The 115,343-nt window shown below is 62.3% G+C and carries 90 protein-coding genes (2 of these 90 running past the window's edge); 57 read left to right on the top strand and 33 right to left on the bottom strand.

Annotated elements, in window-relative coordinates; genetic code table 11:
* Window positions 1-354 carry the 3' portion of a VOC family protein gene (locus tag J3P96_RS14105; protein WP_434568526.1) on the top strand. The gene continues 51 nt to the left of window position 1, outside the view, so the window shows 354 of its 405 coding nt (coding positions 52-405); its start codon lies beyond the left edge, outside the window; the stop codon is at window positions 352-354.
* 177 nt (window positions 355-531) lie between these two features.
* Here the strand turns inward: J3P96_RS14105 and J3P96_RS14100 are convergent, their stop codons facing one another.
* Complete coding sequence (locus tag J3P96_RS14100) at window positions 532-1,680, bottom strand: MalY/PatB family protein (RefSeq protein ID WP_434651685.1); 1,149 nt, start codon at window positions 1,678-1,680, stop codon at window positions 532-534.
* Between the two features lie 167 nt (window positions 1,681-1,847).
* Between J3P96_RS14100 and J3P96_RS14095 the strand changes: the two genes are divergently transcribed.
* Together J3P96_RS14095 and J3P96_RS14090 are read left to right on the top strand one after the other, a co-directional pair.
* Window positions 1,848-3,368: a methyl-accepting chemotaxis protein gene (locus J3P96_RS14095; RefSeq protein WP_434568524.1), complete on the top strand. Its 1,521-nt coding sequence runs from the start codon at window positions 1,848-1,850 to the stop codon at window positions 3,366-3,368.
* 165 nt (window positions 3,369-3,533) lie between these two features.
* Window positions 3,534-3,797, top strand: a complete 264-nt coding sequence (locus tag J3P96_RS14090; RefSeq protein ID WP_434623781.1) for a DUF2790 domain-containing protein — start codon at window positions 3,534-3,536, stop codon at window positions 3,795-3,797.
* Between the two features lie 130 nt (window positions 3,798-3,927).
* On the opposite strand, the gene J3P96_RS14085 is transcribed toward J3P96_RS14090, so the two are convergent.
* The 5 genes from J3P96_RS14085 to J3P96_RS14065 all read right to left on the bottom strand — a co-directional run bounded on the left by J3P96_RS14085 (window position 3,928) and on the right by J3P96_RS14065 (window position 10,153).
* A complete protein-coding gene (locus tag J3P96_RS14085) occupies window positions 3,928-6,168 on the bottom strand; it encodes a molybdopterin cofactor-binding domain-containing protein (RefSeq protein WP_434651682.1) in 2,241 nt (746 codons plus the stop codon).
* 12 nt (window positions 6,169-6,180) lie between these two features.
* Entirely contained in the window at window positions 6,181-6,654 is a 474-nt protein-coding gene (locus J3P96_RS14080) for a (2Fe-2S)-binding protein (protein ID WP_305494711.1), read from the bottom strand.
* A gap of 679 nt (window positions 6,655-7,333) precedes the next feature.
* Entirely contained in the window at window positions 7,334-8,698 is a 1,365-nt protein-coding gene (locus J3P96_RS14075) for a sensor histidine kinase (RefSeq protein WP_434651679.1), read from the bottom strand.
* Window positions 8,667-9,353, bottom strand: coding sequence for a response regulator transcription factor (locus J3P96_RS14070; RefSeq protein ID WP_434568519.1), 687 nt, complete (start codon window positions 9,351-9,353; stop codon window positions 8,667-8,669). Before J3P96_RS14070 ends, J3P96_RS14075 begins: the two co-directional genes overlap by 32 nt.
* Window positions 9,353-10,153, bottom strand: coding sequence for a MipA/OmpV family protein (locus J3P96_RS14065; protein WP_434651677.1), 801 nt, complete (start codon window positions 10,151-10,153; stop codon window positions 9,353-9,355). The genes J3P96_RS14070 and J3P96_RS14065 overlap by 1 nt, the downstream gene beginning before the upstream one ends.
* Window positions 10,154-10,330: 177 nt before the next feature.
* On the opposite strand from J3P96_RS14065, the gene J3P96_RS14060 reads away from it, so the two are divergent.
* The 4 genes from J3P96_RS14060 to J3P96_RS14045 all read left to right on the top strand — a co-directional run bounded on the left by J3P96_RS14060 (window position 10,331) and on the right by J3P96_RS14045 (window position 17,676).
* Window positions 10,331-11,473: an efflux RND transporter periplasmic adaptor subunit gene (locus J3P96_RS14060; protein WP_434651675.1), complete on the top strand. Its 1,143-nt coding sequence runs from the start codon at window positions 10,331-10,333 to the stop codon at window positions 11,471-11,473.
* Window positions 11,470-14,559: an efflux RND transporter permease subunit gene (locus J3P96_RS14055; protein WP_434651673.1), complete on the top strand. Its 3,090-nt coding sequence runs from the start codon at window positions 11,470-11,472 to the stop codon at window positions 14,557-14,559. Before J3P96_RS14060 ends, J3P96_RS14055 begins: the two co-directional genes overlap by 4 nt.
* Window positions 14,560-14,614: 55 nt before the next feature.
* On the top strand, window positions 14,615-15,790 hold the full coding sequence (locus tag J3P96_RS14050; protein ID WP_434651671.1) for an alpha/beta hydrolase: 1,176 nt from the start codon (window positions 14,615-14,617) through the stop codon (window positions 15,788-15,790).
* A gap of 170 nt (window positions 15,791-15,960) precedes the next feature.
* Complete coding sequence (locus J3P96_RS14045; protein ID WP_434651670.1) at window positions 15,961-17,676, top strand: hypothetical protein; 1,716 nt, start codon at window positions 15,961-15,963, stop codon at window positions 17,674-17,676.
* 105 nt (window positions 17,677-17,781) lie between these two features.
* Here the strand turns inward: J3P96_RS14045 and J3P96_RS14040 are convergent, their stop codons facing one another.
* On the bottom strand, window positions 17,782-18,690 hold the full coding sequence (locus J3P96_RS14040) for a LysR family transcriptional regulator (RefSeq protein WP_434651667.1): 909 nt from the start codon (window positions 18,688-18,690) through the stop codon (window positions 17,782-17,784).
* Between the two features lie 99 nt (window positions 18,691-18,789).
* Between J3P96_RS14040 and J3P96_RS14035 the strand changes: the two genes are divergently transcribed.
* Both J3P96_RS14035 and dctA read left to right on the top strand, forming a co-directional pair.
* Window positions 18,790-19,959, top strand: coding sequence for a mandelate racemase/muconate lactonizing enzyme family protein (locus J3P96_RS14035; protein WP_305494702.1), 1,170 nt, complete (start codon window positions 18,790-18,792; stop codon window positions 19,957-19,959).
* A 97-nt stretch (window positions 19,960-20,056) separates the two neighbouring features.
* A complete protein-coding gene (gene dctA / locus J3P96_RS14030; protein ID WP_434623766.1) occupies window positions 20,057-21,364 on the top strand; it encodes a C4-dicarboxylate transporter DctA in 1,308 nt (435 codons plus the stop codon).
* A gap of 21 nt (window positions 21,365-21,385) precedes the next feature.
* Here the strand turns inward: dctA and J3P96_RS14025 are convergent, their stop codons facing one another.
* Window positions 21,386-22,180: an SDR family NAD(P)-dependent oxidoreductase gene (locus J3P96_RS14025; protein ID WP_434651664.1), complete on the bottom strand. Its 795-nt coding sequence runs from the start codon at window positions 22,178-22,180 to the stop codon at window positions 21,386-21,388.
* 62 nt (window positions 22,181-22,242) lie between these two features.
* A complete protein-coding gene (locus tag J3P96_RS14020; protein ID WP_024777250.1) occupies window positions 22,243-23,133 on the bottom strand; it encodes a LysR family transcriptional regulator in 891 nt (296 codons plus the stop codon).
* Between the two features lie 166 nt (window positions 23,134-23,299).
* Here J3P96_RS14020 and J3P96_RS14015 point away from each other — a divergent pair, with 166 nt between their 5' ends.
* The 4 genes from J3P96_RS14015 to J3P96_RS14000 all read left to right on the top strand — a co-directional run bounded on the left by J3P96_RS14015 (window position 23,300) and on the right by J3P96_RS14000 (window position 27,928).
* Window positions 23,300-24,382: a 4-oxalomesaconate tautomerase gene (locus J3P96_RS14015; protein WP_434651661.1), complete on the top strand. Its 1,083-nt coding sequence runs from the start codon at window positions 23,300-23,302 to the stop codon at window positions 24,380-24,382.
* A gap of 56 nt (window positions 24,383-24,438) precedes the next feature.
* On the top strand, window positions 24,439-25,743 hold the full coding sequence (locus tag J3P96_RS14010; RefSeq protein WP_434651659.1) for a CitMHS family transporter: 1,305 nt from the start codon (window positions 24,439-24,441) through the stop codon (window positions 25,741-25,743).
* Between the two features lie 90 nt (window positions 25,744-25,833).
* Window positions 25,834-27,087 (top strand): OprD family porin, encoded by a 1,254-nt coding sequence (locus tag J3P96_RS14005; protein WP_434651658.1) that lies wholly within the window; start codon window positions 25,834-25,836, stop codon window positions 27,085-27,087.
* A gap of 148 nt (window positions 27,088-27,235) precedes the next feature.
* A complete protein-coding gene (locus J3P96_RS14000; protein ID WP_434651656.1) occupies window positions 27,236-27,928 on the top strand; it encodes a type 1 glutamine amidotransferase domain-containing protein in 693 nt (230 codons plus the stop codon).
* Window positions 27,929-28,162: 234 nt separating this feature from the next.
* On the opposite strand, the gene J3P96_RS13995 is transcribed toward J3P96_RS14000, so the two are convergent.
* Window positions 28,163-29,623 carry an aldehyde dehydrogenase family protein gene (locus tag J3P96_RS13995; protein WP_434651654.1) on the bottom strand — a complete coding sequence of 487 codons (1,461 nt, stop codon included), beginning with the start codon at window positions 29,621-29,623 and terminating at the stop codon, window positions 28,163-28,165.
* Window positions 29,624-29,941: 318 nt separating this feature from the next.
* Between J3P96_RS13995 and J3P96_RS13990 the strand changes: the two genes are divergently transcribed.
* From J3P96_RS13990 to J3P96_RS13945, 10 genes are all read left to right on the top strand, one after another.
* On the top strand, window positions 29,942-31,267 hold the full coding sequence (locus J3P96_RS13990) for an NAD(P)/FAD-dependent oxidoreductase (protein ID WP_434651651.1): 1,326 nt from the start codon (window positions 29,942-29,944) through the stop codon (window positions 31,265-31,267).
* 356 nt (window positions 31,268-31,623) lie between these two features.
* Window positions 31,624-32,292 (top strand): haloacid dehalogenase type II, encoded by a 669-nt coding sequence (locus J3P96_RS13985; RefSeq protein WP_434651649.1) that lies wholly within the window; start codon window positions 31,624-31,626, stop codon window positions 32,290-32,292.
* Window positions 32,293-32,328: 36 nt separating this feature from the next.
* Window positions 32,329-33,603: an NAD(P)/FAD-dependent oxidoreductase gene (locus J3P96_RS13980; RefSeq protein WP_434623749.1), complete on the top strand. Its 1,275-nt coding sequence runs from the start codon at window positions 32,329-32,331 to the stop codon at window positions 33,601-33,603.
* Window positions 33,604-33,686: 83 nt separating this feature from the next.
* Window positions 33,687-35,333 (top strand): ABC transporter substrate-binding protein, encoded by a 1,647-nt coding sequence (locus J3P96_RS13975; protein WP_434651647.1) that lies wholly within the window; start codon window positions 33,687-33,689, stop codon window positions 35,331-35,333.
* 39 nt (window positions 35,334-35,372) lie between these two features.
* Window positions 35,373-36,329 carry an ABC transporter permease gene (locus tag J3P96_RS13970; protein WP_434658175.1) on the top strand — a complete coding sequence of 319 codons (957 nt, stop codon included), beginning with the start codon at window positions 35,373-35,375 and terminating at the stop codon, window positions 36,327-36,329.
* Window positions 36,326-37,201, top strand: a complete 876-nt coding sequence (locus J3P96_RS13965; protein WP_434568485.1) for an ABC transporter permease — start codon at window positions 36,326-36,328, stop codon at window positions 37,199-37,201. The genes J3P96_RS13970 and J3P96_RS13965 overlap by 4 nt, the downstream gene beginning before the upstream one ends.
* Before the next feature lies 1 nt (window position 37,202).
* Window positions 37,203-39,044, top strand: coding sequence for an ABC transporter ATP-binding protein (locus J3P96_RS13960; RefSeq protein WP_434651645.1), 1,842 nt, complete (start codon window positions 37,203-37,205; stop codon window positions 39,042-39,044).
* Window positions 39,041-40,198, top strand: a complete 1,158-nt coding sequence (gene argE / locus J3P96_RS13955) for an acetylornithine deacetylase (protein WP_434651642.1) — start codon at window positions 39,041-39,043, stop codon at window positions 40,196-40,198. The genes J3P96_RS13960 and argE overlap by 4 nt, the downstream gene beginning before the upstream one ends.
* A gap of 337 nt (window positions 40,199-40,535) precedes the next feature.
* On the top strand, window positions 40,536-41,993 hold the full coding sequence (locus J3P96_RS13950; RefSeq protein WP_434651640.1) for an NAD-dependent succinate-semialdehyde dehydrogenase: 1,458 nt from the start codon (window positions 40,536-40,538) through the stop codon (window positions 41,991-41,993).
* Window positions 41,994-42,026: 33 nt separating this feature from the next.
* A complete protein-coding gene (locus J3P96_RS13945; RefSeq protein WP_434651638.1) occupies window positions 42,027-43,106 on the top strand; it encodes a tartrate dehydrogenase in 1,080 nt (359 codons plus the stop codon).
* 1,051 nt (window positions 43,107-44,157) lie between these two features.
* Here J3P96_RS13945 and J3P96_RS13940 read toward each other — a convergent pair.
* From J3P96_RS13940 to J3P96_RS13930, 3 genes are all read right to left on the bottom strand, one after another.
* On the bottom strand, window positions 44,158-44,865 hold the full coding sequence (locus J3P96_RS13940) for a cupin domain-containing protein (protein WP_434651636.1): 708 nt from the start codon (window positions 44,863-44,865) through the stop codon (window positions 44,158-44,160).
* A gap of 38 nt (window positions 44,866-44,903) precedes the next feature.
* Window positions 44,904-45,761, bottom strand: a complete 858-nt coding sequence (locus tag J3P96_RS13935; RefSeq protein WP_434651634.1) for a GNAT family N-acetyltransferase — start codon at window positions 45,759-45,761, stop codon at window positions 44,904-44,906.
* Between the two features lie 224 nt (window positions 45,762-45,985).
* A complete protein-coding gene (locus tag J3P96_RS13930) occupies window positions 45,986-46,912 on the bottom strand; it encodes a 2-hydroxyacid dehydrogenase (RefSeq protein ID WP_434651632.1) in 927 nt (308 codons plus the stop codon).
* 286 nt (window positions 46,913-47,198) lie between these two features.
* On the opposite strand from J3P96_RS13930, the gene gabT reads away from it, so the two are divergent.
* The 3 genes from gabT (at window position 47,199) to J3P96_RS13915 (ending at window position 49,770) form a co-directional block, all read left to right on the top strand.
* Window positions 47,199-48,491: a 4-aminobutyrate--2-oxoglutarate transaminase gene (gene gabT / locus J3P96_RS13925; protein WP_434651630.1), complete on the top strand. Its 1,293-nt coding sequence runs from the start codon at window positions 47,199-47,201 to the stop codon at window positions 48,489-48,491.
* 87 nt (window positions 48,492-48,578) lie between these two features.
* Window positions 48,579-49,235 (top strand): HAD family hydrolase, encoded by a 657-nt coding sequence (locus tag J3P96_RS13920; protein ID WP_434651628.1) that lies wholly within the window; start codon window positions 48,579-48,581, stop codon window positions 49,233-49,235.
* A 46-nt stretch (window positions 49,236-49,281) separates the two neighbouring features.
* On the top strand, window positions 49,282-49,770 hold the full coding sequence (locus tag J3P96_RS13915; protein ID WP_434623723.1) for an Lrp/AsnC family transcriptional regulator: 489 nt from the start codon (window positions 49,282-49,284) through the stop codon (window positions 49,768-49,770).
* A gap of 121 nt (window positions 49,771-49,891) precedes the next feature.
* On the opposite strand, the gene J3P96_RS13910 is transcribed toward J3P96_RS13915, so the two are convergent.
* A complete protein-coding gene (locus J3P96_RS13910; RefSeq protein WP_434651626.1) occupies window positions 49,892-50,647 on the bottom strand; it encodes an SDR family NAD(P)-dependent oxidoreductase in 756 nt (251 codons plus the stop codon).
* Between the two features lie 202 nt (window positions 50,648-50,849).
* Between J3P96_RS13910 and J3P96_RS13905 the strand changes: the two genes are divergently transcribed.
* Window positions 50,850-51,770, top strand: a complete 921-nt coding sequence (locus J3P96_RS13905) for a LysR family transcriptional regulator (RefSeq protein ID WP_434651624.1) — start codon at window positions 50,850-50,852, stop codon at window positions 51,768-51,770.
* Here the strand turns inward: J3P96_RS13905 and J3P96_RS13900 are convergent.
* Window positions 51,764-52,369: a TetR/AcrR family transcriptional regulator gene (locus J3P96_RS13900; RefSeq protein ID WP_434651622.1), complete on the bottom strand. Its 606-nt coding sequence runs from the start codon at window positions 52,367-52,369 to the stop codon at window positions 51,764-51,766. The two genes, J3P96_RS13905 and J3P96_RS13900, sit on opposite strands and share 7 nt — an antisense overlap.
* Before the next feature lie 157 nt (window positions 52,370-52,526).
* On the opposite strand from J3P96_RS13900, the gene J3P96_RS13895 reads away from it, so the two are divergent.
* The 5 genes from J3P96_RS13895 (at window position 52,527) to J3P96_RS13875 (ending at window position 58,895) form a co-directional block, all read left to right on the top strand.
* The gene (locus J3P96_RS13895) at window positions 52,527-53,693 is read left to right on the top strand and encodes an ATP-NAD kinase family protein (RefSeq protein ID WP_434651620.1); all 1,167 of its coding nucleotides are present in this window, start codon (window positions 52,527-52,529) and stop codon (window positions 53,691-53,693) included.
* A gap of 32 nt (window positions 53,694-53,725) precedes the next feature.
* The gene (gcvPA, locus tag J3P96_RS13890) at window positions 53,726-55,129 is read left to right on the top strand and encodes an aminomethyl-transferring glycine dehydrogenase subunit GcvPA (protein WP_434651618.1); all 1,404 of its coding nucleotides are present in this window, start codon (window positions 53,726-53,728) and stop codon (window positions 55,127-55,129) included.
* Window positions 55,126-56,682 (top strand): aminomethyl-transferring glycine dehydrogenase subunit GcvPB, encoded by a 1,557-nt coding sequence (gene gcvPB / locus J3P96_RS13885; RefSeq protein ID WP_434651617.1) that lies wholly within the window; start codon window positions 55,126-55,128, stop codon window positions 56,680-56,682. Before gcvPA ends, gcvPB begins: the two co-directional genes overlap by 4 nt.
* A gap of 133 nt (window positions 56,683-56,815) precedes the next feature.
* Window positions 56,816-58,438 carry an acyl-CoA synthetase gene (locus J3P96_RS13880; protein WP_434651615.1) on the top strand — a complete coding sequence of 541 codons (1,623 nt, stop codon included), beginning with the start codon at window positions 56,816-56,818 and terminating at the stop codon, window positions 58,436-58,438.
* Between the two features lie 25 nt (window positions 58,439-58,463).
* Window positions 58,464-58,895 carry a DUF1810 domain-containing protein gene (locus J3P96_RS13875; protein WP_434651613.1) on the top strand — a complete coding sequence of 144 codons (432 nt, stop codon included), beginning with the start codon at window positions 58,464-58,466 and terminating at the stop codon, window positions 58,893-58,895.
* Between the two features lie 37 nt (window positions 58,896-58,932).
* Here the strand turns inward: J3P96_RS13875 and J3P96_RS13870 are convergent, their stop codons facing one another.
* The 7 genes from J3P96_RS13870 to J3P96_RS13840 all read right to left on the bottom strand — a co-directional run bounded on the left by J3P96_RS13870 (window position 58,933) and on the right by J3P96_RS13840 (window position 66,056).
* Window positions 58,933-60,156 carry an MFS transporter gene (locus tag J3P96_RS13870; RefSeq protein ID WP_434651611.1) on the bottom strand — a complete coding sequence of 408 codons (1,224 nt, stop codon included), beginning with the start codon at window positions 60,154-60,156 and terminating at the stop codon, window positions 58,933-58,935.
* A 48-nt stretch (window positions 60,157-60,204) separates the two neighbouring features.
* The gene (locus tag J3P96_RS13865; RefSeq protein ID WP_434651609.1) at window positions 60,205-60,591 is read right to left on the bottom strand and encodes an ectoine synthase; all 387 of its coding nucleotides are present in this window, start codon (window positions 60,589-60,591) and stop codon (window positions 60,205-60,207) included.
* A 35-nt stretch (window positions 60,592-60,626) separates the two neighbouring features.
* Window positions 60,627-61,808, bottom strand: coding sequence for a hypothetical protein (locus J3P96_RS13860; RefSeq protein ID WP_434658051.1), 1,182 nt, complete (start codon window positions 61,806-61,808; stop codon window positions 60,627-60,629).
* Window positions 61,801-62,829: a class I SAM-dependent methyltransferase gene (locus tag J3P96_RS13855; RefSeq protein ID WP_434658048.1), complete on the bottom strand. Its 1,029-nt coding sequence runs from the start codon at window positions 62,827-62,829 to the stop codon at window positions 61,801-61,803. Before J3P96_RS13855 ends, J3P96_RS13860 begins: the two co-directional genes overlap by 8 nt.
* An 18-nt stretch (window positions 62,830-62,847) precedes the next feature.
* Complete coding sequence (locus J3P96_RS13850) at window positions 62,848-64,389, bottom strand: class I adenylate-forming enzyme family protein (protein WP_434658046.1); 1,542 nt, start codon at window positions 64,387-64,389, stop codon at window positions 62,848-62,850.
* Window positions 64,390-64,424: 35 nt separating this feature from the next.
* Window positions 64,425-65,105, bottom strand: a complete 681-nt coding sequence (locus tag J3P96_RS13845) for a class I SAM-dependent methyltransferase (RefSeq protein ID WP_434658043.1) — start codon at window positions 65,103-65,105, stop codon at window positions 64,425-64,427.
* A gap of 336 nt (window positions 65,106-65,441) precedes the next feature.
* Entirely contained in the window at window positions 65,442-66,056 is a 615-nt protein-coding gene (locus tag J3P96_RS13840; RefSeq protein WP_434658040.1) for a TetR/AcrR family transcriptional regulator, read from the bottom strand.
* Between the two features lie 111 nt (window positions 66,057-66,167).
* On the opposite strand from J3P96_RS13840, the gene J3P96_RS13835 reads away from it, so the two are divergent.
* A complete protein-coding gene (locus J3P96_RS13835) occupies window positions 66,168-67,169 on the top strand; it encodes an NAD(P)-dependent oxidoreductase (protein ID WP_434658037.1) in 1,002 nt (333 codons plus the stop codon).
* 35 nt (window positions 67,170-67,204) lie between these two features.
* Here the strand turns inward: J3P96_RS13835 and J3P96_RS13830 are convergent, their stop codons facing one another.
* From J3P96_RS13830 to J3P96_RS13795, 8 genes are all read right to left on the bottom strand, one after another.
* Complete coding sequence (locus J3P96_RS13830) at window positions 67,205-68,452, bottom strand: TIGR02270 family protein (protein WP_434658172.1); 1,248 nt, start codon at window positions 68,450-68,452, stop codon at window positions 67,205-67,207.
* Between the two features lie 33 nt (window positions 68,453-68,485).
* Window positions 68,486-69,412, bottom strand: a complete 927-nt coding sequence (locus J3P96_RS13825) for a hypothetical protein (RefSeq protein WP_434658035.1) — start codon at window positions 69,410-69,412, stop codon at window positions 68,486-68,488.
* A 23-nt stretch (window positions 69,413-69,435) separates the two neighbouring features.
* Window positions 69,436-70,626, bottom strand: a complete 1,191-nt coding sequence (locus J3P96_RS13820; RefSeq protein ID WP_434658032.1) for a PAAR-like domain-containing protein — start codon at window positions 70,624-70,626, stop codon at window positions 69,436-69,438.
* Window positions 70,626-71,666 (bottom strand): hypothetical protein, encoded by a 1,041-nt coding sequence (locus tag J3P96_RS13815; RefSeq protein WP_434658029.1) that lies wholly within the window; start codon window positions 71,664-71,666, stop codon window positions 70,626-70,628. The genes J3P96_RS13820 and J3P96_RS13815 overlap by 1 nt, the downstream gene beginning before the upstream one ends.
* Complete coding sequence (locus J3P96_RS13810; RefSeq protein ID WP_434658025.1) at window positions 71,663-72,775, bottom strand: DUF2169 family type VI secretion system accessory protein; 1,113 nt, start codon at window positions 72,773-72,775, stop codon at window positions 71,663-71,665. The genes J3P96_RS13815 and J3P96_RS13810 overlap by 4 nt, the downstream gene beginning before the upstream one ends.
* A gap of 15 nt (window positions 72,776-72,790) precedes the next feature.
* Window positions 72,791-73,249, bottom strand: a complete 459-nt coding sequence (locus tag J3P96_RS13805) for a DUF6484 domain-containing protein (RefSeq protein WP_434658023.1) — start codon at window positions 73,247-73,249, stop codon at window positions 72,791-72,793.
* Between the two features lie 17 nt (window positions 73,250-73,266).
* Window positions 73,267-75,444, bottom strand: a complete 2,178-nt coding sequence (locus tag J3P96_RS13800; protein ID WP_434658021.1) for a type VI secretion system Vgr family protein — start codon at window positions 75,442-75,444, stop codon at window positions 73,267-73,269.
* A gap of 362 nt (window positions 75,445-75,806) precedes the next feature.
* Entirely contained in the window at window positions 75,807-76,148 is a 342-nt protein-coding gene (locus J3P96_RS13795; protein ID WP_434623688.1) for a hypothetical protein, read from the bottom strand.
* A gap of 204 nt (window positions 76,149-76,352) precedes the next feature.
* On the opposite strand from J3P96_RS13795, the gene J3P96_RS13790 reads away from it, so the two are divergent.
* The 3 genes from J3P96_RS13790 to J3P96_RS13780 are packed head-to-tail and all read left to right on the top strand — an operon-like array spanning window position 76,353 to window position 78,506.
* Window positions 76,353-76,985, top strand: a complete 633-nt coding sequence (locus J3P96_RS13790) for a TonB C-terminal domain-containing protein (protein WP_434658019.1) — start codon at window positions 76,353-76,355, stop codon at window positions 76,983-76,985.
* A complete protein-coding gene (locus tag J3P96_RS13785) occupies window positions 76,982-77,527 on the top strand; it encodes a sigma-70 family RNA polymerase sigma factor (RefSeq protein ID WP_434600743.1) in 546 nt (181 codons plus the stop codon). Before J3P96_RS13790 ends, J3P96_RS13785 begins: the two co-directional genes overlap by 4 nt.
* Before the next feature lie 37 nt (window positions 77,528-77,564).
* On the top strand, window positions 77,565-78,506 hold the full coding sequence (locus tag J3P96_RS13780; RefSeq protein WP_434658169.1) for a FecR family protein: 942 nt from the start codon (window positions 77,565-77,567) through the stop codon (window positions 78,504-78,506).
* 596 nt (window positions 78,507-79,102) lie between these two features.
* Here the strand turns inward: J3P96_RS13780 and J3P96_RS13775 are convergent.
* Together J3P96_RS13775 and gspH are read right to left on the bottom strand one after the other, a co-directional pair.
* Complete coding sequence (locus J3P96_RS13775) at window positions 79,103-79,714, bottom strand: type II secretion system protein GspJ (protein ID WP_434658016.1); 612 nt, start codon at window positions 79,712-79,714, stop codon at window positions 79,103-79,105.
* A complete protein-coding gene (gspH, locus tag J3P96_RS13770; protein ID WP_434658013.1) occupies window positions 79,711-80,160 on the bottom strand; it encodes a type II secretion system minor pseudopilin GspH in 450 nt (149 codons plus the stop codon). Before gspH ends, J3P96_RS13775 begins: the two co-directional genes overlap by 4 nt.
* 120 nt (window positions 80,161-80,280) lie before the next feature.
* Here gspH and J3P96_RS13765 point away from each other — a divergent pair, with 120 nt between their 5' ends.
* On the top strand, window positions 80,281-80,712 hold the full coding sequence (locus tag J3P96_RS13765) for a type II secretion system protein N (protein WP_434600745.1): 432 nt from the start codon (window positions 80,281-80,283) through the stop codon (window positions 80,710-80,712).
* A 135-nt stretch (window positions 80,713-80,847) separates the two neighbouring features.
* Here J3P96_RS13765 and gspI read toward each other — a convergent pair whose 3' ends face one another.
* Window positions 80,848-81,222, bottom strand: a complete 375-nt coding sequence (gspI, locus tag J3P96_RS13760) for a type II secretion system minor pseudopilin GspI (protein WP_434658009.1) — start codon at window positions 81,220-81,222, stop codon at window positions 80,848-80,850.
* A gap of 148 nt (window positions 81,223-81,370) precedes the next feature.
* On the opposite strand from gspI, the gene gspG reads away from it, so the two are divergent.
* The 20 genes from gspG to J3P96_RS13660 form a co-directional block, all read left to right on the top strand.
* On the top strand, window positions 81,371-81,820 hold the full coding sequence (gspG, locus tag J3P96_RS13755) for a type II secretion system major pseudopilin GspG (protein ID WP_434568451.1): 450 nt from the start codon (window positions 81,371-81,373) through the stop codon (window positions 81,818-81,820).
* 8 nt (window positions 81,821-81,828) lie between these two features.
* Window positions 81,829-82,812 carry a type II secretion system minor pseudopilin GspK gene (gene gspK, locus J3P96_RS13750; RefSeq protein WP_434658006.1) on the top strand — a complete coding sequence of 328 codons (984 nt, stop codon included), beginning with the start codon at window positions 81,829-81,831 and terminating at the stop codon, window positions 82,810-82,812.
* Window positions 82,809-83,990 carry a type II secretion system protein GspL gene (gene gspL, locus J3P96_RS13745; RefSeq protein WP_434658003.1) on the top strand — a complete coding sequence of 394 codons (1,182 nt, stop codon included), beginning with the start codon at window positions 82,809-82,811 and terminating at the stop codon, window positions 83,988-83,990. The genes gspK and gspL overlap by 4 nt, the downstream gene beginning before the upstream one ends.
* Complete coding sequence (gene gspM / locus J3P96_RS13740) at window positions 83,983-84,528, top strand: type II secretion system protein GspM (RefSeq protein ID WP_434658001.1); 546 nt, start codon at window positions 83,983-83,985, stop codon at window positions 84,526-84,528. The genes gspL and gspM overlap by 8 nt, the downstream gene beginning before the upstream one ends.
* Window positions 84,525-86,888 carry a type II secretion system secretin GspD gene (gene gspD, locus J3P96_RS13735; RefSeq protein ID WP_434657999.1) on the top strand — a complete coding sequence of 788 codons (2,364 nt, stop codon included), beginning with the start codon at window positions 84,525-84,527 and terminating at the stop codon, window positions 86,886-86,888. The genes gspM and gspD overlap by 4 nt, the downstream gene beginning before the upstream one ends.
* 163 nt (window positions 86,889-87,051) lie before the next feature.
* A complete protein-coding gene (gene gspE / locus J3P96_RS13730) occupies window positions 87,052-88,470 on the top strand; it encodes a type II secretion system ATPase GspE (RefSeq protein WP_434657996.1) in 1,419 nt (472 codons plus the stop codon).
* Complete coding sequence (gspF, locus tag J3P96_RS13725; RefSeq protein WP_434600753.1) at window positions 88,470-89,681, top strand: type II secretion system inner membrane protein GspF; 1,212 nt, start codon at window positions 88,470-88,472, stop codon at window positions 89,679-89,681. Before gspE ends, gspF begins: the two co-directional genes overlap by 1 nt.
* 525 nt (window positions 89,682-90,206) lie before the next feature.
* A complete protein-coding gene (locus J3P96_RS13720) occupies window positions 90,207-91,385 on the top strand; it encodes a substrate-binding domain-containing protein (RefSeq protein ID WP_434657994.1) in 1,179 nt (392 codons plus the stop codon).
* A gap of 153 nt (window positions 91,386-91,538) precedes the next feature.
* Entirely contained in the window at window positions 91,539-92,708 is a 1,170-nt protein-coding gene (locus J3P96_RS13715; RefSeq protein WP_434657992.1) for a substrate-binding domain-containing protein, read from the top strand.
* A 211-nt stretch (window positions 92,709-92,919) separates the two neighbouring features.
* Window positions 92,920-105,501: a filamentous haemagglutinin family protein gene (locus tag J3P96_RS13710; RefSeq protein WP_434657989.1), complete on the top strand. Its 12,582-nt coding sequence runs from the start codon at window positions 92,920-92,922 to the stop codon at window positions 105,499-105,501.
* A gap of 417 nt (window positions 105,502-105,918) precedes the next feature.
* Complete coding sequence (locus tag J3P96_RS13705) at window positions 105,919-106,521, top strand: transposase (RefSeq protein WP_370871120.1); 603 nt, start codon at window positions 105,919-105,921, stop codon at window positions 106,519-106,521.
* A 26-nt stretch (window positions 106,522-106,547) separates the two neighbouring features.
* Window positions 106,548-108,152, top strand: a complete 1,605-nt coding sequence (locus tag J3P96_RS13700) for a ShlB/FhaC/HecB family hemolysin secretion/activation protein (protein WP_434657986.1) — start codon at window positions 106,548-106,550, stop codon at window positions 108,150-108,152.
* Window positions 108,153-108,169: 17 nt separating this feature from the next.
* A complete protein-coding gene (locus tag J3P96_RS13695; RefSeq protein WP_434657983.1) occupies window positions 108,170-109,969 on the top strand; it encodes a DUF2341 domain-containing protein in 1,800 nt (599 codons plus the stop codon).
* An 11-nt stretch (window positions 109,970-109,980) separates the two neighbouring features.
* Window positions 109,981-110,406, top strand: coding sequence for an ExbD/TolR family protein (locus J3P96_RS13690; protein WP_434568441.1), 426 nt, complete (start codon window positions 109,981-109,983; stop codon window positions 110,404-110,406).
* 2 nt (window positions 110,407-110,408) lie between these two features.
* Window positions 110,409-111,113 carry an energy transducer TonB family protein gene (locus tag J3P96_RS13685; protein WP_305501091.1) on the top strand — a complete coding sequence of 235 codons (705 nt, stop codon included), beginning with the start codon at window positions 110,409-110,411 and terminating at the stop codon, window positions 111,111-111,113.
* 40 nt (window positions 111,114-111,153) lie between these two features.
* Window positions 111,154-112,845 carry a putative porin gene (locus J3P96_RS13680; protein ID WP_434568439.1) on the top strand — a complete coding sequence of 564 codons (1,692 nt, stop codon included), beginning with the start codon at window positions 111,154-111,156 and terminating at the stop codon, window positions 112,843-112,845.
* 15 nt (window positions 112,846-112,860) lie between these two features.
* Entirely contained in the window at window positions 112,861-113,517 is a 657-nt protein-coding gene (locus tag J3P96_RS13675) for a DNA repair protein (protein WP_434657980.1), read from the top strand.
* 20 nt (window positions 113,518-113,537) lie between these two features.
* The gene (locus J3P96_RS13670; protein ID WP_434657977.1) at window positions 113,538-114,017 is read left to right on the top strand and encodes a YbjN domain-containing protein; all 480 of its coding nucleotides are present in this window, start codon (window positions 113,538-113,540) and stop codon (window positions 114,015-114,017) included.
* Entirely contained in the window at window positions 114,014-114,958 is a 945-nt protein-coding gene (locus J3P96_RS13665) for a peptidylprolyl isomerase (protein WP_434657975.1), read from the top strand. The genes J3P96_RS13670 and J3P96_RS13665 overlap by 4 nt, the downstream gene beginning before the upstream one ends.
* An 85-nt stretch (window positions 114,959-115,043) precedes the next feature.
* A protein-coding gene (locus J3P96_RS13660; RefSeq protein ID WP_434657974.1) for a LysR substrate-binding domain-containing protein crosses the window boundary here: on the top strand, window positions 115,044-115,343 show its 5' portion. 681 nt of this gene lie beyond the right edge of the window; only the first 300 of its 981 coding nucleotides appear in the window; its start codon is at window positions 115,044-115,046; its stop codon lies off the right edge, out of view.

Here is a 115,343-nt window from a genome sequence, read left to right as displayed (position 1 = left end):
TTCTACGATGCCGTCCTGGGGTGCCTGGGGTTGGTGCGCATGGACAGCGAGGACGACTCGGGCCCGCCTGGGGAAGGCTGGCATCAACCCGGCAGGCATTGGCCGCAGGTGTTCGTCCAGGTGCCGATCAATGGTCTGCCCGCGACCTGGGGCAATGGCATGCAAGTGAGCTTCGCCGCCGATTCGCCGCAGACCGTGCGCGCCGCCTGGGACATGGCCCTGGCGATGGGCGGTTTCGACGAAGGCGCGCCGGGCCCGAGGCCGCAGTATTCTAAGGATTACTTCGGGGCTTATTGCCGGGATCCGGAGGGCAATAAGTTGTGCTTTGTGCATACGCCGGATATGTATGACTGACCCGATCTGGAGGTGATCTGCTCCTGGGGTGATCCGCTCGTGAGGTCATCCGCTCTTGAGATGATCCGCTGTTGTGGCGAGGGAGCTTGCTCCCGCTGGGCTGCGTAGCAGCCCCAAAATCTTGCGGTCGCTACGCAACCGAGCGGGAGCAAGCTCCCTCGCCACGGGGGGATCTGCTCAGCCTCGGGTCTTCAGGCTCCGCTCCATCCGCGCAAGGCCTTCCTCCAGCAAGGCCCTCGGGCAACCGAAGTTCAGCCGCACGAATTGCCCGGCATCATCGCCAAAATCCATCCCGGCGCTCAAGCCGACCTTGGCTTCCTTCAGAAAAAACGCTTGCGGATCGTCCAGCCCCAGCGCGGAGCAATCCAGCCAAGCCAGGTAGGTCCCCTGGGGCACGGTCATGGTCACGCCCGGCAAGCGGTTCTTCACCGCGTCGACCAGGTAATCCCGGTTGGCTTGCAGGTAGGCCTTCAATGCCTCCAGCCACGGACCCGCTTCGCTGTAGGCGGCACGAGTCGCCTCCAGGCCCAGCGCATTGACGCTGTCGACCATGCCCGCCCTGGCGCTGTTGACCCGCTCGCGCAGCCTGGCGTTCTGGATGATCGCAAAGGAGGTTTTCAGCCCCGCGATGTTGTAGGCCTTGCTGGCCGACATCAGCGTGATGGTACGCTCGGCAATCTCCGCGCCGAGGCTGGCGGTGGGGATGTGCACGCGGCCATCGAAGCACAGTTCGGCATGGATCTCGTCGGAAATGATCCAGGCGTCCTGCTCGATACAAATGTCCGCCACGGCCTTGAGTTCGTCGCGCCCGAACACTTTGCCCAGCGGGTTGTGTGGATTGCTCAGCAGCAGCGCGCCGCCGCCCTGCAAGGCGTCGCGCAATGCGCCCAGGGGTGTGTGGAACTCTCCGTCGAGCGGGGTGAAGGGCAACTCCACCTTGTTCAGGTTCCAATGGCCCGGCGCATGACGCAGCGGTGGGTAGTTGGGCACCTGCACCACGACGTTCTGCTGCGGCTCGACCAACGCATGCAAAGCCATGTTGAAACCTGGCTCGACCCCTGGCAGGAACAGGATCTGCTGGGGCTCGACGCGCCAGCCATACTTGCTCCAGAGATCGGCGACGATGGCGGCGCGCAGGCTGTCCTGGGCCACGCTGTAGCCCAGCATCGGATGCTCAAGGCGCTTGTGCAGCGCATCGATCACCATTGGCGGGGCGGCAAAATCCATGTCGGCCACCCACATCGGCAATACCTCGGCCGGGTAACGGCTCCATTTGGTGCTGCCGGTGCCTTGGCGTTCGAACACCTGGTCGAAATCGAAAGTCATGGGAGTTCCATCAGTCAGGGATACAGAATCGCGCCATCATAAAGCAAAGAGGCTGGACAAAAAGATTGGTAGCTAATTGCCATTAATTTGTTTCAATGCGCTACAGTTTCGTCCCGAGACGTCGATACGCCGCCGACGGACGCCCCGTTCATGACAAGGACAGCCCGATGAAATCGCCCCTGCGCTTTAACGATCACTACCGCAAAGCCGATCGCATCATGCTCGGGCTGCTCTGGCTCACGCTCTTGTATTCGCTGGGCCTGGCATTTCTCCATTCGACCTTCACCCAGGCGCTGCTGATCGGCGCACCGACATGCCTGCTGGCTACGCTGCTCTACCGGGGCATCGGCGGCACCCGTGCGATGCGCTGCATCATCGCCATGGCGCTGATGGTCATGGCCGCGCTACACATCAACCAGACCCGAGGCGTGATCGAGTTCCACTTCGGCATCTTCGTGCTGCTGGCGGTGTTGACGTTCTATCGCGACTGGCTGCCAATCGTCGTGGCCGCCGGTACCATCGCCGTTCACCACGTCGGGTTTCATTGGCTCCAGCATCAGGGCTACCCGGTATTCGTGATGGATGCCCACGGCGGCTGGACGATGATTTTTGTGCATGCCTTTTATGTTGTCGTCGAAAGCGTGATTCTGATCTACCTGGCGAACCAGAGCCTGGCTGATGCAACGGACAACCAGGACGTGCTCGACAAGGTGCTGGCCGCCGCCGCGCAGTTGAGTCGTGACACCGACACACAACGCAGCCAGGGCGTGAAAGTCTCATCCGGCGAGCGTTTCGACCATTTCCTCCTGCAAGTGACCAACCTGGTGGACGGTGTGGTGCGCGACACCCGTGACCTGTCGGACCTCGGCCAGGACCTGTCCCAGGTCGGTCAGACCCTGGAAAATGGTGCCCGGCACCAGTTGGACGAAGTGGCACAGATGAGCGGCGCGATCGGCCAGCTGATGCAGGCCATGGAGAGTATTACCGGCCACGTCGGCCAGACGCTGCAACGCGCCGGGCAGGCCAACGAGCAAGTCAACCGGGGGCGCACCACGGTTGACCAGACCCGGGAAGAAATTCTCGAACTGGCGGGACGGATCAACCTGACCAATGAAACCGTGCAACTGCTGGCCGAGCAGGCGCAGCAGATCGGCCAGGTGCTGGACGTGATCAACAGCATCGCCGAACAGACCAACCTGCTGGCCCTCAACGCGGCCATCGAGGCGGCCCGGGCCGGCGAGCAGGGGCGTGGGTTCGCCGTGGTGGCCGACGAGGTCCGGACGCTGTCCCAACGGACCTCGACTTCCACCACGGAAATCCAGCAGATCATCGCCAAGCTGCAACAGGGCAGCCGTCAGGCTGCGATCGCCATGCAAGACAGCCGTGAAGGGGTCGAGCGTTGCGTATCCGCCAGCCAGCAGGCCTCGCAACTGTTGCATGCTGTCGTCGAAGACATCGCGGTGATCAACCATTTCAACGACCTGATCGCCAGCACGACCCAGCAACAGTGCGCGGCGTCGATGGGTATCAATGAGCGCTTGCAAACGGTCCAGGCCGTGGCCGAGCGCAACGCCGACAACATCGGTGTGCTGACCCGCAGCAGCCAATGCCTGCCGCCTTTGGCGGAGCGGCTGGCGGCGCTGGGGCAGGCGTTTCATGGGACCGACCGGCAGCTTCAGCGAAAATAGCGTCGATTCAAATGTATCGCTGTGTATCCAGCCCCGCTGTCGATACGAACTGATTCCTTCAAGCCCGTTGCTGACACATCTGGGATACCTCGCCGGCGTCAAATGAGCCCCATCGAGACAGCATAAGCCGTCTCAGGACCTCACTCAAACGCCGGAGACATCACCATGAACCTGAAGAACCTCAGCCTCGCTTCACTGTTTGCCGTCCTCAGCCTCGGCGCCCTGACCGCCAACGCCCAGGACAGCGTCAAGCCACACACCTACATGTACGGCGATCATCTGGACATCGCCAAGGTGCTGTCGGTCAAGCAAGGGTCGGGCTCGGGCTGCGGCGTCGTCGAATCGCGGATGACCTATCTGGACTCCACCGGGACGATCCGGGCGCTGGACTACAGCGCTCTGGCCCAGGGGTGCGACCAGGATAATTGATCGCCGATCACCGCTAACTGTGGCGAGGGAGCTTGCTCCCGCTCGGTTGCGCAGCGACCGCAAAACTTGGGGCCGCTACGCAGCCGAGCGGGAGCAAGCTCCCTCGCCACGGGCTGTCACTTGCTGGCGGTTACGCCAGGTTGAACGGCAACTGCCGCAGCGGTTTGCCCGTCAGGCTGGCGATCGCATTGGCAAACGCCGGGGCCAGTGCGGGCAGGCCGGGTTCGCCCATGCCGGTTGGCGGTTCGGCGCTGGGAACGATGTGCACGGCGATCTGTGGCATGTCGGTGATGCGCGGCACGCTGAAGTCGGCGAAGTTGCTCTGCTGCACGACACCGTCTTTCAGCGTGACGGCACCGCCCGGCAGGCACATCGACAGGCCCATCAGGGCCGCGCCTTGAACCTGGGCTTCGACGCTGCGCGGATTGACCACCAGGTTGCAATGGACCCCGGCGGTCACGTTGTGCAGCACCGCACGCCCGTCCTGCACCGAGGCCTCCACCACATAAGCCACCACCGAACTGAACGACTCGTGGACCGCCACGCCCCAGGCCTGGCCGGCGGGCAGTTGACGCTTGCCGTATTCGCTCTTGTCCACCGCCAGTTGCAGCGCGGCGCGATGGCGTGGGCTCTGATCGCCGAACAGGTTCATGCGATACGCCACCGGGTCCTGTTTCGTCGCGCGGGCGATTTCGTCGATCAGCGTTTCCATCACAAAGGCCGTATGGGTGGAACCCACGCTGCGCCACCACAACACCGGCACGTTGAGCTTGGGATGATGCACGGACAATCGCATCGGCAGCGGGTAGGGATCGCGCATGCCTTCGGTCGCGGTGGGGTCGATGCCGTTTTTCATCTGCCCACCGAACAGCGTGCCGGTGAGGATGGATTGCCCGACCAGGGCGTGGTCCCAGGCCAGGACTTTGCCGCTGTCGTCAAAACCGATGCGCGCACGGTGCAGGTGCATCGGGCGGTAGTAGCCACCCTTGATGTCATCTTCTCGACTCCACAGCGTGCGCACCGGCGCATCGATGCCGGCAGCACGGGCGGCCTTGGCCACTTCACAAGCCTGCACGACGAAATCATTGCTGGGCACACCACGCCGGCCGAAGCCGCCGCCCGCCGTCTGTACATTGACCTGGACTTGCTCGGGCTTGAGATTCAACACCTTGGCCGCCGCCGCGCCATCGCCGCCGGGGAATTGCGTGCCGACCCACAACTGGGCGCGACCCTCGGACAACTGGACGGTGCAGTTCAGCGGTTCCATGGGCGCGTGGGCCAGGTAAGGGAAAATGAACTCGGCCTCCAGCTGATGCGGCGCCGTGGCAAGTGGTTTCATGTCGGCATCAAAGTGGACCAGGCCAGGCTTGCCGGCCAGTTCCCGGTACTGAGCCAGCTGTTTTTCCGTGTCCACTTTCTCGACTTTGGCCACGTCCCACTCGACTTTAAGCGCATCGCGCCCCAGCTTCGCCGGCCAGTAACCGTCGGCAACCACCGCAACGCCTTCGGCGCCGCCGTCCAGCGGCACGCGCAAAACGGCTTTCACGCCTTTGGTCGCCCGTGCGGCGCTGTCGTCCAGGGACGCGATCCGGGCACCGAACACCGGTGGCCGGGCGACCACGGCGGTCAGTTGCCCCGGTAGATTCACATCAATGCCGAAATCCTGCTGGCCGCTGCTCTTGGCCTTCGCATCGAGGCGGGTGGTGGCCTGGCCGATGATGCGAAAATCCTTCGGATCCTTGAGCGTGACCTTCTCCGGAACGGGCAATGCCATGGCCGCTTCGGCGAGCTCGCCGTAACTGGCCTTGCGGCCGCCAGGCCCCAACACCGTGCCGTTTTGCGTGGTCAGGCTCGCCGCATCGACGTTCCAGCGCGCGGCGGCAGCGCTGAGCAGCATGGCGCGAGCGCGGGCGCCCAGTTCGCGGTATTGCGTGTAGCTGTTCTTGATCGAATTGGAGCCACCGGTGAGGTGAATGCCAAACGCCGGGTCCATGTAGGCCGAGTCGTTGCTGCCGTTGCGCGTGCGCACCAGACTCCAGTCGGCGTCGAGCTCTTCGGCGAGGATCATCGGCAGGCCGGTCTGGACACCCTGGCCGAACTCCAGGCGGTTGATCGTTACGGTGACTTCGCCAGTCGGCGCGATCTGCACGAAGGCCGAAGGTTGTTGAGTCGGCTTGAGCGCGCCGTCGCCAGCGCCGTTGGCCTGTTGCCCCAAGGCCAGGTGAGGAAACGCGCCCAAGGCCAGGCCGCCGATACCGATGATCTTGAGAAAGCTGCGCCGGGGCAGGGTGGCGGGGCCGTCGCTGTCGTCGCGTTCAAGCAGGTGCTGCAAGGCGCGCGGAAACTCGTTGGGAAAAATCTCGTTCAGCATGGCGAGCTCCTGTCAGGCGAGGGTCTTGGCGGCATCGGCCACCGCGGCGCGAATACGGGCGTAGGTGCCACAGCGGCAGATATTGCCGGCCATGGCCGAGTCGATCTCGGCTGGCGTGGGTTGCTTGCCCTTGGGCTGCGCCTTGAGGAACGCCGTGGCGCTCATGATCTGGCCGCTCTGGCAGTAACCGCATTGCGCCACGTCATGTTTGACCCAGGCGTCATGCACGGCGCTACCGACCGGGTCGCTGCCGTCGGTGGCCGCCTCGATGGTGGTGATCTTCTTGCCAAGCGCCGCGGCCACCGGGGTCACGCAGGAGCGAATGGCCTGGCCATCCAGGTGGACGGTACAGGCGCCACACAGGGCTGCGCCGCAGCCGAACTTGGTGCCGGTCATGCCCAGCGTGTCGCGCAGGGCCCAGAGAATCGGGGTGCCGGGATCTACGTCAACCGTGTGTTCACGGCCGTTGATATTGAGGGCGCTCATAGTCGGACCAGCTCCAGATGGTTTGGCACCGATTACTATAGAAAGCATCGGCGGGGAAAGCTTGCACGATCCGGTCCGATGATTGCCCAATCTTGCAAATCCACCGTCCTTTCGTTTGAAACCCTCAGATCTCACGGCTCACACCAAACCCCTGTGGGAGCGAGCCTGCTCGCGAAGGGGCCCGCCCATTCAACATCATCATTGGCTGACATTCCGCCATCGCGAGCAAGCTCGCTCCCACTCTGGAACCACGACAGACGCAGATTTCACGGCTCACACCAAACCCCTGTGGGAGCGAGCCTGCTCGCGAAGGGGCCTGCACATTCAATATATCCACTGGCTGACAGCCTGCCTTCGCGAGCAGGCTCGCTCCCACACTGGATCCTCGGCAGCCGCAGATTTCACGGTTCACATGGACCCCCTGTGGGAGCGAGCCTGCTCGCGAAGGGGCCCGCCCATTCAACATCATCATTGGCTGACATTCCGCCATCGCGAGCAAGCTCGCTCCCACTCTGGAACCACGACAGACGCAGATTTCACGGTTCACATGGACCCCCTGTGGGAGCGAGCTTGCTCGCGAAGGGGCCCCGCCCATTCAACATCTTCATTGGCTGACACGCCGCCTTCGCGAGCAAGCTCGCTCCCACACTGGATCCTCTACAGACGCAGATTTCACGGTTCAGCGAGACAAACAAAACGACAACCCGGGCTCCGCTCTGCGCGCAATCAAGGTCCACCCGTGCGCCCGGGCAATCTCCTGGCAGATCGTCAGGCCCAGCCCGGCGCCATGATCGCGGCGATGAGCCCCGCGCCAGAAACGGGTGAATATCTGCACCATTTGCTCCTGCGTCACGCCAGGGCCCCAGTCGCGCACAGTCAGCGTATCGGCGCCGAGCTCCAGCAACACCTGGGTACCACGAGGCGCATGCTGAATGGCATTTTCCAGGAGATTTTTCAGCAGGGTAAACAAGGCGCTACGATCGGCCTGCCAAGGCTCGGCCACAGCCGTCGGGCCAGCCAGGACGAGGCGCACATCGGCCGCGTCGGCCATGCGTTGCAGATAACCTGCCGCTTGCCGCGCAACCTCCATGACATCCACGGCGGCGAAACTGTAGTTATGCGCCTCGCTGGTCTCGGCCAGCAGCAACAGTTGCTGAACCTGGCGTGCCATGTGCTCGGCATCGTTGAGCAACGAGTCGCGGCCTTTGTCTGGCGCCATCAGTTCGAGCTGTGCGCGGATCAGCGCCAGTGGCGTCTTCAGTTCGTGCGCGGCGGTTGCTAGAAATTCCTGCTGGACCCGGTAGCCGTGTTCCAGGCGCTCAAGCGCGCTGTTGAAGCTGGTCACCAGCGGCGCTACCTCGGACGGCACGGTTCTGACATCCAGCCGTGAGTGCAGGGAGCGAGGGGAGATGGCCGCCGCCGACTCCGAGACCTCGCGTAGCGGTTTGAGCGTGTAGCCCAGCGTGAAATAGGCGCAGGTGCCAAAGACGAAGAGCAGCACCAGGCTGAACAGGACGATCCCGGCGCCCATGAAAGGCCAGGCAAAGCCCTTGTGCAGCAGGTTCATCAGGCGTTCGCTGACGGCGAATTGCAGGTACAAGGTGTGGTCGACCTGCTCCACCGGAGCGGTCGCGGCGTACATCGTGATGCCTTTGCGCTCGAACTTGAAGCGCCCCTGTTCCGCGGGGCGAACCGTTGCGGCCGAAGCCCAGAAAGCCTCGTCAGTGGAAGCCAGGAGGACGTTTGCCTCTGAATCCAGGACCCGATAGCCGATTTCCTCGCCCAGGCTGTTGAAGGTCCAGACGCGATCGCCCTCGCTGTTGTCGAACCCGGTGGGTCGGCCCGCCGCGTCGAACTGCAGCTTGCCGGCCAGCTCATGGGTGCGCTCGGCGACGTCGGTGGTCAGCAGGATATCGCTCTTGGACGTGATGAGCGCGAACGCGCCCAGTGCAATCAGCAGGATGCTCAAGCCCACGCCCGCGACGTAGGCGACCAGTACCTTGAAGCTGATGCTATTGCGCCAGATCGTCTTGCCGAAGGGCATAACCCAGGCCTCTGAGGTTGACTATCCGTTGGTGGGAACCGATCGCCAGCAGCTTGCGGCGAATCCGATGCAGGGCCACGTCCAGGGCATTCGGCGTCACGGCTTCACTCAAGCCCCATGCCGCCGCCTCGATGGCGCTGCGCCGGACGATTTCGCCAGGTTTGCGCAGCAGCAACAGCATGATCTGCATCTCCGCCGGCGCTAGCGGAATGCTACCTTCGACGCTGCACATGAGGCCTGTGTCGGGCTGCACACTGAGGTCGCCATGGGAAGGCGCCAACGAACGCCGCTCTGCGGGGCGACGCAGCAGGGCTCGCACGCGCGCGACCATTTCGTCCATGGCGAACGGCTTGGGCAGGTAATCATCCGCTCCTGCATCGAGGCCTTCGATCCGGTCATGCAGCGCGTCACGCGCGGTCAGGACCAGGCACGGCAGGCCCAGCCCGGCATTACGCAAACGCGCCAGCAACAGCAGCCCATCGCCGTCCGGCAGGCCGCGATCAAGCACCAGCGCCTGGTAAGGCACTTGCTGGATTGCCGCCCACGCCGCGTCGATGCGGCTGATCACATCGACGGCGATGCCGGCGCTCGCCAGGCCTTTGCACACCAGTTGCGCGAGGCGTTCGTGGTCCTCGACCAGCAGGATGCGGCTCATCAGAAACGGTACAGGTAGCCGAACAGCACGCTGTTCTCGGTGGACTGGTCGACCAGCGGGCTGTCCTTGATTTCATTGGCAAGGCTCGTCGCCTTGAGGTCCAGGAACACTGAGTGATGGTCATCGAACATATAGTTTCCACGTACGCCAAATTCGGTGTTGATGCCGGACTTGCCATCATAGGCCGCCCGATCGATGCGAGCTTCATTTTCCCGAACGCCAAAGTAGTAATCGATGTATTTTTCGTCCTGCCAGATGGCCGCCAGCCGTGGCGTCAGCATGATGTGTTCACCGATCCGCCAGGATCGCTCCAGGCCCAGGGTGAAACGCTGGCCCTTGCTGTTGCCCGAAACGTCGCCCAGCCACTCGGCGCTGACATCGGCCAGGTCATTGCGCCATTCGATCTTGGCGCCCGCCCAGAATCCGCCTTTGCGATCGCTCATGCCCTCCAGGATTCGCGCGTCGTCGTCATCGTAGCCACTGAAATCGTATTCGCCGACGAGGCTGAAATCGAGCTGCTGGGTGTCGCTGATCTCCAGGCCCGGCAGCTTGATTTCGGCGGTGGGGCCGAAGACACGAAGGTATTCATTCTCGAAATAGATCAGCGGCAGGACCTCGCTGTCACGGTCGATGCCTTCGTACGGCTGTTGGCTGCTGACCGCACCCACGCCGAGCCCCCAGGCGGAGCCTTCAGGCTGGTCGGCACTGGCCGCCATCGACGCGCACACGCCCAGCACGAACGCCGTGCCGGCGGTGGTCAACCGGATCGCAATTGCAGTTTTCGAAATGGACAGGGGCATGGAAGTCTCCGGATCAATGGGATGAAAGCGTCCCTATCGTTGAGAACTTCTTCTTACTGAACACTTACGGTTCGGCCTGGGTAAGCGCCTTTTTGCCGGTAAGACTTGCGCAAGGTTTCCTGGCGGATAGTTGCCGCCTCAAGCAAACGCGGCTTCTTGCGCAGGAATACGAACCCTATGAAAAGAAAAACACGGCATGTCGTGCTGTTTGTCGTGACCATGGCCTGCGCCATCGCCGTCGGGATGATCGCTGTTTCGCCCGGCCCTCGCCAGGCCAAGGTCGAGGTGCCCGCCAGGCCGGCATTGACGGTGGCCGTCACCCGACTGCAATCGTCCATGTTGCCGATCCGTATCCAGGCGAACGGCAACATTGTCGCCTGGCAGGAAGCCAGTGTCGGCACCGAGGCCGATGGCCTGCGGTTGGCCGAGGTCATGGTCAACGTCGGCGATGTGGTCCGGCGCGGCCAGGTACTTGCCACGTTCAGCGCCGAGACGATGACCGCTGAACTCGCCCAGCGTCGCGCCGCCACCGCCGAAGCGCAAGCGACGCTTGCCGAGGCGCGAGCCAATGCGCAGCGCGCCCGTCAATTGCAGTCGAGCGGGGCGCTCTCGAAGCAGGAGGTTCACCAACAGCTGACGGCCGAACGCACGGCTCAGGCGCGGCTGGAGGCGGGCAGGGCGCTGGAGCGTATCCAGCACCTGCGTCTGGCCCAGACCCAGGTCCTGGCCCCCGATGACGGGGTGATTTCGGCGCGCAGTGCCACGGTAGGCGCGGTACTGCCCGCTGGCCAGGAGCTGTTTCGCTTGATTCGTAACGGACGGCTCGAATGGCGCGCCGAAGTCGCGGCCCCCGACCTTGTCAAGTTCAGCCCCGGCCAGCTCGCGCAGGTAACTCCGGTCAATGGCGGGGCGATAGAGGGCCGGGTGCGCAGGGTTGCGCCGACGGTCGACCTGCAGACTCGCAACGGCCTGGTCTATGTCGATTTGCCCACGGGCACGGCGGCGCGTGCCGGAATGTTTGCCCGGGGCGAGTTCGAAGTGGCCGCCGAACGGATGATGACGCTGCCCCAAAGCGCCGTGCTGCAGCGTGACGGTTTTAATTACGTGCTGCAGGTAGGACCGCACTTGAAGGTGAGCCAGGTCAAGGTGACGGTCGGCCGCCGCGTTGGCGACCGTATCGAGATAACCGCGGGTGTCGACGCTGGCGCCGCAGTGGTCGAAACCGGCGGTGGTTTTCTTGCCGAGGGTGACCTCGTCCGGGTTGTCCAGGCGCGCACCGACCCAATGAACAACCACCCAGCACCTGGGAGTGCGAAATGAGCCTCAACTTGTCGTCCTGGTCGATCCGCAATCCGACGCCTTCGGTCCTGTTGTTCATCCTGCTGACCTTCGCCGGCTTGATGGGCTTCTGGAAGATGAAGGTGCAGAACTTCCCTGACGTCGATCTGCCGATGGTCAGCGTGTCGGCCGAGCTGCCCGGGGCTTCGCCCGCGCAACTGGAAAATGACGTGGCCCGCAAGCTCGAGGATTCGCTCGCAACCGTGCAGGGCGTCAAGCATATCCAGAGCATCCTGACCGACGGCAACGCCGCTATCTCGATCGAGTTCCACCTCGACAAGCCCACCCAGGAAGCGCTGGATGACGTGCGTGATGCGGTGTCACGGGTCCGGGCCGACTTGCCCGCCGACTTGCGCGACCCGGTGGTCCGCAAGATCGAACTCGCCGGTTCGCCGATCCTGACCTACACGGTTTCGGCCAAGCGGATGGACGACGAAGCGCTGTCCTGGTTTGTCGATAACAACGTCAGCAAGGCCTTGCTGGCGGTGCCTGGCGTGGGGGCCGTCACTCGGGTCGGTGGGGTGGCCCGGGAGATTCGCATCGACCTCGATCCCGCGCGTCTGCTGGCGCTGAACACCTCGGCCCTGGACGTCTCTCGCCAGCTGCGCCTGATCCAGCAAGAGGCATCGGGCGGACGCGTTGACCTTGGCGGCGCCGAGCAGACGGTGCGCACCCTCGCCACGGTGCAGTCGGCCGCGGAAATCGCCTTGCTTGACGTGACCTTGAGCGACGGCCGGCGTGTCCGGCTCGACCAGCTGGCAACGGTCTTCGATACCGTCGGCGAACCCCGGTCGGCGGCGTTCCTCGACGGTAAGCCAGTGGTCGGCTTTGAAATCACCCGGGCCAGAGGGGCCGGCGAAATCGAGGTGGATGAAGGCGTACGCGCCGCCCTGGAGTTGCTCAAGACCCGTCACCCCGAAATCACCGTCACCCAGGCTTTCAACTTCGTCGACCCAGTGATCGAGAATTATCGGGGCTCCATGCACCTGCTTTATGAAGGCGCGGCGCTCGCGGTGCTGGTGGTGTTCCTGTTTCTGCCGGATTGGCGCGCGACCTTCGTTTCGGCCGTCGCGTTGCCGCTGTCGGCGATACCGACGTTCGCCGTAATGCACTGGATGGGGTTCACCCTCAACACCGTGACGCTATTGTCGCTGTCGCTGGTCATCGGCGTGCTGGTGGACGACGCCATCGTCGAGGTCGAGAACATCGGGCGCCATTTGCAGATGGGCAAGAAACCTTATCAAGCCGCCATGGATGCTTCCGATGAAATCGGCCTGGCGGTGGTCGCCACGGCATTCACGCTGATCGCGGTGTTCCTGCCCACGGCTTTCATGAGCGGTACGGTCGGCAAGTTCTTCGTCCAGTTTGGCTGGACGGCGGCAACCGCAGTGTTTTTCTCCCTCGTCGTCGCCCGCTTGCTGACGCCCATGATGGCGGCCTACCTGATGCGCGCGCCGAAAAGGCCGGCCCAGGATGCGCCCGGGTTGATAAACCGCTACCTGTCCTGGGCGCGCTGGTGCTTGCGCCATCGCGTGGTGACCACGCTCGGCGCGGTGGCTTTTTTCGCCGGGGGGCTGATGCTCGCCACCGTTTTGCCGGGCACCTTCATTCCGCCGGATGACGACTGGCAGACCCAGGTCACCCTCACGCTTGCGCCCGGCAGCAAACTGGGCGACACGCTGGCGTTGGCTGAGCAAGCGCGGCAGATAATCACGCAAAATCAGCACGTCAGAAAGGTCTACACCGCGGTGGGGGATGGCAGCGCCGGCGCGGACCTGATCGAACCGGCCGGCAGCGATGTCGCGAATGTCCGCACGGCGGTGCTGACGCTTAACCTGACGCACCGCAACGAGCGTCCCGGACTGACCCGGCAGCAGCTCGAAAACCAGCTACGCGAAGCGCTCGCCGTGTTGCCTGGCGCGCGTATCAAGGTCGGTATGGGAGAGTCGGAAAGCTACGTGCTGGTGCTCGCGGGTGAGGACGCTAGCTTGCTCACCCGGCATGCGCAGCAGGTGGAACGAGAGCTGCGTAGCGTGCCGGGCGTGGGGGCGGTGATCTCGACCGCCAGCCTGATGCGCCCTGAACTGGTGGTTCGGCCGGATTTCGCCAGGGCCGCCGACCTGGGCGTGACCGCCAGCGCGATTGCCGACACGCTCCGCGTGGCCACCCTGGGAGATTACGACCAGGAGCTTGCCAAGCTCAATTTCAGCGACCGCCAGGTGCCCATCGTCGTGCGGCTGAGCGACACCGCCCGCGAGGACTTCGAGACGCTGAAACGTCTGCCGGTGCCCGGCGCGCGGGGTCCGGTTGCGCTGGAGAACGTGGCGACGCTGGAAATCAGCAGTGGCCCGACGCAAATCGAACGGTTCGACCGCATGCGCAATGTCAACATCGAGATCGAGACGAACGGCCAACCGTTGGGCGACATCGAGCAAGCTGTCCTTGCCTTGCCAAGCTTGCAGAATCTGCCGCCAGGCCTGGTGCGAACCTCGGTAGGCGATGCCGAGGCCATGGGCGAACTGGCCTCCGGATTCGGCGTGGCGATGCTGACCGGGGTGTTGTGCATCTACATGGTCCTGGTGCTGCTGCTCAAGGATTTCCTGCAACCGCTGACGATCCTTGCCGCCCTGGTTCTCTCGGTGCCTGGGGCCTTCGTGGCGCTGTTCGTGACTGGCTCGACATTGTCCATGCCCTCGATGATCGGCCTGATCATGCTGATGGGCATCGCGACGAAAAATTCGATCCTGCTGGTCGACTACATCATCCTCGCGCGTCGACGCGACGGCCTGAGCCGCCAGGAAGCGATCCTCGACGCCTGCGGCAAACGCGCCCGGCCGATTGTCATGACGACAATCGCGATGGGCGCAGGCATGATGCCAATCGCCCTGGGCCTGGGGGCCGACCCGAGCTTTCGCGCACCGATGGCCATCGTCCTGATTGGCGGGCTTGTCACGTCAACGCTGTTGAGCCTGCTGGTCATACCCGTGGTGTTTTCCTATGTGGACGATGGGGCGCAGTGGTTGTACAAACGCACCGGTAACGTTTCTCGCAGCGAAGCGCTGGAGTGATCAATTGATGATGTCAGCAAAGATCAGGAATGTGACGTCGCCTTGGCGCCGGCTCATGCTGGGAGTCGTCGCGACCTTGGCATGCCTTGTAACGGCGGCAGGCTGCGCGCGGCAACCCAGCGCGGCCGATGCCATGACCGAAGCGGAAAATTTCCAGGCGTATGCCCAGGCATCCCGCGCCTGGATCGAGGAAAAGCGCCTGTTCCAGACCGAAAATCGCGCCGATGAGCTGGCCTGGAACGCGCCTTATGAAGTGCGCCCCGATGTTCCTTCCACCAAGGCCATTCTCTTGCTGCATGGCTTGGGGGATTCACCCTGGTCCTTCGTCGACATCGCCCGGGATCTGGCTGCGCAAGGCTACGTGGTGCGCGTCGCATTGCTGCCCGGGCATGGCACCAAGCCGGCCGACTTGATCGATGTGCAACTGGAACAGTGGCAACAGTTGGTCGAGCAGCAGGTTGCGTTGCTGCACAAGGAGTTCGCGAACGTCTACCTGGGCGGCTTCTCGACCGGTGCCAATCTGGCGCTGGCCTATGCCGCCAGGGACCCGGACATCAAGGGCCTGGTGCTGTTTTCCCCGGCCTTTCGCTCGAGCGAGTCCTACGACTGGGCCACGCCCTGGCTGGCGCATTTCAAGACCTGGATCCTTGCGCCCGACAACTCCCGGCCGCAGCAGTCGCCCGTGCGCTACCACAATGTCCCCACCAACGGCTTTGCCCAGTTCTACCGCAGCAGCGTAGCGGTTCGCCGGCTCATCGAGCAGCAAGACTTCGATCGGCCGGTGGTTATCGTGCTGACCGAGCAGGATTCAGTCGTCGACGTGCGCTACGTGCGGGAGCTGTTCCAACGGCGCTTCACCCATGCCGCGAGCCGGTTGATCTGGTATGGCCAGGCGCAGCCGACCGGCGCCAGGGACGCTGCGCAGCAACAGCGCATCCTGACGCGCAGCGACCGCATCGCCGATGAACGCATCAGCCAGTTCTCCCACATGGGCATCCTCTTCTCGCCAGCCAACCCGCTCTACGGTCGTTCGGGCACCTTGCGGTTCTGCCGCAACAGCCGCAATGCCGACGAAGTGGCCCGGTGCGAAGCGGGGGAAGAGGTCTGGTATTCGGACTGGGGGTACAGCGAGCCGGGGAAGATCCACGCCCGGCTGACTTACAATCCTTATTTCGAATGGCAGTCCGGGGTGATTCGTGGGGTTCTACAGGTGGCAGAGCAGGGCAGTTGAATCGCCCTGACCCTTCAGCCTGCCCTACTTCTAGCGTCCCGTGCTCCCGATATGTCGTATGGATACCGCGTTTCGCCGTACTATCATTTCTGATAGTAGGCGTTATAAAGGTAGTGGAGTAATTTCAGGGGGAGATTTTTTATATGAATTGAAAAACGAGGGTGGGGTTGATGAATAAAAAATTTGCCTTGGCGATGTCCTTTTGCGTAATGGCTGGGTGTGGCTCGGCGATCGAACATCAGCCAGCATATTCCACCCCAACTGCTGCTGCGAGTACAGGGGCTGTAGATTTCACCAAACCGCGAGGAAGTTACGCTAACCCGATGTACTGGAGTGAGGCTGGGAAGGCAGGGGATATACACCGCTCAGGTAGCTCGGGACCCTTTTTTGAGGCGCGCTTCGACAATAGCAATCAAGCTAACTTCCCACAAGTAGGCTTTGATAATGATTATTGGCTTTACCGAGGGAGATATGCTGGGACATTTGCTGATCCTATAAGTGGAGCAGATATAACGTATATTGGCGCTGTTCACCTTAACAGGGAAAATAGGCTCCTGTTCAAATCTAAAGTGGCATCGCGCTATTCGCGTGGTTTTCCAGCGGGTGCTGTGGATGATGAAAATTGGTCCTATCAAGGTGAACATGCAGGTACGTTTTCAGATCCTAAACGTTTAGGGTCGCCTGCATATGTGGGTGCGATATATTCAGACTACCTCGGGAGTCAATATAATCTGTATGCCTCTAGAATCGATGGCCCCACAAGTGCTTCAGGGGAGACACCTTTTCCTCCTCCTGGAGGGGAGAATACTTGGTGGAAAGCGGCTGCCAAAGGTTGCTCATTAGCCAATCCAATAGTTAGCACGCCAACTTCTACCAACGAGTTCAATGAACGAATTCCCGCAGGTCGCTATCTGGATATCCAATCGTTGATTAGCAGAGTACCTTCCATCAAAACCGGTGTGCTGTTGTCGGAGGTACGCGCACCGCTGCTTGAACTGCGTTCGAAGGAGGGGAACTATGTCGTCAGAAGCGCTAACCTTCTGGAGGAAAAACGAGGCGATATTGTCGGAGACATGGTGTTGGTTACGCGTAATGATGGTGCTGCATGGTCTCTTATCAATACACCAACGCATAAAGGCATGTTGATCGGCGACGTAAAAGGTGAGCAGCGATGGATTGAACATAAGGATGATGAGGTTGATAAGGTTGATTCAATAAAATCGCCCGATGAACCTGTACCAGCAAATGCGTCAGCCGATGCTACCACGGATTGTGCAGGAAATTATATTGTCCATGTACTTGCAGGGTATTCAAGATCCGCACAGGCTTTTGTTGTCGATCCAATAGCTCATGCTTTGGCTCAGATGGAAAGCTCGAATCTGGGACTAAGAAACTCTAATATTGGTGTGCGTTTAAGGCTGGCAGCCACAGAAACGATTGACCAGGACTATGGGATTACTACCGAGACACTGGCCTTGGTGCAGTCTCTCTTTTTAACCGCTGCAAATCAGTCTTCTGCTGACGTTGTTGCGGCTTATTTTTATCCGCACGCTGGCAGCAGTGCCGCGGGATGGGGTTATGTGCCCGGGCAGTTTAGCGTGAACTCGGCTGATGTTTCTTACGTGTTTAGGCACGAAGTCGCCCACAACGCTGGTGGCAGCCATTGTTCTAAAGGTGTTGTAGGGGCATATAAATTCGGTTATGGCAAAAGTTTTTTGTGCGGCAACTCCATCCCTTTTTATTCTGCTCCTCGGATACTGGATGAGAGTGGCAATCCGCGCGGCGATGCACGCACAGCGGATATGGCAAGGACCTGGAGTGAGCGGGCTCCTGCAATGTCCGGCTATAGAAAGGCGATATATTATCCAGAGGGGACCGTTCCTTGATACCCATGTTGTTGCTTCTGATAAGGCCCGCCTCTGAATCCACAAGAGGGTTTTGAATTGATGTCCGGCCTGTTTCGAGTGACACTTCCGGGTAATTCGTGGGGTTCACAGGTGGCAGAGCAGGGCAGTTGAATCGCCCTGACCCTTCAGCCTGTTCCAGAACTCCTCTGCCGCTGCGCTGATCGGCGCGGTTGGGCGGGTGAGATGGATTTCCAATGGAATATCCCAGCTTTCATCCAGGGCCCGGACCAGGCGCCCGTCGGCCATTTCCTGTTCTGTCAGGCTTTTGGGCAGCCACGCGACGCCCTTGCTTTCCAGTGCCATGGACATCAGCACCGCGGCGAGATGGCTGCTGAAAAGCGGCTTGAGGTGCAGGTATTCCTCCTTGCCGTGGAGTCGGTGAGCGACGATACGCCCGAGTCCCGATTCCTGGGTGTAGGCCAGGTAAGGCAACGTCGCCGGTGAGGTACCGAAAGTGGCCGAGGCACTCGCCAAGGGTATCAGGACGTCCTCGCCGACCTTTTTTCCGCTGAATTGATCAGGCGCCAACAGTGGCGGTACGTCGGGGTGCCGATGGCAGAGCAGGAACTGCACCTGACCGTGAATCAGCATCTGCTCGCACACCGCCATGCTGTCGGAGTGCAGGCGCACGGCATCTATCGGCGCGCCATTCTCGGCGCTTCTCAGCCAACGCGGAAAAAACGTGAACGACAGCGAATGCGTGGCTGCGAATTGCAGCGTCTTGGCGGCCACTCCGGCGACTTCCTGGGCCTCGGTGCGCAGCCTGTAGAGGCGCCTCGCAGCCTCCTGGGCGCCAGGCAGAATCTGCCTTCCAGCCTCGGTCAGCGTCGCGCCTTGAGGCGTGCGCACAAACAGATCCACGCCCATCCAGTTTTCCAGCGAACGGACCCTGCGACTGAAAGCCGGCTGCGTAACGTGGCGCGCTTCGGCGGCGCGAACGAAGCTGCCGTACTCTGCAAGTGCTGAAAAATCTTCTAGCCAGACGAGTTCCAAGGGCAATGCCTCCTGTGCATAGGGCGCGGCATTAATAGCATTGGGCGGGTTTCGTCGCAAAGCATAACGTGGGGTCAACCACAACAAGAGGAACCCCTCATGCGTATCGTCGACATCCGCGAAAAAACCGTTTCCATCGCCTCTCCGATTGCCAATGCCTATATCGATTTTTCGAAAATGACCTGCTCGGTCGTGGCGGTTGTCACCGATGTGATTCGCGATGGCAAACCGGTGATCGGTTACGGTTTCAACTCCAACGGTCGCTACGGCCAGGGCGCGCTGATGCGTGATCGATTCCTGGCGCGAGTCACCGAGGCCGACCCGGAAACGCTGATCGACAAGGAACATGCCAACCTGGATCCGTTCGCCATCTGGAAAACCCTGATGACCAACGAGAAACCGGGTGGCCACGGTGAGCGTTCAGTGGCCGTCGGCACCATCGACATGGCCGTGTGGGACGCTGTCGCCAAGATCGAAGGCAAGCCGCTGTACCGCCTGTTGGCCGACCGTTATCGCGGTGGCGTGGCGGATGACAAGGTCTGGGTCTATGCGGCGGGTGGTTATTACTATCCCGGCAAGGACCAGAGCAAGCTCAAGGCAGAAATGCAGGGCTATCTGGATCGTGGCTATGACGTGGTCAAGATGAAGATCGGCGCGGTGCCACTGGATGAAGACATCCGGCGCATCGAAGCGGTGCTTGAAGTGGTCGGGGACGGGCGGCGACTGGCGGTTGATGCCAACGGCCGCTTCGATCTGGAGACCGGTATCGCGTACGCCGAAGCCATCAAGCAGTACAACCTCTTCTGGTACGAGGAAGTCGGCGATCCGTTGGACTACGCGCTCCAGGCCGAGCTCGCCAATCACTATGAACTGCCGATGGCGACCGGCGAGAACCTGTTCTCCCATCAGGACGCGCGCAACCTGCTGCGACACGGCGGCATGCGCCCGGATCGCGATTACCTGCAGTTCGATTGCGCCCTGTCCTACGGGCTCGTGGAGTACATGCGCACCCTGAAAGTCATGGAAGAGATGGGTTGGTCTTCGCGCCGCGTGGTGCCCCACGGCGGCCATCAGATGTCCCTGAACATCGCTGCTGGTTTGCACCTGGGCGGCAACGAGTCATACCCCGATGTGTTCCAGCCGTTCGGTGGTTTTGCTGACGGCATCCGCGTGGAAAACAGCTACGTCGGCCTGCCGGACATTCCTGGCGTCGGTTTCGAAGCCAAGTCCGCCCTGTACGCGGTCATGCGCGAGTTGGGCGAGGGCTGATCGTCCTCATCGTCGCGGCCTCCAACGAGGCTGCGGCATCGGGCGTCGCGCAGACGCCTGCCACATGCCCATCACAACAATAAAATGAGGTGCTCTCGTGGAAATCTCCAAGTCTCGCTGGTACAGCCAGCTGTATGTGCAGGTACTGATCGGCATCGTGATCGGCGCAGCGATCGGTTACTTCATCCCGAATGTCGGGGCCAAGCTCCAGCCCTTCGCCGATGGCTTTATCAAACTCATCAAGATGCTCTTGGCGCCGATCATCTTCGGCACGGTGGTCGTGGGTATCGCCAAGATGGGCAGCATCAAGGAGGTCGGACGGATTGGTGTGAAGGCGCTGATTTACTTCGAGATCCTTTCGACCATTGCGCTGGTCGTCGGCCTGGTCGTGGTCAACGTCGTCAAGCCTGGCGTCGGGATGAACATCAATGCCAACTCCCTTGATGGCAGCTCCATCAGCAAGTACAGCCAGGCGGCGAGTGAGCAGGGTGGTACCGTCGAGTTCTTTCTCAACATCATCCCGCAGACGTTCGTCGGCGCATTCTCCAATGGCGTCATGCTCCAGGTGATTCTGCTGTCGGTGCTGATGGGTGTCGCCCTGGTGCAAATGGGCGAGACCAGCAAGCCGCTGATCAACACCATCGATCTGTTCCTGCAGGGGCTGTTCAGGATAGTCGCGATGGTCATGCGACTGGCGCCGATTGGCGCGGGTGCCGGCATGGCATTCACCATCGGCAAATACGGCATCGGCACCTTGCTGTCCCTGGGCCAGTTGCTGGTCGCTCTGTATGTCACGACGCTGATTTTCATCGTCGTCGTGCTGGGCGCGGTCGCCCGATGGTCGGGGATGCCGCTGATGCAGTTCCTTCGTTATTTCAAGGACGAGATCCTCATCACGCTGGGGACCTGCTCGACCGAAGCGGTGCTTCCGCGAATGATGGTCAAGCTGGAAAAACTCGGCTGCAGAAAGTCAGTCGTGGGCATGGTCTTGCCCACCGGGTACACCTTCAATGCCGATGGCACCTGCATCTACCTGACGATGGCGGCGATTTTCATCGCCCAGGCCACCAATACGCCGCTGACGTTCATGGACCAGATGATCCTGCTGGGTGTGTTCCTGCTCACATCAAAAGGCTCGGCGGGTGTCGCCGGAGCCGGTTTCGTGACCCTCGCCGCGACACTCACCACGATTCATTCCATCCCCTTGGTCGGGTTGGTGCTGCTGCTCGGGATCGACCGATTCCTCAATGAAGCACGGGCCGTGACCAACCTGATCGGCAATGGCATCGGCACCCTCGCCATTGCCAAGTGGGACAACTCCTTCGACGTGCAAGCCTGCGAGCGTGAGATCGCGGCGATGAAGCAAGAGAAGGCCGATCGAAAGGCGCTGTTGGCGCCTAAATGACGACGTCGACCGGTCATGCGGTCAGTCCAGTGACCGGTCCGGCGCCTTGTTCTCGACCAGGCAGTTGCCGCCGTCCACCACCATCACTTCACCGGTGATGTAGCTCGCTTCGGCAGAGGCGAGGAAGGCAACCAGCGCGGCGACTTCCTCCGGGCGACCGGCCCGGCGCATCGGGGTGTAGCGCGCGGCATTGGCTTCCTCGGCGGTGGTCGAGCCGGTGGCGATCCAGCCGGGTGCGACGCAGTTCACCGTGATTCCCTGCCGGGCCACCTCCAGCGCCAGGCCCATGCTCATGCCCACCATGGCGGCTTTCGCGGCGCTGTAGGCCGCCTCGCCAGGGTTGCTGCACCGGGTGCCGGTGGTGGAACTGATGTTGACGATGCGCCCGTAATTGCGCGACTGCATGCCGGGCAGGACGGCGCGGGTCAGCAGGAAAGCCGTGGTCACATTTCGCGCCAGCGACAGGTTCCACAGCGCCAGGTCCATGGTTGCCACATCGGAGAAAGACTCCGGGCTGCCTTGCATGGCCATGCCGGCGTTGTTCACCAGGATGTCGATCCGGCCCCAGACGGATTCTGCCCACGACCCGAACTCGCGTACCTGGTTTTCATCGGTGAGGTCGAGGGGCTGCCCTGCGACTTGAAACCCTTCGGCGCGCAGTTCCTCGATGCGCGCTTCGATGCGCGCGCTGCTGGCGGTAACGATCAGCCTGGCGCCGGCGGCACCGAGCCTGCGGGCGATCGCCATGCCGATGCCCGTCTCGCTGCCAACGCCGCTGATGAGCGCCACAGGGTTAAGTCCGATTGCGTTTGGCATGGCAGTCTTCCAAGGATGGTGGTCAGCCAGTATGGCATCGATTTACCGGGGCAAAGAGCGCTCTACTGCGGCCACTGCTCCAGCAGGATCGAGACAAATTTTTCTGCGGCAGGCGACAGCGAAGCGCCCCGTCGATAAACCAGGCCCAGGGATCGGTTCACCACGGGTTCAATCAGCGGCACGCTGACCAGCGTCGGATGGTCCCCCGCAGGCATTGCCAGGCTGGGCATCGCCGACACCCCGAGGCCGGCCTCGACCAGGCCCAGTGACGTGGAGAGATGTTGCACTTCGTAGAACCACTGCGGGCGCCAGCTCAGGCCAGACAGAGCGTGATCGAGCAACATGCGGTTGCCGCTCAGGCGCCCGACGCCGATCAATCGATAGTCGCTGAGTTCCGACCAGGTCACGGCGCTGCGTCCTGCCAGTTCATGGTCGCGCCGGCAAGCCAATACAAAGGGTTCGTTGACCAGCGGCACGAATTCGATGTCCGGGTGCTGGCCGCTCATCATGTTGATGCCGAAATCGGCTTCGCCGCGCAGTACCGCCTCCAGTCCTTCGTTTGCGCTGAGGTCCAGCAGGCGGATGCGGATTTTCGGGTAGCGCTCGTTGTAGAGCCGGATCACCGAGGGCAGGAAGTAGAACGCCGCCGTCGGGATGCAGGCCAGGGTCACTCGGCCGATCTGTCGTTCCGCCAACTCGCGGATGTTGAGGATCGAGTCGTCGAAATCATCCAGCAGGCGTCGCGCCTTGGGCAGGAAATCCCGCCCGACGCTGGTCAGGCTGACCTTGCGCGTGGTGCGATCAAGCAGGGCCGTTCCCAGGCCTTCCTCTAGTTTTTTCATGCGCCGGCTCAGGGCTGGCTGGGACAGATGCAGCGCATCGGCAGCCTCATGAAAACTCCCCAGTTCGGCGATCTTCACGAAAGATCGGATGTCCTGCAGTTCGTATTCCATGTTTTATCTCGCTGGGAGGGGCTTGAACACGCCCCGGATCGTAGAATAATTCTTTTGTGAAACGCAATAATGGCTCCGATCTTTGCATTGGAATCACTTTTTAAACCCTGCCACTCTTGTGTCCAGAACATCAATTATCCAGATTGATCAACAAGAGTTAGTGGTCATGCAACGAATTCCTTGTGTACTCATGCGTGGCGGCACGTCCAAAGGTCCGGTATTTCTCGCCTGGGATTTGCCTGCGGTGATCGCCGAACGAGACGAGCTGCTGCTCAACCTGATGGGTTCCGGTCACGAGCTGGAAATCGATGGCATCGGCGGTGGCAGTCCGCAGACCAGCAAAGTGGCGATCGTCAGTCCTTCGCTGCATCCGGAGGCCGATGTGGATTACCTGTTTGTGCAGGTCATGGTGTCCCAGCGGCGGGTCGATACCGCGCCCAACTGCGGCAACATGCTCTGCGCCGTCGGCCCGTTCGCCATCGAGCAGGGCTTGGTCAAGGCGACAGGCGAGCTGACCCGGGTGCGTATCCGCAACCTCAACACCGGCACCTTCGTCAACGCCGAGGTGCAGACTCCGCAAGGCAAGGTCAGCTATGAGGGCGACACCGCCATCGATGGCGTGCCCGGCACGGCGGCGCCAGTGCAACTGACTTTCCTCGACGCCGCGGGCAGCAAGACCGGCAAACTCTTCCCGACCGGGCAACCCCTTGACCTGATCGACGGCGTCCCGGTGACCTGTATCGACATGGCCATGCCGATGCTGATCATCGAGGCCAGCCAACTGGGCAAGCGTGGCGACGAGAGCCCGGCCGAACTGGACGCCGACAAGGCCTTCCTGCAACGCCTGGAGTCGTTGCGACTGAAGGCCGGGCTCGCGATGGGCTTGGGCGATGTCAGCGACAAGGTCATCCCCAAGCCGGTGCTGGTGTCCGCGGCCAAGAATGGCGGGACCATTCAAGTGCGCTACTTCATGCCGCACAACTGCCACCGCGCCCTGGCGATTACAGGCTCGATCGGCCTGGCGACGGCGTGCGTGACCGACGGCAGCGTGGTCGCCAACCTGCTCGGCGGCGTCAGCGAGCCGCGCTTGCAGCGGGTGCGCATCGAGCACCCCAGCGGCGGCATCGACGTGGTGTTGTCCTACACCGGCGAAAAGGGTGAGACCATCCGTGCGTCGGTGGTCCGCACCGCCCGCCGGCTCTTCTCGGGTTTCGTCTACGCCACGGTTTCCCGGCGCCTGGCCGGATAGTCCAGGCCGTTTTTGTCATTGCATCAGCGACTCAATAACAACAAGAGATCTGACATATGCTCGCTTTACTTGGCTTGGCCATGGTGGTGGTCTTTACCTTCCTGATAATGACCAAACGGCTGTCGCCGATCGTCGCCCTGACAATCGTGCCGATCGTCTTCGCGATACTGGGCGGGTTTGGCGGAACCACCGGCAAGATGATGCTGGACGGCCTGAAGATGGTCGCGCCGTCGGCGGCGCTGCTGCTGTTCGCGATCCTGTTTTTTGGCCTGATGATCGACGCCGGCCTGTTCGACCCACTGATCCGCAAGATCCTCAAGCGCGTCAACGGCGATCCGATGAAGATCGCCGTGGGCACCGCACTGTTGTCGCTGCTGGTGGCGCTGGACGGTGACGGCACGACGACCTACATGATCACCTGCGCGGCGATGCTGCCGCTGTACAAGCGCATCGGCATGAATCCGATGATCCTGGCGACCGTCTCGATGCTGTCGCTGAGCATCATGAGCGGCATGACGCCCTGGGGTGGCCCGGCGACCCGCGCCATCGCGGCATTGGGCCTGGATGCTGGCGAGTATTTCGTGCCGCTGCTGCCGACCATGATCGGCGGCGCCGCCTGGGTGGTGTTCACCGCGTTCCTGCTGGGCCGCGCCGAGCGCAAGCGCATCGGCAATATCCAGCTGCAAAGCGGTGGCGGCGACTGCTACATCAAGGCGATTCTTGAAGACACGCCGCACAAGCGTCCGAAGCTGGCCTACGTCAACCTGCTGCTGGTGATTGCGGTGATGGTCGCGCTGGTGATGGGGCTCATGCATTCGGCGATCCTGTTCCTGATCGGTTTTGTCCTGGCGCTGGTGATCAACTATCCGCAGCTGGATATCCAGAAGGAGCGCATCCTCGCTCATTCGGGCAACGCCATGACCGTGGTCTTGCTGGTGTTCGCGGCGGGCATTTTTGCCGGGATTTTCTCCGGGACCAAAATGGTCGATGCCCTGGCGCAGACCCTGGTCGACTGGATCCCGCCATCCTGGGGCCATCTGTTCCCGCTGGTGGTGGCGATTACCAGCATGCCGCTGACCTTCGTGCTGTCCAACGATGCCTACTACTTCGGTGTGGTGCCGATCCTCGCCAACGCCGCTGCCGCCTACGGCATTCATCCGGTGGAAATCGCCCGGGCGTCGATTCTCGGCCAGCCGGTGCACTTGATGAGTCCGCTAGTGGCCTCGACCCTGTTGCTGGTGGGCATGGTTGACCGCGACCTCGGCGACTTCCAGAAAGCCACCCTCAAATGGGCGGTGCTCACCTCCCTGGTGATTACCGCGTTGGCCCTGCTGACCGGGGCGCTGACGCTGTTCTCCTGAATCACCCGACAACCTTGTTGCTTGCCTGACGCTCCCCACTCGGGGAGTGCGCTGGCCTGCGCGCCAAATAACAACAATGAGAAATCCGACATGAGCAATTACCTGACCCGAGCGGCCTGGTTTCCGATCCTCGGCCTGTTGCCGCTGTCCACGGCCAGCGCCGAAGGTTTCATCGACGACAGCAAGTTGAAGTTGCAAGTGCGCAACGTCTACTTCAACGAAAACTTTCGCGACGAACATGGCATGAGCGCGCGGGCCGCGAGGACCGCCAAGAGCGAGCGAACCGAATGGGCCCAGGGTTTCCTGTTGGATTACCAGTCAGGTTATACCCCGGGTACCGTCGGTTTCGGCGTCGATGCCCTGGGCCTGCTGGGGGTCAAGCTTGATTCCGGGCGCGGGCGCAGCGGCACGGGCCTGCTACCGGTGCATGACGACGGGCGCGCCGCCGACGAGTTTGCCAGCGCCGGCATGACCGCGAAGGCCCGGGTGGCCAAGACCACCCTCAAGCACGGCACCCTGTTGCCGAAGAACCCGGTGCTGATCTACAACGACGCGCGCCTGTTGCCGCAGTCCTACCAGGGAACCCAGCTCAGCAGCAGCGACATCGACAATCTCAGCCTGACTGGCGGGTATCTGCAGCGTTTCAAACTGCGCGATTCAAGCGACAGCATGCCGATCGTGCCCGACGGTTATGGTGGCGATCAGTCAGGCGACTTCAGCTACGCCGGCGCCGACTACAAGTTGGGCAAGACCCTGCGCCTGAGCTACTTCTATGGCGAGCTGGAGAACTTCTATCGACAGAGCTTCGCTGGCATCCAGCACGATCTGCCGCTTGGCCCCGGGGTTCTCACCAGCGATCTGCGCTATTTCAACAGCGCCGATTCCGGCTCGGCCTACGGCGGGAACATCGATAACGACATGCTCAGCGGGCTGCTGTCCTATGCCGTCGTGGGCCACACCTTCAGCGCCGGCTACCAGAAACTCAGCGGGGAAGGGGGCTTGCCTTATATCAGCGGGGCGACGGTCTACTCCTTCAGCAATGCCGGCATCGGCAAATTCATCGAGGAAGACGAGAAAACCTGGATGCTCGGTTACGGCTACGACTTCGCGCGCCTCGGCATTCCCGGCCTGACGTTTTCCAGTCGTTACCTCAGCGGTGACGATGGCAAGTCCAACAGCGCGGTGAAGGAATGGGAGCGTGATGCGGAAGTGGCCTATGTCGTGCAGCAGGGCACGTTCAAAGGACTGGGTGTGAAACTGCGCAACTATGTCTATCGCGCGGATTTTGCCAGGGGCCGTGACAGTAATCGTCTCTACCTGACCTACGATGTTGCGCTTTGGTAGTGGCTTGGCCTGCGCCGCGGGCGGAAATGGGACATGACGAAATCATGGCGTTCCCTACACCCGCTTGAACGTCTCCCTCAACGCAGCCTCTGACACTATTACAGGGCGCACGCACGTCGCCCATTCACCGCGCGGAGGATAGGTTCACATGAAGATTCTAATGGTCCTTACATCTCACGATCAGTTGGGCGAAACCGGCAAGAAAACCGGCTTCTGGCTGGAAGAATTCGCCGCTCCCTATTACGTGTTCGTCGATGCCGAGGCCACGGTCACGCTTGCGTCGCCGAAGGGCGGGCAACCACCGCTGGACCCCAAGAGCGATGAAGAGGACGCCCAGACTGATGCAACCCGTCGCTTTGGCGCCGACACCCAGGCCCAAGCGGCGTTGGCCAACACCTTGCCGCTGGGCGAGGTCGACCCCTATGACTTCGATGCGGTGTTTTATCCCGGCGGTCATGGCCCCCTGTGGGATCTCGCCGAAGACACCGACTCCAAGACCCTCATCGAAGCGTTTTACGCAGCGAATAAACCCATCGCGGCCGTCTGCCACGCGCCCGGAGTCTTCAAGAACGTCAACGCCCCGGACGGCCAGCCCGTGGTCAAGGGTAAAACAGTCACCGGTTTCACCAATTCCGAAGAAGAGGCGGTGGGGCTGACCCAAGTGGTCCCGTTCCTGGTGGAGGACATGCTCAAGGCCAAGGGCGGCGAGTATTCCAAAGGGGCGGACTGGGGCAGCCATGTGGTCGAGGACGGGCATCTGATCACCGGGCAGAACCCCGCCTCATCCGAAGCGGCCGCCAAGGCGTTGCTCAAGCGGTTGGAGGCGGAACAGGCGGGTTGAGTCAGGTTCACTCCGCCGCCTGTGAGGCAATCGACAAACCCGTGGCGAGGGAGCTTGCTCCCGCTCGGCTGCGCAGCAGTCGTGAATCGGTGGGCACGGTGACTCCGATATTCCGCATTCGGCAGGTTTTGGGGCCGCTTCGCGACCCAGCGGGAGCAAGCTCCCTCGCCACGGGGTCTTTTTTTCTTGAATAAACTGTCGTACTGAAACCATTCGGGCGACGGTATAGGGCAATCAGCCGAACCCGACGATCGCCTTGGTTTCCAGATATTCCTCAAGCCCGAAGACGCCGTACTCACGCCCGTTTCCCGATCGCTTGTAACCACCGAAGGGCGCCATGGGATTCCAGGCGGGGTAGTTCAGGAGCACTTGCCCGGCGCGGATCCTAGAAGCCACCGCGCGCGCCAGGTCAAGTTCCTGTGACTGGACGTGGGCGCCCAGCCCATAGACCGTATCGTTCGCAATAGCCACCGCCTCGTCGATCGTTTCATAGGCAATGATGCACAACACCGGCCCGAAGATTTCCTCCTGGGCGATGCGCATGGCGTTATCCACCTCGGAGAACACTGTCGGGCGGGTGAAGTAGCCCTTTTCAAAACCGGGCACGCGTCCAAGTCCGCCGCAAAGCAGTTTTGCGCCTTCGTGCAGGCCGGTCTCGATCATCGCCTGCACGCGATTGAACTGGGCTTGATTGGCAATCGGGCCGAGTACCGTTTCCGGCGATTGCGGATCACCAACGATGATCGCGTTGGCGGTTGCGGCCGCCAGCGCTTCGACTTCAGCCAGTCGGTCCTTCGGAACGATCATGCGGGTCGGGGCGCTGCAGGATTGTCCGACGTTGCGCAGCGCCGCCAGCACGCCGGCCGGGACGGCTTTGGCAAAGTCCGCATCGGGAAGCAATATGTTCGGCGATTTGCCGCCCAGTTCCTGGCCGACCCGCTTCGCCGTCGGGGCGGCCGCCTGTGCCACCAGCGTGCCCGCGCGGTTTGAGCCGGTGATCGAAATCATGTCGATATCAGCGTGTGCGGCCATCGCGGCGCCGACCACATGGCCGCTGCCGTTCACCAGGTTGAAGACCCCCGGTGGCAGGCCCGCGTCATGCACCACCTGTGCAAACAGCAGGGCGCTCAGCGGTGACAGCTCACTGGGCTTGAGCACCACCGTGCATCCGGCCGCCAGTGCCGGGGCGACTTTTGCTGTGATCTGGTAAAGCGGCCAGTTCCAGGGCGTGATCAAGCCGCAGACGCCTATGGGTTCGCGTCGGATCGCGGTCGTGCCCTCGAGCGTCTGGAAATGATAGGTGGACAGCAGATCGCGCGCGACCCGAACGTGTTCGGCCGCCAGGGGCACCTGCATTGCACGTGCGGCAGCGATGGCCGAGCCCATTTCCAGGGAGATCGCCTGGGCAAACGCTTCTTTTCGCTCAAGGATAAGCTCATGGATCTTGCCCAGCAGCAGCGCGCGCGAAGCCGTGGAGGTGGCAGACCAACCGGCAAACGCGGCGCGCGCCGCCGCTACCGCACGATCGATATCCTCGGCAGAGCCGCTGGCGACCTGGGCGACCACTTCTTCGGTCGCCGGGTTGACCACCGCCAGGCTGGCCGGGCTGGCCGGCGCAGACCAACCGCCGTTGATATAAAACCGCTGAGCCGATTGCGGATCAACACTGTAGCGATTCGAAGATTGAGTAGTCATCCAAGGCGTTCCTTTAGGGCGGCATGTCGAGTCTGCTCAATAAGCTAACAAAGCGGCCCGGACAAAATATGCCGTTGTTCAAGTGCCCAAAGGAGAATCTGCCGTATCTGCCAGGCTAACTTCCCATTAACCATGGCCTGCCAGGCTCTGACGCTTCCGACCGCAACGCCCGGGTTCGGAGCGTCCCGCAAAGTCTGCTGAACAGGTCGCGCAAAACGGTGCTTTGTACCAGGCGGCCTATACTTTTAGCCGTTCATGCACGGTTTCATGGTGTTGTAATAACGCCACCGCTCACCGCCCTTCAATGGACATCCCAAAATGCCTGCACCGTTAACTTCCGTAGAGACGAATTCTGAACTGCCGACGCACGCTGACGTTGTCGTGATCGGCGGCGGCATTATCGGAACCTTCACGGCCTATTACCTGGCCAAGCGCGGCCTGAAGGTCGCGCTGGTGGAGAAGGGGCGCGTGGGGGCGGAGCAGTCGAGTCGAAACTGGGGCTGGTGCCGTCAGCAGAATCGGGACGCTCGTGAGCTGCCGCTGTCAACCAAGAGCCTCGAACTTTGGGAACAGTTCGCCGCGGAGACCGGCGAGGACACCGGATTCAGAAGGTGTGGCTTGCTCTATCTGAGCAACAACGAGAAAGAACTGGCGGGTTGGGCAAAGTGGGGTGAGTTTGCCCGTACCGTCAATGTCACAACGCACATGCTGACGGCGGAACAGGCTGCAGAACATGGCCGGGTGACTGGCAAGTCCTGGAAAGGCGGGGTCTTCTCGCCGACCGACGGTACGGCGGACCCGTCCCGTGCCGCCCCGGCGGTTGCGCGGGCGATCATCAAGCTGGGCGGCACGGTGCATCAGGGCTGCGCTGCCCGTGGCGTCGAGACCGAAGGCGGCCGGCTATCGGCGGTCGTTACCGAAAAGGGCACCATTCGCACCAGGCTCGCGGTGCTGGCCGGTGGCGCATGGGCGTCCTCGTTCTGCCGTCAGTACGGCATCCGGTTTCCCCAGGCGTCCATTCGCCAGACGATACTGTCGGTCTCCAAGGGCGCCGAAGAGATACCGGACGCACTCCACACGGACGAGGTCTCCATGACCCGTCGCTCTGATGGCGGTTTCACGCTGGCCATCAGTGGCAGAGGGCGCGTTGACCCGACCCCGCAGCTGTTGCGGTTCGCTCCGCAGTTCCTGCCGATGTTCCAGCGGCGCTGGCGCAAGCTGGCGCCCGGTGGTCTGCAAGGCTTCCAGTCGGGGCATGAAGGCCTGGGCCGCTGGCGGTTGGACCAGCCAACCCCGATGGAGCGGATGCGCATCCTCGATCCTGCAGCCGATGCATCGGTTGTCGAGCTGACTTACAAGCGCGCGGTCGACCTGATCCCGATGCTGAAAAACTCGTCAGTCACCGCTGCCTGGGCGGGTTATGTGGACAGCACGCCTGATGGCGTCCCGGGCATTGGCGAAATAGCGAGCCTGCCTGGCCTGGTGCTGGCGGCGGGGTTCAGCGGCCATGGCTTCGGCATCGGCCCTGGCGCGGGCCACTTGATCGCCGACATTGTCAGCGACATGCCTCCCCTGGTTGACCCGCGTCCCTATCACCCGGATCGATTCCAGTCTTCAGCCTGGGGCAAAGTCGCGGAGTTCTGAGGCCAGTACAAATCTCACCGGCAACACAAGCAACGGGCGCATCCTCAGGGAATGCGCCCGTTCTCGTTGGCGGGGTGGATTCTGCCGCTGGCGGCGGTTCGACTGGTTTTTTGCGCACCATAAATGGCCGCGAACACCCTGAAAAAGGTGCAGATGCCCGGGCTTGGCGCATCCCGCACAGTCTGCTGAGCGGGCCCCGAAAAACGGTGGTTTGTGCCAAGCGGCCTATACTTTTAACCGTTTATGCGCGGTCTCATGATGCTGTAATAAAACCGTGATGCAGCGTTGCAGCCAGGCTTCAAGAACGAGCAACCGCTTGCCCCTCATGACCTCAACCATCACTCAGGACCGCACTCATGAGCTTCCTTCGCCCCAAGTTCATTACCTTTGACTGCTATGGCACGTTGACCAACTTTCAGATGGGGACCATGACGCGCGAGCTGTTCGCCGATCGGGTCCCAGCCGAGCAGATGGATCAGTTCGTCAAGGATTTCTCGGCTTACCGGCTGGACCAGGTGATGGGCGACTGGCGGCCCTATGATGAAATTCTCAAGACTGCCCTGGCCCGGGTCTGCAAGCGTTGGGGTGTCGAATACAAAGGCGAAGGCCAGCTCTATTACGACGCCGTACCGACCTGGGGCCCACATGCCGACGTACCGGCAGGCCTGTCGAAAATCGCCGACAAGATTCCACTGGTGATTTTCTCCAATGCGATGGACGAGCAGATCATGTCCAACGTCGACAAGCTCGGCGCACCTTTTCATAAAGTCTTCACGGCTCAACAGGCCCAAGCCTACAAGCCACGTCTGGCGGCCTTCGAGTACATGCTCGATAACCTCGGCTGCGGGCCGGAGGATGTCCTGCATGTGTCTTCGAGCTTTCGCTACGACCTGATGTCGGCCCACGACATGAAGATCAAGCACAAAGCGTTCGTGGCCCGGGGTCATGAACAACCGGCGAACACGGCCTTTGGTTACCACCAGATCCCGGACATCGGCGGGTTGGCCGGGCTGGTCGGTCTTTGAGTCTCATTGCACGCTTCAAGGCATAAGGGGTTAGACATGGGCAGTGAGTCTTATTGGCTCGATACCGCACCGGCATTTACCGGTGCCCAGCTCGGTGCGTTGCCCGGGCAGGTCGATGTGGCCATCGTCGGTGGCGGTTTCACTGGCCTGGCCGCCGCCCGGTCCCTGGCCTTGAAGGGCGCCAATGTGGTGGTGCTGGAAGGCGGGCGGGTCATTGGCGAGGCTTCGGGGCGCAATGGCGGCCAGTGCAACACCGGCGTCGCCCAGGACTACGCGTCATTGAGTGCCAGCCTCGGCGCCGACAAGGCGCGCGCCTATTACCAGGCCTATGAAAGCGCCGTGCAGAGTGTCGTCTCGCTGGTGGAGCAAGAGCAGATTGCCTGCGACTTCAAGCGCAATGGCAAGCTCAAGCTGGCGGCCAAGCCCCTGCACTACGAGGGGTTGGCCCGTACTTGCGAGTTGATTCGGCGCGAGGTCGATGCCGAGGTCGAGTTGCTGTCTGCGCAGGAAGCTCGGGCTGAAGTGAACTCGGCCCAGTTCCATGGCGGCTTGCTGCAGCGTAACGGCGTGCAGATGCATGTCGGACGCTTCGGGGTCGGATTGGCCGAGGCCGCGGCCCGTCACGGCGCGCTGATTTTCCAAGGCGTATCGGTAACGGACTGGAAAACCAGCGCCGGTGGTTATCGGGTCAATACCACCAAGGGTTCGCTACAGGCCACGCAGATCCTGCTGGCCACGGGAACCTGCCAGCAGGGTGGGTTGGGTTGGTATCGGCGGCGGATCGTGCCGGTGGGCAGTTTTGTGATCGCCACCGAGGTGTTGCCGCAGGCCCTGATCGACAGTTTGCTGCCGGCACACCGCTCCTATGTCACCAGCCGGATGATCGGCAACTACTTTCGGATCACCCCGGACAACCGCTTGCTGTTTGGCGGGCGGGCGCGGTTCGCCATGTCCGACAGTGTGTCCGATGCCAAGAGCGGCAAAGTCCTGCACGCGGCGATGGTGCAGATGTTTCCGCAACTGGCCCACGTGAAGGTCGAGTATTGCTGGGGCGGATTGGTCGACATGACCTCCGATCGGCTGCCCCGGGCCGGCCAGCACGGCGGCGTCTATCACTCCATGGGCTACAGCGGCCATGGCGTGCAGATGTCGGTGCACATGGGCCAGGTCATGGCCGACGTCATGGCCGGGAAAGTCGAGGCCAACCCTTGGCGCGAACTCGACTGGCCGGCCATCCCCGGACATTTTGGCAAGCCCTGGTTCCTGCCGCTGGTAGGTGCGTATTACCGCCTTCAAGACTATTTGCACTGAGTGGCGAGGGACGCTTCAGGTTTCATCACATTGCGTATAGCGCGAGCAATCGAGCCTTATCATTTGCGAAAGGTAGAACCGACATGACTGACAAAAAAAACAGTATCGATACCCAGCTGATAACAGGTACGGAAAGTCTGCGCGTTTTCGAAGGGCTCAATCGCGGCATGTCCCGCCGCAATGCATTGCAGATGCTCGGGTTGGCCGGGGTGGCCGCGGCGGGCGCCGGTAGCCTGTTCGGCACCGCCGGCAAGCTGTTCGCCGATGAGGATGCCGCCAGCCCAGGCAAAGGCAAGCCGGGCGGGCGGATCCGCGTCGCCGGCTCGACCAGTTCCACCGCCGACACCCTGGACCCGGCCAAAGGTTCGTCGTCCACCGACTACGTACGCCACTACATGTTCTACAACGGGCTGACGCGTTTTGACAGCCACATGGTGCCGCAACTGGAACTGGCCGAGCGTATCGAGACCACGGACGCCACGCTCTGGGTGATCAGCCTGCGCAAGGAAGTGACCTTCCATAACGGCAAGGCATTGACCGCCGCCGACGTGGTGTTCTCGCTGTTGCGTCACAAGGACCCGATCACCGGCTCCAAGGTCCTGCCGCTGGCGTCGCAGTTCGCCGACGTCAAAGCCATCGGCACCCATGAAGTGCAGATTCAGTTGAGCGGCCCCAACGCTGAACTGCCCTCGGTCCTTGCCGTCTCGCATATGTTGATCGTTCCGGAAGGCACCAGCGATTTCAGCCAGGGCATCGGTACCGGTCCGTTCAAGGTCAAGGAGTTCAAGCCCGGGGTGCGCTCCGTCGGCGTGCGCAACAGCAATTACTGGAAGCCCGGCTTGCCGTACCTGGACGAGATCGAATTCATCGGCATTGCCGACGAATCGTCACGGATCAACGCCCTGCTGTCAGGGGACGTGCACATCGTCAACGAGGTCAACCCGCGTTCGACGACCCGCATCAAGGCCAGCGCCCGGCATCGGGTCATCGACTCACCGTCGGGCAACTACACTGACCTGATCATCCGTCAGGACCAGATGCCCGGCAAAAGCCCGGAGTTCACCCAGGCGATGAAGCTGTTGCTGGACCGGGAACAGATCAAGTCGGCGATTTTCCGTGGCTATGCGCGGGTCGGCAACGACCATCCGATCGCGCCCGGAGCACGCTTCTTCAACGCCGATTTGCCGCAACGGGCTTACGATCCTGAACAGGCCAGGTCGTTGTTGAAGAAGGCCGGCATGGAAAGCATCAGCATGCCGCTGATGTGCTCGCCCGCGGCGACCGGTTCGGTGGACATCGCGGTGCTGCTGCAGCAGTCCGCCAAGGAAGCCGGGCTCAAGCTCAACGTCAACCGCCTGCCGAGCGATGGCTACTGGTCCAACCATTGGGCCAAGCACCCGCTGAGCTTTGGCAACATCAATCCGCGACCGAATGCCGACATGCTGTTCTCGCAGTTCTTCCAGTCGAGCGCGCCCTGGAACGAATCAGGCTGGAAAAACGAGCAGTTCGACCAATTGTTGATACAGGCCCGCGGTGAAACCGACGAGGCCAAGCGCGGCAAGATGTACGCCGACATGCAAGTGCTGGTGCATGAGCACGGAGGCATCGGCGTACCGGTGTTCATCAGCAACATCGACGGTGCCGACCAGCGTGTAAAAGGCTACGGCGCCAATCCCCTGGGCGGTTTCATGGGCTACATGTTTGCCGAGCAGATCTGGCTGGATGCCTGATGAAGGTCGGTTTGGGCCACATTGCACGAGGGTCGGATGATGAATAGCAACACACTGTGGTTGATCGGCCGCCGTCTGGGGGCGGCGGTCGTGACCTTGTTGATTGTCTCGATGGTGGTGTTCGCCATCACGGCGGTGCTGCCGGGGGACGCGGCGCAGCAGGCGCTGGGACAGTTTGCCACGCCGGAACAGGTGGCGGCCCTGCGGACCAAAATGGGCCTGGACCAGCCCGGTGTGTTGCGTTACCTGCATTGGCTGACGAGCCTGCTCAGCGGTGACCTGGGGATGTCGATGTCCAACGCCACGCCGGTGATCGAGCTGATGGCCGGCCGGGTTCCCAACACCTTGATGCTCGCCGCTGCCACGGCCCTGGTGTCGGTGCCCGTGGCGTTGACCCTGGGTATCGGCTCGGCCATGGGCCGAGGCGGGCGCCTCGACAGCTTCCTGAGTTTTTTCACCTTGACCATGGTGGCCGTGCCGGAGTTTCTGGTCGCCACCTTGGCGGTGCTGATATTCGCCGTGAACCTGGGTTGGTTATCGGCGCTGTCCTATGCCAGTGACATCACGTCCCCCTGGCAATTCATGCGCACCTACGCATTGCCGGTGATGACGCTGTGCTGCGTGATTGTCGCGCAAATGTCACGCATGACCCGCGCAGCCGTGATCGATCAGCTCGACAGCCCTTACGTGGAAATGGCCCGGCTCAAGGGCGTGAGCAATATCCGTATCGTGCTCCGGCATGCCTTGCCCAATGCCATCGGCCCCATTGCCAATGCCATCGCCCTGAGCTTGTCCTACCTGTTGGGCGGGGTGGTGATCGTCGAAACGATCTTCAACTATCCCGGCATTGCCAGCTTGATGGTCGATGCCGTGACCAACCGCGACATGGCCCTGGTTCAAGCCTGCACCATGTTGTTCTGTACGGCGTATCTGGCGTTGGTGTTGATCGCCGACCTGTGCGCGATTCTTTCCAATCCGAGGCTGAGAAACCAATGAACAACCTCATTGTGAAATCGCCGACGGCGGCCGCTGCGCTGGGGTTGGGCAAAGACGCTCACGCAAAGTCCTGGCTTGGCCTGGCCGGCGCCGCGATGTGTGTGATCTGGTTGCTGGTGGCGATTTTCGGCCCGTGGCTGGCGCCGCATCCGGTGGGCGAAGTGGTCTCCGACAACGTCTTCGACAGCCTCAGCGCGACGTACCCGTTCGGCACCGATTACCTGGGCCGCGACATGCTCAGCCGGGTTCTTGTCGGCGCGCGTTTCACTGTCGGCCTGGCGTTGGTGGCCGCGGTGCTGTCGAGCACCCTGGGAACCAGTCTGGCGCTGTTGTCGGTGGTGTCGCCAAAGTGGCTGGATGAGCTGATCAGTCGCCTGATGGACGCGTTCATTTCGATCCCGAGCAAGATGCTGGCGCTGATCATGGTCTCGGCCTTCGGCTCCTCGGTCACCTTGCTGATCTGCACGGCGGTGTTGAGCTACACCCCCGGTGCCTTCCGCATCGCCCGCAGCATGGCGGTGAATATCGAAGCGCTGGAGTACGTGCAAGTGGCCCGTACCCGGGGTGAACGCCGGCTGTACATCGCCTGCGTGGAAATCCTGCCGAACATCCTCAATCCGGTGCTGGCGGACCTGGGCCTGCGTTTTGGTTTCATCGTGCTGCTGCTCAGTGGCATGAGTTTCCTCGGGCTGGGCGTGCAACCGCCGGATGCCGACCTTGGCTCGCTGGTGCGCGAGAACATCGGCGGCCTCAATCAGGGGGCGCCGGCCATCGTGATTCCTGCCCTGGCCATCGGCACCCTGACCATCGGCGTGAATCTGTTCATCGACCGGTTGTCGTCGCGACGTAGCCGACGTACGGGAGGTCATTGAAATGAGCGAATTGATTCGGGTACAGGACCTGCGCGTGGTCGCCTGCGGCGAGCGCGAGGAGGTGGACATCGTCAAGGGGGTCAGCTTCTCCCTGCAAAAAGGCGAAGTATTGGCGTTGATCGGTGAGTCCGGTTCCGGCAAGACCACCATTGCCCTGGCATTGCTCGGTTATGCCCGACGCGGTTGCCGGCTGGCGGGCGGCGTGGTGCAAATCGGCGACGACGACATGCTGGCTTTGAGCGAGAGCCAGTTGCAGAAGTTGCGCGGCAACCGCGTGTCCTATATCGCCCAGAGCGCCGCAGCGGCGTTCAACCCGGCGAAAAAACTCATCGACCAGGTAGTGGAAGGCGCGCTGATTCATGGCCTGGGTAGCCGGGCGGTGCTTGAGGCGAAGGCCATCGAGCTGTTCCGTGACCTGGCCCTGCCAGACCCGGAGCGCATCGGCCAGCGCTATCCTCATCAGGTGTCCGGCGGGCAGCTGCAACGGGTGATGGCGGCCATGGCGCTGATCAGCGATCCATTGCTGGTGGTGCTCGACGAGCCGACCACGGCCCTTGATGTGACGACCCAGATCGATGTGCTGCGGGCCTTCAAACGGGTAGTCCGCGAGCGTGGGGCCACGGCCGTCTATGTGTCCCACGACCTGGCGGTCGTGGCGCAGATGGCTGATCAGATCGTGGTGCTCAATGGCGGCGAGATCTTCGAACACAGCGCCACGGCACCTTTGCTCAAGGGCCCGGCCCACGAATACACCCGCAGCCTGTTGGCGGCGGCGCGGCCGGACACGACGATCCGTCCGCCCAGCGACATTGCACAGGACACGCCGTTGCTGACCATCCAGGGGTTGACCGCCGGCTACGGCAACAAGAATGCCCAGGGCATGCCAGCGATTCGCGTGCTGGAAGGCATCGACTTGACGGTTCGCCGAGGCCAGGCCATCGGCGTCATCGGTGAGTCGGGCTCGGGCAAATCGACCCTCGCACGGGTGGTGGCCGGGTTGTTGCAGCCAGCCCTTGGCGGGTTGTCCTTCGATGGCCAACCCCTGGGCGGCAGCCTGTCGTCGCGTACCCAGGAGCAGTTCCGACGCATACAGATGGTCTTCCAGAATGCCGACACCGCACTCAATCCGATGCACAGCGTCAGCACGATCCTGAGCCGCCCGCTGAAGATGTATTTCGGCCTCAAGGGCGCGGCGTTGCGCGAGCGTATCGGCGAGCTGCTGGACCTGGTGCGTTTGCCCCGGACGATGGCGGACCGGCGTCCGAACGAACTGTCCGGCGGACAGAAGCAACGGATCAACCTGGCCCGGGCCTTGGCGGCCAAGCCAGACCTGATTCTCTGCGACGAGGTGACCTCGGCGCTGGATACAGTGGTCGGTGCGGCGATTCTCGAATTGCTGCGCGATTTGCGCCAGGAGCTGGGAGTGTCCTATCTGTTCATCAGCCATGACATCTCCACCGTGCGCGCCTTGTGTGACGACATCGTGGTGATGTACAGCGGGCACAAGGTCCAGGCCGGGACGCGTCAATCCTATGCCGAGGCTCCGTTCCATCCGTATACCGATCTGTTGATCCACTCCGTACCGGAACTGCGCCAGGGCTGGCTGGAAAGCTGCGGAGCAACGACCTGCCAGACGCTGCCGCCGATTGGCCCGAAAGCCGCTGTGCCAGGGCTGTGCACCTTCCTGAGTCGCTGCCCGGTGCGGGTCGACGGGCTGTGCAACCGCGTCGCGCCGGACCGGCGGATGTTAGTCGGTGGCAGCGAAATCCTTTGCCACCACGACAGCGCCGAACTGATGAAAACCCAGCAACCAAACAATCCGACCGTGGCGGCGTACGCATGAAATCCCGTGTATTGGAGATTCTCAAACGGCTGATGGCCTTCGACACCGTCTCTTCGGAATCGAATATGGCCTTGATCGAATACGTGCGCGATCTGCTCATGACCAAGGGCATCGAGTCCTTGATCGTGCGGGACGACAGCGGCAACAAAGCCAACCTGTTTGCCAGTACCGGTCCAAGGGATGTGCCGGGGATCCTGCTGTCGGGTCATACCGACGTGGTCCCGGCGGCGGGGCAGGCCTGGACCTTCCCGGCATTTGCGGCGACGGTGCGGGACGGACGGATCTATGGCCGCGGCAGTTGCGATATGAAGGGCTTTATCGCCCTGGCAATCGACGCCATGCTCGATGCCGCCGGGCAGCCATTGAGCAGGCCGCTGCAGCTGGCGCTGTCCCATGACGAGGAGATCGGCTGCGTGGGGGTACGGCGTTTGCTTGACGTGCTGCACCTGGCACCGGTCCGGCCGTTTCTGTGCGTCATCGGCGAGCCAACCAACATGCAGTTCGTCCTTGGGCACAAGGGCAAGGGTTCCTACCGTACGTACTGTCGTGGCCTGGAGGCGCACTCATCATTGGCGCCACGCTCGGTCAATGCGATTCATGTGGCCTGCGATTTCATCGCCGCGCTGCGGCTGAGCCAACAGCAGTTGCAAGAGCAGGGTGCCCGGGATACCGATTACGATGTGCCCTACAGCACCGTGCATGTCGGGCAGATTGTCGGCGGCAAGGCGCTGAACATCGTGCCCAACCTGTGCACTCTTGATTTCGAAGTGCGTAACTTGCCGGCGGACGACCTGGACGGCTTCCTCGAGCAGATGCGCGAGCGGGCCGAACTGATCGTGCGTGAAGCGCAGAAGCTTTCCAGCGTGGCTGCGATTGAAATCGAGACCCTGAACGTCTACCCGGGTCTCGACACCCATCCGAGCGTCGAAGCAGTACGGTTCCTGAAAAACTTTGCCGCCCCGGACACTGGCACCGCGAAAGTCTCGTTCGGCACCGAGGGTGGTTTGTTCAAGCAACGCCTGGATGTACCGGTGGTGGTCTGCGGCCCGGGTTCGATCGAACAGGCGCACAAGCCTGACGAGTTCATCGAGATCAGCCAGATGGAGGCGGGCGAGTGCTTTCTGCAAGGGTTGCTGGGCTCGATGCGCATTTGATCGTGCAACAGTAAAGCCTGCCGTCGCAGGTAATGCTGTTCACTTAACAAAATGACGTACCCGTGGCGAGGGAGCTTGCTCCCGCTCGGCTGCGAAGCAGTCGTAAACCGGCGGATGCGGTGTGTCTGATACTAAGTGTTTGGCAGGTTTTGGGGCCGCTTCGCGGCCCAGCGGGAGCAAGCTCCCTCGCCACGGGTTCCCCGATTGCCTTAATGAACAGCATTATGCCGTCGAAGGCTGATTTTCAGCATTCAAGGCTGCAGGGCCGGCGTTTTCAGCATCCTCGTCCAGGGCGACTCAATAGACTGAAGGCTGTCTCAGAACAGGACCCGACGTCATGCTCAAGAATCGCCTGAAAGACCCCAGCCTGCTGGTAGAACTCGCTTACATCGACGGCCAGTGGGTCGGCGCCGACAACGCCGCCACCCTGGACGTGATCAACCCGGCCACCGGCGAGGTGCTTGCCCGGGTACCGGCGATACACGGCAGCGAAACCCGGCGCGCCGTCGAAGCTGCCGACCGTGCCTGGCCGGCCTGGCGTGCACGTCCGGCGGCGGAACGGGCGGCGCTGCTCGATCGCTGGTACCAGGCGATGATCGACAACCTCGACGACCTGGCGTTGATCCTTACCCTTGAGCAGGGCAAGCCGCTGGCGGAAGCCAAGGGCGAGATCCGCTACGGTGTCAGCTTCGTCAAATGGTTTGCCGAAGAAGCTCGACGCATCTACGGCGAAACCATCCCGGCCCCCAGCGGTGATCGGCGCTTGATGACCCTCAAACAGCCGGTGGGCGTTTGCGCCGCGATCACCCCGTGGAATTTCCCCAATGCGATGATCACCCGCAAGTGCGCGCCGGCCCTGGCCGCGGGCTGCACGATCGTGGTCAAGCCGTCGGACCTGACCCCGCTGTCGGCCCTGGCCCTGGCGGTGCTGGCCGAGCGGGTCGGGATTCCGGCCGGGGTGTTCAACGTCGTGACCGGCATGCCCGCCGGCATTGGTGAAGAGCTGACCGGCAACCCGACGGTGCGCAAGCTTTCCTTTACCGGCTCTACCGCTGTCGGACGCCTGCTGATGCGTCAGAGCTCGGAACACATCAAGCGCTTGAGCCTGGAGCTGGGCGGTAACGCTCCGTTCATCGTGTTTGACGACGCGGACCTGGAGCAGGCCGTGACCGGCATCATCCTCAGCAAATTCCGCAACGCCGGGCAGACCTGCGTCTGCGCCAACCGCATTCTGGTGCAGGATGGGATCTACGAGCGCTTCGCCCAGCGCCTGGTGGAGGAGGTGGGCAAGCTCAAGGTTGGCGACGGCCTCGAGGCCGAGGTGAACATCGGTCCGCTGATCAACGCGGCGGCGGTCAGCAAGGTCGCTCGACACATCGACGAGGCGTTGAGCCAGGGCGCTCGCCTGCTTTGTGGCGAAATCCCCACGGGCGACAGCCGGTTCGTCCAGCCGACGGTGCTCGGGGAGACGCATGCCGGGATGCTGCTGGCCAACGAAGAAACCTTCGGTCCGGTTGCTCCGCTGATGCGCTTCAGCACGGAAGAACAGGCGCTCGCCTTGGCCAACGCTACGCCCTATGGCTTGGCGGCATATTTTTTCACCCAGGATCTGCGCCGCTCATGGCGGTTCGGCGAGGCCCTGGAGTTCGGCATGGTTGGCCTCAATACCGGGCTCATTTCCATGGACGTCGCGCCCTTCGGCGGCATCAAGCAATCGGGCCTGGGGCGTGAAGGCAGCAAGTATGGCCTGGATGAATTTCTTGAAGTCAAAGCCTTCCACGTCGGCGGGCTGTGATGCGTTCAGCGATTTGAAGAGGAGGCACGGTTGATGAGCAAACCATTCAGAATCGCCGCGATTGCTGGCGACGGTATCGGTAAGGAAGTCTTGCCGGAGGGGCTGCGGGTATTGGAGCAGGCGGCGAAGAAATGGCAATTGGATCTGAGCATCGAAGTGCTCGACTGGGCCCACTGCGATTACTACCTGGAACACGGGCAGATGATGCCCGCCGACTGGTTCGAACAGCTCCAGGGCTTCGATGCGATCTATTTTGGCGCCGTGGGCTGGCCGGACAAGGTGCCGGATCACATTTCCCTGTGGGGTTCGCTGCTGAAGTTTCGCCGGGACTTCGACCAGTACGTGAACATCCGTCCGGTGCGGCTGTTTCCCGGCGTGCCGTGTCCGTTGGCCGGACGTGAAGCCGGGGACATCGACTTCGTGGTGATCCGCGAAAACACCGAGGGCGAGTACTCCTCGGTCGGCGGCAAGATGTTCGAAGGCACCGAGCACGAGTTCGTGCTGCAGGAGTCGGTATTTACCCGACGCGGTGTGGACCGGATTCTCAAGTTCGCCTTCGACCTGGCCCAGACCCGGCCGCGCAAACGCCTGACGGCGGCGACCAAGTCCAACGGCATTTCCATCAGTATGCCGTACTGGGACGAACGCACGGCGCTCATGGCGCAGCAGTACCCGGACGTCACCTGGGACAAGCAACACATCGATATCCTGTGTGCGCGCTTTGTGCTTCAGCCAGACCGTTTTGATGTGGTCGTGGCGTCGAATCTGTTCGGTGACATCCTGTCCGACCTCGGACCTGCCTGCGCTGGCACCATCGGCATCGCCCCTTCGGCCAACCTTGATCCACAGCGACGATTTCCCTCGTTGTTCGAACCGGTCCATGGCTCGGCGCCAGATATCTATGGACAGAACATCGCCAACCCGATCGCGATGATCTGGTCCGGTGCCTTGATGCTCGACTTCCTGGGTAATGGCGATGAACGCTATCGCGCGGCCCATGACGGGATTCTCAGGGCCATCGAGCGGGTTATTGCAGAGGGCCCGATTACGCCTGATCTTGGCGGGCAGGCGTCGACTCAGGAGGTTGGCCTGGCTATTGCGGGGGCGCTTTGAACTGGGCGTTGCGCTTTTTTTGGTGTGTATATCCGTTGCTGCGGTAACGGCTGCTTAGGGTTCCGCCTTTACGGCGGGTCACTTTTGCGCGCAAAAGTAACCAAAACGCTTTTGCCCCACCACTCGGTGCCTCGCTTAGGCTCGGCATGCCTGAACGAAGGCCTTGCTCCGTGGGCCCGCCGCGAAGGGCCATCCATGGCCCAGCGCAGCTATCCCGGCATCCATGCCGGGATGCCCACTGCGCAACCCCTTCGTTCAGCCAGCGTGGTTAACGGGGCGCCGAGATCAACGTCCCCCGCGAGGCGGCCTGATAGCCGACCTGGCTCTTCAGGTCCCACTCCGATCCAACTGTGGGAGCGAGCCTGCTCGCGAAGGCGGTGTATCAGCCGATGAAGATATTGAATGAACTGGCCCCTTCGCGAGCAAGCTCGCTCCCACAGGGTTCCTCGGTATGCCGTGAGGCCTGCGTCTGCCGCTGATCCAATGTGGGAGCGAGCCTGCTCGCGAAGGCGGTGTGTCAGTCAATGAAGATTTTGAATGGACCGGCCCCTTCGCGAGCAGGCTCGCTCCCACAGGGATTTCATGTGTGCCGTGAACCTGCGTCTGTAGAAGACCCAATGTGTGCGAGCTTGCTCGCGATGGCGGTGTGTCAGCCGATGAAGATGTTGAATGAGCTGGCCTCTTCGAGCAGGCTCGCTCCCACAGGAGAAGCGCGGTTCACCAAAAAACAGGTCGGCTCGAAGGCCGCCTCGCGGCGGACGTTGATCTCGGCGCCCCATTAACCACGCTGGCCGAACGTAGGCATTGTGGAGTGGGCAACCCGGCATGGATGCCGGGTTAGCCGCGCTGGGCCATGGATGGCCCTTCGCGGCGGGCCCACGGAGCAATGCCGGAGTGCGGGCACACCGAGCCTAGGCGAGGTGCCGAGTGGTGGGGCAAAAGCGCTTTGGTTACTTTCGCGCTTTTCGAAAGTGACCCGCCGTAAGGGCGGAACCCTAAGCTGCCGTGACCGAAACAACGGATATTCACACCAAAAAAGCTCCGTCAGACATCACTTGCAAACATAAAACTTGCGCACATAGACGCTGCTCTTCCAGGCGCAAGGAGCCCCCTTGGGCACAAACACCGTATCGCCAGTATTCACCGCCAGCGCCGATCCATCGCCGAGCTGGAGAATGATGCTGCCCTCGATCAGGTGCATCAGTTCGTGCATCGTGTGCGGTCTTGTCCTGCGGGTATAGGGCGTCGAATCCCAGACGCCGATGCGCAGGTTTGTCGTGTCCTCGACGAACAGATTGTTCGAGCGACATTGCGGGGTCGGGCTCAGCAGGAATTCTTCACTCGGTGGCGTCGAGGGCGCGAGGAGGGTGTGCCGGGGGAGAGCGGTCACTCCGACGTTGCCCGCTTCAACAGGCTGGGTATCGGCGCAGAATGCCCAGAGCGAGCCAGGTTGCGCCTCGATCCGAATCGATGTGCCGCGGGCAATTACCGCGCTGTCACCCGGATCAAGTTGCAGCGAGTGTTCCTCGCTTTGCAGAATGACCTGTCCGGCGTGGACCACGATCGTTTCACTGTAGGGATATGCATCGACGCTGAACTGTCCGCTCGCCTGGACGATACCGGCAGCAATGTCATGGGTCCCGAGATAGGCAATCTGCCTGTCGAACGGATCGTTGGCTCCCAATGAGCCGCCGGTGAATGCGGTTGACGCGGGAGTGCCGTTGGCGTGGGCCAACAGCACGGCAGTGGGCTCTAGCATGAGGGTGTTTCTCCGGGAAAGTAGAGGATGTAGCGGTGTCAGCCGATGGCCTGGGTCACCAGTGCAAACTGCTTTACGCCGCCCCTGGCCTGGGGCGGGGAGCCACGGACCATCTGGGCGACGGTGTCGACCTGCTTCAGCCCGGCTTCTTCCAGCCAGGGACCCAGGCCGCTGTCGGACGGTACATCCATGCGGACGAAAGCATCCGGCACTTGAGCCAACAGCACCGCGATCAAGTGCTTGGCCTGCTGTGGGTTTTCTGCAACGACCGGGCCGATGTAACGACCACGACCGAATGGACGCAGGATGGCGAACGCGCGCAGTTGACCATCGCGCTCGATGCCCACGACGTCTTCGACACTGTCGAACAGATCATTGAGCACGGCATGCCTGTCCAGGCCGCTGCCGGCGCTGGCGAGTTCGATCACGTTGTTTCGATCCGCTTCGGTCAGGCGGCGCAGGCGCTCACCGGATGGCAGGTCCTTGGGGGCCGGGGGCGATACGTTCCCCTGATGTTGTTGGATATGACCAAAGTCAACGAATCCCTGGCTGGCATAAAGAGGCGCCCCGGCCAGCGTCGCGTTGAGCATGGCGGTCTGCGTTCCACACGCTTGGAGTGCCAGTTCCATCAGTTTGCGACCGATGCCCTGGCCCTGGTATTCGTCACTGACGATCACCAGGCCGATCGTGGCGTAATCACCCTGCGGGCAGGTGAACGCGGTGCCGATCAGGCGGCCGTGGTCCTCGGCGACAAAACCCTGCGAGACGCGCTGCAGCATGGCCCAGTCCTCCAGGCGATGGGGCCACTTCAACTGCACGGACAAGGCATGGGCCGCTGCCACATCGGCAGCGGTCATGGGGCGATAGGCATACGTCGGGCGTTGCGAACTGGACATGAACATCTCCGTATTCAAGGGAGCGTGACCGGGCGGATTTTTCCGCCGAAAGGATTGATATCTCACCTGCCGCGAGACCTGACAAGAGGCGCAGATCGATTCGGTAGATTGCATCAGTTGCGGCTTCACGCACCGCAGTTATTGCTCAAATCGACAGCAGGCCCAGCAGCAAATATCAGCGGATTTTTCGCCGGTGCTTTCGTAGCTGCGTGAGCAAGCACCGCTCAATAACGTCGCTGGCGGTCAATCTGGCCAAGCATCGATTCACCGCGCTGATGCCGACGGATGTTGTCCAGCAACACGCCGAAGGCACTTTCGGGTTGAGTCATCGCCGCGATATGCGGCGTCAGCAGTATCTGCGGATGCTGCCAGAACGGGTGATCCGGCGCTGCCGGCTCCTGTTGCAGGACGTCAAGCACCGCCGCGCTGAGTTGGCCGCTGGCCAGGGCCTCGAGCAGATCCTCTTCTATCAGGTGGCCACCACGGCCCATGTTGACCAGGGCAGCACCCTCGGGCAGATGTCTGAATAATTGACGGCTGAGAATCCCTTGGGTCTGCTCGGTCAATGGCAGGACGCAAATCACGATGTCGCATTGGCCGAGGAAGGCCGGGAGCTGTTCGTCACCGGCAAAGCAATTCACCCCGGCGATGTGATGCTCGCTGCGTGCCCAACCTGACAAGGCGAAGCCAAAGGTCTGCAAGGTGGCCAGAATCTGCCGGGCCTGCATGCCGAGCCCCATGACCCCGACCCGACGCTGGGCCGCCGGTTGCAGCAAGTGCGCCTGCCACCATCGGGCAATCTGTTGCTGGCGATAACGGAGCATATCCCGGTGCAGGCTGAGCACGGCGAAGCTGGCGTACTCGCACATGCCCCGGGTAATGCCGGGATCGAGGAGACGGACCACCGGCAGGGAGGTGGGCAAGCGATCAAGATCAAGCTGATCGACCCCGGCCGACAAAGCGAACAGCACTTGCAGGTTCGGCAAGAGTGTTTCGAGGTCATCCGGCGCCTGCCAGGCGGCGAGGAAGCGAATGTCCTTCGGGTCGCCGATGTCCGGCCAGGCGCGCCATTCGATGTCCGGAGCGTGCTCGGCGAATAGACGCTTCCATTGTTCACCGCGTACCGGGTCGGCTTTATACAACAGGGCCATGGGTAACTTCTCGTACAAGATAGGGAACATCCAGCATGCCCGAGTGGCAAAGCAGGATGTATCGAAACAGCCTGCGTAATCGCCGGACACTGCTTTGTACAGGGCGTCTGCCGGCAGATTCCATGGGGCTGGAGTCGGCTGAAGGATTCTGCTGTTTGCCGGGGTGAAAACAGTCGATCCGAATTTCCCAGAGGCCAAGTTCGGCTTAGACAATTGTGTCGAACGCTTAACCTGTGGAACACATCGCAGCCGTTTCCCGGTTGCCTGGTTCACTGTGGGAGATGCCATGAACAGTAAAGTCGAAGAAACCCCGAGCCTGCTCCTTCAACGCGATCAATTCGTGCCACGAGGGTTGGTCACCGCGCATCCGCTGGTCATCGACCGGGCCCAGGGGGCAGAGGTGTGGGACGTGGACGGGGCGCGCTATCTGGACTTCGTCGGCGGCATCGGCGTGTTGAACATCGGTCATAATCACCCGAAGGTGATCGCGGCAGTGCAGGCTCAATTGCAGAAGGTCAGCCACGCGTGTTTCCAAGTGGTGGCCTACAAACCGTACATCGATCTGGTCAAGCGCCTGTGTGCCTTGGTGGGTGGGCAGCAAGCCTGCAAGGCGGCGCTGTTCACTTCCGGCGCGGAAGCGGTGGAGAACGCGGTGAAGATCGCCCGCGCGCATACCAATCGTCCCGCCGTCATTGCCTTCCGGGGCGGTTTCCATGGGCGTACCTTACTGGGTACGACGCTGACGGGCATGAGCCAGCCCTACAAGCAGAACTTCGGACCTCTGGCGCCGGAGGTCTTCCATACGCCATATCCGAATGCCTATCGCGGTTTCAGCAGTGAGATGGCGTTGCAGGCACTCAACGAATTGCTGGCGACCCAAGTCGCGCCGGATCGGGTCGCGGCGATTATCATCGAGCCGGTGCAGGGCGATGGAGGCTTCCTCAGCGCTCCACCAGAATTTCTCCAGGCGCTGCGAGCCTTGACCGAGCAGCACGGCATCGTGCTCATCCTCGATGAAATCCAGACCGGCTTCGGTCGTACCGGCAAATGGTTCGGTTTCCAGCACGCCGGCATCCAGCCGGACCTGGTCACCGTCGCCAAAAGCCTGGCCGGAGGCCTGCCCATCTCGGGCGTGGTGGGGCGCGCGCACATCATGGACGCGCCACTGCCCGGCGGCCTTGGCGGCACCTACGGCGGTAACGCCCTGGCGTGTGCCGCGGCATTGGCGGTGATCGAGGCTTATGAGCAGGAGCATCTGCTCGAGCGTGGCCTGGTCCTGGGGGAGCGGCTGCGTCAGGGCCTGCTGCGCTTGCAGGCCCGCCACCCGCGCATCGGTGATGTGCGCGGCACCGGCTTCATGCTGGCAATCGAATTGATCAAGGATGATCACGCCCGCAGCCCGGATGCCGAGCTCACCCAGCGCCTGATCGATCAGGCAAGGATTGGCGGGCTGCTGGTGATCAAATGCGGGGTGTACCGAAATGTCCTGCGCTTCCTCGCTCCCCTGGTCACCGAAGAAAGTCAGATCGACGAAGCACTGGCCATCCTTGAAGCCGCATTGCAACGGGTAATGGATTAATCTCAGGTCTCGGTCGGCAAGTTGGCGATTTTGTCGACCGAGGCAGCCAGGCATAAGGATTGATAAACGCACCATGGGAGGCGACACATGCACCTGACTGATTATCGTGCGCTGCTGATCGATTGCGACGAAGTCCTGGTCGATCGGGATTCCGGTGTCTGGACGGCCCTGCAACCCTTGCTCGAAAACCGTCCGGGCATGCCCGGCAAGGAACAGGTATTGGCGGAATTCGACGAGGCGGTACGCGGGCTCTATCCACGCTTTTCCGATCTCGGCTTCAGCGGCTTGTTGTGTTTTGCCCATCGCCAGTTGGCGGAGCGCCTGGGGCTCAAGGTCAGCTGGGAAGAGGGCATGAGCTTTGCCCGTTCGGCCTGCAACTGGTCGCTGTTCGAGGACGCACCGGGTGCCATGTTGTATCTGCGCAAATTCTACCGGTTATTGGTTTACTGCGATCGTGATGCCGAGGATCGCGACCAGCTCTGCGAGCGCTTGGGAATTCCACCCGAGGACCTGCATTCGCGAGCCAGCAATCCACTGGAGGATGAGGCATGGTTGCTGCAGAACCAACTCGAGCCTGGAACGATCATGCAAGTGTCCAGACCGCCCGCACAACCGCCAAAATCGGCTGGCCTGTGCCTGATCCGCCGTGGCCATGAGCCTGAAAATCAAGAATATTCCGCCGATTTCTACATCACCAGCATGGCCGACCTCGTCGCTCAGCATCAGCTATCTTTGCGCCGTTGAATTTGCTAAAACCACTGTCAGCCTGAAGACGACCGAGGGGTACCCGATGGAAGGTTTAATAAAACTAGACCGAATTGATATCAGTATCCTTGTTGAACTTCAAAAGGACGGTCGGATGACCAATGTCAGCCTCGCCGATGCCGTGGGACTGTCCTCCAGCCCTTGTCTGCAGCGGGTCAAGCGCCTCGAATCAGCCGGTTATATCTCCGGGTACAGGGCGCATCTGAACCTCGCAAAGATCACCGACTCGGTCACGGTATTTACCGAAATCACCCTCAGCGACCATAAACGGGAAGACTTCGCCAAGTTTGAATCGAATATTCGTCTGGTCGACGAAGTACTTGAGTGCCACTTGATCAGCGGCGGTTACGATTATCTGGTGCGCTTCATGACGTGCAGCATCCAGCATTATCAGGAAGTGGTCGAAGGGTTGCTGGACAAGAACATCGGTATCTCCAAATACTTCAGTTACATCGTCATCAAATCGCCGGTGCTCAAGGATGGAGTGCCGTTGCGCCGACTACTGCGCCATTGAGCCCACCGCTGACCCGTGGGAGCGAGCCTGCTCGCGAAGAGGCCAGCGCATTCAACCTCTTCATCGGCTGTGATAACGCTATCGCGAGCAGGCTCGCTCCTACACTGGATCTTCAGCAAAGTCAGATAGTCTGCCCGCCGGAAACTTCGATGCGCTGCCCGGTAACCCAGCGGTTGTCCTCCGCCAGCAGACTCGCAACCATTGGCCCGATATCGTCCGGGACGCCAACCCGGCCAAGGGCAGTCATGCCAGCGAATTGCGCATTCAGATCCGGCATGTCGCGCACTGCGCCACCCAGGAAGTCCGTGGCAATCGCGCCAGGGGCCACCGTATTTACCGTGACTCCACGGCCGCCCAGCTCTCTGGCCATATAGACCGTGAGGGTTTCGATCGCGCCTTTAGCGGCGGCATACGCCGAGAAACCGGGAAAGGAAACACGCGTCAGCCCGGATGAATAGTTGACGATGCGACCGCCATCGATGATCAGTGGCAAGAGCGCCTGCGTCAGGAAAAAAACACCTTTGACGTGCACATTGAACAGCTCATCGAATTGCTCTTCGGTGGTCTCGGCAAACGCCGCCATCGCGCCGTGACCCGCGTTGTTGAGGAGGAAGTCGAAGTCGGCTCGACCCCAGTCTTGCTGGAGGGCGTCGGAAAGCGTGGCGACGAATGTGCCGAAGCTGGAAACGTCGCTCACGTCGAGTTTCAACGCAACGGCTTTGCGCCCGAGCCGTTCGATTTCGCCGACCACGTCCCGGGCTTGGGCCTCGCCGTTGCGATAGGTGAGGATGACGTCGTTGCCCTTTTCAGCGATGGCAATAGCGGCATTGCGGCCCAGGCCACGGTTGGCGCCGGTAATGAGTGCAATCTTGTTCATTGGAAAGACCTCTTGGTGAGTTGGAATAACCTGCGATTTCGCGAGCGGCTTTTTGTCGATAGCCGATGAGCATGGCAAACCACGGCGATGGGCTTGCCCCGCGCTGAGGGATTCTGTTATCTGTCGGGCAGACTGTAGGCAAACCGCAGACGCTTTAAAAAGACTTTGTATGCTCGAACCCATGCCTTAGAGGTATCGCTTGATGGAGCTGCGTCACCTTCGTTACTTCGTTGCCGTTGCCGAAGAGGGCAACCTGACCTCTGCCGCGACCAAACGTCTTCATACCGCGCAACCATCCCTTAGCCGCCAGCTGCGCGATCTGGAGTTGGAGGTTGGCGCGCAGCTGTTTGTCCGCAAGGCCAGGGGCATCGAACTGACGCCGGCCGGAATAGCGTTCCTGGATCAGGCCAGGCTTGCGCTCAGTCATGCTGAAGAAGCCGTGGCGGCGGCTAGGCGAGCGGCAAGGCCGGCGAAGAAGGTGTTCTCGGTGGGTTTCCTGACGGGGCAGGAGGTGGACTGGCTGCCCAGCGTGACGCGTTTGCTTCGGCATGAGCTGCCCAACATCGAATTCAAGGTCATCAGCTTGCAATCGCCCTCGCTGGCCGACGCTATTCAACGCGGCGACGTCGACCTGGGCTTTCTGCGCGTGGAGCCGCGGCCGGATGTCAGTTATGAGGTTGTCGCGAAAGAGCCATTGCTGGTCATCATGCCGAACGACCATCGCCTGGCGTCGATGGGCGATATCGATCCGGCCGAGTTGGCGAGCGAGACGTTCATCGGCTGTTCGGAGATTCCCCACGTACTACGCGATGTCATCGCGCAGTACTTCGCCAGTTGTAACGTGCAGGTCAACGCCTCCTACTGGCTGGACGACTACGGCACCGGGATCTCTCTGATCAGCTCCACGCGGGGCGTTGCCATCCTGCCAGCCTACGTGGAGCCGCTGCTGCCCTGGACGATCGTCAGCAGGCCGCTCAAGGGAAAACAGCCTGGCATCGACCTGGCGGTGGGGTACCGGACCGATAATCCATCACCCATCCTGAAAACGTTCCTAGAGAGCATCGATCAGATCAGGGCCGCGGGGCCGGCGGGCAATCGGCGCAGGGCGGACGCCGGTTACTGATCCACCGAACGGCTGTTCAGCCGCAATCCGCAAGCCAGTGCCTGGAAACTCTCGATGGCTTTTTCGCAGGCCGCCAGCGGATCCTCGGCATGCGCAATCCACAAGGACGCGCCGAGCAGGGCGCCCATGATCAGGCGCGCGGTCGCTTCAGGATCGACGCTGCGGATCGTGCCCTCATCGATCAGCTTTTCCAGGCTGCCCTGGGTGCTGCGGATGCAAGCGTTCTGGCTCGGCCACTGCGATGGATCGCCCAGCACCGCCGGCCCGTCGAGGAACACGATGCGCTGGATTTCCGGCTCCAGGGACATCTTGATGTAGGCGATCGATTCATCGATAAAACCGTCCCATGTCGTGTTCGCTTCGTCGATGATTACCGACAGACGCTCCATCATCTCGTCGTCAATCTGGGCAATAACAGCCTGCAGCAAGCCCTTCTTGTCGCCAAAGTGGTGGTACAGCGCACCACGAGTGAGACCCGCCTGAGCGGTCAAATCGTCCATCGAACTGTCCGCGTACCCCTTCGCGGCAAAAGCTTCTCGCGCTGCCTTGATCAGCTTGCCGCGGGTCTGCGCAATCATGTCCGCACGCTTCTGCGCCATTAATCCTGTTCCTTCTGAAAATTTGACATTCGCTGCGTATGTGAATTGACATACGCTGCGTATGTCGTATTGTGTTTGACATACGAGGCGTATGCAACTGCCTGGATATTGCGTTCCCCGGCTCCGGAGGTCGCTGATGAGCACAGGATACCGATCAATGCGCGAGCAGCGTGATTGCGATGTTTCATTTCATGACCCAGCCCTTGGGAAAACGCTTGGGTTTATCGTCAACCCTGTCGCCGGCATGGGCGGCCCCGTGGGTTTGAAGGGCACCGACGGAGTCGAGGTCTTGCTTGAAGCAAAACGCCGCGGGGCGCGCCCGGTTTCAAGCGAGAGGGCTTTGCTTGCGCTCCGGCGGCTGGCAACTTCGACGGCGCCATTTCGGCTGCTGACCGGCTCTGGCGAGCTGGGTGAAGATGTCGCACGGGCCGCCGGCCTCGACCCGATCGTCGTGTACTCGTCTGTGCCCGGATCGAGTCGCCCTGATGACACACGGAGCGCGGCGTTGGTCATGGCATACGCAGCGGTTGACCTGTTGCTGTTCGCCGGCGGTGATGGCACGGCGCGGGATGTGCTGGGCATGGTCGGTGATCGTGTGCCCATCCTGGGAATCCCGACGGGTGTAAAGATGTATTCCGCAGTGTTTGGTACCAATCCGCAGAACGCCGGGAATCTTGCGGCACGCTTCGTTGCGGCAGAACCTTCGGTGCGTTTTCGCGAGGCCGAGGTGATGGACATCGATGAGGCTGCGATGCGCAGCGACCGGGTGTCGGCACGGCTCTACGGCTACGCACGCAGCCCGCACGAGCGCCACCTGACGCAAAACGCCAAGGCAGGTTCCGCCGCCAACGAAAATATCTCCCTCGACGCGGTGTCCCGGCAGGTTGTCAGGGAGATGCAACCCGGCTGCCTGTACCTGCTGGGTCCCGGCACGACGACACGGCGGATCATGGCCGAGCTCGGCCTACCTTCGACGCTGCTCGGGGTGGACGCGGTGAAGGATGGAGCGCTGATGGGCGCCGACCTCAATGAACACCAGTTGATCCGCCTGATGGAGGGCCATGAGACCCGCGTCATCGTCGGCGTTCTCGGCGGTCATGGCAGTTTGTTCGGTCGTGGCAATCAGCAGATCAGCGCCGAAGTCATCCGCCGGGCAGGGCGCGACAACATCATCGTCGTCGCCTCGATGGACAAGCTGCTTGCCCTTGATGCCGGCTGCCTGCGCGTCGACACGGGAGACGCCGAAGTCGACGCCATGCTCAGCGGATATCTGCGCGTGCACACGGGACCTGACCGGTCCGTCTTCTTCAGGGTTCGATCCTGATCATTTGCCACCTGAAAAACGAGGATACCCCCATGAGTCATCATGTCGCTCACCCCTATATGGCGAACTCCGTTCCCGCGCTAAAACGGGAGATGCTCGATTCGATTGGTGTCGACAGCATCGAGGCGTTGTTCCAACAGATACCCGAGGAACATCGACTGCAACGTCCGATTGATTTGCCGCCGGCTCTCAATGAGAGCGAGCTGCGTCGGCACTTGGTCAGCATATTATCGAAGAACCGGACCTGCGAGCAGAACCTGAATTTCCTCGGTGCCGGCTGTTGGCAACATCACGTTCCGGCGGCGTGCGACGAGGTAGTGCGCCGCAACGAGTGGCTGACCTCGGTTTTTGGCGAGCCGAGTTCCGACCACGGCCGTAATCAGGCCTGGTTCGAATTCTGCAGCCAGCTCGGCGAACTGCTGAACATGGATCTGGTCGGCCTGCCGGTGCGCAGCTGGGGTTGCGCCGCGGGCCACGCCATTCGCATGGCGACGCGCATTACCGGGCGCAGCGAAGTGGCGGTGGTACGTGCGATTGACCCGGAGCGGTTGTCGATCATCCGCAACTATTGCGAACCCGTGGAGATGCCCGGGCACATCGCTGTGCGATTGATCGACTACGACCCGAAAACCGGTTTGCTCGATCTCGAACACCTGCGCGCGTCGATCGGGGCGCAAACGGCCGCTGTCTATTTCGAGACGCCGTCGTACTTCGGCGTGATCGAGCGGCAAGGTGCCGAGATCGCGGCGATGGCCCATGCTGTCGGCGCGGAGGTCATTGTCGGCGTCGATCCGATTTCCCTGGGTGTGCTCGCCGCACCGATTGATTTTGGTGCCGACATCGTCGTGGGCACCACCCAGCCGCTTGGCGTGCACATGAACTGTGGCGGTGGTGTCAGCGGTTTCATTGCCTCGCGTGACGAAGAACTGTACGCCCATCAATACCCGACGTTGTTTATCAGCATCGCCGAAACTATCCAGCCTGGCGAATACGGTTTTGGCCTGAGCCTGTTCGAACAATCGTCCTACGGCCTGCGTGACAAGGGTAACGACTGGACCGGCCACTCGGTGTACATGTGGGCCATCGCCAACGCCGTCTACATGGCGATGATGGGGCCGAAGGGTTTTGAGGATGTCGGCAAGCTCATCCTGCAACGTGCTCACTACGCAGCCAGGCTGCTGGCTGAAATTCCAGGCGTGCAAGTGACCTTTCCCTGCGGCTTCTTCAAGGAGTTCGTGGTGAATTTCGACGCCACCGGGCTGAGGGTGAAGGACATCAACAAGCGGCTGCTCGCACTCGGGATCTTCGGGGGCAAAGACCTGACGCAAGACTTCCCGGCACTCGGCGCCAGCGCGCTGTACTGCGTCACCGAGATCCACACCCAGGCCGACATCCAGCGCCTGAGCGCTGCACTCAAGAAGGTAATCTCGCAATGAACACGCCACTCAAGCAATACCATGCTCCGGTCTGGAGCGAGCCGGTGATCCTCGAAATGGGCTACCCCGGCCGTCGTGGGGTGATTTTTTCCGACGCCGAGGCTGACGTCCAGGCGGCTGTCGGCCGCGCCGATGATCTGGTTCCGGCGAACATGCGACGCACGCGCAAACCGGCGCTGCCGGAGATGTCCGAACCCGAGGTGCTGTATCACTACCTGCGCCTGTCGCAGCAGACCCTGGGTATGATGAATATCAGCCTGTTCGGCACCTGCACCATGAAGTACAACGCCCAGATCAACGAGGCGATGGCCTGGCGCCCGGAAATCACCCATGTGCATCCCCATCAGGACGAAGATACCCTGCAAGGCGCGTTGCAAGTGGTCCATGGCATGGACCTGATACTGCGCGAGTTGTCCGGGATGGATCAGTTCGTTTTCCAGGCCGGCGGCGGTGCCGACGCCGCGTACACCAGTTGCGCCGTGACCCGAGCCTATCACGCGTCCCGTGGCGAACTGGAGCAGCGCAATGAAATCATCACCACGATCCAGACTCACCCGAGCAGCGCCGCGACTGCCGCTGCCGCAGGGTTCAAGGTGATCACCCTGATGATTGAGGAGAACGGCTATCCGTCGCTTGAGTCTCTCAAGGCCGCCGTGTCCCATCGCACCGCGGCGCTGATGGTGAACAATCCCGACGACATGGGCGTGTACAACCCGCACATCCGAGAGTGGGTACAGGTGGTACATGACGCGGGTGGCTTGTGTTTCTACGACCACGCCAATTTCAACGGCGCCATGACCAGGATTCGTGCGCGAGAGCTGGGTTTCGATGCGTGCATGTTCATGTTGCACAAGACCTTTGGCGCACCGAAAAGTGGAGTAGGGGGGCCTGCGGTGGGGGCCTATGGTTGTTCGGCAGAACTTGCGCCGTTCCTGCCGGCGCCGCTGGTGGCCTTCGACGGCGAGCGCTACAGCCTTGATTTCGATCGTCCGCAAAGTTGCGGCAAGATCCGCGAGTTCTGGGGCAACGTCCCGGTGATTCTCAAAGCTTACGCCTGGTCCCGTGCCATGGGCGCGAAGGGGATGGCAGAGGCAGCGGATATCTCGGTGCTGGCCAACAACTACATGGAAAAAGGCCTGTTGGCGATACGCGGCGTGACCCGCTCGCATCCTGAGGCCACGAGCCCGCGCATGGAAATGACACGCTACAGCCTGGAGCGACTCAAGGAGGACACCGGAGTCGATGTCCACGACGTGCAGAACCGCATGAGCGATTTCGGCATTGACCCGATGTGGAGCAGCCATCACCCCTGGCTGGTGCCGGAACCTTTCACGCCCGAGCCGGGCGAGATGTACGGCAAGGAGGCCCTGGACACCTGGATCGCAGTGCTCGCCCACATATCCGAGGAGGCCTATTCGAACCCGGAGATCGTCAAGACTTCGCCGCATAACCAGGCGATCCACCGGTTGCAGAGCGCACCGCTGGAGGACTCGGCACACTGGGCGATGACCTGGCGCGCATACTTGCGAAAGCACCCGCGGCAGACTGCTTGAGCTAGCGTTTGGCGAAGTACCGGTCCCATGATCAAGCGGGCCGTTTTTTTAAACCTGAACAGAGCTAACAATCAGCCATCGGAGCTTTCCAGCACAGCAAGACAGGCTGGCAGGCTCCCTACAGGATAACCTCATGTCGATTTTCGAAACGGGCCTGGCGCCCTCGGCCGTCAATCATATCGCCCTGTCGCCGTTGAGCTTCATTGAGCGTACGGCCTCGGTGTACGGCGAACATCCCGCCGTGATCCACGGCTCCATCCGGCGCAACTGGCAGCAGACTTATGCGCGTTGCCGACGCCTGGCCGGTGCGTTGAGCGCACGAGGTATTGGCAAAGGTGATACGGTGGCGGTCATGCTGCCCAATATCCCGGCCATGCTCGAAGCCCACTTTGGCGTGCCGATGATCGGCGCGGTCCTCAACACCCTGAATGTCCGTCTGGACGCGCGGGCCATTGCCTTCATGCTCGAACACGGCGAAGCCAAGGTGCTGATTGCCGATCGGGAATTCAACGCCGTTATTGATGAAGCCTTGGGCTTGCTGTCGCGGCCGCTGCTGGTGATCGATGTGAACGACCCGGAGTACGGCGAAGGCTGCGCGGTCAGCCCTCTGGACTATGAAGCCTTCCTCGCTGAAGGCGATCCGCAGTTCGCCTGGCACTGGCCGGAAGACGAATGGCAAGCCATCTCGCTCAACTACACATCCGGCACCACGGGTAACCCAAAAGGGGTTGTCTACCACCACCGCGGCGCCTATCTCAATTCGTTGGGTAACCAGATGACCTGGGCCATGGGTCATCATCCGGTGTATCTGTGGACGTTACCGATGTTTCATTGCAACGGCTGGTGCTATCCGTGGACCGTCACCGCGCTGGCCGGGACGCACGTGTTCCTGCGCCGGGTCGATCCGCAGAAGATTCTGGCGCTGATAAACCAATATCAAGTCACTCACTTGTGCGCCGCACCGATTGTCCTCAATGGCCTGGCCAACCTGCCTGACGCGACCAGGCTCACCCTCGATCACCCGGTCGACGCCATGCTGGCCGGCGCGGCACCACCGGCCAAGGTCATCGGTGCGGTTGAGGCGATGGGTATCAAGGTCACTCATGTCTATGGCCTGACCGAGGTATACGGTCCGGTGACCGTTTGTGCCTGGCATGCGCAATGGGACGAGCGGCCCCTGGACGAGCGGGCGCGGATAAAGGCACGCCAGGGCGTGCGCTATCCGACCCTGGAAGGGCTGATGGTTGCCGATCCGGCAACCCTCGATCCGGTCGCCTCGGACGGTCAGAGCATTGGCGAAATCTTCATGCGCGGAAACACGGTCATGAAGGGCTATCTGAAGAACCCCGAAGCGACGCGCGAAGCTTTCGAAGGTGGCTGGTTCCATACCGGCGACCTGGCGGTCCGTCACGCTGACGGCTATATCGAAATCAAGGATCGTCTCAAGGACATCATCATTTCGGGCGGGGAGAACATCTCCACCATCGAGCTCGAAGACGTGCTCTACCGTCACCCGGCGATACTCGAGGCGGCAGTGGTCGCTCGACCGGACGGGAAATGGGGTGAAACCCCTTGTGCCTTCGTCCATCTAAAGGACGAACATCAAGGCATTCGGGAAGCCGACATCATCCTGTTCTGCCGAGAGCATCTGGCCGGCTTCAAGGTGCCCAGGACCGTGGTATTCAGCGAGTTGCCGAAGACCTCGACAGGCAAGATCCAGAAATATCTGTTGCGCGAATGGGTCAAGGCGCTCTGAAAAAAAGGGGTAGAGGAGAAGAATCATGGGCGACATCTACCACCTGTCCCGCTTCGTCGAGGCCCAGAACCCGGTGTTCGATCGAGTCATGGACGAGTTGCGCGCAGGCCGCAAGACGAGCCACTGGATGTGGTTCATCTTTCCCCAGTTGCAGGGCCTCGGGCGTTCCGAAATGGCCGCGCGCTTCGCCATCTCCGGCATTGCCGAGGCCCGTGCTTACGTTCAGCACGACGTGCTCGGCCCGCGACTGGAGGGTTGTGTGGAAACAGTTCTGCTGCATCACGGGAAGAGTGCCGGGCAGATCTTTGGCTCACCCGACGACCTCAAGTTTCGTTCCTGCCTGACATTGTTCAGGAGCGTCCAACCGGGATCGTCCCTGTTCCAACAGGCGCTAGACCGGTTTTATTCGGGCGAGCCGGATCGCAAGACACTGCTGCTGCTTGAGCAACCGAGGTGACGTGGCGAGACGACCTGCCGCGGGTTGTCCAGCCATTTCACTTGCCGATTTTCTGCTCCGCCAGAATCGATGCGGTGAGGGGGCTTCGCGTCTTTGCAAACCACCACCACGCCGCGGCTCCCAGGAGCGTCGCCAGCACGGCCAAAATCAGGATCACCGGTTGCGTGCCCAAGGGCGCCGCCAGCACTGCTACCAACAAGCCGGCCAACGGCTGCGAGAGGTTGTTGAGCAAAGTGATCACGCCCACCGTCTTGCCGAAATCCTTGGGCGGAATCACCTGTTGCCGGATCGTGCGCATGTAGACGTTGAACATCTTGTCGAAGCCGACGATCAGCAGGAAGCCCACGACGTAGCCGACCAGGTTCGGGCTCAGGGCACTGATGAAGCCTCCCGCGGCGATCATCGAATAGCCGACGCCTCCCGAGACGCGCAGAGGCAGGGCGACCCGGGCAAGAAAGAACAGGATCACGATCGTTGTCACCGCGCCAGCCGCCTGCAGGCCCGCATAGTCGTCCTTGCCGGCGCTGTACTCGCCAAGCACCATTGCCGCCGAGGTGGCCAAGGTGACACCCACGATCAGGTTGACGCCTACCGCCAGGGTGATGATTTTCTTCAGCTCCGCCAGGTTACGGATATGCCCGAAGGCAATCCGCAGCGGCTGCAACCAGATGTCCTGATGCTGCTCGAAAACCTCAAGCGTGATACGGCTGAGGCGTTGCCAGACCAGCATGCTCAGATCGGCCAGCAGGAACAACCCGGCGATCCACAGCACCACCCAATGCCAGGCCCACACTTCCAGCATCAGGGCCGCCACCAATGGCCCGAGCACCAGCCCGGTCTGGTCGGCGATCTGCGAGTAAGACAAGGTCTTGGTGTAGCTGTAGTGCTGGAAGATGTGCGGCATCAGCACTTCGCGCGCCATGATGCCTTGCGTCGTCAGTACCCCGCACACCGCTGACAGCACGACGACCCAGGCGATACCACCAAAGACCCCATGCAGCGCCATCGCCAGGACACACAGCAGGGCCCGGTAGACCTGGCTGATGTGCAGGATCCTGATGGGCGAATACTTGTCGCACAGGGCGCCACACAACGGAAACGCCAGGAATCGCGGCAGCGACTCGACGAAAAACGCCAGCCCGGCCCAGGATGCGCTGTTGGTCGTCTGGAACACTACCAGCGGTACGATGAACAGCAGGATCTGATCCGCCAGCCGCGACAGAAACAACGAAATGAAAAAAGCGAGGTAATCCTTACGCATGGAAACCTCCTGCGGATAAGCGCCGGGGCGTGGCGGCGAAGAAAATCATCAGTAGGCCGACCCCGAACTGTCGTTGAGATTGTGTCGTTCGTCACCGCGCAGTGGCGGATTGAAGACGCTGACCAGGATCAGGTCCTGGCCCTTGCCTCCGCGCAGGAAATGCCGGTCATGCTGATCGAGCACGTAGACATCGCCAGGCCGGATCGCAAAGACATTGCCGTGCATGTCTTCGACTTCACCTTCTCCGGCAATGCAATAACAGGCCTCCAGGTGATTGCGGTATTGCAACAGCGACTCTGTACCCGCACGCACGACGGTATGGCACAGCGTGAAGCCCATGGCGTCACGTTCAGTGAGCAAGCGATGACTCGTGCCGGCGCCCCACTCGACGAAATAAGGGGTTTGCTCTACCTCGGATATGTTGCGAATGAACATGGGGGACCTCTTTGAAATAGTCGATGGAAAACAAATCAGCTCTTTGCAGTGCCGGCGGCGACGGGCCGCAGCAGCGCATCGCCGCTGGCCAGCATCGCCTCGTTCCAGGCAACGTCTCGATGCGCGGCCATGGCCTGGATATCACGCCAGTGGCGCTGGAGCGGGTTGCCGGCGACCAGGGACGACGCACCGAGCCTTTCCACCACACGGCGCACGGCCTGCACGCACTGGCCCGCCAGATAGGCGCGGTCGCGCTTGAGTTGAAGCAGTTGTCGCGTATCTGGCGGCCGGTCATTCATACCGGCGTCATGCAGTCGGGTGATCAGCGAGTCATACAACAACCCCGCGCTGTACAGCTGTGCTGCCGAGTGGGCGGCCTGTTCGGCGATCCGCGGATCGCTCACCGCCAACGATCCGTTGAGCCCAGTGACAAACGCGCCAAGAGCACCCTCGGCGCACCCCAGCAGCGGACCGATGATCGACGTGGTGAGGTAAGGCACCAGGGGCATGCGATCGATGTAGTCGGCCGCCGGTGCATGCGTGGCCTGCGCAAACACTTCATGCAGCGCGAATACACGAGCATGCGGCACCAGCAATTGGCGGGTCAGTACGTCATGGGAGCCGGTCGCCGCCATACCACAGCTGTCCCAACTGTCGAGTCTTTCGACTTCATCGGCGGCGACCAGCACCAGGAAACGTGGGGTGTGAGCCGCGTCCGGGTGGTTGGGGCAGGGGGCGTTGAGCATCAGCCATGTCGCGTCCTCGATCCCTGAACCAAAGCGCCAGCGCCCATCGATCCGTACCCCGGCGGATTCAAAGGTCAACCGGCTATCGGCACTGACGGAGGCTGAGGCGAAGAGCTGTCGTGGGCCATCGGTGTAGAGCTGGTCCGTGCAGGCAGGCGGCAGTCGTCGGGCGATGGCGCCGTGGCCGCCCACCAACGCGAGCATCCAGCCCGTGGAGGCGCACGCCCGCGCGGCGATCCGCGCGCTTTCCACCAGTGTGGGCCAGTGTCCGCTGCTCGTCACCGGCGCGCGCAGCGTCAACAGATCCAGCCAGCCGCCGGCAAACAATTCGTCAAAGGTGCGGTTGCTCAGCCGTCGATTCGCTTCAGCCGTGGCGGCCCGCTCGCGCCAGCCGGGCAAGTGCTCGACGGCCCGCTGACACAGCGAGGGCTGTGCGGCCGGATGGAACGCCTGCTCGGCTAGTTCAAGCATTGTCTTGCCCCCCGGCACTGCGCAGCGTCGCCACCGCGCCCAGGCGCGAGCCCTCGAAACAGAAGTCCGCAGGTTGCACCACCGGGCCCAACAGCCGAACCAATCGCTCGATTTGCTGTGGATCGTCGGAGGCGACGAACTCACAGAAATTGCTGCTGTTCCACAACAGATGGACGCACTTGAACCGGGCGCACAGGGCGCCTGCCAATTCTTCGAAGGTGACCTGGCCATTCTGCATTTGCTCAAGCATCTGCTGGCGTTTCCAGTGGATTTCTTCCTCGCTGAAATAGCGGGTCTTGAATTGCTCATCCTTGACCCGTTCCCTGCGCAGGTATTCCTCCGGGTCCGGGTGGTTAAGCTTTTCAAGGAAAAACACCAGGCCGCCAGGCTTGAGAAATTGCTGGATATGGGCGATCTGGCGGTCACGGTCGCGGCTGTAGAACTGGAACGCGGCCATCTCGTAAATGAAGTCGAAGCCCTGGCTGAAAAGCCTGTACTCGGGTTGCTGCAGCAGGTCCGGTGTCACCTTGAACACCGAGTGCGGATAGAACCGCGACCGCGCGGGGTCGGCATACCGGTCGAAGGCAACCTGGTTGGCCCGATTCGGCGATGAGGTGAAACTGCGGATCAGTCCATTGGAATGGCCAGCAACGGCGCGGCCGTTACTGCCATCAAAGGCATCCACTTCGAAGAGACTGAAGGTCTGGCCTGTTTCTCGGGTATCGGCCTCGGCCAGGCGGGTCAGGGCTACGCCGATCCTGGACAACTCCTCGAGAATGTACGGCACGCTGGCGAGAAAGTGGGAGAACAACGGTCCTGCCCCTTCGATCAGGCGATCGTGGTAATCGAGAACCAGCGGATCCTGGATCTCGGCGCGCAAGTGGCTGCCAAGAGACTGCATGGGCACCTGGCTGGCGCCTGTCGCCAGACTGTGGAAATGCCCGGCGAGCTTGAGCATGGCGCTTTTTTGCAGGTCCCGGTCGAGGTCGGTGTCATCCATGAATTGCGGGGGAGTTTTCATGACATGGCGCTCCTGCTGTCAGATCAGTCCTTTGGTGGTGAACTTGCCCGAATCGGTTTTCGGCAAGGTCTTGAGGAATGCCCACTGGGCCGGGACCATGTGCCAGTCCAGATGCGCCTTGCAGTGATCGAGCAATGCCTGTTCGCTGGTCTGGCCATGATCGGCATCAAGCACGATGCAAGCCTTGGGCACGTGCCCGGCCGACTCGTCGGCAACCGGAACCACGAGGACCTCGGCGACCGCTGGATGCGCGGCCAGGCACTGCTCGATTTCTCGCGGATTGACGTTCCAGATATTGCGCGCGAAGACGTCGTCCTTGCGGGCGACGTAGTAGAGGTAGCCTTCGGCGTCCTGCTTGAACAGGTCCCCGGTGCGATACAGTCGTGAATGGCCGAAGGCATCATGGACGAAGGCGCGGGCATTGGCTTCGGGCATGTTCCAGTACTCGAGCATCAGGTAGTCGCTGGTCACCAGCAACTCGCCTATTTGTCCAGGCTGCTCGATACGCAGGCCTTGTTCGTCTACCAGGTACACGCTGACTCCCGGCAAAGGCTTACCCACCGAGGTCGGTCGTTGGTCGATTTCTTCGGGCGGCAGGTAGCTCACGCGCTTGCACTCGGTGAGCCCGTAGTTGGAAAAAATCCGCACCGCGGGCAGGGCTTCGCGGATCCGCTGGATATGACGACTGTAGAGGGCCTGCCCGCTGCTGGAGATGTAGCGCAAGCCAGGCACGCGCGCCTGCCAGTGCGGGCCCGTATTGGCCAACAGGAAGAACACCGGGGGGAATACATGCATTGCTGTGGCCCCCTCGCGTTCGACCACCGCGAGCACCTCCTCGGCGCTGCTGGCCGGCCGGCTCTCGATGACACTGGTGGCCCCGGCATACAGCGGCATCATCACGTTGTACACCCCATAGTCGGATGCCAGCGTGGAATAGCTGAGGACACGATCATCGGGGCTGATTTGCAAATACGCAGTAACCCGGCTACAGGCCGCCAACATGATGCGGTGATTGACGAGCACGCCTTTCGGATTGAAGGATGACCCCGAGGTATAAAAGATCGAGGTGGGGCGTTCAGGGTCAGCGGGCAACGGAGAGGAGGGCGCGGGCGTCTTTCCTCCGAGCGCAGCGACGGCATCGGCAAGCTGCATGACCTTGGGCACCGCAACCTGGGCTGGAACGGTAAGCAGGACCAGTTCCAGGCCAGCCTCGTCAATCAGGCCAGGCAAGTCATCCGTGCAGTCGGTGATCAGTACCCGGGCGCCCGAGTGCTTGAGCTGGTGGATCAGCTTGGTACGACTCAAGGTATGGTGCGTCGCTGCGCTGATCACTCCAGCCTGCAGCAGGCCCAGATAACCTGCGATCAAATCGACGGAAATGGGCGCGTACAGGCCCACCCGGTCACCGGGAGCAATGCCGAGCAGGGGGAGCACCGAGGCAATGTCATCCGCGCGCTGCTGCAGTTGCTGATAGGAAGTCGCTTGCCCGTCGAGGATGATGGCTGGCTTGGACGGGTATTTTCTTGCATTGCTGGCGATAACCTGATGGAAAAGCTGCATGGCTCAATATCCTTTTCAAGCTGAATGTCGCAAAGTCATTTACGTTTTCGCGCACACACCGAGACGTAGGTGCCTTGCCAGGTATAGGGAGCTATTGGCAAGTTTGCCGAATCGCTTAATGGCCAACTTTGCTTATCAAAGAAATGCCGCGACGCATAAATGTCGAAATCACCCAGCCAGGCATCAAATAACCCTTCGCTGTCCTGGACAGACAAGCCCGCTTCCTTGTCCCAGATGAAGGGTTCTCCGCTCGCTTGAAAGTACCGCGACAGGTCCGATAACAGATCAAGGAAAATATATCCGCCAGGCTTTACCGCACCGATAATCTTGGCCATTACCGTCTGAAGTTCATCTTGATTGAAGAAATGCAGAACTTCGGAACAGACCAGTACGTCGTAACCTTCACGCAACGGCTCGTACGTCAGAATGTCAGCCTGCTGGAAATTCAGATCCTTTAGCCAGGGATTGAGCTTGCGACTCTGTACCGTGCTGTCGACCATGTCCACGCCGCTCAGGCTATAGCCCTTGCGCGCCAGGGCGGTAAGGTTGCGACCGTCTCCGCAGCCGAGTTCAAGGGCATCGCCGGGGCCGTCAGGCAGGGTGGATAAAAACTGTTTGAACTCCTCGCGTAGTTCACCAAATAAAGCACCGTTATTACAGGCGCTGTATTCGCTGTCATACCATTCCTTCAGAACCGAACTGTCTACTATTTTCATGGTTATCCTCTGCCGACGATGATGGGCATTGCACAACAGTCCCTTCAGCGCCACGGCGCCAAAATAGAGTGATTAGTTGGGAAACGAGGAACTGAAGGAGAGTGACGGGATAACCGATGGAACTGTACTGAGGAAAACCATCATGAACTCCATTTGATTATTCTATGGCATCCGCGCCAAATGATGATTGAAGCTGAACCGTAGCGGAGGGAAATATTTCATCGGCTCCATTAGCCTGTCAAGGCGATTCCAGGAATTGGATCCAAGATTTTTGTCACCGTCGAGTGACATAGCTGAGTATCTGTAGGCAATTGCTTATTGCTGGATCATGAACATTTATTCAGGCGGACTCAACACGCCGCGAATCAACGCGGCGAACGCTTCAATCACTTCATCCTGGGCATGTCGCCCCCGCACCAGGGCGCCGGCAAGTGCTTCCCCCGCACCGACCAGACCGGTGCAGCAGCGCTCAAGTTCTGCGCTTGCCAACGTCGTGTGAGGCTCAAGTACGCTCACGAACATCCGTACGCAGTTGTCGAGCAGCTCCTGGAAAACCGCCGCCTTCTCTTCACTGCCGGCCAGGGCTGCGCCGACCGCATGGAATTCGTCGGTGTTGTTTGCTGCGCACTGAATATAGGCGCTGGCCAGGACCTGAGCGGTTTCCTCCGGGCTTCGCGCAGTCCTGCTCATGGCCTCGCGAAAAGCGCGGACCCGCTCGGTATCAATCCATTTGTACAGCTCGATCAACAGCGCCGAGCGGGTGGCGAAATGATCGTACACCACCGGTTTGGACACGCCCGCGCGGACGGCCAGGCGGCCGAGGGTCAAGCTGTCGGCGTTTTCCTCGCGCACGATCAATAACGCAGTGTCCAACAGCTGCCGGCGCCGTTCGGCTTTCGAGAGTCGGCGGGAAGGGGAGTTGCCTGTAGCGGTTTCGATGGGTTTTTGCACGGTGGCGCATCCAGTTCAATAAAACCTACCAATGGTAGGTGACAAGGCGTGAGAGCGTGATAGTTTACCTACTAACAGTAGGTTTTAGTCCAGAAACGAGGAGAACTCACGATGTCACTTGATCCTATCTTGTTCATGGGTGGTTCCGGCGCCATTGGTCACCAGACTGCCCGAGCGCTGCGCGCCGCTCATCCCGACGTACCGCTGTTGATCGGCGGCCGTGACCTTGCCAAGGCTCGGCAGGCCGCTGAGGAAATTGGCGGGGCGCAGGGTGTGGTGATCGATTCCACTGCGGACGATCTGGGACTTGGCGCTCGCCCGGTCAGCGGGGTTGTGGTCTTTTATATGGACCACGCGATGGCAGGATTGCGCTATGCACAAAAGCGCGGGGTGCCGCACCTCAGCATTTCTTCCGGCATTTTCGAGATCGCGCCGGAAATCGCCACGTACATGCACATGCCCGATGCTTCGCCCATAGTCCTGGGCTACGAATGGATGGCGGGCGCGACGACGGTGGCTACATTGAGCTGTGCCCAGGCGTTCAGCCGAGTCCAGGAGATCAGCATCAACGCGCTGGTCGATGAACAGGACACCGGCGGGCCGACCGTCGCCAGCGACTTTGAACACCTGAACAAAATGTTGCCCGCCGCGCTGACGCGACGCGACGGGGTGTTCGTCTGGCGCGAAGGCGACGACTCCAAGGTCAGCTTCCACGCTGTGGATGGTACGCAGATCGAGGCCTCAGGCTTTTCGTCGATTGATGTCGCCGGCCTGGCCACCGCTACAGGTGCGCCTGATGTTCAATTCAATATTGGCATCGGGGTCAGCTCAACCCGACGCCAGGGCAGGCCGATGTCCACCGAGATCCTCATCGAACTTGCTGGCGAAGACCTCAAGGGCAAACCGCTGCGCACCCGTCATGCCGTCGTCCACCCAGCGGGTACTGCACCGCTGACCGGGCTCAGTGTGGCAATGCTCCTGGAGCGTCTGCTCGGTCTGGACGGCCAACCATCGCCGCCGCCAGGGCTTTATTTCCCTTATCAACTGCTGGACGCCACTGTGTATCTGCGGCGCCTGGAGCAGGAGGGGGGTGAGCTTCGTCAGCTGCAATGATGTGGCTTGATCAGCATGGCTCCCTCGCCACGGGGTCACGGGGTAATTTTCAAGAGTCTTTGTTGCCGCAACACCGGTGCACTGGTTGGAAAGAGCACTTCATCCAGCCGAAAGCGGGCGAGGCCGCAGGCGGCGGCCACGCGTTGGCGTTGCTGGCCCCGGACGAGTGCTTGCTCAAAGCTGCGTTCGCTGTGGGCCAGCCCTAGCATGTAACGAGTCCCCGCCTGGAATTGTCCGCCATTGGCCTGCCACCAGGCTTCGATTGCCGACGGGGCGGGCCAGGGCAGGTTTTCATCGGGGTCCATGGCGACATTCGAGTCCTCAGGGTCATCGTTCGGCCCTGCGGCGAAGTCCGGTGAGCTGCGCAACTCCAGGTCGAGCAGCGCCAGGTCGGCGCCGGTGATCAGGCTGAAAGCTTCGCCAGCGACCCGAGCGTAAGGCAGGTCGTTCATCTGCTGGATCAACCACGGGATGCTGACCGGATCGCCCAGCAGTCCCAGGGCCTGGATGCCGAAGCGCCTATCTCTGGGATCCTGAACGCACTGGCGTATCCAGGCGATGCTGGGTTCGCGGTCCTGCCAGGCCAACAATACGCAGAGCGCGCGATACTGAAACTCGCCCGGTTGCTCGGCAAATTGACGCAGAGGCTCAAGCGCCTGCTGATCGCCCATCTGGGCGGTAGCCCAATTTGCCCAGAAGCGCGTGGCCGCGTCCTCATGCAGACGGTGGGCGCGAATTTCCGGCAGCAGGTCCCGACGTCGCAGCTCGCCAGCCGTGCGCACGGCACGCGCCAGCACGCTTGGCTCAGCCTCGGACAGTCCGGCAAGCAGGGCCGGGCCAGGATCGCGGCGATGCATGCCGCAGGCGGCCAGGCCGAGACGACGGAACAGCGGCTCCGGAGCGGCGAGCATGCGCTCGATCCAGGGCGATAGCTGTTGCCAGTCCAGCCACCCCAGGGCCATCAGATAACCACGCTCGGTTTCCACCGCACTGCGCAGATGCTCGCTGAGCCGCGACAGCACCTTGGCCTCGGCCGCCTCGAAGGCCAGCACCACGCTGGCGAACATCTCGCCGATAGCGTCGGGACCGAGCTGAGCCAGCAGAATTTCCAGGCCGGTTGGCCCGGCGATACGCAAGCCATCGAGGTGAGCGTCGATGCGCTCCTCCAGTTTGCCCAGGTCGTCGAGGTCATAGTGGGGGGCGCGTAATGCGTAGTCGCGCAGGATCGCGAGGAACGCGGCTTCCTCGACGTGCAGGTCAAGGACGACGGGCAATGTCTTCATCATGAAGTGCTGCCGATGCGTGGGCCGGTCGGGTCAGTCAATTTGCAGGCACCGTTTCCAGTTTGTACCGTCGAACTCCATCACGTCCTTGGGCCCGATGGACCACATGATCCCGTCGGCTGCACTCAGGTGATAACAGGTGCGCGGCGTGTCATCGCCGAAATCGACGGGGATGAGCTTGTCATCTTCCAGGCGATAGACGAAATGGGTGGAGGACACGTACAACTGACCGTCGAAATACTCCATGCCCCAGAGGTCTTCCCGGGTGCTTTCGTGATCGATCACTTCCCATTGGTCATTGCGCCCGCGCAGCAAGGTCCCGAGTTGGCCGCAGGCATAGGCAAAACCGTCCGGCGCGCAGCGAACCTTGTAGAGCGCCAGGTTGGTCGGGCTGTTCCGTTGGGTGAAAACGGAGCCGTCGTATTCCCAGATTTCGCCTTCCCAACCGACGGTATAGATTTCCTGTTCGCTGAACCCGTCGATGGATTCGAAGCTGGTGTCGGTGATGGGCGTGTCGCCGACCTGGGCGCTCTGGTCGATGCAACGCCACTGGTCTTCGCCGTCGCGAACGTAGGCTTGGCGGCAGGTGCCTACGGCGTAGGCGCGGCCTTTGGCGATGCCACGGATTTCGCGCAGAGGGCCGCGTTTTTTTGGGTCGACTCCGCAGGTTGCGATGGGGGCCTCTTCTTTGATGGATCCTCCGCCACTGGCTCGTACAGAGCCATCGTTGCCCAGCACCAGATAACGTTCGGCCGGCACATGGCAGACCGTTCCGGAGCAGGCAAGCCATGGGACCGTGCCGGCGCCCCAGGTTCCCCGATACAGAGTGAACAGTATCGACCCTGTATAACCCTCACTGATAGAGGTGTCGTTCGTGGTAACCAAGTAACTCAGGTCGCAATAACGAACGACTCCAGTACCAATGCTGAGTCCACTGAAACGTGGGTCTAGAGGGTCCATCTCAATCTCCTGATATGAATGACTTAAACGCTACACTCGTCATCAAACATTTCACGCGCAGCTTTATCGCGTTCATGTTGATTGCTGGTCATGGAAGCGCTCGCGTTGATCGGTTTCTCCTCACCTTTGTCCTTTGCTTTGTCGTGATACGCGTTCAACTGGCCTTCCAGGCACTCCTGAGAACATTCGGAGTCCGGGAAGGTTTTTCTGGCAGCTTTTGCCCCAGTCTCCGTGGCCTTGGCCCTTGACCATTCACCTTTGGAGTCTGCCTCGCGCAAGGCCACCACGCCACGGCGGGTGTGCATCTGCCCGTGGGTGGCGGTGGTCTGATTGGGGCCCTCGACGCACATTACCGGGGCCTTGTCGGTCTTGTAGTTGCTCCAGCCATCCTTCGTCGGGTGCTGGTTCCTGGACTGACCTGCGGAGTCCGGCCCGGTGGTAAAGGAGGCCGAATCGATGAGGTGGTCACCGGTCTGTCCCGGGCAACACCTGTTGGGCTTGTAGGGGGCAAGGAAACAGCGCAGCGCCCTTTGACAAGCATTGGCGTTGATCGATGTCGCCAAGGACGAGTATTCATTTTTGACTCCCTTGTGTGCCGCCCGATAGGCTGGGTCCGTTTTAAAGCCTTCGCCTGCGGTTTTTTTTGCAGCGCTACGGGCTTTGATGGCGTTTTTCAGGCTTTCGGTGTCCGGGCAGCTCGTTTCCTTGTTGGTGCCCTTGCAAGCCTCGTTTGCCTGCGCTCTTTCGCTTTCACATTGCCCCAGCTTCTCGGCGAGCGCCATTCGGTCAGCATAAGGCCAAGGCACCGTATTCCCAGGCTGAGAAGCATGGTTATGAGTAGTCAGATCCATGTGCCGAACAACATTCTTGCCTTCATACTTCACATCCATCGACCAGGACGTGAAATACACCTTGCCCTTGTTCCGGCTGGTGACGATGCCTTTTTTGGGCGCATTTCCAGCCTCGTCTCCATAACTGGTCTTGAAGAAGCTCTTGTCCTTGAGCATCACTTCCTTGCCGCTGATCTTCACCGTTCGACTGCCCTTGGTCGTGTCCTTGGCCATGCCGGTGTTGGGATAGGGGATGGGAACGCCGAGCGGGGTGGGCGGGGCCTGCGGGGGGGTGAAGCAGACATCCGGGAAACAGGCGATCGACTTGCCGTCGGCTGCCTTGCAGGAAACTTCCATGTTGTTGGCAAAGACTTCGTTGGCCATCAGGCAGCCCTCACAATCCGGTAGCTGAACAGTGCGGCCGCGCGCTCGCCGGCGTCGTTGCCCAGGTGGCAGAAAATATTCGGCCCTTCGCCGTAGCCCTTGCGACTGGCAGCCAGGGCCACGGCGAGCATCGCCGGACCGATGGCGGCACCGACTTCGCCGATGCAATCCGCCGGATGCCAGAGATGGAAGAACTCCTTGCGTACCCGCAGGCTGCGACTCAGGGCCAGGGAAGCCTCCTTGAAGTAGTACTGTTCGCCGGAAATATCCGTCAGGCGATAATCCATCTGCTCCAGGCCGCAACCCGCTTCGTTCAGCGCTGCGCGTACAGCCTGGGTCAGGCCTTCGGCACGCAGCGGCAGGTCTTCGGATTCCACGGTGGCCTGTTCCAGGCCGAAACCCAGGCCGATGCAGGTTAACTGCGGCGTTTCGCTGGCGACCGGGGCGGCCAGCACCACGGCCGCGGCGCCTTCGCCGGGAATGAAACCGTTTGAGTTCTGGCTGGTGAGCAGGCGCTCCCGCGCTTCGAAGACGGTCAACGTCGCTCCACTCAGGAACGAATCGACGCCGGCAACCAGTACGTGGCGACGACCGCCCTGGTAGATCAGCGAGCGCGCATCGAGCAGGGCCACGGCAGCACTGACCCGTCCCCGGGCAATGACGCTGGAGTCAGGATGGAAGCGCAGCCCCAGCTCCGTTTCGATGGCCTGCAACAGCCCCTTATCCAGGCCGCTCAGGCGTCCGGGACGCTCGGCTTCCGCCACGCACAGCAACAGCGGCGTCTTTTCCGGATCGACGCCGGGAATGCTCTGCAATGCTTCGCCAATGGCACCGGCAGCCATCTTGATCAGCTTGGTGCGGCCGCGCCAGGGCTGTTCCAAAGGAACGCTGGCACCAATGATCCATTCGCCGCCGCGGTCGATGAAGCGGGTTTCCTGGAAGTTGTCGATGGCGCAGCGGATCGCCGCGCAGCTGGCCGGTGCGCTGAGGCCAACAGCGCTGACCATCCCCGAACCGATGATGCACAGAGCGCTCATCAATCGGTTTCCTCGGGAGCACGTTTGGCTTTGACCAGGGCGCCCAGCGACGGGTAGTACTCCTTGCCCAATTCACGCGCACGCCACCAAGCCGTGGACATCGTCCCGACCAGCACCTGGGCAATCTCGAAAATGTTGCGCCGTAGCGGCCGGGAAATTCGCCAGGTCAGTTGCACCTGGCGGGCGTCAGTGTCGATCAGCAAGGTGTCGATCACCGCCGAGACCGTTTCATGGCCGCCTTTTTTCATAAAAAAAGTCACCGGCACAGCCATTTCGGGAATGCGAAAGCCTGCCCGCTCTCGGGGAGTGAGGTTCAGCAACAACACTTCTTCGCCGCCACGCAGGTAATCGGTTTGCTGGTCTTCAGGCGCGGCCTGGAAATAGCGGTTGTCGAAATCCCCAGGCAGAAACGGAAAGCAATCGGCCAGCCAGGCATCGTCGTAAGTACCGGCGAAGCGTGCGCGTTGCGGCCAACTGCGACCCATTGGACCGAGGGCCATGGGGCGGAAATCGCCAGAAGGGCTGTCGATCGGCTTGCCCGGCTCTTCGGTGTTCGGCATCGGCCGGCCGACGATGCCGGCGTCATCGCAACTGTCTGGATACCAGCCGCAACCGCTCGGGTTGTCCTGGTAGCAATCACGCATGTCGGGGATCTTCTCCATGGGATGAGAACCGCCGAAAGCCTGGGCATAGGAAATAGTCTGCGTGGTGAAAGGCTGCGGTGAGCCGGCATGAATACCTGAGATTCCCGGTTGCCACTGCCGGGGACCGAACACTGAAAAAGCCTTGCTCACCCGACCGACACGAATACCGGCGGTCAACTGCGTCACCGGCCGACCACCCGGTGCATAAGCTTTTCCCGATACCAGCACGTCGCAGAATGGCTTGAAAGGCGCGAAGTCCATTTCCTCTCGTGGCGCGCTGAGGCCCGGCTCGCCGAAGAAAGTGTCAGCCATCAGCAGCGGTTGCTGGATGTCTGCGAGGGTCGCGGCACGCCCGTCCAGCGGTAGATCGAAGGTGCCCTTGGCCACGACGACCAGGGATTCGCGGCCGTCGCTCGCCATACCCAGGGTATAGGCAGCCTGCAGTTTGCTGGCGTTGAGCAGTTCCATGAGGCGACTTACCTGTCAGTTGATTTGCACCGAGCCGCCCTTGATGCGGTTGACCCCGCTGGAGCGGCTGGAAAGGTAGGTGCCCCGGATGATCACCTTGCCCGCGCGGGTCAGGGTGATGCTGGCCTTGCCGCAACGCAGGACGATCTCCTGTTTCGCGCTGAACTCCAGCCGCTCGCCATCGACGTGGGCGACCGTTGGCGTTGCGCTTGCCGGCAGGCGCTGGATGCGGCCGATCACCAGCGGCCGGGCCGGGTCACCGGCCTCGAACATCAGCGCGACCTGGGCGCCGATGTCGTCACGACAGAGCGCGGTGGTGGTGCGCGCGGCGAGGCCGGTTTCGCCGGGGCAGCCGGGGAAGGCCACCACCGGTGCGTCCGGCGTGGGTACGTCCAGCAGCACCCCGATCACGACGCCATCCACGCGCGTCGGTGTGGCGGTGGAAGATACGGGGAGATGATATTCAACGGTCATGACGCCTGCTCCGTGGCTCAGTTCTGCAGAATTTTCTGGCCTTTGACGACCACATTCTTGTTGGCCTTGATGTTGATGGCCCCAGAGCCGTCGATGGTGATGTTCTTGCCGCTGATGACGATGCTGCCGTCCTTCTTCATGGTGATGCTGGCGGCGCCGGTAGTCAGGCTGATCGAATCGCCGGCGTTTAGCACGAAATGCTTGCCGACATCCAGGCTGTCGTTCTGTTTGATGCCCGTGCTGCGGTTCTGGGCAACGTCGCGGGATTCGTTCTGGCCGATCCGGGTGCTCTGGTTGCCGTTGATCTCGATTCCTTCGTTGCCCTGCACCGTTTCATTACGGTTGCCCGCGATGTCGATGGTCTCGTTGCCGCCGACATCCTCGGTGCGGTTGCTGGCGACGCTGATTTTTTCGTTCGCGCCGACTTTTTCCGTGCGGTCCGCGCCGATGGTGATGGTTTCGTTGCTGCCGACCCGTTCGGTGCGATTCGCGCCGATGCTGATCTTTTCATTGCTGCCGACATCCTCGGTGCGGTCGACGCCGATGGAAATGGTTTCGTTATTGCCTACCGTTTCGGTGCGGTCGTGTTTGACCTGCACGGTTTCATCGTTGTCGACGGTCTTGCTGCGATCATGGCCGACCCAATGGGTTTCGTCGTTCTCGACCTCGATGTCCTGGTTCTTCTCGGCGTGAATGAACAGCTGCTCCGCGCCTTTTTTGTCTTCCATGCGGATTTCATTGAAGTTGGCCTGCGTGCCGTCCTTGCTCGATCGGCTTTTCATGCCGCTCTGAGTGGCGTTGGCCGGCAGTTGGTAAGGCACGGTCTGTTCAGCGTTGTAGACGCGGCCAGTGATGATCGGCCGGTCCGGGTCGCCTTCGAGGAAGCTGACGATGACTTCCTGGCCGATTCGAGGAATCTGCACCGAGCCCCAGTTCTTGCCGGCCCAGGCCTGTGAGACGCGAATCCAGCAGGAGCTGTTTTCGTTGGACTGATCATGGCGATCCCAATGGAAATGCACCTTGACCCGACCATACTGGTCGGTCCATATCTCCTCGCCACTGGGACCCACCACCACCGCGGTCTGTGGACCGCGGACAATCGGCATGGGTGTGACGGGGAGGGGGCGAAACGCCTGGCTGGCATCCATGCAGTCCAACTCGCTGACGAACTGTTCAGCCTGTTCCTGTTGCCCGCTTTCGTAGGCTTCCTGTCGGATCTGGTAGCGTGCGACGACGATCAGGTATTCGCGGTTCTGGTCCGCGCGGTCATAACCGGTCAGCGTGAACAAATGGCCGGAACCCAGCCCGCGAGCGCGGCCACGCAGCTGCACGCGCTCGAACTGGCTATGGATGGCTTCGATGCGGGTTCGCGCATAGTGGTCGCCATCGTTGCTCTGGACGTACTCACCGGGGTAGTCGAAGAGCGGGTATTCGCCGTTGCTGTGGTTGCGCGGCACACTGGAGCGCACCTCAAGGCTGGCGCGCGGCCGCAGGAAGTCATAGTCGTTCAGCGCCAGCGAGCCGGGTTGCACTTCACGAGCCATTTGCCAATCGTAGAAATGGTCGCGCTCGCGCATCTGCCGATCGGGCGGATAGAAGGGCACCGACGCGTAGTCCGCCGCCGTGGAGTGAGCGCCGTAGGCATCGGCCAGCACCAGTACATGGCGAGACTTCTCATGGCGGAAGTAGTAATAGATGCCTTCCTGCTCCATCAGCCGACTGACGAAATCGAAGCTGGTCTCACGGTACTGCACGCAATATTCCCACTCGCGGTAGCTGCCGCTCAGGCTGTCTTCGAAGTCGGAGAAGCCGAGGTCGCGAAATACCTGCTTGATGATGTCCGGCACGGTCTTGTTCTGGAAGATCCGGCAATCCGAGGTGCGGGTGAGCAGCCAGAACCAGGGCCGGAGGCTGACGCGATACCCGGCGAACTGTCCGTGCCCGGTCAGCTGTCGGCAGGTGGCGACAATGCCGTGGAAATAACGTTTGCCTCCGTCATAGAGCTCGAGGGTCAGGCCCATCGGCTTGCCCAGCAACTGGTCGAACTTGATCGCCCGGTCTTCGGAAGTGAGGTCCAGCTCGTAATGGAACAACCGCCCCAGCTCTTCGCTGCCGTCCATGCTTTGCAGCAGCAGGACATCGCCGCCGAGGGGACTGTCGACCTGCACCAACCGGTTGTTTTGCGTGATTGCCATTACGGCGTCCCCTGGCTCACGTGCGAGCGGCAGTCAGCCGTTCAGGAGACTGGGCAGCGTCCTCAGCCAGGCAGGCAGAATCAAGGGGTGTGGCGCTTTGCTCAGATAGTTGTACATACACCACAGGGGGATCTCCATATCGGCCTTGAATCTATCCAGCCAAAGCGAACGCGCAATGGATCCTTTTACGCGAATCATCCAAACCTCCACCGCATCGATAAGTGGAAGGCTATCCATTTAGTCTTATTGGTTATAGCAGCCATTCTGAATAACGCACATAGGACAGCTGTTCTATGCGTATGGCGACTCGTGGCGTCGCGGCCACACCGAGCGCAAGCAAACTGTCGCTTCAGAAAAAGCGTTTATCTGGGCAGCGGCGAACCAGGTACGGGAGCAGGCGGTCGCTGGGGCTTGACCGACGTGCCAAACGTGTTGCCCATGCGCACACCGGTTGCTGCCGGCGTCGCGAGGCCGACACTGTTCGGTGCGCGTTTGTCGACCGGCACATCCAGCCTGTCCTGTGCGTGTTGCGCAGCGGCCGCGGCTTCGGGGTCGTTGCCCATCTGGCGGCTCAGGCAGTTGTAATCCGGGGTCTTGTAACCGCCGACAGTCACCTCGATACAGGCCGGGGCTTCTTCGCCCTGGACCCCGGGCAAAGTCATCAGCAAGCCGATTCCGGCTGTCATGCTCATCCACTGTTTCATCGTTGACCTCCTGGCCCGCCACGGTGGTGGCTCATCGTTTCGGCACCAGTCTAGTGCCGCGCGCGGGATTTGTGTCGGGTGTCATACGACATTCATAAACACCCATCAGGATGACGTTTTTCAACGGATACGTCAGTCGTGCAGCAGGGCATAACCGGGGGCGGACGCAGGCGTGGATTGGCCAGGGCGCCCTTGGGGTGGCTGATGGTGACGTGGTGTCTGCTGGCCGGGCCGGCCCAGGCGGTCGGCGTGGTGGACCTGGACATTGCGCCTCAGGAACTGGCCCCGGCACTGGAGCAATTCAGTCGGGCCACAGGCATGGCGGTGCTGGTGGATCACGCCTTGTCGAACCGGCGCCAGACGATGGGCGTCCAGGGGCTGTTTACGCCTGCCCAAGGGCTGACTGTTCTGCTCAGTGGTACCGGGCTGGCGGCGCAGTATGCCCGTGCGGATGCATTCACCTTGCAACCGGTACAGGTTCGCGAGGTGCCATTACCGCCGGGCGCCACTGCCGGATTGAGCGACAGCAACTATGCGGCAACGATCCAGGCGGTCATCCAGCGCAACCTGTGCCGTTCGCCATTGACCCGCCCGGGCAGTTTTCGCGCGTTGTTGCAAGTGTGGATCGGACGCGACGGCGTGGTGCAAAACAGTCGGCTGGTCAGTTCCACGGGTGATGTGTTGCGTGACAAAGCCTTGGTCAACAGTTTGCAGAACCTCAGGATCGACCGTCCGGCGCCCAGTTCGCTGCGCCAGCCGGTGACCCTGCTTTTGTTACCCGATTCATCAGGAAAAAGCATGGAATGCACAGCAGGGGAAGAGGTGTTCGGGCAATGAAAGACGCTGGCCGCAGCCCGATGGTCAAGCTGTTCCTCACCTCCTACGAGGATTTCAAGGTGCGCCTGCGCAGGCGCCTGGGGTCCGAGGAACTGGCCAACGATGTCCTGCATGAAACCTACCTGCGGGTCGACCGCATGGGCGACACGCCGGAGATCGTCCAGCCTAACGCCTACCTCTATCGCATGGCCCTGAACATTGCCGCCGACCGCCGGCAGTCCGATGCTCGTCTGCTCACCGGCAGCGAGATCGAAGAGCTGCTGCAAATCTGCGACGAAGCGCTGGACCCGGCTCGGGTGGTGGGTGGCCAGAAAGAGTTGCAGACCCTGCTTAAGGCCTTGTACGAGTTGCCGGCGCGGCGCCGCAGGATTTTCATTGCCGCGCGCCTGGAAGAGGCCCCGCACCTGGAGATATCACAGCGTTTCGGTATCTCCACGCGCATGGTGGAGAAGGAAATCAAGGCTGCGTTGGGGCATTGCGCCCTGCGCCTGGAAAGAAAAGTCATTCAGCGGTTCGGTCCCGGCGCGGGAAAACCGTCTTGAGAGTAGAGACCCGACCCATTCATGAGTGTGTGTGCGCTTGAACATCTTCAGCATCGCGTCCCCTGACGATACGCCCGAGGCCCGACTGGCCAGCGAGGCCCGTGACTGGTTGATCCTGCTGACCTCGGGACGCGCCACCGTCGCCGATGCCCGTGCCTTGCGCCAATGGTGCGGGCAGAGCGCCGAACATGCGCAGGCGTTCGAGCAGGCCAAGGCGCTGTGGCATGGCTTGCAACCCGCCGCCGCGGCGGCGCAGGGACCTCGGCATTTTGGCCGTCGGGCTTTGCTGGGAGGGGCGCTTGCCGCCTCGGTGGGGTTCCTGCTGATCCGCGCCACGGTGCCGGGTGGGGTTTCCGGGCTTGGCGCGGACTACGTCACCGAAGTGGGCGAACAGCGCCGGGTCGAGCTGGGCGATGGCGTGAGCCTGGAACTCAATACCCAGACTCGCCTCAGCCGCCTGCCGCTGGCCGAGGGCGGGCAGGGCCTGGAATTGCTCGCCGGCGAAGTCGAAGTGTCCGGCAGCAGCACCACGACGATCAACGTCCAGGCCGGCTCCGGCTGGATCAGCGCCGCGCGGGCGCGGTTCAATCTTCGCTACATCGACCAGAGCGTCTGCGCGACCTGCCTGGAGGGCGTCGTGCAAGTCCAAGTGCAGGGCCGAGAGTTTCGCCTCGAGCCGGGCATGCAATTGACCTACGACACTCGCCAGGTCGGCAGCCCACAGGCGGCCGATGTATCCGCCGCCGTTGGATGGCGCGAACAGGTGCTGGTGTTCAACGATGCGACCCTGGCCAGCGTCATCGACGAGATCAACCGTTATCGGCCGGGCATGTTGCTGTTACTCAACCGCGAGCTGGGCTTGCGCAAGGTCCAGGCCCGTTTCCGCCTCGATCAACTGGCTGGGGTGGCGCTGCTGATTCGCGATGCCTATGGCGCCAAGTGCACCGAGTTGCCGGGTGGGGTGGTGGTGTTGAGTTAGTTCAGCGGCGCCTGGGCTGGCCTCTTCGCGAGCAGGCTCGCTCCCACATTTGGCACCGCGCTCGACTGCGGACTTGTAGGCACACTAACCTGTGGGAGCGAGCCTGCTCGCGAAGGCGGTGGCATGGTCGATGAAGATGTGGATTGTGCCGGCCTCTTCGCGAGCAGGCTCGCTCCCACAGTTAGATCGGGGTAAAGCTGAAGAGGCAGGCTGCCTACCGGACCGCCTCGCTCTTGATCTTGATCCTGATCTTGATCCTGATCTTGATCTGAGACGCCCCGTTAACCACGCTGGCCGAACGCAGGCATTGTGCAGTGGGCATCCCGGCATGGATGCCGGGATAGCCGCGCTGGGCCATGGATGGCCCTTCGCGGCGGGCCCACGGAGCAATGCCGGAGTGAGGGCATGCCGAGCCTTGGCGAGGCACCGAGTGGTGGGGCAAAGCCTTTTGGGTTACTTTTTTGGCGTCTGAAAAAAGTGACCCGCCGTAAGGGCGGAACCCCAAGCAGCCGTTACCGCAGCAACGGATATGTACCCAGTCAGGCTCTCAGGCCGCCATCGCGAGCAACCCCGCTCCCACAGTCTTGAAGGGCGGGCTACTCCAACGGCCCCAGCACCTGCCGATACTTCTCCGGCCCTTGCGGTGTCTGCCGGGTCAGGCTGATCTCGATGCCCGGCGGATCCTCCTGCCGGTTGCCGCTGAGTTTGCGCCAGCCCTTTTCCCTGTCCCAGAATCGCAGCCCCGCATCGCTGACCTCACTCAACACAGCCACGCCCGCGCCGGGTGCTGGTAGAGGGTAGTGGCTGCGGGCCTGGCCTTGGGCGCGATAGAGCGTGTCGCCCTTGAGCCACCAGCGTACCCGTTGCAAGCCACCGCCCTGATCGGCGGCCTCACGGATAACGTCAAGGCGAAAACCCTGGCCTTCGGTGCTGCGCAGGGTGAGGGCGGGCGGGGCGGTCGAGGGCTCGCTGTCGACCCCTGGCTTGAGCGGTTCGCTCAACTCGACGCCGGCCCGCAGGGCCACATCGCGCTCCAGTTGGTTAAGCACCCGGAGCAAGGCTTCGGTCTGCTCGGTGCTGGCCTGCAAGTGGCTGTCGGCTCGGGTCACGCTGTCCAGCCCGCGCCACGCGATCAGGCTGATCACCGCCATCAGCAGGATCGCCACCATGACTTCAAGCAAGGTGAAGCCTGTCTCCCGGCCGCTCATTGAACCCATACCCGACCGGCGGCGCTGCGTTGCAAGGTGAAGCTGTTCTGGCCGTCGGACAAGCGGATCTGTAGCGGCACGCCGATCCATTCGGCATTGAGCACCACGCGTTGCCGGGGTTCCACACGTACCTCCATGGACGGGCTTTGCCACCGTCGCGGGCGCAGCTGCGGGTCTTCCTTGAAGCGGTCCAGTCCTGCGCCCTGGTCCGGGCGGCGGCTGAAGCCGAAACCCTTGGCGTCCCAGCGCCAGGTGATCGGTCGCCCGTCGGCACGGGCTTCCGTCTGGGCCAGTTGCAGCAGCTGGGCCAGCCGTTCGGCATCCTGGCGCAGCAGCTTCGCCGGGTCCGGCTTGATGCTCAGGCTCACGGCCGCGCTGGCGATGCCGACGATTACCAGCACCACCATCAATTCGATCAGGGTAAAACCGCGTTGCTTGCCGTGCATCCGGGCGCGCTCCTTTGCGTGGGTGATCATCGTGCACGCTGAAGATGATAAGGATGTGAAATAAAACGGAGAGAATTGACGCGTACGCTGGACGCTGGAATCAAACAAGGAGATCAGGACATGACGTTCACGGAACGAGTCTCCCCAGCGCATATCGTCCAGGCGCTGGGACTGGTGGCAGCGTTGGCCGGAGTGGCGACCTGGTCTTCTCTGCTGCTGACATCCGCCGAGTCGCGTACCCCGGACGTGGCCCCGCAACGCCTGGCCGAGCGTTCCGACAGTCCCGCGTTGCAGTGGTTTTCCAACCAACCGGCGGCGGTGGATATCAAGGTCAGCGGGGTGATGGCCGGTGCCCGCGGCGCGGTGGCGATCCTGAGTCTCAACGACGGGCCGCCGCGCAGTTTCCTGGCCGGCGAGCGGGTAGCCCAAGGGGTAAGGCTGGTAGCGATCGAGGCGCAGGCCGTGGTGATCGAACGCGGCAGCGAACAGACCCGGTTGGAACTGGCGCGGCTGCCGGATTCAGTGAGTTTGCCGTCGCTGACGCGCCCCTGACCGCATCTGTTGTGAGGGCTCTTGTGGCGAGGGAGCTTGCTCCCGCTGGGTCGCGCAGCGGCCCCGGAATCTTGCGGGCGCTGCGCAACCCAGCGGGAGCAAGCTCCCTCGCCACGGGGGAACATTTGCATCCGGTTATTTTTCCCGACTGAGCAGGGTCTCCAGCCGAGCCAAGGGCGGCGCCTCGCGGCTGCGGTCGGATACGCTCAGCTCGACCCGCAGCATCCGCCCGTTTCCCGCCGGGCGCAGGTTCTGCTCGCAACGCAGCAGCAAGCGACCCTGATCGCATTCAAAAACTTTCATCCCCGGCGTCGCGTGTCCTTCCAGGCGTAATTGCGCCAATTGGCTGCGTGCCGTCAGCAAGGCGATGGACTTGTCTCGCAGCAAGCCGTTGCTCTGGGTCATCACCGCCGCCACGCGCACCGCGGCCGACATGGCCACGGCAATGATCGCCAGGGCCACCAGCACTTCAATCAGGGTGAAACCGGCTTGTGGGGCTGGGCGTGACATCGGTCGGCTCGAAGGGGCGAAAGCAGTACCCAAGCCTGAGCAATGTTCTTTACAGATTGACGACGCAAGCTCCTGAGCAATTTCAATATCGCTGACATATTTTCTTGCAACACTGCGCCTCGAATCGAATCCAGGAAGGACCGTCGAGATGCACATCGCCCCTTGTTACGCCCGTTCCCGAGGCCCACGCGGGCAGCGGGGCTTCACCCTGATCGAGATCATGGTCGTGGTGGTCATCCTCGGCATTCTCGCGGCGATGGTAGTGCCCAAGGTTCTTGATCGACCTGACCAGGCCCGTGCCACGGCGGCGAAGCAGGACATCGGCGGGCTGATGCAGGCCCTGAAGCTTTATCGCCTCGATCACGGCAGCTATCCCAGCATGAACCAGGGCCTCAAGGTGCTGGTGGAGCGGCCGGCCGATGCCAAGAACAGCACCTGGCGTTCCTACCTGGACCGCTTGCCCAATGATCCATGGGGCCGCCCCTACAACTACCTCAATCCTGGCGCGAACGGCGAGGTTGATATCTTTTCCCTCGGTGCCGACGGCCAGCCTGACGGCGACGGTGTGAACGCCGACATCGGCTCCTGGCAGTTATAAGGGCCGTGATGCGCACGAATTCGCCGACAGCGGCGAAGCAGCGCGGCATGGCGGTGATCAGTGCCTTGCTGATTGCTGCCGTGGTGGCCGTCATTGCCGGCGGCATGCTCACCCGCCAGACCTTGTTCACCCGCAGCCTGGAAGCCGAGCAACTGCGCATCCAGGGCGCGGCGCGGTTGCAAGGCGGCCTGCAGGTGAGTCGCCAGTTGCTCTGGGATGTTCGCCAGCGCGATCCCTTGACGCGCTTCGGCCAGCCTTGGGCGAAACCTATCCTGATGCCGGGCTCCGGGCAGGTCGACACGCCATTCGAAGGGCAACTGGAGGATGAACAGGGCAAGTTCAACCTGCGCAATCTGGTGGTCGATGACCAGGTGGACCAGGAACAGTTGCGCGCCTTTGAGCGGCTGTGCGAGCAGTTGGGTGTCGCCGCCACGGTACGGGCGCGTATCGTCGAGCGGGTGATTGCTGGCTACCCGCGCCTGTTGAATCCGCCGCGGGCGGGCCAGGCGTCCACGAGCAGCACGTTCGACAGCGGCCGCAGCACCTCGCCGGACGCCTCCGACATGCTGGCGCCGACCCGCCCAATGCTGCGCACCTTGCAGGACCTGCTCAGTGTCAAGGGCGTCACCCCGGCACTGCTGGAAACGCTGGCCCCTTACGTCACGATCCTGCCGGCCAATACCTGGCTCAACGGCAACACCGCCAGCGCCGCGGTGCTCGCCGCCTACGTGCCGGGATTGTCGTTGCAACGCGCCCAGGCGCTGATCAATGAACGCGACGGTGGCCACTGGTTCATCAATCGCGGGGATTTCGTCAACCGCCTGCGCATGCCCGAACTGGACGTCAGCACCGTCAAGGTCGGCATCGCCAGCGACTGGTTCCGCCTGCGGGGCCAGGTGCGCAGCGGCCAACGGCGGGTCGAACTGGATGCCTTGCTCCAATGCAGCCAGGACCGCTTGCCTCAGGTGATCTGGTCGCGGGTGGGTGTATGAGCCGTTTGCGCATTGCCCTGGCGCCGCTGGATCGCCTTGGCCTCGACAGCCCTGTGGCATTTGCCTGGCTGGATCGCCAAGGGCAAGTGCGTGATGCCGGTCTCAGCACACTCCGGGCGCTTGGCCAGGGCACGAAGAAGCAGGCGGTCGAATGCTTCCTGCATCCGCGTGACAGCTTGCTGACGCGCCTGGAGCTGCCGCCGTTGTCCGCGGCGAAGGCCACCGCCGCCGTGACCTGCGCGGCCCAGGCGCTGATGCTCGGTGCCACTGAACAGATGCAAGTGGCCCACGGCCCGCGCGATGCGGACGGGCAGGTAGCGGTCGCCTGGCTGGACCGTGCGTCGCTGAACCTATTGGGTCAGATCCTGCTGCAGGCCGGCCTCAAGTTGCGCGGCCTGTATCCGGCCGCCTACGCCTTGCCGGTGTTGTCGGGGCCAGTGGCGTGTATCGAAGACGGGCACTTGCTGGTGCGCCATAGCTTGCAGCACGCGGTGGTCCAGCCGTTACTGGAAGATGCGCTGGACGAGTGGCTTGTGGAAATGGGCAGCGGCCTGCATTGGGTGGGCGAGTCACCGCCGCAAGTGACGACTGACAGGTTGCCCGTCACCCAGCGCTGGAGCGGTGTCGCGCCGGGCTGGGGCCTGCATGCCGGGTTGACGCAGGGGCGTTCCGGGCGCGGCGGCTGGGGGCGGGCGGCGGGCATCTGCGCGCTGGCGGTGGCGGTGTGGGTGGTCGGGCTCAATCTGTATGCCAGCCGTGAAGCGGCCCAGGGGCAGCGGCTCAAGGCGCAGATGAGCCAACGGGTTAAGCAGGCGTTCCCTCAGTTACCGGTGATTCTCAATCCCTTGCAGCAGGCCCGTCAGCAAATCGCCGCGCGCCAGAGCGGTTCGCTGGCGGAGCCTGGGCAACGCTTCGCCAGCCTGGTAAGGCAGGCGGGCAGCGCCATGCCGTTCATGAGCGGCAATGTGCAGGAACTGGTGTTCGAAAACGCTGAGTTGCGCCTCAAGCTCGTCGCCGAAGCGCAGAAAGTCGCGGCGGGCGACGACTGGAAAATGCCCCTGGCGCAGGCCGGCATCGAGGTCGCCGCCATTGACCAGGGTTGGACGTTGCGCGTGGCTCCGGCCGGGCAGGAAGCGCAAGACAGCCCCGACGAAAACCAGGAAGCGAACGATGAATAAGCTGACCGCGGCACAGCTGAAGGCGCGTTGGCAAAACCTTCGCACGGCTTGGCAGGGCCTGGCCGCCCGCGAGCAACGTGCCGTGGCCCTGGCGGCGTTGGTGCTCGGTAGCGGCCTGGTCTGGCTGGCGTTGATCGAGCCGGCGTTGAAAACCATCGCTTACTGGCAGGCCGAAACCCCGAAGCTGCGCTCGCAGACCGAAGCCCTCGAAGTGCTGCTGCGCGACGTTGGCGGACCTGCCCGGGGCCAATCCCTTGAAGCCGCCCTGCGCCAGACCCTGGATGCCAGCGGCCTGGGCGAGCACTACCAGTTACAACCGCCGGGCACCGAGGCGCCTGGCGCGTGGCAACTCACTTTCACCGACGCGCCGGCGGACGGGGTGATCGATTGGCTGCTCGGCAGTCCACCACAATTTTCCCTGGAAGTGATCGAGGCCCGCTTGCAGCGCACGGCCCCGGCCAGTTCCGACCCAACCCCCGGCACTCTGTCCGGAACCGTTCGCATGAACCACGCGTCAAGCGCTAAGGAAGCTTCATGAAGGGGTCCAGATACCCGCGACATTGGCGCAAGGCCGCGCCGCTGCTGTTGCTTGCTTTGGGCGCGTGCACCAGCACGCCACCGGCCTCGCAGCCACCGTTGCTGGTGGACAGCGAACTGGGCATCCCGCTGGGCAGTACCCAGCGCAGCGGTGACGCGTTGCTGGACCGGCAACGGGCCCAGGCGTCGCGCGAGCAGAAACCCCCGGTGCGCCATCAGGTCGACCTGACGGCCCGCGCCCGCGCACCGCGCAACGATGCCCCTGCGAGCAATCCGTTGGGTGATCAACCGGTGACGCTGAATTTTGTCGAGGCCGATATCCAGGCGGTGGTGCGCGCCTTGTCGCGTTCCACCGGTCAACAGTTCCTGGTCGACCCGCGAGTCAAAGGCAACCTGACCCTGGTCTCCGAAGGCCAGGTGCCGGCCCGCCAGGCCTATGAAATGCTGCTCGCGGCCTTGCGCATGCAGGGCTTCAGCGTGGTCGATGTCGGCGGTGTCGCCCAAGTGGTCCCGGAAGCCGATGCCAAGTTGCTGGGTGGGCCGATCTACAATGCTGACAAACCGGCCGGCAACGGCATGCTGACCCGCACCTTTCGCCTGCAATACGAGAACGCGGTCAACCTGATCCCGGTGCTGCGCCCGATCGTCTCACCGAACAACCCGATCAACGCGTACCCCGGCAACAACACGATTGTGGTGACCGATTACGCCGAGAACCTCTCTCGCGTCGCGCAGCTCATCGAGGGCATCGACACTCCAAGTGCTATCGATACCGATGTGGTGCCGATCCAGAACGGCATCGCCGTGGACATCGCCCAGATGGTTTCCGACCTGCTGGAGACCCAGGGCGGCGACCAGACGCAGAAGATCAATGTGATCGGCGACCCGCGCTCCAACTCCATCATCATCCGCGCCGGCAGCCCGGAGCGGACCGAGCTGGCGCGCAACCTGATCTACAAGCTCGACAACGCGCAGAACAACCCGAGCAACCTGCACGTGGTGTACCTGCGCAACGCCCAGGCCGCCAAACTCGCCCAGGCCCTGCGCGGCTTGCTCACCGGGGAAAGCGAAGGCGAGGGCAACGACAATTCGCGCTCGGTGCTCAGCAGCATGGGCGCCAGCACCAACGGCCAGAGCGGGCAGGGCAACGAAAGCGCAGCCAGCCCCGTGAGTAGCACTGCCTCGGGCAACGGCAGCGGCTATGGCCAAGGCCAAGGCAGCAGCGGGCAAACCTCCAGTACGACGCAGAGCGAGCAGAACACCGCCTTCAGCGCCGGTGGCGTGACCATCCAGGCCGATGCCACCACCAACACCTTGCTGATTTCCGCGCCGGACCCGCTGTATCGCAACCTGCGCGAGGTCATCGACCTGCTCGACCAGCGCCGCGCCCAGGTGGTGATCGAGAGCCTGATCGTCGAAGTCGGCGAGGACGATGCCAGCGAGTTCGGCGTGCAATGGCAGACCGGCAACCTCGGTGGCAGCGGCGTGATTGGCGGGGTCAACCTCGGCGGCACCGGGCTCAACCTCAACGGCAAGACCAGCATCGACGTGTTGCCCCAGGGCCTGAACCTGGGCCTGGTCAACGGCACCGTGGACATCCCCGGCATCGGCAAGATCCTCGACCTCAAGGTGTTGGCCCGGGCCTTGAAGAGCAAGGGCGGCACCAACGTCTTGTCGACGCCGAACCTGCTGACCCTGGACAACGAAGCGGCGAGTATCTTCGTCGGCCAGACCATCCCGTTCGTCAGCGGCAGCTACGTCACCGGTGGCGGCGGCACCAGCAACAACCCGTTCCAGACCGTCACCCGTGAGGAGGTCGGCCTGAAGCTCAACGTCCGGCCGCAGATTTCCGAGGGCGGTACGGTCAAGCTCGACATCTATCAAGAGGTCAGCAGTGTCGACAACCGCGCCTCCAGCACCACCGGGATCGTCACCAACAAACGAGCGATCGACACCAGCATCCTGCTGGACGACGGGCAGATCATGGTCCTCGGCGGGCTGCTGCAGGACGGCTACAGCCAGAGCAATGATGCGGTGCCGTGGCTGTCGACGATCCCCGGCATTGGCGCGCTGTTTCGCAACGAGCGGCGCCAGGTCACCAAGACCAACCTGATGGTCTTCCTGCGGCCCTACATCATCCGCGACACGGCGGCGGGTCGCGGGATCACCCTGAACCGCTACGACTTCATGCGCCGCGCCCAAGGCCTGCTGCAACCGGAGCGCAGCTGGGCGCTGCCGGACGTGCAGGCGCCGCAACTGCCGGCCTCGGCCCGGGCGATTCCAGGCGCCACGCCCGCCGGGTTGCAAACGCCGAGGGCGGTGATCAAGGCGGTGCCTACAACGGAGCCGGTCGGACGATGAATACCGTGGCGAGGGAGCTTGCTCCCGCTGGGTTGCGAAGCAGCCCCACTCAGGTTCAACACCTTCTGCCTGAACCACCGCGGCGCTGGGTTTTGGGGCTGCTGCGCAGCCCAGCGGGAGCAAGCTCCCTCGCCACGGGGATGTCAGCGATAGGAGGAGGCTCATGAACACCCTCCCATACGCCTGGGCCAAGGCCCAGCGCCTGGTATTGCGCCAGTCCAGGGAGGAGGCGGTGCTGATGGTCTGCCCCTCAACGCCGGGCTGGTCGATCAGTGAAGTCCGTCGCCAGTTCGGCGAGGTCCGGCTGGAACGGGTGCGTGACGAGGAGCTCGACGGCCTGCTCAATACCGCCTACGCCGACACCGGCAGTGCTGCCGCCGTGGTCGGCGCGGCGGAAAACGAGGTGGACCTCGACCGGTTGATGCAGGACATTCCCGAGATCACCGACCTGCTGGACACCCAGGACGGCGCGCCGGTGATCCGCATGATCAACGCGCTGCTGACCCAGGCCGCCCGGGACGAGGCCAGCGACATCCACATCGAACCCTACGAGAGCCATTCGGTGGTGCGCTATCGGGTCGACGGCACGCTGCGTGACGTGGTCTCGCCGCGCAAGGCCTTGCACGGCGCGCTGGTGTCGCGGATCAAGATCATGGCCCAGCTCGACATCGCCGAAAAACGCCTGCCCCAGGACGGCCGCATCGCCCTGCGTGTCGCCGGGCGGCCGATCGACATCCGCGTATCCACCGTGCCCACTGGCCACGGCGAACGGGTGGTGATGCGCCTGCTGGACAAACAGGCCGGACGCTTGCGACTGGAAACCTTGGGGATGGACCCGGACGTGCTCGGCAAGCTCGACCACCTGATCCGCCAGCCCCACGGCATTGTGTTGGTCACCGGCCCTACGGGCAGCGGCAAGACCACCAGCCTGTATGCCGCCCTGGCGCGGCTGGACGCCAGCGTGCACAACATCCTCACCGTCGAAGACCCGGTGGAATACGACCTGCCGGGCATCAGCCAGATCCAGGTCAATGCGAAAATCGACATGACCTTCGCCCTGGCCCTGCGGGCGATCCTGCGCCAGGACCCGGACATCATCATGATCGGTGAAATCCGCGACCTGGAGACCGCGCAGATTGCCGTGCAGGCCTCGCTCACCGGTCACCTGGTGCTGGCAACGTTGCACACCAACGACGCGGTGTCGGCGATCAACCGTCTGATCGACATGGGCGTCGAACCCTTCCTGCTGGCCTCGTCGATGCTCGGCGTGCTGGCCCAGCGGCTGGTGCGCAGGCTCTGTCCGCACTGCAAACAAGCCGAACCGGCCACGCCCGGCACCTGGCGCCCGGTGGGTTGCCCGAGTTGCAACCAGACCGGCTACAGCGGCCGCACCGGCATTCATGAACTGTTCTGCATCGACGACGACATCCGCACGCTGATCCATCAGGGGGCAGGGGAGCAGGCACTGCGCGCCGCCGCCCGCCAGGCCGGCATGTTCAGCATGCGCGAAGACGGCGAACGCTGGGTGCGCAGTGGTGCCACCGCGCCTGAAGAAATCCTTCGCGTAACACGGGACGCCTGATGAACCGCTACCGTTTCGAAGCCGCCGACGCCCAGGGCAAGATCGAATCCGGGCACTTGGAAGCCGACAGCCAGGGCGCTGCCTTCAGCCTGCTGCGCAGTCGCGGGCTGACGGCGTTGCAGGTGCAGCTCGAGCGCAACACGGCGCAGGCCAACGGCGGCGGTCTGTTCAGTGCCAAACTCTCGGACAACGACCTGGCCTGGGCCACCCGGCAACTGGCGAGCCTGCTCGGGGCGAGCCTGCCGCTGGAGGCGGCGCTGAGTGCGACGGTGGAGCAGGCCGAACGCAAGCACATCGCCCAGACGCTCAGCGCGGTCCGCGCCGACGTGCGCAGTGGCATGCGCCTGGCCGAAGCCTTGGCGGCGCGGCCGCGGGATTTTCCGGAGATCTACCGGGCGCTGATTGCAGCCGGCGAAGAGTCCGGCGACCTGGCCCAGGTGATGGAACGGTTGGCGGACTACATCGAAGAGCGCAACAACCTGCGCGGCAAGATCCTCACGGCGTTTATCTATCCCGGCGTGGTGGGACTGGTGTCGGTCGCCATCGTGATTTTCCTGCTCAGCTACGTGGTGCCGCAGGTGGTCAGCGCGTTCTCCCAGGCCCGCCAGGACTTGCCCGGGCTGACCTTGGCGATGCTCACCGCCAGCGACTTCATCCGGGCCTGGGGCTGGCTGTGTTTTTGCGTCCTGGCCGGGGGTTTCTGGAGTTGGCGTCTGTACCTGCGCCAGCCGGCGGCGCGGTTGAACTGGCATGCGCGGGTGCTGCGCCTGCCGCTGATCGGGCGATTTGTGCTGGGCCTCAATACCGCGCGTTTCGCCTCGACCCTGGCGATCCTCGGCGGTGCCGGGGTGCCTTTGCTGCGAGCACTGGAGGCCGCGCGCCAGACCCTCTCCAACGACCGCCTGAGCCTGAGCGTCAGCGATGCCACCGCAAAGGTCCGCGAAGGGGTCAACCTGGCGGCGGCGCTACGGGTGGAAAAAGTCTTTCCGCCAGTACTGATCCACCTGATCGCCAGCGGCGAAAAAACCGGCTGCCTGCCACCCATGCTCGAACGCGCCGCACAAACCCTGTCCCGCGACATCGAACGCCGCGCCATGGGCATGACGGCGCTGCTGGAGCCGTTGATGATTGTGGTCATGGGCGGGGTGGTGCTGGTCATCGTCATGGCCGTGCTGCTGCCGATCATCGAGATCAATCAGTTGGTGCAGTAGCAAGGCGCGCAGTAACCCGTGGCGAGGGAGGTTGCTCCCGCTGGGTCGGTCCGGCGTCTCGGGCGCAGCAGCTCCAAAACCTGACACCCCGGTACATCAGATGGATCGCGCTCGACCTGTTTGGGGTCGCTGCGCAACCCAGCGGGAGCAAGCTCCCTCGCCACAAAAGCTGCGAATATTTTTGCACTGCCACAACACCTCCCGTGTCATGCCCGCGCCAAACTCGGGTTCCTCGTTCTGTCATGTTTCCCCCCCGCACGACCGCCTGCCGCCGACTTCGCTGGCAACCCTTGCCGTATCCCCGCAAAACCAGCCCGGACCCTCAACCCAGAGCCCTCGAACACCCGAGGAAAAAACTCGAAAAACAGCCCTCAGCTCCCGAGGTTTTTTCCTCTATCTGTCACCGGAAGCTGCGAATTTCTAACCCATGGCCTCACCCCATCGCCACCGGCACAGGACCGAGCGCCATGACGGCAAGCACGCGTCACCCAACCTACGTACGAACACGATGAAAGGAGATTCTTCATGTTTAAGCGCAACGTTCTCGCGGTATCCCTGACCCTCGCCGGCCTCTGCGCCGCTCAGGCCGCCATGGCTGATGTCAACGGCGGTGGTGCAACCTTGCCTCAGCCTCTGTACCAGACTTCCGGTGTTCTGACCGCCGGTTTTGCCCCCTACATCGGCGTGGGCAGCGGCAACGGCAAACTGGCTTTCCTGAACAACGACTACACCAAGTTCGTGGCTGGCAACACCAGCAAGAACGTGCACTGGGCTGGCAGCGATTCGAAGCTCAGCACCACTGAGCTGAACAACTACGTCACTGCCCACGGCGCTGCCTGGGGCCCACTGATCCAGGTGCCTTCGGTTGCCACCTCGGTAGCCATTCCGTTCAACAAGACTGGCACTGCCAACGTTAACCTCAGCGTCGCTCAGTTGTGCGGCGTGTTCGCCGGCACACTGACTGACTGGAGCCAGATCACCGGTTCGGGCCGTACTGGCACGATCACTGTGGCTTACCGTGCAGAGAGCAGCGGTACCACGGAACTGTTCACCCGTTTCCTGAACGCCAAGTGCGGTACAAGTGTCCCAGGCACTTTCTCCATCACCACCAACTTCGCTTCCAGCTACAGCGGTGGCCTGCCAGCCGGCGCCGTGGCCGCCACTGGTAGCCAGGCCGTGATGACTGCGTTGAATGCTGCCCAAGGTCGCATCACCTACATGAGCCCGGATTACGCTGCTACCACCCTGGCCGGCCTGGATGACGCCACCAAAGTTGCTCGCATTGCCGGTGTTTCCCCAGCACCTGCCAACGTGTCGGCCGCCATTGGCTCCGTAGCCGTTCCAGCTGCTGCCAACCGCGCCAACCCGAACGCCTGGGTACCAGTGTTCGCTGCAGCTGCCAACCCTAACGATCCAAGCGTCGTGCCTTACCCTACTACCGGCTACCCGATCCTGGGCTTCACCAACGTGATCTTCAGCCAGTGCTATGCCGATGCTGCACAAACCACGCAGGTTCGTGACTTCTTCACCCGTCACTACAATGCTACTGCGGCCAGTAGCAACGATGCTGCCATCACTGCAAACCGCTTCGTGCCGCTGCCAGCGGCCTGGAAGCAAGCCGTTCGTAGCAGCTTCCTCACCAGCACCAACGCTCTCAGCATTGGTAACACCAACGTTTGCAACGGCATTGGTCGTCCGCTGTAACACCACGTCTGAGCGACACGCAACACCGATCAGCAACGGCGAAAGCCGTTGCTGATTTCTTTGTAGTTAACGGTTGTTGTTTCACACCCTTCAGCTGCGCTTACGGTCGATGCACTCGGGTAAGGCGCCGCTTCTCAAGACAGGAGTCTTGTCATGTTCAATCGTTTATCCAAGGCTGTTGCATTGCTGTGCAGCGGTATATGCGCGCCGTTGGCAATGGCGGATGTCAACGGTGGCGGCGCTACCTTGCCCCAGCCGCTTTACCAAACGCCTGGCATGTTGACGGCCGGTTTCGCTCCCTACATCGGTGTGGGTAGCGGCAATGGCAAACAGGCTTTCCTGAGCAATGACTACACCAGATCCGTGGCAGGCGACACCAGCAAGAACGTTCACTGGGCCGCCAGCGATTCGAAGCTCACGTCGACTGAGTTGAGCTACTACAACTCTACTCACAGTACCACTTGGGGGCCATTGATCCAGGTGCCCTCGGCAGCGACCTCAGTTGCCATTCCGTTCAATAAGGCCGGCACCGCCAATGTCGATCTGAGCGTTAACCAACTGTGCGGGATCTTCTCCGGTCGCCTGACCGACTGGAGCCAGATCAACGGCTCTGGCCGTACCGGTCCAATCACTGTGGTTTACCGTGCCGAGAGCAGCGGAACCACGGAATTGTTCACCCGCTTCCTGCGCGCAAAGTGCGCGGAAACAGGCAGCTTCTCTGTCACCACCCACTTCGCCTCCAGCTACAGCGGCGGGCCGCCGGCCCGTGCGCTAGCGGCCGTTCATAGTGAAGGCGCCATGTATGCAATGAATGCGACTCAAGGTGCTATCACTTATATGAGCCCGGCGTATGCAGCATCGACCTTGGTTGGCCTGGATGACGCCACAAAGGTGGCCCGGGTTGCCGGTGTGTCTCCTGCGCCATCGAATATTTCGGCAGCTATAGCCGCAATCGCTGTCCCTGCCACCGGTAAACGCTCGAATCCAAATGCCTGGGTGCCGGTATTCGGCGCAACTACCGACACATTTGACCCAAGCGTGGTGCCTTTCCCAACCACCGGCTACCCCATTCTTGGCTTCACCAACGTGATCTTCAGTCAGTGCTATGCCGATATCGGCCAGAGTGCACAGGTGCGTACCTTCTTTGTCCGTCACTACAACGCTTCCTCTGCCGTCAATCACGACGCGGCTATCAGCGCCAATCGTCTGCTGCCGTTACCAGTTGCCTGGAAAGCCGCAATCCGCAACAGCTTCCTGACGGCTGCCGACACCTTGAGCATCGGTAACCCTAACGTATGCAATGGCATAGGTCGTCCGCTGTAAAACCATGCCGGGAGCAACCCAGGATATCGATCAGCACGGTGCAGTCGTTGCTGATCTTTGCCCAACACCCGTACCGACACAGCCACATGAAATTTTCATGACAACCGTTCGGTCCCGAGCGGCTGTAACCGCCTATCCCCTATAACCAACGCTGGCAGCTTGATAGCACTGCGTTGCGCCCCCTTAGAGCGAACCCGAAAGGATGAGTAGGATGCTGCGCTGCAAACCCCGGACGAACCTGAATGCCCCACGTCGCGATGGCGAGTTGTCGATGTTGCGACTCAAGCCGCTGGCCCAGGCCATTGCCCTGTTGATGGTGGCCGGCAATGCCCACGCAGCGACGGCGTTCAGTTCGGCCTGGTTTGCCGCCAAGGGCGCGCCTCAGGCCGGCGGTGCGGGGCGGCCTGCAACGGCGCAGCCAGGCATGCCGCCACCCTTGGCGCAACAGCAACGGGCCAATGCGCAGTTGCAGCGTTCGCTGACCAACCTCAACAACACCGTGGCCGCCATCGCGGCTCAGCAGGCGGCCCAGGCCGCCGGGCGCCAAGCCGCGTTCGGCCAGGTACAGGTCGTGCCTGACGGCTTGGGCGAGGGCGGGCTCAAGGTCGATAACAGCCTGACCCAGGGCTGGCTCAACGCCAAGGGACCGCAGCAGACCCAGGCCGGTGGCAAGACCACCGTGAAGATCGAGCAGACCGCTGACAAGGCGATTCTCAACTGGGAAACCTTCAACGTCGGCCGTAACACCACGGTGGATTTCCAGCAGCAGTCGGACTGGGCCGTGCTCAACCGGGTCAATGACCCACAGGCGCGAGCGAGCCAGATCCAGGGCCAGATCAAGGGCAACGGCACGGTGATGCTGGTCAACCGCAACGGCATCATTTTCAGCGGCAGCAGCCAGGTCAACGTGCGCAACCTGGCGGCGGTGGCGGCGAACATCAGCGATGAGCAGTTCAGCCAGCGCGGGTTGTACGTCGATGCCACCGGCACCCAGCCAACCTTCACCGATGCCGCCGGCAAGGTCGAAGTGCAACGCGGTGCGCAAATTGAAACCCACCGCGCCGCCACTTCAACCGCAGGCGGTGGCTATGCCTTGCTGCTGGGTTCGGAAGTGGAGAACGCCGGCTCCATCATCACCGCCAAGGGCCAGACCACCCTGGCGGCGGGCGACAGCTTCTACATCCGCCGGGGCCAGGGCACCAGCGGCAACTTGCGCTCCACCACCCGTGGCAACGAGGTCGCGACGTCACTCAATTCAGGCAGCAGCGCCGGCACCGTGATCAACAGTGGCCTGATCCAGGCCAGCACCGGCGACATCACCCTCACTGGACATCACGTGCAGCAGAACGGCGTGGCGGTCGCGAGCAGTTCGGTGGATACGCGCGGCACCGTGCACCTACTCAACGCCGCGAGCGACAGCAGCGGCAGCGTGGCCCTGGGGCAGAGCAGCGCCACGGCGGTGCTGCTCGACGCCGCGGGCGGCAGTGCCCTGGACAGTCAGCGCAGTGCCGGACCCGCCGGCCTGGACGGCACGCCGAACAACCTGATCAGCGGCCAGTTCAACAACCTCAGCAGCGTGGTCGACCGCACCGACCAGTCACGGGTCGAGATCGTCAGTGGCGGCAGCGTCGACTTCCAGAACGGCTCCATCACCCTGGCCACCGGCGGCCAGGTTGCGGTCAGCGCTGCCGGTCGCAGCCTGGTGCGCGATGGCGCGGTGATCGACGTGTCCGGCGCCATCGGTGTCAAGGTGGCGATGGAGTCCAATTCCATCAAGGTCAACGTCCAAGGTAACGAACAACGGGATGCGCCGATCAACCGCGAAGGCGGTAAGTTGACCAACAACGATGTGTGGGTGGACGTGCGCGACCTGGTCTACGTCCCGGCGGGCACCAACGGCTACGCCACTGACCGCTGGTACACGGCGGGAGGTCTGTTGGAGGTTGGCGGTTATCTTGGCACCCGTGGGCACAGCGTCGGGGAGTGGGCGGCCCAGGGCGGTACCCTGACGTTCACTGGCAACGACGTGGTGACCCAGCAGGCGGCTCAGTTGAACCTGTCCGGCGGTACCCTGGATGTACAGAGTGGGTACTTGCGCCAATCCTGGCTCAAGGGCGCCGATGGTCGTCTGTATGAGCTGTCCAAGGCCCCGGGCGACATCCTCTACACCGGCATCTACAAGGGTTACGAAGACCACAGCCAGCGCTGGGGCCAGACCGATTACTACTACAACCCGCTCATTGCCCCTCGCGAACGTTTTGAAGCCGGTTACACCGTCGGGCGCGATGCCGGCAAGCTGGTGGTGTCGACCCGCAACGCCGTGCTGGACGGCCAGATCGTCGGCGAGGTCTACCAGGGCGAACGCCAGACCCAGGCGCCCAACCTCAACCTCGACGGCTACCAGCAATCGCAAAACGCCGTGGCCCGTCGGGCGCAATTATGGGTGGGCAGCTACACGCCGATCTATGACAAGGCCAGTGGCGTGATCAACAGTGGCCTGAACCCCACCTTCGATCAGGTCACCCTTGGCAAGGTGAGCGACAAGCTTGCTGCGGGGCTGGACCTGACCTCGGCGGTCGGCACTGACCGGCAAGGCACGCTGGTGCTGGACAATGCGTTGCTCAATGGCTTCCAGCTCGGCGCGGTCAAGGTAGCGGCGGCTGAAGGCATCAAGGTCGATGGGGCACTCAAGGTCGCCGATGGCGGCGATATCACGCTTTATGCACCGCAGGTCGAGGTGAATGCCGACCTGACGGCCCGCAGCGGTCGCATTGCCTTGGGTAACGTGCTCAAACAGGTCAGGACGGATAATTTCCAGATGGCAGACGTCACACTTTCACCCGCCACGGGACAGCGGGCGACGGTCACCTTGGGCGAAGGCGTCAAGCTGAACACCGCCGGGCGCTGGAGCAATCTGCTGCTCGACGGCAACGACCGCCAAGGCCTGCCGTTCATCAACGGCGGCAGCGTGTCCGTGCGCAGCAGTGGCGATATTGATGTGCAGCAGGGCAGCCTGATTGACGTCAGCTCCGGTGCTGCCGTGATGGCCGATGGCAAGACTCGCGGCGGCAAGGGCGGTGACCTGACCTTGACCGCGAGTACCGGTGCATCGTCCGGTAACGGTGACTTGAACCTCGAAGGTGAACTGCGCGGTACCAGCGTGAGCGGCGGCGGGACCTTGAAGTTGGCGGCCAGCAAAGTGCTGATCGGCAACAGCGGCACCCCCCTCGAACCTGGCACTCTGCAACTGGGCGGCGATTTCTTCGACAAGGGTTTCTCCGCCTATGACATCACCGGCAACGAAGGCCTCACTGTGGCCGACGGGACCCGGGTCGATGTGACGATGCCGGTGTACCGTTTTGGTGAGCAGGCGTTGAACACCGGCAGCGACGCGGAGCCGGCCGCTGCCTTGCAGCGCTGGACGCCGGAGCTGTATCAGGAAGATGCGGTCAAAGGTGTCCTGACCCAGCGTCGTGGTGCGAGCCTGAGCCTCACCGCTGGCACCGCGAATTCCAGCGCCGCCGACATGGCGCGCACGGTATTGAGCTTGGGCAAGGGCAGTGTGATTACCGTTGATCCAGGCCAGGGCATCGATGTCCGGAGCAGCGGGCAATTGACCGCCAACGGCACGCTTAACGCCTGGGGCGGGCGGGTCAGCCTTACCGAGTTGAGCGTTGATGATGCGGTTCGCGATCAGGTCAATGCCCAGGGCCACGGTCGTTCCATCTGGCTGGGCGAGCAGGCGCTGATCGATGTATCGAGCCGGGCAATGACCGCTCAGGATATGCGCGGCCAGACCTATGGCCTGGTGCGCGATGGCGGGCAGATTGTCATCGGTGGCCAGATTGATGCCGCGAAAGGATCGACGTCTGCCTCCGAGCTGTTTGTGGTGGTGCGTGACGGTGCCCGTCTGCAAGCGGATGGCAGCCAGGCCGTGCTGGATGTCGCTGGTCAGGGGCGCACGTCAGTGGCGAGCAACGGCGGCAGCATTTCCCTGGCGTCGGCCAATGGCTTGTATCTGGACGGCGCATTAAGCGCCCGTTCGGGAGGTGCCGGGGCGGCGGGGGGCAGCCTGTCGGTGGCGCTGGAAACTCCCTACTACCTGAAAAGCGCAGTCGATGGCCGGGTGTTGAACGTGCGTGAACTGGTGTTGGAACAGGTGGCTCAGGCACATCGGCTTGGCGACACGGCTGAAACATCGGCGGATTCGCTGGTCTACGGACACGGTCGGCTAGGCGTCGATCAAGTCCAGGCTGGTGGTTTCGACAATTTGTCCTTGTTGAGCAACGGACTGATGAGCGTCGATGGCAACCTGTCGATGTCCCTCGGACAAAGCCTGAGCCTGTACGCCCGCAGCTTTGGATTGAGTGCAACCGCGCCAGCCAATACCCGGGTCGAGTTCAATGCACCCCATGTGTTGCTGTCTACTGCGACAGGGCTGGCGACCACTCGACCGAGTTTTGAGCCTTACACCCGGCCAGTGGTCGATGGTGGCGGGGTGTCTCTATCGGCGAACAAGGCGGTGTTTTCCGTCAACGCCGATCTGCTGGATGTGCAAGGCAATGTGATGTTCAGCAGCAAAGGCACAGTGAGGCAGGCCGATGGCAGCACAGTGGGACTTGAGCGCGCAGGTTTCGATCAGGTCCAGCTGAGCAGCCGGGGTGATTTGCGATTCCTGGCCGGGTTCTCGAGCGCCGATATGCCTACGGGTTTTACCACTCAGTTGCTGACCCCTTCGGATATGCTGTTGCAAGCGGCCCAGTTGTATCCGGCGACCGGGGTTGGGGCTCGGGTATTGGCGGGGTATGGGTGGGGCACATCTAACGGCACCTCTCTTTACGATCCGACGCGCAGCCTGGTTATCGGGCGAACCACCAAGGCCATACCACAAGTGCCTTATTCGGCATTCGGTCACTTGCAACTGGGCAGTGCGCAGATCAAGCAGGGTGGGGTCGTTCGGGCGCCGTTGGGATTAATTGAAATCGGCACCAATGACATCACTGGCGTCACTGCCCGGGTGGATTTGCTGCCCAACAGTCTCACTTCAGTCAGTGGCCTCGGTCTGGTGCTGCCTTATGGCGGTACCGTCGATGGTCAGAGTTATGAGTACGCGGGCAAGAAGGTGGTGTTCCTGGGGCAAGGGGCTATGCCGTCTGCCAACGGTGATCTGAACATCGGCGTAATTCTGGGCGGAAAGTCTGTAATGGCCCAGGAAGGCTCGGTACTCGATCTTTCCGGTGGCGGTGATCTGCTCGGCGCCGGTTTCATCTCCGGCCGTGGTGGTTCCACCGATGCGCGCTTCAACCCGCTGGTGCAAATCGGTGCCAACGGCGGCTTTACGTTGCCTGGCCTGTCCAGCAACCCGGTCTATGCCATTGTGCCGGGTAATCAAAGTCCATACGCGCCAGTGGCGCCCGAGGGCGGCGCCGTCGACCCGAGGGTCGGCCAGCAAATCACCATCGGTGCCGGTGTGCCGGGGCTGGCCGCGGGTACCTATACACTGATGCCGTCCACCTATGCCTTGTTGCCTGGGGCGTTCCGGGTGGAGGTCAACGGCCTCGCGGGTCAGGGTTCCACGACGGGTGCGTTGCAGATGCGCAACGGCTCCTGGACCACCGCCGGGGTGCTGTCGGTGGCCAATTCCGAGCATCGCAACCGTCTGGCCAGCCAGATCATCCTGACTTCAGGCGATGTGCTGCGTCGCTATTCGCAGTACAACGAAACTAGCTATGCCCAGTTCGCTGTAGCCGACGCCGCACGCCTGGGCGTGCCTCGGGCCCTATTGCCGGTGGACGCCAAGACCTTGAAGTTGAAGCTGGCCCCAGGGGCGGGAGACCAAGCGTTCTCCTTCAAGGGCATTGGTAAGTTCGCGCCTCAGAAAGGTGGCTACGGCGGCACTGTCACGGTAGTGGGTAATGTGGGGGGCGCGCTGGAGGTAGTGGCTGATGGACGCGGGGCTACGGCTGGCTTCGAGGGTGTGACACTCAATGCCGAAAGCCTCAATGCGTTGAACGCATCGCGTCAGGTGATTGGCGGCCAGTTCTATACGCTCTATGGTCAGGGCGGAAATTACATCACGCCGACATTTGCAGCGTCGTCCAGGGTGATCTTGCGTGAAGGCGCGACGCTAGCGGCACCGGAAGTTTTCCTGCTGGCCAACGGCGAGTTGTCGATGGAACAAGGCGCGGCCATCAACACCATCGGCCGTGGCGCGGCGGCCTACGATGCCCGTGACGGTTTTGTCTATGACCTCAATGTGAACGGCCAGAATTTGAGCTTGCTGGCCGCCTCCAACGGCTTGCTCAACGTGCTGGCACCCTCATCGGGCAGCAACGGCACGATCAACATCGGTGGATGCAGCCTGACGCCCTGCAGTGGCGTCACCCGGATTCATTCCGAAGGCAGCATCGCCGCCGCTACCGGGGGCAGCCTGGAACTGGATGATGGAGTGCGCTATGGCACCCGCCACCTGACGCTGGCCCTGAGCAATATCAATGTCGGTACCTCCCCGGCATTGAGCGACGCAGCGGCGCGTAATGTCTTGCCGGCCGGTCTGACCCTGAGCCAGACGGTACTCGATCGCCTGTTGCGCGGGGACACCGAATACGGTGCCCCGGCCCTGGAAACTCTTGAACTGTCGGCTCGTGAGGCGTTGAACTTCTACGGCACTGTCAGTCTCGACACCTATGACTCGGCGACGGGCAAGTCGCGGTTGGCCAACCTGATGCTCAGCACCCCGGCCATTTATGGCGCAGGCGGTGCCAGCGACGTAGCGACCATCCGCACTGCCAACCTGATCTGGAACGGTGCCATCGGCGCGCCGGGTTCGGTCATCGCCGGCGGGGCCGGCACCGGCGCCGGTCGCCTGGATATCCAGGCCCAGCGCATCGAGTTTGGCTACGGTGAATTCGCCCAGCCGAGCTCGGTCACTTCCCTGGACCGTCTGGCCCTGGGCTTTGCCAACGTCAACTTCAGCGCCAGCGAGCGTCTGACCGCCAATCACAAAGGCAGCCTGGCGGTCTATCAGACCCAGGGTGCATACGACCCGAAAACAGGTTTCGCCTACAGCGGCGGCAACCTGAATATCCTCACTCCGTTATTGACCGGGGAAGCCGGTTCGATCAACCGCATCAGCGCGGGTGGGGCGATCAACGTGGCGGGCGCGGGCGCCAAGCCGGGCGCTGTCTCCGGGCTCGGCGGCGAGCTATCTCTCAAGGGCGCGAGCGTCAATCTGGCCAGTGCGGTGGTGTTGCCGAGCGGCAAGCTCACCCTGAGCGCGACCCGCGACCTGACCCTGGCCGATGAGGCGCTGATCGATGTGGCGGGTCGCACGGTGACCTTCAACGATGTGACGCGTTACAGCGCCGGTGGCGAGGTGATTCTGCAAAGCCAGGACGGCGACATCCGCCAGGCCGATGGCTCGACCATCGACTTCTCGGCCCGCAACAACCAGGCCGGCCGACTCAGCGCCGTGGCGCTGGACGGGGCGGCGGGCGTGGTGGACCTGCAAGGGCGGATTCTCGGCAGCAGCACGGGCGAATACGACGCCGGCGGCACCGCCATGCCGTACCTGGCCGGCAGTGTGGAGATCCAGGCCCAGCGCCTGGACGACAGCGGCAGCCTCAGCGAGCAGTTCGCGGCGCTGAACCAGCGGTTGAACGATGGGCAGGTGTTCGGCGCCCGTGGGTTCCAGCTCAAGCAGGGCGACCTGGTGATCGGCAACGGGCTCAAGGCTTCGTCGATCAATGTGTCGGTGGATAATGGCAGCCTGTTGGTCAACGGTAAGGTGGACGCCAGCGGTGAGCGTGTTGGCAGTATTTATCTGGCCGCCGGCAATGCCCTGACCCTGGGCAGCACGGCGGTGCTTGATGCCCATGGCCGACGCCTGCGGGTGGACAGCTACGGCAAGATCATCGACTCACCGAACCGCGCCATCGTGGACCTGACCGCGCGGCAAGGGCTGCTGACCCTGGGCAATGGTGCCCGTATCGACCTGCGCCATGGCACCGAGGTGGCGCAGGGCAGTAAGCCGGGCATGAATGACGGTCGCGCCCGCGGCACATTGCAACTCAACGCACCACGACTGGGCGGGGTTTCAGGCGGTGACGTGGCAATCGATGCCAGCGGCGCCGTGGATGTCCAAGGCGCCCGTTCGATCGCGCTGGTGGCCATGTGGCAATACGACGATGCACCGCTGTTCAACGTACCGGCAGCCAGCGGCAAGCCTTATCAGGTCATCAATCAAGCGTGGCTGGATGATGTGCATGACGACAACACCGCGTTCATCACTCAGGCCCACGACAACGACGATCTGTTGCAGCGCAAACTTGCCGGACTGAACAACAGCCGCTATCGCGATGTATTCCATCTGCGCCCTGGAGTGGAGGTGGTGAGCGCGACGGCCGATGGCGACCTGGTGGTCCAAGGCGACCTGGACCTGTCGCGCTATCGCTATGAGAGCCTCAATCCGCATAACCAACTGGACAATGTCTATGGCTCCGGCGAATCCGCGAGCCTGACGTTGCGCGCTGGGGGTGATCTGAATATCTATGGCAGCATCACCGACGGTTTCGCCCAGCCGCCGGCCAGCAACGACGACAAGGGCTGGGTGCTGTTGCCGGGTATTGATTTTGCGGCGGGCGATATCGTCGTGCCCGGTACCGGCGTGACCCTGGCGGAGGACACGGCGTTTCCGGCCGGCTCGGTGCTCAACTTCGACGTGCCGCTCAAGGGCGCCACTCTGGCGGCGGGGACGCGGCTGCCGGTAGCCGCTACGCTTGATCAACCTTTAGTAATGCCGGCGGGCACGGTGCTTGCCGCGGCGGTGCATGACGCCTTGGGTAATCTGTTGTTCGCCGCCGGCACTTTGTTGGCTTCGACTCAGACCCTTGATGCGGGCACAGTGCTGGGGGCTGGGAGCCTGCTGGGCAGCAGCGCAACCATTGGCAGCCTGATCTGGCCTAAAGGCGTTGCACTGCCAGGCATTGCGGACGCGACCCATGGCTTGACCAACGTCGTGCGTCTCAGCGGTCCCCTGGCATTGAATGTCGGTTCGAAAATTCCTTCAGGTACCGACATCAAGCTGCCGGCGGGTGTCGAGTCGGTGCAGCTGCGTCCGGAAGTGGCGGGCAGCAACTGGGCTATTGCGCCAATGCTGGCCGAGGGGTCGCAGTCCTGGTCGTTGCGCCTGGTGGCGGGTGCCGACACGCAGGCGGCGGACAGCCGGGTCGTGAAGCCTGTGACGGCTGGCGGGGATCTTCATTTGGCGGATAGTCATTACGGTATGTTTGGTGTGCCTAAGGCTGGCGAGATATTGTGGACCGAAGCAGGGTCATTGGATTTTTTTGGCGACACCAGCATGGCAGGCCAACCGATTGACTTCGAGGCGATTGGTTACCCAGGGCTATGTACTGATTTACCGGATTTTTGTAAGGCCAGCAGTGGATATATCTGGACTGAAGTAGGGGCTATCGAATGGGGGGACCCGAGTCTCGCCGGCCAACCGATTGATTTTGGTGCCATCGGGTATCCGGAATTGTGTACCGAAAATCCCTCTTATTGCCAAGCAGTCGGACAAGCCGATTACAAAGCTGGCAGCCAACGCTGGAGCGTGATTCGTACCGGAGCAGCAGACCTTGAGCTGTTTTCGGCAGGCGATCTGAAAATGGATTCGCTATACGGCGTCTATACCGCCGGTAGCTCGGCGAGCACGACTTTTGCCAATGATCCTTACAACCAGCCCAAGGCGCTGGGGGCAGCGGATAAGGTGCTTAACGATCCACTCGGTGAAAACGAGCAATTTGTCGATGGCGGTAGCAACAGTCTTTACCGCGCCTGGTACCCGGATTTTGGCGGCAACCTGACTCTGAATGTTGGCGGTAGTCTGACCGGCAATACAATGGACGTGGTGACTAGCAGCGGTAATACGCGACCCAATCCCGGCGATTTGGGTTATGACACTGCGAATGTCGGAAACTGGCTGTGGCGCCAAGGCAACGGTTCGGTTTATACCGGTACCCAGGCACAACCCACTGCCTGGTGGATCAATTTCGGGAGCTATACCGCAGCACAGGATGGCAAGGCTGACTTGATGGTTGGATTTACGGGATTTGGTACCTTGGGCGGCGGTAACCTGAATGTCCAGGTCGCGGGCGATGCCGGGGTGATCAATCAGATGGCAGGGAGTCGTCTTGAGACTCGCGGCAACGGTCGCAGTCAAGGATTGGTGCTTGCCGTAGGCAGTACCGGGCGTGTGGGGGCCGATGGCAGTCTGCAATTGACCGGCGGCGGCGATCTCAATCTGCATGTGGGCGGTGCTTTGAATCCCAGGAGTTTGTTCGTAGACGGGCATCTCAACGGTGCGGTCATCAACCTGCGAGGTCACGCACAGATCGATAGCGGTGCCCTCGGTCGTATTGACCTTCAATACGGTAACGCTACCTCGGCGCAATCCCCAGGAGAAACGCGGGCCTACGATTCCTTCAAGTCCACACGAGGATTCGCTACCGGTGGCCTGACCCTCATGCCGGGCGATGCCACCTTCGATTTGACAACGTCGGGCGACCTTGTCGTGATGGATGTTGCCGACCCGGGCCGGGCGCCGATGATGAGCGCCTCTCGCTTCAAGGACGATGACAGTAACGGATCGGGACTGAGCTGGTTCACGCTATGGACGGCCAATACTGCGATCGACTTGTGGTCGTCCGGAGGTAACCTGACGCCGTTCACCTCCAGTACCGCAACGGATCTGGCGGTGGTCTACCCGTCTATCCTCAGAGCGGTGGCGGCCGGTGGCAGCCTTTATTATGGGAAGTCTTCAGCAGTATATGAAGCAGGCTACAGCGGAGATAATCGCCCAGCCCTGCTGCTTGCTCCCGGCATCAATAGCGAATTGCAATTCCTCGCCGGCGATTCCATTTACGGCGGCGACATGTCGGTCAGTCGTTCCGGTGCCGCATCGACCGCTTTGGCGACGCCATTGCGGCCAGCCTATGTCGCTTCTGTCGATAACGGCATCAGTATCAAAGTCAGCAATCTTTCGGCCGATGGTAATCCCGTGCGCCTTAGTTCAAACATGCTGCCGCTGCTTGCCTTCGACACCAGCAGCGCTTCCAGCGAATGGGCCCTCAATGCCGATCCTGCTCGCTTCTATGCACTTGAAGGCGATTTGCTGGCAGTCACCACCGGGCGGTCAATGACCTCGGTTTCCACGGCCAGATGGCCGGGGCGAATTGCATATGAAGGCGCTGGAGCTGTCCGGATGATGGCTGGGCGAGATATCGTCAGCAGCGGGATACCGCTGACCGGATCGCGCAGTGATAACGCTGAAGCGGGGGACTACACCAGCGCCGGCAACCTCTTCATCCACAACAACCCCACCGACATCTCCATCGTGTCAGCCGGGCGCGACATCCTCTACAGCAACTTCAACGTCGCCGGCCCCGGCCTACTGGAGATCACTGCCGGGCGCAACATCCTGATGGACGATAAGGTCAGCATCACCAGTATCGGCGCCGTGGTGCCGGGGGATTCGCGCGCTGGGGCAAGCCTGGTACTGCAAGCCGGCGCGGGCCTCGACGGTGCGGATTACCAGCGCTTCGTCAAGGCGTACCTGGACCCGGCGAACCAGGCCCTGTCCGGTATTCCCCTGGCGGACCAGGATGGCAAGGTCGCCAAGACCTACGAAGCGGAGCTGGTGAAGTGGCTCAAGGAGCGCTTCGGCTTCAGCGGCGACACCGAGCAGGCCCGCAGTTTCTTCGCCGCGTTGCCGGCCGAGCAGCAACGGGTGTTCGCCCGCGACGTGTACTTTGCCGAGCTCAAGGCCGGTGGCCGTGAGTACAACGAAGTCGGCGGCGTGCGCCAGGGCAGCTATCTGCGCGGTCGGGAAGCGATCGACTTGTTGTTCCCGACCAAGGACGTGGCGGGCAATGCGATCACCTACAAGGGCGATATCACCCTGTTTGGCGGGGCAGGGGTGCACACCGATTTCGGCGGCAGCATCCAGATGCTTACCCCAGGCGGCGGGCAGACGTTCGGCATCGAGGGCAACGCGCCGCCGTCCACCGCCGGGGTCATTACCCAGGGCGAGGGCGATATCCAGTTGTATGCGAAAAACAGCATCCTGCTAGGGCAGAGCCGGATCATGACCACTTTTGGTGGCTCGATCCTCGGCTGGTCAGCACAAGGCGACATCAACGCCGGTCGTGGTTCGAAGACCACCGTGGTGTACACGCCGCCCAAGCGCCTGTACGACACCTGGGGCAACGTGACCCTGTCGCCGTCGGTGCCGAGCACGGGGGCTGGTATCGCCACTCTCAACCCGATTCCAGAGGTAGCGCCGGGGGACATCGACCTGATCGCGCCGCTGGGCACCATCGATGCTGGCGAGGCGGGGATCCGGGTCTCGGGCAACGTCAACATCGCGGCGTTGACCGTGGTCAACGCTTCCAACATCCAGACCCAGGGCAAATCCACCGGCGTGCCGCTGGCGGCTTCGGTGAACACCGGGGCGATCACCTCGGCCAGTTCGGCGGCGTCCTCGGCCACGCAAGCGGCGGAAGACGTGGCGCGCCAGCAGCAGAATGCGGCGCGGCAGAACCAGGCCTCGGTGTTTACCGTGCAGGTGGTGAGTTTCGGCTCCGAGCAACTGGCGCCTTCGCGTGACGGGGCCAGCCGTGAGGCGCCACGCACCTATGATCCGGCCAGTCCGGTGCAGGTGCTGGGCGCCGGTCCGTTGGACGAGCAGGCGCGGCAGCGGTTGACCGAGGAGGAGCGGGGGCGGTTGAGCTTGTAGTGCCGGGCTTAGAACCGAGTCGTTGCCATCGCGAGCAGGCTCGCTCCCACAGGGTAGTTGGACACTCAGCTACCCTTGTGGCGAGGGGATTTATCCCCGCTGGGCTGCGTAGCGGCCCCCAACCAGACAACTCGGTGTGCCAGTAAGATCAAGGTCGTTGCTTTGGGGCTGCTGCGCAGCCCAACGGGGATAAATCCCCTCGCCACAAGAACCTGTTCCCTGCGCGACGGCGCAGCGTCGAAGACGCGGCGGGAACTCCCTCGCCACAACAGCTGCGGTGCTCTCTCAAATGAAGCTTTCATGACAAAAGTTCGGTAGCACATCGCCATTCCCGTCATGCCTGTGTGACGTGTTCGAGGGGACCTTTCAGGTCGTTTGGAGCCGGGGCGCGAAGCCGGGAGTGAGGCAATGGGGACTATGGAACGTTATTCGAAAGTGGGCATGCAGGAGCTGGACCAGCGGCTATCGAAGATCGTCGAGGCGGCGCGCAAGCAGCCGGTCTCGGTGTATCGCTACGGTGCGCCGTGGGTCTGGATCGTTTCCCAGGATGACTGGCAGGGCGCGCTCAAGGAAGTGTCCAGCTACATCCCCCAGGGTCACTCCCTGGTGCTGTTACGGCCGCAGATCGACGACCTGCTGGCCGAACACCGCGACGTGCTGCAGGGCCTCAACGCCGATGCCGGCATGCTCATCGCGCCGCAGACGGCCATGCACATCCTGCTGCTGCAACTGCTCTATTCGGTGCCCAGCGAGCAGCAACTCTACGAACAACTCAATTACAACCTGCTGTTCCGCTGGTTCGTCGGCCTGGACCTGAACCAGAAGGTCTGGAGCTTCAACGTGCTGAGCAAGGACCTCGCCACGCTGCTGGGCGATGCGCGGGCGGTGCGGCTTATCCAGAAAATCATCGGTGAAGTGTTCTGTGGCGCCTTGCTGCAAATGCCCGAGTTCTCCTTGAACTTCGCGCTGCTGCACACCTGGCTGGCCCGGCACGCCACGACATCGACCGCAAGCAATTGAGCCGTACTTTGAATTCAGGGGGTGGTGTGGAGCATTTTTTCAAATCGCGGCCGGCGCTGTGGGGCTGGCTGCTGTTGGCGGTCGGGGGGCCGTCGGCATTCGCGGCAGAAGGAGCGCCGGAAGCCGAAGCGGCGCCGGCTCGCCTGGTGGACGTCAACGAGTACTTCGTGCGCGGCAACACTGTGCTGGATGCTCGCGCGATCGAGGAAGCGGTGTATCCGTTCCTTGGCCCGCAAAAGACTCTGAATGACATCGAAGGCGCCCGCCAGGCGCTGCAAAAGGTCTATCAGGCTCGCGGCTACCAATCGGTGTTCGTCGAGTTGCCGGAGCAGAAAGTCGAAGACGGCATCGTCTACCTGCAGGTCAGCGAGACCAAGATCGGCCGCGTGCGGGTGGTCGGCGCCAAGCACTATTCGCCGGTGGAAATCCGCGAAGATGTGCCGGCGCTCAAGGAAGGCGAGGTACCAGACTTCGCCCAGGTCCAGACTGAGCTGGCGCAGCTGAACAAGACCCCGGGACGCCAGGTCATGCCGCTGGTGCGCGAAGGCCAGCGGCCCGGCACCATGGACGTGGACTTGCAGGTCGAGGACCAGGACCCCTGGCAAGCCAGCCTGGGCCTGAACAACGACTACAGCGCCGACACCGAGAAGCTGCGCACGGTCGCCAGCCTCGGCTACAACAACCTCTGGCAACTGGGTCACAGTATTTCGCTGACCTTTTTCACCGCGCCCCAGGACACCGAAAACGCCAAGGTCTGGTCGGGTTCCTACACCGCGCCACTGAGCGAGCGCTGGAGCGTGCAGTTCTCCGGTTACCAGTCCGACAGCAACGTGGCGACCGTCGGCGGCAGCAACGTGCTGGGCAAAGGTCATTCCTACGGCGTGTCGGCGATCTACAGCCTGCCGTCCAGTGGCGCATGGGCCAACAGCTTTTCGGTCGGGGTGGATTTCAAGGATTTCGACGAAGAACTCAACCTGGGCGGCGCCAGCGACAAGGCACCGCTCAAGTACGCGCCGTTCACCTTCGCCTACAACGGTTTCCGCTACACCGAAACCAGTCAGTTGGGCCTGGGCCTGAGCCTGGTGGCAGGCACCCGTAGCCTGCTGGGTTATGGCAGCGACGACGAGGAATTCGACTACAAGCGCTACCGCGCCAGCCCAAGCTTTGCGGTGCTCAAGGGCGACGGCAATTACACCTTCACGTTCGGCAACGACTGGCAGACCGCCTCGAAGGCCGCCTTCCAACTGGCCTCCGGGCCGCTGGTCTCCAACGAACAGTTCTCCGCCGGCGGTGCCACGTCGGTTCGCGGCTACCTGGCCGCCGAGCGCACCGGTGACGACGGCTACCTGTTGTCCCAGGAGCTGCGCACGCCGTCGCTGGCCAGGTTTCTCGGCAGCTATGTCCAGGAGTGGCGCTTCTATGCCTTCGCCGAGGGTGCGCAGCTGTACCTGCGCGACGAGCTGCCCGACCAGGATCCAGATTACAGCCTCGCCAGCGTCGGCCTCGGCACCCGCGCAAGCCTGAGCAAATGGCTGTCCGGGAGCCTCGACTGGGGCTTTCCGCTGCTCGACGGGCCGAACACCACGAAACAGGAATCGCGCCTGCACTTCAACCTGCAAGCGACGTTTTGAACCCAGGAGTCATGTCCATGCAACGCTTATTCATACCGCTGTTGATCTGCCTGGGGCTGCTGCTTCCGGCGACCGCCAACGCCTGGTGGCAGGACGATTGGCACTACCGCAAACAGATTTCGGTGGACACCACGCCGCAAGGCGCGGCCATCGCCCAGGCCTTGGGTCGCACGGCGTTGCTGGTACGCCTGCACACCGGCAACTTCACCTTCGACGGCGTCAAGGAGGATGGTTCGGACCTGCGCTTCGTCAGTGCCGACGACAAGACCGTGCTCAATCACCAGATCGAAAGCTTCGACCCGTTGATGGGCATGGCCCTGATCTGGGTCGATGTGCCGAACGTCGAGGGTAGCCAGCGCCAGGATCTGTGGATGTATTACGGCAACCAGAAAGCCCCGGCCACCGCCAGCGGCCAACTGGCCTTCGATCCGGACTACACCGCGCTGTATCACTTCGACGGTGCCACCGGAATTCCGCCACGGGACACCACGGCCTATGGCAACAACGCCCAGGGCGCGGCTGGCGTGAGCATCGACGGCGTGATCGGCCGGGCCCTGCAATTCAACGGTCAGCCACTGTTGCTACCGGCCAGCCCGTCGCTGCAACACACCGCCGGCGCCGCGTTCACCTTCAGCACCTGGCTGCGCCAGGACCAGGCCAGCGGCGAGCAAATCGTCATGGCCCGTCGCGAAGCTGCCGCCAGTCTGTTGGTTGGGGTCAACCAAGGGGTGCCGTTCGTAGCGATCAATGATCAGCGTGCGGTCTCGACCCAGCCGCTGAACCCCGGCCAATGGCAGCACCTGGCATTGACCGCCTCGGGTGATCGAGTCGTGCTGTACGTCAATGGCCGCGAAGCCGCGAGCCTGGCGCTGGCAATGCCGGCGTTCAATTCGCCGATCGCCTTGGGGGCAGACGTTGCCGCCGGCGCCTTCGCACCGTTCAGCGGGGCCATGGACGAGGCGCGCCTGTCCAAGGTCGCCCGGCCCGCGCCGCTGCTCCTGGCCGATGCCAACGCTCAGGGCGCCGAATCGAAACTGGTGGCCTACGGTGTTGACGAAGAACAGTCCGGCTTCGGTTTTGGCAGCCTCGGTTTCCTGCTCAACGCGGTGCCGCTGGACGCCTGGGTGATCATTGCCGTGCTGGTGCTGATGATGTTCCAGTCGTGGGTCATCATGATCCGCAAGAACCGCATGGTCAGTCGCCTCAGTGCCGCCAACGAAGCGTTCCGCGAGCAGTTCGCCCGGATCGGCACGCGCCTGGAAATGTTCGCCGACGACCAGGAACTTGCCCAGCGCCTGCAACACTCGTCGCTGTGGCGCCTGTACCTGGTGGCGGTCAAGGAGATCCGTACCCGCCGCGAGCAGGGCGCCGACACCTCGACCGTTTCGGCCGCTACCATCGAGGCGATCCGCTGCTCCATGGACGGCGTGCGTACCCGCGAAAACCAGGCGCTGAGCTCGAAACTCTCGACACTGTCCAACGCCATCGCCGGCGGCCCGTACATCGGCCTGCTCGGCACCGTGCTGGGGATCATGGTGGTGTTCCTCGGCACGGCCATGGCCGGTGACGTCAACATCAACGCCATCGCCCCGGGCATGGCCGCCGCGTTGCTGGCCACCGCCATGGGCCTGTTCGTCGCGATCCCGGCGCTGTTTGGCTACAACCGCCTGATCACCCGCAACAAGGAAGTCAGCGCCGATATGCGCGTATTCGTCGACGAGTTCATCACGCGCCTGGCGGAGATGCACGGCGAAGGCCAGTCCGGCGAAGCGGCTCATCGCCGTGACCATCACGTCCAATCGTCCGTACCGGCCTGAGGAGCATCGCCATGGCTAGCGTAAATACCTCACACGATGACGACGATGATGCAGCGGTCGACAGCATCAACGTCACGCCGCTGGTGGATGTGCTCATGGTGGTGCTGGTGATGTTCATCCTCACCGCCACGGCGCAGGTCTCGGGCATCCAGATCAACCTGCCCAAGGCCAGCGCCTCGGTGTCGTTGTCGGAGGCCAAGACCAAGGCGATTTCGGTAAATGACGGTGGTCAGGTATTCCTCGATGCCTACCCGGTGACCCTGGCCGAGCTGGAGGAGCGCCTGCGCATCGAGAAAGCGCAGAGCCCGGACTTCCCGGTGATCGTGCGCGGCGACGCCACCGTGCAGTACCAGAAAGTCATCGAAGTGCTGGACCTGTTGCGGCGCCTGGAACTGTCCCAAGTCGGTCTGGTGACCGGCAAACCGAGCCAGGGCTGATCATGACCGCCAGACTTCCCGTCAACCCGCCCCCCGTGAAGCGCTCGCCGCTGCGCCTGCTCAAATGGGCCGCCGGCCTGGCGCTGGCTGGCCTGGCGGCGTGGCTGCTGTGGCAATGGGCCAACGACATGAGCGGCGTGCGCCGTGAAGCGCCGAAGGTGCCGACCATCATCCCGCTGCCGCCACCACCGCCGCCGCCCCCGGAAAAACCCAAGGAGCCGGAACCCAAGGTCGAGGAAAAAGTGCCCGAGCCCGAACCGACCCCGGAACCCGAAGAGGTCAAGCCCGAGGAAGAAGCACCGCCGTCGCCGGTGGATGACCTGGCCAACCCGATGCAGATGGATGGTGATGCCCAGGCCGGCAACGACGCCTTCAACATTGGCGCGGGCAAGGGCGGCGGCATGGCCGGGGCAGGGGGCGGACGCCTCGGTAATGGCACCTACAGCCAGTTTCTGGCGTTCACTTTCCAGCGCTTGCTGCGGGAGAACCCGGACTTGCGCAGCCTGGCGTTTTCGCTGCAGGCCGACGTCTGGCTCAGCGCGGTCGGGGAGATCACCCGTGTCGAGCTGGTCAAGTCCAGCGGCAACCCGCAAGTGGATGAGCAAGTGATCGCCGCCCTGCGTGCCGCGCCGCATTTGAGTGAACGGCCTCCGGCCTCCCTGACCTTGCCCGTGCGCCTGTCCTTGCAGGGACGGCGTCCGGGCTAACCCGAATTCTAGAAAGTTTGCCAACAGGAGTTGTGTGCAGATGATTGCCAATGTGAATCGATTGTCGTGGGCGGTCGGCCTGGTTGTCTTGAGCCTGGCCGGGCACGCGTCGGCAGCCCCGGCGCCTTCGGAAAACGCCACGATCAATCTGATCCGCCTGCTGGTGCAGCAGGGCGTACTGAAGCAGGACCAGGCCGATGGCCTGATCGCCCAGGCCGAGCGCGAAGCCGTGCAGGCCCGTCAGGCTGCCACTGCCGTTGCTGCCGCACCCGCCGGTGCGCCGGGGGATGTGCGGGTGCAGTACGTACCGAACATCGTGCGTGAGCAGATCCGCGACCAGGTCAAGGCCGAAGTCATGGCCACGGCCAAACAGGAAAACTGGGCGCAACCCAACACCTTTCCGGATTGGGTCTCGCGCATCAGTTTTGATGGCGATATCCGTCTGCGGGACGAATCGCGCTACTACTCGGGCACCAACAGCAACCAGATCGTCGACTTCGCTCGCCTCAACGACCGCGGCCCCTACGATGTCAACCCCAACAGCAGCTCGAACCTGCCGCCCTTGCTCAATACCCGCGAGGACCGCGAAAACCTCTTCCGCCTGCGCGCGCGCCTGGGCATGAAGGCGGTGATCGCGCCCGAGTGGACCGCGGGCATCCGTATCGGCACCGGCTCGGACAACAATCCGGTGTCCACCACCCAGACCCTCGGTGGCGGCTTCGGCAAGAAAGACATCTGGCTCGACCAGGGTTACCTGACCTGGAAGCCCTCGGATGAGTTGACCCTGACCGGCGGGCGTATCGCCAACCCGTTCTACTCCACTGACCTGCTGTACTCCGGCGACCTGAACTTCGATGGCGTGGCGGCGATTTTCAACCGCAAGCTCAGCCAGGACTTCGGCCTGTTCGGCACCGTCGGCGCGTTCCCGGTGGAGTACACCAACGACACCAGTACCAGCAACGGCACCGACAAGGAAGAGAGCGACAACAAGTGGCTGTACGGCGCGCAACTGGGCGCCAACTGGGCAATCAACGACGGCAACCGCGTCAAGGGTGCGCTGGCCTATTACCGCTTCGACGACATCGAAGGCCAGCGCTCGTCGCCATGCGAGCCCTGGGCCGGTGACCCGGGCTGCGACACCGACGGCTCGCGCGTGGCGTTCATGCAGAAGGGCAACACCGTGTTCCTGCTGCGCGACATCACGCCCAACCCGCTCAATCCGTCTGCCACGCCCCAGCCGCAATACGTCGGCCTGGCCTCGGAGTTCAACCTGCTGGACCTGAACCTGGCGTGGGACACCGATCTGCCGGAAGACCTGAAGCTGCGCAGCCAGGCGCATTACGTGCACAACCTCGGTTATGACGAAGGTGACATGCGCAAACGTTCGGAAGGGCAGTTCGCCAACAACCTCGATGAGAACGGCGAGGTGGAGAGCGGAGCTAACGCCTGGATGCTCCAGTTCACCCTGGGTAACTCCCTGGAGCTCAAGCGCCAGGGCGACTGGAACATGTTCGCCGGCTACAAATATATCCAGCCGGACGCCTTGCCGGACGGCTTCAACGATTCCTCGTTCCACTTGGGCGGCACCAACGCCAAGGGCTATTTCCTGGGCGGCAACTACGGCCTGGCGAGCAATGTCTTCGCCACCGGTCGCTGGCTGAGTTCCGAAGCGGTGTACGGCGCGCCGTACGACATCGATGTCTTGCAGCTTGAAATCAACACGCGCTTCTAAGCGCCGGGAGGCCTCATGAAAAGGCGAGCCATCAACCCTTGTCCTGCCGCGTTGCTGCTGGGCCTGCTGCTCAGTCCGTTATTGATCGGCAGCGCCCACGGCGAAGGCCTGGAAGAACGCCTGCGCACGCAACTGCGCAGCACCACCGCCCAATTGCAGACGTTGCAGAGCGAACAGGCCCAGGCCAGCGTCGCCCGCCAGGCGGCGGAAAACCGCGCCAAGGAAGCCGAGGCGCAGGTCAAGCGCCTGGCCGCCGAGCTGGCCAAGGCGCAAGGCCTGGCCGAACAACTGGCCGGGCGCCAGGAAAGCCTGCAAAGCCAGGCCCAGGCCCAGGCCGCGGCCAGCCACGAGCAGATCGGCAAGTTCAAGAAGGCCTACGACGAGCTACTGGTAATGGCCCGGGGCAAGGAAACCGAACGGGCCCGTCTCGAAGCCCGGTTGCATGAACGTGACACACAAGTGCAGCAATGTTCGGTCAAGAATCAGCAGATGTACGACGTCGCCAAGGAACTGCTGCACGCCTACGAAACCATCGACGTGACCGACGTCATGAAGATCCGCCAGCCCTTCGCCGGCAAGGCCCGGGTACGTTTCGAAGAGTTGGCCCAGGGTTTTGGCGATGATCTCTACAAGAACCGTTTCGATGCGCCCCAGGCCTCGATCACCCATTGATAGCGCAAGGAAGAACCAACATGACTTCATTGATTGAACACGTCACGCCGGCGTCCCTCACCGAGGTGTTGCAAGCCGTCGGTTATCGGGTCAACGAAACGGAGCAGAACGGTATCGTGCAACTGCTCAGCGCCAGCCAAGGCATCGGTTATGCCGTGCGCTTCGGCAATCCGACACCGACGCCGGGCCAATACCTGGACTTCACCTTCAGCTGTGCCTTGCGCGTGCAGGGTGAGCTGCCGGCCGGGCTGGCGGAGCTGTGGAACGCCTCGCGACGCTTTGCCCGGTTGTCGGTACAGGGCGAATTCCTGGTGATGGAAATGGACGTGGTGGTGGCGGCCGGCGTCAGCGCCGAGCACCTGCGCAGCAACCTGGAACTGTGGGACCGGTTGCTTCAGGAATTCATCGTCTACCTGCGCGAGTTCAGCCAGAACGCCGCCCGCCTGCACACCGGCGCCGAGCCCGCTGAGGCCGCGCCGGAGGAGGCCGCCGCACTGTGAAAAAGCCAACGTTTGTCATCAGCGCTGCGGCGCTGGGCCTGGTCGCCGTGGCTGTTGCCCTCGGCTTGCGTCCCGGCAACGATCCGGTGGCGGCGGTGCAATCGGTCAGCGTGGCGACAAGCGAGTCGCCGAGCCTGGCGCGGTTGGGCAGCCAGCAGGTCAGCCCGGAAGAACTCAAGGCGTTGCTAGCGGCGCTTGCCCCCGAGGTACGCCAGCAGATGCGCGGCAACCGCGCCGCACTGGAGGGCTGGATCCGCGCAAGACTGGCGGAAAAAGCCGTGCTGGAGCAGGCCGATGCCCAAGGCTGGCGTCAGCGCCCGGAAGTGGAGCGCCAGATGCGCGCTGCGACCGAGCAGATTGTCTTTCGGGATTATCTGCAGTCGGTCAGCCAGGTGCCGGCCGGCTATCCCAGCGAGGATGAACTGAAACAGGCCTACGAAGCGGGAAAAGCCAACTGGACGGCGCCGGCGCTGTACCGGGTGAGCCAGATTTTCCTCGCGGCGACCGAGCCACAGACCGTCGAGGCGGTGCGCCGCCAAGCCGTGGAACTGAGCAAAAAGGCCCAGGCCGCGCCGGCTGAATTCGCCGCGCTGGCCAGCCGTTATTCCCAGGACCGCGCCAGTGCCGAGCGCGGTGGCGACAGCGGCTTCCAGCCGTTGCAGCAACTGGTGCCCACGGTGCGCGAGACGGTGGTGCGATTGAAGGTAGGCGCGGTATCGGACCCGGTGCAGAGCGCGGCGGGCTTCCATGTGATCAAGCTCACCGAGCAGCAACCGGCGCGGGAAGCGACCCTGGATGAAGTCCGCGAGCGCCTGACCCAGGCCTTGCGTGCCCAGCGCCAGGAGCAGATCGCCAAGGCCTACCTGGACGGCATGCTCGACACCGCGACGTTGAGCATTGATGGCGCGCAGTTGAGCAAGGTGCTGGAGGAGGTTCGGTAGCTGGTTTATCGGGACTGCTGCGCAGTCCAGCGGGAGCAAGCTCCCTCGCCACGCTTATCGGTTTTTAAATGACAGGGAGTCACTCATGTCTTTCATAGAGCCCGCAGGACGCCAGGCTGTCACCGCATACCGCGCGCCCTTGCGCGCGCCTGAGCCGTGGTTGGCCTTGGCCGCTGGCATCGAGCCCCAGGTAGCGCAGTGTTTTTTGGTCAGCGCCCGTTGCGGCTGTTTCATGCAGGCGTCCCGCAGCCTGAACGTCAAGGCCACCTGGCTGCGCAAGCAGTTGGCCCAACTGGAAGCTCGCCTGCAGCGATCACTGTTCAGCTTCCAGGGCAGCACCCTGGCGCTTACCCGCGAAGGACGGCAATTGCAGGCGCGCTTGCTC

Source organism: Pseudomonas sp. R3-56 (genome assembly GCF_051132075.1).
Classification (GTDB): Bacteria; Pseudomonadota; Gammaproteobacteria; order Pseudomonadales; family Pseudomonadaceae; genus Aquipseudomonas.
The sequence above is the reverse complement of the archived record's forward strand: the minus strand, read 5'-3'. Positions and strand labels throughout refer to the sequence as shown.

Excerpts from the sequence above, each read along its gene's own strand:
- J3P96_RS14100 (WP_434651685.1), bottom strand. The coding sequence starts at position 1,680 with ATGACTTTCGATTTCGACCAGGTGTTCGAACGCCAAGGCACCGGCAGC.
- J3P96_RS14095 (WP_434568524.1), top strand. The coding sequence starts at position 1,848 with ATGAAATCGCCCCTGCGCTTTAACGATCACTACCGCAAAGCCGATCGC.
- J3P96_RS14090 (WP_434623781.1), top strand. The coding sequence starts at position 3,534 with ATGAACCTGAAGAACCTCAGCCTCGCTTCACTGTTTGCCGTCCTCAGC.
- J3P96_RS14085 (WP_434651682.1), bottom strand. The coding sequence starts at position 6,168 with ATGCTGAACGAGATTTTTCCCAACGAGTTTCCGCGCGCCTTGCAGCAC.
- J3P96_RS14080 (WP_305494711.1), bottom strand. The coding sequence starts at position 6,654 with ATGAGCGCCCTCAATATCAACGGCCGTGAACACACGGTTGACGTAGAT.
- J3P96_RS14075 (WP_434651679.1), bottom strand. The coding sequence starts at position 8,698 with ATGCCCTTCGGCAAGACGATCTGGCGCAATAGCATCAGCTTCAAGGTA.
- J3P96_RS14070 (WP_434568519.1), bottom strand. The coding sequence starts at position 9,353 with ATGAGCCGCATCCTGCTGGTCGAGGACCACGAACGCCTCGCGCAACTG.
- J3P96_RS14065 (WP_434651677.1), bottom strand. The coding sequence starts at position 10,153 with ATGCCCCTGTCCATTTCGAAAACTGCAATTGCGATCCGGTTGACCACC.
- J3P96_RS14060 (WP_434651675.1), top strand. The coding sequence starts at position 10,331 with ATGAAAAGAAAAACACGGCATGTCGTGCTGTTTGTCGTGACCATGGCC.
- J3P96_RS14055 (WP_434651673.1), top strand. The coding sequence starts at position 11,470 with ATGAGCCTCAACTTGTCGTCCTGGTCGATCCGCAATCCGACGCCTTCG.
- J3P96_RS14050 (WP_434651671.1), top strand. The coding sequence starts at position 14,615 with ATGCTGGGAGTCGTCGCGACCTTGGCATGCCTTGTAACGGCGGCAGGC.
- J3P96_RS14045 (WP_434651670.1), top strand. The coding sequence starts at position 15,961 with ATGAATAAAAAATTTGCCTTGGCGATGTCCTTTTGCGTAATGGCTGGG.
- J3P96_RS14035 (WP_305494702.1), top strand. The coding sequence starts at position 18,790 with ATGCGTATCGTCGACATCCGCGAAAAAACCGTTTCCATCGCCTCTCCG.
- J3P96_RS14025 (WP_434651664.1), bottom strand. The coding sequence starts at position 22,180 with ATGCCAAACGCAATCGGACTTAACCCTGTGGCGCTCATCAGCGGCGTT.
- J3P96_RS14020 (WP_024777250.1), bottom strand. The coding sequence starts at position 23,133 with ATGGAATACGAACTGCAGGACATCCGATCTTTCGTGAAGATCGCCGAA.
- J3P96_RS14015 (WP_434651661.1), top strand. The coding sequence starts at position 23,300 with ATGCAACGAATTCCTTGTGTACTCATGCGTGGCGGCACGTCCAAAGGT.
- J3P96_RS14010 (WP_434651659.1), top strand. The coding sequence starts at position 24,439 with ATGCTCGCTTTACTTGGCTTGGCCATGGTGGTGGTCTTTACCTTCCTG.
- J3P96_RS14005 (WP_434651658.1), top strand. The coding sequence starts at position 25,834 with ATGAGCAATTACCTGACCCGAGCGGCCTGGTTTCCGATCCTCGGCCTG.
- J3P96_RS14000 (WP_434651656.1), top strand. The coding sequence starts at position 27,236 with ATGAAGATTCTAATGGTCCTTACATCTCACGATCAGTTGGGCGAAACC.
- J3P96_RS13995 (WP_434651654.1), bottom strand. The coding sequence starts at position 29,623 with ATGACTACTCAATCTTCGAATCGCTACAGTGTTGATCCGCAATCGGCT.
- J3P96_RS13990 (WP_434651651.1), top strand. The coding sequence starts at position 29,942 with ATGCCTGCACCGTTAACTTCCGTAGAGACGAATTCTGAACTGCCGACG.
- J3P96_RS13985 (WP_434651649.1), top strand. The coding sequence starts at position 31,624 with ATGAGCTTCCTTCGCCCCAAGTTCATTACCTTTGACTGCTATGGCACG.
- J3P96_RS13980 (WP_434623749.1), top strand. The coding sequence starts at position 32,329 with ATGGGCAGTGAGTCTTATTGGCTCGATACCGCACCGGCATTTACCGGT.
- J3P96_RS13975 (WP_434651647.1), top strand. The coding sequence starts at position 33,687 with ATGACTGACAAAAAAAACAGTATCGATACCCAGCTGATAACAGGTACG.
- J3P96_RS13970 (WP_434658175.1), top strand. The coding sequence starts at position 35,373 with ATGAATAGCAACACACTGTGGTTGATCGGCCGCCGTCTGGGGGCGGCG.
- J3P96_RS13965 (WP_434568485.1), top strand. The coding sequence starts at position 36,326 with ATGAACAACCTCATTGTGAAATCGCCGACGGCGGCCGCTGCGCTGGGG.
- J3P96_RS13960 (WP_434651645.1), top strand. The coding sequence starts at position 37,203 with ATGAGCGAATTGATTCGGGTACAGGACCTGCGCGTGGTCGCCTGCGGC.
- argE (WP_434651642.1), top strand. The coding sequence starts at position 39,041 with ATGAAATCCCGTGTATTGGAGATTCTCAAACGGCTGATGGCCTTCGAC.
- J3P96_RS13950 (WP_434651640.1), top strand. The coding sequence starts at position 40,536 with ATGCTCAAGAATCGCCTGAAAGACCCCAGCCTGCTGGTAGAACTCGCT.
- J3P96_RS13945 (WP_434651638.1), top strand. The coding sequence starts at position 42,027 with ATGAGCAAACCATTCAGAATCGCCGCGATTGCTGGCGACGGTATCGGT.
- J3P96_RS13940 (WP_434651636.1), bottom strand. The coding sequence starts at position 44,865 with ATGCTAGAGCCCACTGCCGTGCTGTTGGCCCACGCCAACGGCACTCCC.
- J3P96_RS13935 (WP_434651634.1), bottom strand. The coding sequence starts at position 45,761 with ATGTCCAGTTCGCAACGCCCGACGTATGCCTATCGCCCCATGACCGCT.
- J3P96_RS13930 (WP_434651632.1), bottom strand. The coding sequence starts at position 46,912 with ATGGCCCTGTTGTATAAAGCCGACCCGGTACGCGGTGAACAATGGAAG.
- gabT (WP_434651630.1), top strand. The coding sequence starts at position 47,199 with ATGAACAGTAAAGTCGAAGAAACCCCGAGCCTGCTCCTTCAACGCGAT.
- J3P96_RS13920 (WP_434651628.1), top strand. The coding sequence starts at position 48,579 with ATGCACCTGACTGATTATCGTGCGCTGCTGATCGATTGCGACGAAGTC.
- J3P96_RS13915 (WP_434623723.1), top strand. The coding sequence starts at position 49,282 with ATGGAAGGTTTAATAAAACTAGACCGAATTGATATCAGTATCCTTGTT.
- J3P96_RS13910 (WP_434651626.1), bottom strand. The coding sequence starts at position 50,647 with ATGAACAAGATTGCACTCATTACCGGCGCCAACCGTGGCCTGGGCCGC.
- J3P96_RS13905 (WP_434651624.1), top strand. The coding sequence starts at position 50,850 with ATGGAGCTGCGTCACCTTCGTTACTTCGTTGCCGTTGCCGAAGAGGGC.
- J3P96_RS13900 (WP_434651622.1), bottom strand. The coding sequence starts at position 52,369 with ATGGCGCAGAAGCGTGCGGACATGATTGCGCAGACCCGCGGCAAGCTG.
- J3P96_RS13895 (WP_434651620.1), top strand. The coding sequence starts at position 52,527 with ATGCGCGAGCAGCGTGATTGCGATGTTTCATTTCATGACCCAGCCCTT.
- gcvPA (WP_434651618.1), top strand. The coding sequence starts at position 53,726 with ATGAGTCATCATGTCGCTCACCCCTATATGGCGAACTCCGTTCCCGCG.
- gcvPB (WP_434651617.1), top strand. The coding sequence starts at position 55,126 with ATGAACACGCCACTCAAGCAATACCATGCTCCGGTCTGGAGCGAGCCG.
- J3P96_RS13880 (WP_434651615.1), top strand. The coding sequence starts at position 56,816 with ATGTCGATTTTCGAAACGGGCCTGGCGCCCTCGGCCGTCAATCATATC.
- J3P96_RS13875 (WP_434651613.1), top strand. The coding sequence starts at position 58,464 with ATGGGCGACATCTACCACCTGTCCCGCTTCGTCGAGGCCCAGAACCCG.
- J3P96_RS13870 (WP_434651611.1), bottom strand. The coding sequence starts at position 60,156 with ATGCGTAAGGATTACCTCGCTTTTTTCATTTCGTTGTTTCTGTCGCGG.
- J3P96_RS13865 (WP_434651609.1), bottom strand. The coding sequence starts at position 60,591 with ATGTTCATTCGCAACATATCCGAGGTAGAGCAAACCCCTTATTTCGTC.
- J3P96_RS13860 (WP_434658051.1), bottom strand. The coding sequence starts at position 61,808 with ATGCTTGAACTAGCCGAGCAGGCGTTCCATCCGGCCGCACAGCCCTCG.
- J3P96_RS13855 (WP_434658048.1), bottom strand. The coding sequence starts at position 62,829 with ATGAAAACTCCCCCGCAATTCATGGATGACACCGACCTCGACCGGGAC.
- J3P96_RS13850 (WP_434658046.1), bottom strand. The coding sequence starts at position 64,389 with ATGCAGCTTTTCCATCAGGTTATCGCCAGCAATGCAAGAAAATACCCG.
- J3P96_RS13845 (WP_434658043.1), bottom strand. The coding sequence starts at position 65,105 with ATGAAAATAGTAGACAGTTCGGTTCTGAAGGAATGGTATGACAGCGAA.
- J3P96_RS13835 (WP_434658037.1), top strand. The coding sequence starts at position 66,168 with ATGTCACTTGATCCTATCTTGTTCATGGGTGGTTCCGGCGCCATTGGT.
- J3P96_RS13830 (WP_434658172.1), bottom strand. The coding sequence starts at position 68,452 with ATGAAGACATTGCCCGTCGTCCTTGACCTGCACGTCGAGGAAGCCGCG.
- J3P96_RS13825 (WP_434658035.1), bottom strand. The coding sequence starts at position 69,412 with ATGGACCCTCTAGACCCACGTTTCAGTGGACTCAGCATTGGTACTGGA.
- J3P96_RS13820 (WP_434658032.1), bottom strand. The coding sequence starts at position 70,626 with ATGGCCAACGAAGTCTTTGCCAACAACATGGAAGTTTCCTGCAAGGCA.
- J3P96_RS13810 (WP_434658025.1), bottom strand. The coding sequence starts at position 72,775 with ATGGAACTGCTCAACGCCAGCAAACTGCAGGCTGCCTATACCCTGGGT.
- J3P96_RS13805 (WP_434658023.1), bottom strand. The coding sequence starts at position 73,249 with ATGACCGTTGAATATCATCTCCCCGTATCTTCCACCGCCACACCGACG.
- J3P96_RS13800 (WP_434658021.1), bottom strand. The coding sequence starts at position 75,444 with ATGGCAATCACGCAAAACAACCGGTTGGTGCAGGTCGACAGTCCCCTC.
- J3P96_RS13795 (WP_434623688.1), bottom strand. The coding sequence starts at position 76,148 with ATGAAACAGTGGATGAGCATGACAGCCGGAATCGGCTTGCTGATGACT.
- J3P96_RS13790 (WP_434658019.1), top strand. The coding sequence starts at position 76,353 with ATGGTGACGTGGTGTCTGCTGGCCGGGCCGGCCCAGGCGGTCGGCGTG.
- J3P96_RS13785 (WP_434600743.1), top strand. The coding sequence starts at position 76,982 with ATGAAAGACGCTGGCCGCAGCCCGATGGTCAAGCTGTTCCTCACCTCC.
- J3P96_RS13775 (WP_434658016.1), bottom strand. The coding sequence starts at position 79,714 with ATGAGCGGCCGGGAGACAGGCTTCACCTTGCTTGAAGTCATGGTGGCG.
- gspH (WP_434658013.1), bottom strand. The coding sequence starts at position 80,160 with ATGCACGGCAAGCAACGCGGTTTTACCCTGATCGAATTGATGGTGGTG.
- J3P96_RS13765 (WP_434600745.1), top strand. The coding sequence starts at position 80,281 with ATGACGTTCACGGAACGAGTCTCCCCAGCGCATATCGTCCAGGCGCTG.
- gspI (WP_434658009.1), bottom strand. The coding sequence starts at position 81,222 with ATGTCACGCCCAGCCCCACAAGCCGGTTTCACCCTGATTGAAGTGCTG.
- gspG (WP_434568451.1), top strand. The coding sequence starts at position 81,371 with ATGCACATCGCCCCTTGTTACGCCCGTTCCCGAGGCCCACGCGGGCAG.
- gspK (WP_434658006.1), top strand. The coding sequence starts at position 81,829 with ATGCGCACGAATTCGCCGACAGCGGCGAAGCAGCGCGGCATGGCGGTG.
- gspL (WP_434658003.1), top strand. The coding sequence starts at position 82,809 with ATGAGCCGTTTGCGCATTGCCCTGGCGCCGCTGGATCGCCTTGGCCTC.
- gspM (WP_434658001.1), top strand. The coding sequence starts at position 83,983 with ATGAATAAGCTGACCGCGGCACAGCTGAAGGCGCGTTGGCAAAACCTT.
- gspD (WP_434657999.1), top strand. The coding sequence starts at position 84,525 with ATGAAGGGGTCCAGATACCCGCGACATTGGCGCAAGGCCGCGCCGCTG.
- gspE (WP_434657996.1), top strand. The coding sequence starts at position 87,052 with ATGAACACCCTCCCATACGCCTGGGCCAAGGCCCAGCGCCTGGTATTG.
- gspF (WP_434600753.1), top strand. The coding sequence starts at position 88,470 with ATGAACCGCTACCGTTTCGAAGCCGCCGACGCCCAGGGCAAGATCGAA.
- J3P96_RS13720 (WP_434657994.1), top strand. The coding sequence starts at position 90,207 with ATGTTTAAGCGCAACGTTCTCGCGGTATCCCTGACCCTCGCCGGCCTC.
- J3P96_RS13715 (WP_434657992.1), top strand. The coding sequence starts at position 91,539 with ATGTTCAATCGTTTATCCAAGGCTGTTGCATTGCTGTGCAGCGGTATA.
- J3P96_RS13710 (WP_434657989.1), top strand. The coding sequence starts at position 92,920 with ATGCTGCGCTGCAAACCCCGGACGAACCTGAATGCCCCACGTCGCGAT.
- J3P96_RS13705 (WP_370871120.1), top strand. The coding sequence starts at position 105,919 with ATGGAACGTTATTCGAAAGTGGGCATGCAGGAGCTGGACCAGCGGCTA.
- J3P96_RS13695 (WP_434657983.1), top strand. The coding sequence starts at position 108,170 with ATGCAACGCTTATTCATACCGCTGTTGATCTGCCTGGGGCTGCTGCTT.
- J3P96_RS13690 (WP_434568441.1), top strand. The coding sequence starts at position 109,981 with ATGGCTAGCGTAAATACCTCACACGATGACGACGATGATGCAGCGGTC.
- J3P96_RS13685 (WP_305501091.1), top strand. The coding sequence starts at position 110,409 with ATGACCGCCAGACTTCCCGTCAACCCGCCCCCCGTGAAGCGCTCGCCG.
- J3P96_RS13680 (WP_434568439.1), top strand. The coding sequence starts at position 111,154 with ATGATTGCCAATGTGAATCGATTGTCGTGGGCGGTCGGCCTGGTTGTC.
- J3P96_RS13675 (WP_434657980.1), top strand. The coding sequence starts at position 112,861 with ATGAAAAGGCGAGCCATCAACCCTTGTCCTGCCGCGTTGCTGCTGGGC.
- J3P96_RS13670 (WP_434657977.1), top strand. The coding sequence starts at position 113,538 with ATGACTTCATTGATTGAACACGTCACGCCGGCGTCCCTCACCGAGGTG.